Source organism: bacterium, assembly GCA_019695335.1.
Taxonomy (GTDB): domain Bacteria; phylum CLD3; class CLD3; order SB21; family SB21; genus JABWBZ01.
Genome location: JAIBAF010000002.1, coordinates 1 through 115343 on the forward strand (window position 1 = coordinate 1; position 115343 = coordinate 115343).

The window sequence follows — 115343 nt, forward strand, 5'->3', positions numbered from 1 at the left end:
CCATACTACTCGTTTCTAATTTCTACAGCGAGATTTCCCATTTTTTCAATTCGTCCAACATCTTGTGATTCGTCATATCGATGTGGATGGGCGTGATGGAAATCTTATTTTTGGCAACGACCACGTCGTCAATGTCCTCTTCGGTATCGAGGTTCATTTTTTTACCGGTGAGCCAGTAATACGCGCGTCCGCTGAGATCGATGCGCTGTTCGAAATATTCATCGTAGCGCCCGCTTCCTTGCCGTGTGATCGCGACGCCTGTGAGCGATTCTTTGGTGCCGGGAGGAATATTAATGTTGAGGAAAGTGTCTTTGGGTAATTTCTTCTCCATCACGGTTTTGGCGACTTTGGCCGTAAATGCCGCTGCGAAACTCATATCCGATTTAAAATCGAAGCTCGTGAGCGATGATGCGATCGCGGGAATACCCATGATCACGCCTTCGGTGGCGGCGCTGACCGTGCCGGAATAGAGCACGTTGGTCGCCGTGTTCGATCCGTGATTGACTCCAGAGACGACGATGTCCGGCGCTTTGGCCATGATTTTTTTGACGGCAATTTTCACGCAGTCGGCAGGCGTTCCGGAAATGGCGTAACCGTGAAATTTATCGGGGCGGTTGAATTCGATCACACGGATCGGGTCGTTGATGGTGATGGCATGACCGACGGCGCTGCGTTCGATGTGCGGCGCAACCACGGTCACGTCGCCGAGTTTTTTGAGCTCTTTGTAAAGAGCAAACAGGCCTGCGGAATCGATACCATCATCGTTAGTGAGCAAAATGTGTTTCATGGGAAATATCCTTGGAAGTTAGAAGTGAAAAAATAAAGGTGATAACGTTGTATCACCTTAACTTTCTTTAACCTGGTTTAAATCAAAATGGGGATCGGTTTTGGTCCCGAAAAATTCAAGCAATTTATCCAGCGTGTTTTTCAGATCTTTGCGCGGGACGATCAGGTCGACGAAACCGTGTTCCAGCAAAAACTCAGCGCGTTGAAATCCTGGCGGAAGATCTTTGCCGGTAGCTTCTTTGACGACGCGCGGTCCCGCAAAACCGATGAGGGCGCCAGGCTCCGCAATGATCACATCGCCGAGCATCGCGAAACTTGCCGTGACGCCGCCCGTGGTCGGATCCGTCAACAGTGAAATGTACGGCAGCCCTTGTTCATGCATCAGCGCCAGTTTCGCGCTTGTTTTAGCCATCTGCATCAGCGATAAAGCGCCTTCCATCATACGCGCGCCGCCGGAAGCGCTCACGACGATCAAGGGCAGTTTGTGCGCCAACGCCGCATCGGCGGCCCTGGAAATTTTTTCACCGACGACCGAACCCATACTGCCGCCGATAAAACCGAAATCCATTACAGCCAGCACGAGCGGACGGCCGTTCAGTTTTCCATAACCGGTGTGAACGGCATCTTTGATGCCGGTTTTGGATACGGTCGTTTTGATTCGATCGGAATATTTTTTGGTGTCGGTAAATTCCAGCGGATCGACCGAAACCATATTTTTATTGATCGGAATAAAGGTTTTCTCATCGAGGATCATCTGGATGTACGTTTTGGCAAAAATCCGGAAATGAAAACCGCATTTCGTGCAACAGTTGAAATTGGCCCACAGATCTTTTTTGTAAATAATTTCGCCGCACTGATCGCATTTCACCCATACGTTGGGCAATTCTTTTTTGGCCGTTTCGGTATTAACGCCTTCTTTGGTACGTTGAAACCAATTCATCCTTTATCCTCTTTGGTAATGATTAAATCCATCAAAATGGCATCTTCAGTACGCAGAAAACCATCGTTGTAGTAATTTTTTCTCACGCCGACTTTGAAAAATCCGTATTTCACATATAATTCGATGGCTTCGCGATTAGACTTTCTGACTTCAAGCATGATTTTTGCACAGCCGCGGTCGCGTGCTATCACAATGATCTTATCGATCAGTAATTTTGCAAGTCCCATTCGCCGGAAATCGGGATGAACGGCAATATTGGCTAAGTGGCATTCATCCAGCAAAATCCAGATGAACGCATACGCGACGATTTTTTTGTCATATTCAATTCCCAATGGAATCGACAAATCGCTGTTACGAAATTCTTCAACAAAATTTTGCCGCGTCCACGGGCTGTGAAAACAAGCGCCCTCGATCACCATGATTTCGTTCAAATCGGATTCACTGACCGGGCGAATCGTAACATTATCAAGAATGTTAGCCGATGCGATCATAGAGCCATAACACCTTTGAATGCCTGAACGTACATCGGAACCAGCGTTTCAATCGGTTCCAATTCATGATTTTGAATTTTCCGATACCCCATCATAGCAATGTAATAAGCATCGGCCAACGCATAGTGTGCATCGATAAATTCAATTTTATTTTGGATTTCAGGCAATAATTGATCTCGAATAATTTCCGGATTATCGGACACGCATGCAATGACATCGGTCATTCGGCGGCCGAGGTCGGCGATGGAATAAATTTCAATATCGGAAATACGCTCGCCACTGGAGTAAACGGCACAATAGAATTCATTTTTACGCGCCGTCACGGCAACCCACAAAGGTTTTTCGACATAAGAAAGTTTTTGTGCGATGGCATCCAGCGTCGGAACACCGGCGAGCGGAATATCGAGCGCAAAACATAAACCTTTGGCTACTGACAATCCTACACGTAGCCCGGTGAACGAGCCGGGGCCAATGGCTACGGAAATGCCTTTTAGTTCGGTGCGGTCAATTTTAGCGTTATTTAACGTTTCATCGATCAGCCCGATGATTTTTTCGGAATGAGCAAACCGCATGTTTAGCGTGGCTTGGCCGGCTTTTTCGATGCCTTGTTCTTTGACTGCAATCAAGGCAACGTCGCATTGTGACGAGGATGTGTCGATTCCAAGGTAATACATCAGGACCCGATTTTTTGAACTAAAATATGCCGGTCATTTTCACCGACTTTTTGCAGATCGACTTTCCAATATTGGTCAGGAAGATGTTTTTTCACTCTTTCAGACCATTCGATCAGACAAATATCGCCGGTATTGTTAAAAAAATCATCAACACCGAGTTCGGCGATATCTTTTTCACTCCGGATACGGTAAAAATCGAAGTGCCGAACATGAATCGCTTCACCGCCAATTTGGCCGTCGTATTCGTTGATAATTACAAACGTGGGACTGTTGACATGTTGTGTGATCTGCAGCCCCTCACAGATTCCGCGAATGAAAACCGTCTTACCGGCGCCCATTTCACCAAAAAGAGCTACCACGTCGCCGCGTTTCAAATGTTGACTAAAAAGGCGGGCAAGCGACAGGGATTCGTCTTCGGTGTGGGTGATTTTTTCAAAAAGCATTCATGTACTTGTCTAAAGGCAAAACTACTAATAATAACCGCGTCATTCAAGCTAATTTCACGGATTTTTCAACATTCCTCCGGCGTCTTTATCTAAAAACCACAATAATTTACCGCTTTTCGGTTGAATTTTTTGAGCCGGGAAATCTTTTTTCTCTTCCAAAATCTGATGACAGACCGAAGCTTTGGATGAACCCGATACAATAAACATGACGTTGGCTGCATGGTTAATCAATGGAAACGTGACCGTCACACGGTGCGTTTTAAGTTTTTTGACGAAATTGTCACACGCCCAACGGGTAGATTCCTGGAGCGCTTCCGATTCGGGAAAAAGCGAAGCTGTATGACCATCGTCGCCCAAACCGAGCAGGATGAGATCAAATTCCGGAAATCCGGATCCGTACATTCCGAAAAAATCCCGCATTTCGTCTTCGTATTGCTGGGCAGCCAGCAAAGGATCTTCTTCACTGGCAACGCGATGTACATTGCCGGCAGGGATTGAAACTTTTGAAATCAGGTTTTCGTTAGCCATGCGGTAATTGCTGTCTGGATGGGTGGCCACAACACAACGTTCATCTCCCCAGAAAAGATGAACTTTTTGCCAATCCAATTGATCTTTGAACGATTGAGCCAAAGCGGCATAAACACCCGCCGGCGTCGATCCGCCGGATAACATCAAGACGAATTGGCCTTTACCGGTTATTGCTTCTCGCCCTGTCGATACGATTTGTTCAGCGGCTTTTTGATAGAGTTGGTTCGGATTATCAAAAATATGTATGGACATAGAAAAGTCTCCTTTGAAAGAATTCGCACCGCAATGAATTTTGATTTAAATCAACATAACAAATAAAATTCAAAAGAAAAACTGAAAACATTTGTGAGTTTCGCCGGAAGTAAGTAAACTTCGGCATCGATCAAGCGAACATTTTTGGAAAGCGGTCAAAAAAGGAGCAACTCGTGAAAGGCGTGTATATTGTAAGTGCGGTGCGTACGGCTATTGGAAAATACGGCGGGGCGCTTAGCGGAATCAAAGCTAATGAATTGGGAGCTTTTGCCGCCGTCGCCGCCATTCAAAAAGCAGGACTCGGAGCCGACATGATCGACGAGACCATTTTCGGTTGCGCGCGACAGGCCGGTATTGGGCCGAATATTGCACGGCAAATTGCTCACCGATCAGGCGTGCCGGATTCGAAACCGGCTTACACGATCAATAAAGCCTGCGGATCGGGGTTGAAATCCATTTTAAACGCTTATTCCAGCATTGTGTTGGGTGATAATGATATTGTTCTTGCCGGCGGTGTGGAAAGTATGAGCAATATTCCATACCTGCTGATGCAGGCTCGCTGGGGGTACCGCATGGGTCACGGCGAAGTCATCGACGCCAATCATCTCGATGGTTATTTTTGTCCGATGGCGGATAAACTGATGGGCGCTACGGCGGAAGATCTTGCTGAGAAACTTGGTATTTCCCGGGATGAACAGGATCAATTTGCTCTGGAATCTCAGCATCGTGCAGAAAATGCCATCAAAACCGGCCGTTTCAAAGACGAAATAATTTCGATCGACATTCAATCTAAAAAAGGTTCAGTGACGTTTGATACGGATGAACACCCGCGGCTGGGTTCGACATTGGATGAATTAAAAAAACTCAAACCGGTTTTTAAAAAAGACGGAACGATCACGGCAGGTTCATCTTCCGGTGTTACGGACGGCGCCTCGGCTTTAATTCTGGCCAGTGAAGAAAAAGTGAAAGAATTCAATTTAAAACCTTTGGCCAGAATTATCGGGCATGCCTCGGCCGGCGTCGATCCGCGTGAAATGGGCATCGCTCCGGTACCGGCCGTGAAAAAACTGTTAGAGAAAACGAAAATTAAACTTCAAGATATCGGCCTTGTCGAGCTCAACGAAGCTTTTGCGGCGCAGGTTTTGGCGTGCGATCGTGAATTGCATTTTAACCGCGCACAATTGAACGTCAACGGCGGCGCTATTGCTCTCGGCCATCCGACCGGATGCACCGGCGCACGCATCACAACGACGCTCGTTCATGAAATGCAAAAACGCAAAGTTAAATTGGGGCTGGCAACTTTGTGTATCAGCGGAGGATTGGGCCTCGCAATGCTTTTAGAGAATAATTAGAGCGATTTGAAAATTAAGAAAAGCTGAATTGAAAAATTAATTCATGGAAATGAATGATGAAAAAAAATTGGTTTTTACTCGTTTTATTTCTGATTTCTTGTGCGAAATCGGATGAAATTGAAAAACCGTTAGGACAGATTCTGTTTGTTCAGGACAACCGTATGCCTGCGGACAGCTTGTATCGTTTCCTTCGCAGCCGTAATGATATTGTTTGTGCTCAGGCGTTGATTGCGCTTGGCCAGATGCAGGACACTGCAGGGGTCGATACACTGGCGTTTTATATGAATCATGACAATCTGGACATTAAACGCCACGCAATTTTTGCGCTGGGGCAAACCGGTTTTGCATCAAACAGTTTTACTATAAAAAATAAAATTGAAAAACTTCTTCTCGATCAATACTTACGTGAAAATGACGTCCGATCAAAAATAAAAATCATTGAAGCCGTCGGAAAAAACGGAAATTCCGGATCGGTTAATTTTTTGACGTCTGCTTTGACCGATACGTCATCGGCGATTGTAAATGAAGCGGCGAAAACATACGGAATCATGGCGTACGGGAAATTCAAAAACTCACAACTTGATTCCGCGGTTGTTCCGTTATTGCTAAGTCATGATCCGGAAATTCGTTGGCGAGCCGTGTACGCTCTCATGCGCAGTGGAAATCCTATTTATGCCGGTCAGATCAAACCACTTCTGAAAGATGACGATTTTCGCGTGCGAATGGATGCGGCGCGTGCATTGGGCGCAATGGGATTAGATAAAGCGTCCAAATCTGTACGAAACGAGATAGTGAATGCGCTTCTGGAAATCGGTTCCAATGATCCGGACTGGCGGGTTCGTGTGAATGCCTTGGCAGCTCTGGGCAATTTTAAATTTCCCGTCGACGATTTGAAGAAAATATATTTTCTTACGGCTTTTGAAGGTAAAAAAGACAAAGACTTGCATGTGCGGCTCACGGCGATCAAATCGATGGCCGCCAGTTATCAAAATGACGTTAAAGATCTACGCGCGTTTTTAACACCATTCGCAGAGAAACACTGGCCGGTTATGGATTGGCATGAAAAAGCCGAGTTGATTAATTCTTTATCCCAGATGTTCGGAAGCGTACTGATGGATCAACCGGTTTTTACGGATTGGCTCCAAGCGTGTTTGATTGACAGTAATCGATATCTCAGGGCGCGCGGCGTTACAGCACTGGCAAATATTCATTCTCCCAAAACCTTGCCGTTTTTAGAAAAAGCTTTGACCGATTCATTTCCATTGGTACAGACCAATGCTCTGGACGTTCTGAGTACTATAAAGTCTGAACGCTCCCATGGACTACTTTTACAAGCATTGCAATCTAAAAACGCAACAGCCGTCGCTGTCGCCGCAGGTTATCTCGCGGAGGATGAATCTCTCAAAAAAAACCTAGACGCAAAATATGAATTAGTTGAAAAAATAATTTCCGGATTCAAAAATAGTTCGACTCCTGATATTGAGAGTCAAATTATAATATTTGACATATTAGGCGAATTAAAAGGCTCGGCGGCCGCTTCGTATCTCAATAACTATTTGGACGACAGCAATAATGTGGTAGCACAAAGCGCAGTCAAAAATTTTGAAAAAATTACCGGCGAAAAGATTGAAAACAAAAAACCGCTTTATCATAGTGTCGACTACAATGCAATGCTCGAACTTAAATCCAAAAAACCTTCGGCGATTATTGAAACATCACAAGGTGCGATTGAAATCGATTTATTGATGGATGATGCCCCATTGACGGTGATGAATTTTGTAAGACTGGCTGAAAAACAATTTTTTGACGGCGTTTATTTTCATCGTGTTGTTCCGAATTTTGTCATTCAGACAGGCGATCCGACGGGCACAGGCTGGGGCGGTCCCGGTTATGCGATTCGTTCGGAATTCAATCAACGTAAATATGAGCGGGGAATAGTTGGAATGGCCAGTTCCGGAAAAGATACCGAAGGCAGTCAATGGTTCATTACCCATTCCGCTCAACCGCATCTCGACGGGCGGTATACCATTTTTGCTAAAGTGACCAAAGGTCTGGAGGTCGTGGATAAAATTCAGGTGGGCGACAGAGTGAATTCAGTAAGGATTGTTAAATACTGATCAAAGCAACGCGGTCATTTCTTCACAAATTTTATTGTACAGAAAAAATCCTTCGGTAGTAAGCCGGACAAACCCATTTTCAATAAGAAGGTGGGTTTTGATTTTTTCCAAAGCTGCTGCGAACTGATTTTCAAATTTCCTTCCGGTCAAATTTTCCAATTGACCGATATTCAATCCTTCATTAGTACGTAATCCCAGGAGAATAGCTTCGATACATTGCTGTTGAAGCGTCAGAAGCTCTTCGTTGTCGACGGGCAATTTTTTTTGATCGATCAAATCGCAATAACGATGAATATCACGAACATTCCACCACCGCTTATGTCCGTCGAAAGAGTGTGCGGATGGACCGATTCCGAGATACTTTTTATTTTTCCAGTAATCACTGTTGTGTTTAGCTCGATAGCCGGGTAAAGCGTAATTGGAAATTTCATAATGTTCGTATCCGGCATTTTTCAGTTTTTGCGACGCGGTGACGAACATATTCAATTGACTCTCTTCATCCGGAAATTCAATCTGACCTCGATGGACCAATTTGCTCAGGTAAGTTCGTTCTTCTACTGTGAGATTATAAATTGAAATGTGTTCTGGTCTCAGCGAGATGATGCATTCCAGATTTTCGTTCCAATGATCGAGAGTCTGCCCGGGCAGACCGAAAATAAGATCGAGGCTAATATTGTCAAATCCATTTTTACGAGAACGAACATAACAATCGATCGCTTCAGCTGCCGAATGATTGCGGGTCAGAAAATTTAGTTCGTCATCACGAAGCGATTGGACGCCAATACTTAATCGATTGATGCCGATCTTTTGTAATGATTGTAATTTTTCGTCCGTCAAATTCCTGGGATTAGCCTCTAGCGTAATTTCGGATCTCTTATTCACATCGAAATTGGCTGAAATTGTTTCAACAATTTTTTGAATATCTTTATTGGGCAGGTAGGACGGTGTTCCTCCGCCAAAATATACGTGTTCCATTGGTGAATTATTCAATAACTCAGCATAGAGAATTATTTCATTGCAAACGCTATTCGTGTATGTATCGAAGTAACGGCGGGCGGTTGTGACATAAAAGTCACAATAAATACAAATTCGTTCACAAAAAGGAATGTGGATATAGAGATTCATAAGTCAGGATCTTGTTTTATTGCCTTTGATATAAGCAAAAACCGCTAGAGATTCAACAGACAAACCACAATACCCATTAAAATCAAACACTTAACTTTCATTATAATTGTTATACCGGAATTTACCTTATAATAAAACCCCACATGTATGGTCGATTTAATTACTCAAACCTATGGATTTTCACTTGACTTTAGGACGAGGCTTCGATAAATTTAATCCGCTCGTCATGAGTCATTCCTTACTATCAACTTGTATCACCTTTGCCCTTAGAACACACACACCAGGCTTTTCTTTAAGAGGAGTCTTTTTTAAAAATTAACAAGAGTTTTACGACTCTTATGTTTAACTAATATCCCAATTAAAGGAGGAACGGTATGAAACGCTATTTAATGCAAGTCCTTTTTTTGACGTTCGTGGCCCTGCTAACCGCTTCATTGGTAAGCCCGGATGCCATGGCTCAAAAGAAGAAAAAGAAGAAAAAAGATAAAAACGCTCCGCCGGAGTGGATCTATAAACCGGGTTTGTATGAGGATGTGATCATTTGTGCCGGCGTTGGTGAAGGTTTTTCGGAAATGAAAGCCAAAAGCCAGGCCGAACAAAACGGCCGTAAGAAAATCGCCGAAGCTTTGGAAACGGAAGTTAAAAGCTTAACGACCAATTTCATGGAAGAAGCCAGCACGACGACCGAAGAAGGTTCCAGCGGAGCCGCCCAGGAATATTTCCAGGAAATCACCCAGACAATGACGAAACAAACTTTGAGCGGTGCAATGATCGAAGAATATTGGCCGCCTCTCGGTGAGAAAAATGGCAGCAAAGTGAAATTCTATGCCAAAGTTGTGTTGAAGAAATCGGCTGTTGTCGACGCCTACAAACAACAAGTGCAGGACGATTTAGCCAAGAAAAAGATCAAAGGCGTGAAAGCTTCGGCTGACGATGCATTGACGGCCTTGGATAAAGCCATTTCTAAATGGGAAAAAGAAAATAACAACGGTTCGGCTGATGGCGGAGAAATGGAAGAAGGCGGAGAAGAATAATCTGTTTACTTTGATTTAATTGAACAACCGTAGAAGCAATGTGTTTCTACGGTTGTTTTATTTCCGACTGAACAAACCTAAGGAGTTCACAGTATGAAATATCTTGTAATGATTGCCATGATGGCAGCGTTGGTGCTGAATGCCTGTAGCGGTGGCGGCGCTTCGACCAAAAAAGAAAATAAAATGCCCAAATGGATTTCCAAGCCCGGTCAGTATGAAGATGCTATTATTGCCGCCGGTATCGGAGAAGGCTTGAGCGAACAAAAAGCTAAGAGCCAGGCTGAACAAAGCGGTCGCAAGAAAATCGCCGAAACAATTCAATCTCAAATTAAAAGCCTGACCACTAATTTCATGGAAGAAGCTACGACGAGTACTGATAAAGGATCCGAATCGGCTGCTCAGGAATATTTCCAGGAAGTAACGCAAAGCTTGACCAATGTCACTTTGAGCGGCGCAGTGATTGAAGAATATTGGCCTCCGATGGGCGAGAAAAACGGCAATAAAATTAAATTTTATGCTAAAGTAGTTTTGAAAAAGAATTCGTTTGTTGATGAATTTAAGAAAAAAGTACAGGAAGACGTTGCTGCTAAAAAAATTAAAGGCGTAAAAGCCAGCGCCGATGATGCGCTCAAAGCATTGGATAAAGCCGTTGCAAAATGGGAAGGTACAGCCGAAAAAGGCGGAGATGACGAAGAATAGTTAAAAAAATCCGGTGCGCTCTTTTAAGGGCGCACCGGTATTGTATAAACGCTTGATTTTTTAGTTACAAAATCGGATGTTTCCAGGCATCCTGCTACTCGCCCCGTTTTGCACATACCGAATATTTATGAAGGAGGAATCATGCGCCCTATCTGCAAATTCTGGTTATGGGTTTTCATCGCAACTATTTATTTTAACCATAACGGCATAGCCCAGACATCATCGGCACCCAAGTGGGTAAATGAATTACCGATATCCGAAGGCTCTTTATTTGCGGTGGGTGTAGTCAATCGTTATTATGAGAAAAAGGCCGGAGAAGAAGCCGCTGGTAACGCGGCTAAATTTGAGTTAGCTCAAACAATAAAACTTAATGTCAAAACCATCGCCAACAGTTGGTCCGGTAATGTCGGAGGAACAGGCTTCGTTTCGGAATTAGAAAAATCCATTGACGAAGATGTCGTGGCGTCCGTGCAGAATGCACGAATTCTCGAAACGTGGGTTGACCCTGAAGGATTAATTTACGCCATTGCAGAACTTCCTTTGGCGGGATCTGTTGCAAAGATTCAACAAAAAGTTATCGATGAAGCCAAAAAAGGCGCGGATAGCAAAAAAGATTTCAAAAAAATAGAAAAACTTGAAGTTTCGCTTAAGAATTTAAAAGATCCTAAATCGTATATACGTAAAGATAAGCCGGACTGGATCAAAGCATTACCTGAGGAAGCGGACGCTTTGTATGCGTTGGGTATAGCTGAAAAATTTTATTACTACGTCAATGGCCGGGAGTCAGCCAAAGACAAAGCCCGTGGTGAACTAGCTGCGACGATCAAGACTGAAATTCAAGCCGTACTGACCGACTGGTACGAAGTCAATGAAGGAACTCAGTCATACGGATTGGAAAGAAGTTTTGTGGAAGAGATGGCCAATTCTGTATCCGAAGCCACACTCAGCGGCTCTCAAATTGTAGAAACATGGTATGACAAACAAACCAAATGGCATTACGCATTGGCGCGAATGTCACTCAGCAATGTCATTAATCAGATCTCTGAAAAAGCAAAAGACAAAGTTAAAGACACTAAAGCTTTAAAAGGCCTCAATGATAAATTAGGCAAACTGATCAACCGCGATTACTTAAAAACTGAAAAAGGCCGGCCGCTTTGGATTACCAAAGTTCCGAAAGATAAAGAAGCGATTTTTGCTGTAGGTATAGACGAAGGAAAATATTTTTCTCAGACACAAGGCATTGAAAAAGCCAAAATGTCGGCCAGAACCAAATTGGCTAAAACCATTTCCGTTCAAGTTGAATCAGTTATGAAAAGCTGGATGGAAATTGCCGAAACCAAGGATGGTTTTGAAAATGCGCCGTTGAACGATTATATGTCCGTTCTTACTAAAGAGGCAACGGATGTATGTCTGGAAGGATCGCAGATTCTATCCACATTTGTCTTGACAACTGAAGACGGCAAGCAAACATATTATGCACTCGGACGGCTTTTCACCGGCGGTATGTTAGCCAAACTTAAGAAAAAAGCAACCGAAGTCATACACGTACCTGAAAAAGAAGTATCCGAATCGCAGGAAGATAAGGCCGAGCGGATATTATCCGGTGGAAGAGAAAAAGCCAAAGCGGCTCTTGAAAAACTTAATGCTGCATTCGATAAAATTGGAACTGAATAAAAACGTAACCCAGGGAGATCAAACACCATGAAAAAATTAATTGGATTCATTGCGATTTTAACGGCCGTACTGATGATATTGCCGCAAGATACGCAGGCTCAGAAGAAAAAGAAAAAAGATAAAGACAAAAAAGGCGGCATACCGGAATGGATTTCCAAACCGGGGATTTATGATGACTTCATCGTAGCCGCTGGTATCGGTGAGGGGTTGACGGAACAAGTGGCTAAAAGCGAAGCCGATCAAAGCGCCCGCAAACGCATAGCCGAAGTCGTCGAAAGCAACGTTAAAAGTATGACGACCAATTTCATGGAAGAAGCTTCAACAACAACCGATCAAGGTTCCAGCGGCGCCGCGCAGGCTTATTTCCAGGAAATTACACAAACGATGACCAACATTACGTTGGTTAATGTTGTCATTGAAGAATATTATCCGCCTAAGGGTGAAAAGAGCGGAAAGAAAATAAAATTCTACGCCAAAGCCGTACTGAAAAAAGCGGACCTTGAAAAAGCGTTTAAAAATCGCGTGACGGAAGATGCGGCAGCCAACAAAATCAAAGGCGTTAAATTAAGCGCCGATAAAGCCGTAGCCGCGCTCGATAAAGCGATCGCTAATTGGAATAATACCGGCGGAGCTATGATGGAGGATGAAACGGTTGATATGGATGCCGGTAAAGAAACTGCTACCGTCATTGAAGACAAACCGACCGTAGATGTCGTTTCCTCCGGTGGCTCACAAGGCGCCAGTTACGGCGATTGGAAAAAAGGATTGCCGAATATGCCGAAACGCGATGGCTATTATCAAGGCTTGGGCGCGATTCCGGTAACAAACAATCAGTCGGCCGATGCTCAGAAAGCCGAACAGGAAGCACGGGCGATGGTGATCAGAGCCATCCGTTCTGAAATTACCAGTAAAGTAACAAACGTCATCGAAGAAACAACCAAAAACGGCGCGACGGATTACGCCGAATCGTTCAATTCGATGACCGAATCGTTTTCACAAGAAACTCTCAAAAATCTCAAAGTCGAATTCTATATCGATAAAAAATCCAAAAAACATTACGCCTATTGCGAAATCTCCATTGCTGAAGTAGAGCGGCAATTTGCCGAACGCTTGAAGAAAGCGATCAATGTTGCGAAAACCTATTATCAGGCGGCCAAAGCAGCTGAAGCGAGCGGTGATTATTACCTCGCATTGACGCAATATTTTGAAGGCGCGAAAGAAATCGTCATTGCCGAGCTAATTAATAAAGAACCGATCGAAGGCGATATCGACGGATCAGGGAAGTCGGTTTCGATCAAAGCCACGTTTGATACGCAATTGAAAAATTTACTCGGTAAAATGCGGATCGACATTGTCAGCGGTGACGGACAAAAAGGAAATAAAAATGAACCGTTGGCGCAACCGCTCGTGGCGAAACTGGTTTATGACAAAAGCGGCAGCGTGATGCCGGTGAAAAACGCTAATTTAGTAGCTGCAGCCGTTGCACCGACCGGTGTTAAAATCGACGACGTCTCTAAAACTGATGGAAGCGGTAATGCAAGTTTTACCGTTCATTCGGTAGACAATGTCAATCCGAGTGGTACAAATAAAATCCGCGTCGGCCTGAACGCCAAAGAATTCGAAGCATTTGCGCAACAGTTGCCGGGCGCCGTCGAAAAAGCAAAATTAGTCTTTAAAGATTTTTCATTCAGCGCCAGAGGTTCGGCGCTTACACGCATTGTCATTCTGTTGTTTGAAGAGAATATGGGCAAAGAACAAAGCGTATCGATTGTCGAAGGCGATATTGTAAAACAATTGGTTTCGAATAAATTCAAAGTCATTGACAAAAACGAAGTATATAAAGCCGTCAGCAAAGAACAAGCTAAAGCTTCGGCTGAAAGCAGCGCCGACGATGTCGTATCCAATGCTTTGAAAGCCGTGGCGGACATTCTCATCATCGGTTCGGTGAAGGCAGTTGAATCCGAAGGCGGTTCATCCAATCCTTACGGCGGCGGTACATCGAACCGCAAATCGGCATGGGCAAGCGGTTCGGTTCGCTGTATCGATCTGGAAAATGGTAAGATCATTGCCAATTCCGAAAAACAAGGAGTCAAAGGAATTCAATTATCGCTGGAAAAAGCCGGCATCATAGCTCTGCAGGCCTTGAGCAAAGAAACTTCAAAAGAAATTTTGGATGGATTAAATCAGGCATTGAAGTAAATTGAAAATCGACAATTGAAAATTTTCGAAAATCGATACGACAAGGATCGTTATGAAAAAAATATTTTTGCTTTTTTTAACCGTCATTTTTTTTAATTGCGGACCATCGAAACAAAACGAACCTAAAAAAGAAGAACCCAAAAAAGATTCGGTGACTGTTGCAACGATTGAATCTGAAACAGTCGACAGCAGTTCCACGCTTGACGACCTTGTTTACGAAGGCGTCGGCGCTTCTGTTTTAAAGATCGAATCTAATGCCCGCTCTCAGGCTGAACTCAAAGGCCGGACGGAAATCATCAAAGCGCTGGCGACCGATGCAGCCGGGCTACTCAAAGTTTTTATTCCTGCGCAGAAAGGTTTCTTTGCCGATAATGTAAATGTGGAAGATTACGCCAAAAAAGTCGAAGAAGCTTTGAAGAAATCGACAACGCTCCGGGGCAGTAAGGTTTCGGAATATTCTCAATCAGCCAAAAAAGATACGACGTATGCGATGATGGAAATGCCGCTTATGAACGGATATGAAGAAATCGAAAAAGCGATCGTTGAAGTCGGTCAAAAAGAAAAATTTCTAAAAACGGAACATGCCGATCATTTTAAAATGGCGTTTAAGGATTTTTTCATAGTTGAAAAGAAAAAGTTACTTACCGAACCAAGTTAAACAGCATTAAGAAGTAGCCGTTAAGGTTTGTAGAAAAACAACGGCGTTTCAGATAATTATAGAAGGTTAGATATGAAAAAAGTTGTAGTGAGTTTATTGATTTTTGCGTGGGCCGGTTTGGCAGTTGCGCAGGATGCCGATTACAAAAAAGGCGAGAAGGCTTTTAAAAACGGCCAATATGAACAAGCGTTAACCTCTTTCCAATCGGCATTGAGTCAATATACTTCCGCCAAAAACAAATCCGGCATGGCCGATGCCAATAACTCGATCGGATTGGTTTTACAAATGCTGAATCAACATGAACAGTCCGTTGAAAATTTTAAAAATGCGGCCATGTTGTACTCGGAAACCAAAAACAAATCCGGCGCGGCCAGTGCATTTGCCAACTGGGGCATATCGGCTTTTCGCGTTAAAGAAGCGCTGTTGAAAAAATCCAAAAAGAAATTCACGACCAAAACCATTGGCGAAATTCTTGCCTTCCATCTCAAAGCCAAACAGCTGCACGAAGAAGTTAAAGACAAGATTGGCGTTGGCGATGATCTTAATAACATTGCAACGATGTATTACGAGGCCGGATTTTATCAGGAGGCCGCGGATTATTTGAACCAAGCTTTGAAAATGCATCAGGAAATGGCGTATAAAGGCGGCATTGCAACTGATCTGGCGAATCTAGCGCGTATTTATTATAAAACCGATGATCGCGCTAATGCTATAAAATTCTATCAAAAAAGCGCCGAGATATTCGATGAAATCGGCGACCGCGAAGGCGCGTGGAAAACGTATTCTTTCATCGGTGTAATGTATGAAGCTTCGGCTAAAGAAAACGATATTTTGAAAAAAGCAGACGCGGCCAATAATGACCGCCTTGCAGCGATCAAAGCTTTAAAAAAAGCGGTTAACCATATTGAAAACTTACGCGGTAGTTTTACCAATCAGGAATATTTCGACAGCTTCCTGAAAAACAAAGGACCTGTTTACAGGCGTTTGATCGCGCTTTTCAAAAAAACCAATAATCTTGGCGAGGCTTTGCAGTATCTGGAACGCAGCAAAGCCAAAATGTCAAATGACATTATCAATGCCGGTGGTATAGAAGTAGCCGATAAAGAAGAACAAGTTCAGATTGAAAAAGTTGAGGAACTGCAGCAGCAAAATGAAGAAATTGAAAAACAATTAGCCGAAGAAAAAGCTAAACCGCTTGAAAAACAAGATAAAGAAAAAATTGATAACCTGAGTCAAACCCTTACCAAAAATCAGGGCGACTTCAATGCTTTGATGATAGACCTTGAAACTAAATACCCAAACATTTATCAGGTTGTCAAAGTAGATCCGATCCAACTCAGCGATCTGCAAAAGCAGTTATCCGATGACGTCGTTCTGCTTGAATACTTTCCCGCCGATGACGCTCTGTACATTTTTATGATCACCCGGGACAAAATCGAGGCTAAATCAGTCCCAGTTTCAGCTAAAGAATTGGATTCGCTGGTTAACAAATACCGTTATTACATAAGTGATGTCACTTCGCTTCTGAAACGCGGGCGATTTGATACAAAGATGACCAATTGGAAACCTGAAGGTGCTGGCGACAACCGTTTCTATGAACGGCATACCAAGCCTATGCGTGAAATCATGGTCAAGCTATACGATTACTTGATCCTTCCGGTTTGGGACACAATTAAAGATGATAAAATCAAAACCGTTACGGTCATTCCGGCAGCCAGTTTATATTACGTTCCTTTTCAGTGTTTGGCTACCGAAACTCAGGATGGTGATATCAGTTTTCTGATCGAAAAAAAATCGGTCAATTATCTCACAGCAGCAACATTGATGGATCTGGTTTCAGCCAAGAAAAATAAAGGAATCGGGAGCGTGTTAGTATTCGGCAATCCGGACGGAAGCCTGCCAGGTGCTGAAGAAGAAGCCAAAGTGATTCAAGCGGCTTATTCCAATGCGAAATTATATAAAAACCAGGATGCCACAAAAGATAAAGCCAAATCGTATTCCAATTCATATGATGTGGTGCACTTTGCAACACACGGATTTTTATCGAGCGACGAACCGCAAAAGTCGTTTCTATTAATGGCGCCCAATGCTGCTAAAAATGAAGATGACAAGCTGACCATCAGTGAAATTCTGAAATTGCCTCTCAAAGACAAAAACGAATTGATTGTTTTGTCCGCGTGTAATACGTCCATGGGAAAAAGCGCCACAGGCGTTGAGTTGATCAGTTTATCCCGTGCTTTTGCGATAGCCGGCGCGCCGACGACCGTAGCCACATTATGGCCGGTCGATGACGAGTCCACCAAGATCATCATGATCAATTTTTATGACGGTCTGAAGAAAGGATTAACTAAATCTGAAGCGATGCGCCAGGCTCAAATTGCGTTGATACATAAAGGCGATTTTCATATTCATCCGTTCTTCTGGGCGCCTTATGTCATGATCGGTAATCCGAAGTAACTTTTAATAACTCTCGGGTATTTTATTTTTATTAGTGTCTTAGAGTTAAAAATATTGTAAGTTGATAGGGCGAAATTATTTCGCCCTATTTTTTTATTTTTAAAGCGGAGGTTGTGATGAAAAAAATAGTTTGGATTTTACTGTTTAGTATAACCAGCGGTTTTGCTCAAACTAAAATTTCTGTATTTCCTTTTGAAAATAAATCTGATTCGAAATACGAATGGTTCAGCTATGGTCTAAGTCAGTTAATGTCGGAAGGATTGAATGGCAGTGGAAAATTACAAAGCGTCGGCAATGATGACGTTTTTCAGGCAGCGTTGAGTACGGATATTAATCCGCGATCATTATATGATGGGCTTGTCACGCCGTCATTTTTAAAATACCACTTGGACTGGAAATCCGATTATTCGGTTTTGGGTAATTTCTCAATTGCCGGTGATTCTATTATTATCAATATACGCGCCTGCTCTATTTTGAAAAAAGCTTTTACAACGCCTATCACCGTCAAAGGTAAATTCGAAAAATACACTGATTTTTACCTTACAAGCATCCGGTTAATGGAAGCCGTATACGCCCAATTGATTACACTAACCCCAGTAACCATTGCTCGTGAGGATATTGAAAAAAGCAACGACCGGTTACGTCAATTGATTGCCGATTACGAAGGCTATCAGGCGTATGTAAAAAACTGGATGGCTTTAAAATATTATGACGTTGCTATATTGACTACAGCGGATTATAAATTGGACGATGCCATTGCCTATTTCAAACGGTCGATTACCATGGATGAATCGAAGCAACTCAATTCAACAGCCAATTTATCCAACGTTTATGTGCTCCGCGGCAATAAATATTCGACTGAAAAAAAATGGCCTGAAGCCGAAAATGATTATAAAGCAGCGGTTGAGCAGAATCCAAAAAATGCTGACGCTTTTTATAATTACGGCAATGTTTATAAAGAAAAAAATGATTGGGAAAACGCTATTGCTCAATACAAGGAAGCTCTTGAAGTGAATTCCAATCTTTTTGAAGCGCAAGTCAACGTCGGTTTCGCCAGCTTACAACAAGGAAAATACAGCGAAGCGATAGTGGCGTACGAAAATGCGCTCAAAATCAAACCGGATGATGCAATGACGGTGTATTATGCAGGAACCGCTTATGACCAAAATAACGATGCTTCCAATGCCGTTAAATTTTATCGTCGTGCGATTGAGTTGGATAAAACCATTGCCGGAGCGCATTTGAATCTGGGAATACTTCTCAAAATTCAGAAAGATCTCAAAGGTGCACGAATCGAATATGAAAGCGCGATTACTTATGAGCCGAACAGTGCTGTCGCGCACAGAAACCTTGGAATTCTGCTGATGAATGATAAAAAAGAAGCGGCGCAAGCGATCATTCATTTGGAAAAATCTTTGGAACTTGATCCTACTCAAGGCGACGCGGACATTATGAAAAAGAATATCGGTGTTCTGAAAAAACGTGTTAAGAAAAAATAACGGCGAACTTTTCAGTAGAGAGGTTGTCTGTTAATCTGGCGGACAACCTCTTTTTATTTGCTATTCAAATAACGCAAATCTATATTGGGCTGTTTTTGAGCAAGGAATATTCATGGCCATTTCTGAAATCCCCTCTTCTCTATTATCTGATCAAGATATTACGGAATCGTTTAAAGAAAAAATTGTGATCCGCGGCGCTCGTGTCCACAATCTCAAGAACATCGATTTGGAGATTCCGCGCAATAAACTGACGGTTGTAACCGGCCTTTCCGGATCGGGAAAGTCATCATTGGCTTTTGATACTATTTATGCCGAAGGGCAGCGTCGTTATGTAGAATCGCTGTCGGCCTACGCGCGTCAGTTTCTCAACATGATGGAAAAACCGGACGTTGATCTCGTTGACGGCCTCAGCCCGGCAATCAGCATTGAACAAAAAACATCGAGTCGTAATCCGCGCTCAACAGTCGGAACAGTAACAGAAATTTACGACTACCTCCGTCTTTTATACGCCAAGATCGGAATTCCGTATTGCTATAATTGCGGACAGGAAGTCACCAAACAAACCCGGGATCAGATCCTTGATGCAATTAAAAAATTTCCGGGCGGAAGCAAATTAATGATTCTTGGTCCGGTTGTGAGGGGACGAAAAGGACATTACCAGGAATTATTCGAAAAACTCAGAAAGAACGGTTATGTCCGGGTGCGAATTGATGGCGAAATTAAAGAACTCGAAAAAGTTGATAAAGTTTCACGATACCATATTCATAATATTGAAGTCGTTGTCGATCGTATTATTTTGGATTCACAATCCGGACAACGTTTGATCGATTCCGTTGAACAAGCTCTCGAACTTGGCGAAGGGGTGATGATCGTTGCTCGTGTCACAGACGATAAAAAAAATAAGACAGAAGATGTGACTTTCAGTCAACACTTAGCTTGCCAAAATTGTGGGATTAGTTACGAAGAGCCATTTCCAAAGTTATTTTCATTCAATAGCCCGTATGGCGCTTGTCCACAATGCGAAGGATTGGGCGTGGTGATGGAAATGGATGAGTCGATGATCATTCCGAATCCGGATCTCAGTATTAGTCAAGGCGGACTCAAAGCCTATGAGAATCCGAAAAATGAAACATGGTTTTATTTACAAATGGAAACCATTCTTAAACAGTTTGGATACAATTTCGACACACCGATTAAAAAAATGTCGAAAAAAGCGTATGAGACTTTGATGTACGGTACAGGTTCAACCAAACACGATTTCTTTTATTATTCCGGAGACAAGAAAAAAAATTATCGCGGGAAATTTATGGGCGTCGTTGGAAGCATCAAACATTATTTCGAAACCACGACGTCGGAGCAAATTCGTTCATGGGCAGAAGGATTCATGAGTGAAAAACTTTGCACCAGTTGTAAGGGTGGACGTCTTAAAAACGAACCGTTATCATATAAAGTTGAAAGTAAGAACATCCATGACACGGTCAAGATGTCTGTTTTGGATGCATCCGAATTTTTTAAAAATGTTTCGATGCCAAAAAGACTGGAAAAAATCGGGGCGCCCATTCTGAAAGAAATACGTGAACGACTGGGATTTCTAATGAAAGTCGGTCTTGATTACCTAACACTGGATCGCTCGGCGAGGACACTTTCCGGCGGTGAGTCGCAGCGAATTCGCCTTGCCACTCAAGTCGGCTCACAATTGGTTGGAGTACTGTATATACTTGATGAACCCAGTATCGGTTTACATCAACGCGATAATGAAAAATTGATCCAGGCACTGATGGAGTTACGCGATCTTGGCAATACTCTAATTGTTGTCGAGCATGATCGTGATACGATGGAACACGCTGATTATCTTGTCGATTTGGGTCCCGGAGCCGGGCGAAAAGGCGGAGAATTGGTTGCCGCTGGCATACCGGAAGAATTTGACAAGTTTCATCATTCCATTACCGGCCGGTATTTACGAGGAGACGTCAACATTGAAATTCCATCCAAACGCCGTGAAGGCAATGGAAAAACCATTCTTTTGAAAAACGCTTCCGGTCATAATTTAAAAAACGTTATTCTGGAAATTCCGCTTGGAAAACTTGTATGTGTTACCGGCGTCAGTGGGTCAGGAAAAAGCTCACTGATCAACGAAACTTTATATCCTATCTTATCCCGATATTTTTACAGCGCGACTACAATGCCGCTTTCCTACAAAGAAATCAAAGGACTTGATCATGTTGACAAAGTGATCGATATCGATCAATCACCGATTGGGCGAACACCCAGAAGTAACCCGGCTACATACACTAATTTATTTTCCATGATTCGCGATCTGTACGCCAGCTTACCTGAATCCAAAGTTCGCGGTTACAAAGTAGGGCGATTCAGTTTTAATGTCAGCGGCGGGCGGTGCGAAGAATGTCAAGGCGCAGGCTTAAAAAAAATCGAAATGAATTTTCTGCCCGACGTATACGTACAATGTGAAACCTGTAACGGCAAACGCTATAATCGAGAGACGCTTGAAATTCGATACCGTAATAAAAATATTTCCGAAGTTTTAGAAATGACCGTTGCAGAAGCGTTGGATTTTTTTGAAGCTATTCCGAATATCAAAATGAAATTGCAAACCCTTCATGACGTTGGGCTGGATTATATCCATCTTGGACAGCAAGCAACAACGCTTTCGGGCGGCGAAGCACAGCGGGTAAAATTGGCGGAAGAATTGTCTAAACGCAGTACCGGTAAAACGCTTTATATTTTAGACGAACCAACTACCGGGCTTCATTTTGAAGATATAAAAATGCTGATGAATGTTTTAGGGCAGTTAGCCGATAAGGGTAATACGGTCATCGTGATCGAGCATAACATGGATGTGATCAAATGTGCTGACTGGATTATTGATCTCGGACCGGAGGGAGGAAATGGCGGCGGTGAGATCATCGCTACGGGAACGCCTGAAGACGTTGCACGAATTAGCCGGTCGTATACGGGAAAGTTCCTCAAAAAAGAACTCATCCGAGCAAAGAAAGATTGAATCCCAGATTCTAATTCTGTAGATTAGCCCTAAATAAGGCAGTGTATGGACGACGTAATATACAAAAGCGACGGCGACAACATCCGTTTGGTTGAAAAGATGAGAGTGCGCAAATTTTTTGAAGATTTGCGTGACAAGATGCATTTTGAACTTATTGTGAATGCCGGTTTCGATCATAAATATTTTAATCAGCGCGATTTGCATCGTCCGGGATTGGCACTGGCAGGATTCGTCGAACTGTTCACGCACGAAAAAATCCAGATTTTGGGCAATACTGAGAACTATTATTTATTGAGTCTTTCCGAAGAGGACAGGAAGAAAGCATTGGAAAAGGTTTTTCAATTTCCGATGCCATGCATTATTATTACTAATTCAAATAAAGTGTTGCCGGAAATGAAAGCGCTTTGCGAGAAAAACAGCGTACCACTTTTGGTGACACATTTTTCATCAACGGACGCCATTCATCTCATCAGCGCTTACCTTGACGAAGTATTTGCGCCGGAAATTGCTATGCATGGATCCATGGTCGATGTGTATGGTATCGGCATGCTGCTGACCGGCAAAAGCGGAATTGGTAAAAGCGAAATTGCTCTCGATCTTGTAGAACGCGGACATCGGCTTGTCGCCGACGATACGGTTAAAATCAGCCGTTTATCTGAAACAATCCTGATGGCACGCGGGCACGATACGCTCAAACATTTTATTGAAATTCGCGGCGTAGGTATTTTGGATGTCCGGGAAATGTTTGGCATTCGTGCCGTTCGATTACAAAAAAGACTCGAAGTGCAGGTTGATTTGCAATTGTGGGATGGTAAAGAAGAATACGAGCGTCTTGGGTTGGATGAAGAAATGGTCGACATTTTGAATGTCAAAATACCTTCGATCAAATTGCCAATTTATCCCGGTAAAAACATTACCGTAATCGCTGAAGCGATTGCTTTAAATCTGCTGCTTAAGATTTATGGTTATGATGCTGCGAAAGAGTTTAGCGCTAAACTAATGCAGGAAATACAAAATAAAGATGCAAAAAGTAAAAAATCCAATATCTATCTTGAACGGGATTTCGAATAGACTAAATAAGCGAGGTTTGATTGAACGATAGTAAGATTCTGGAAATTAAAGTTGGTATTACGATTCTATCTGGTGTGATTTTGTTAGTCTTGGGAATTGTGTGGCTCAAAGGGATTACATTCAAGCCGAACACATTTGAAGCTTCAATTCTATTTCAAAATACGGCCGGTTTGCAGATTGGCGACCCGGTGACGGTAAGCGGATTGCGTGTAGGAAAAGTTACCGATATTAATTTGACAGGGGATTCGGTGCTCGTAGCCATTAGTATCAATAATTCTGTGCAGCTGCGTTCGGATGTGCAAGCCGTTATTTCAAGCATCGACTTTTTCGGAGGAAAAAAATTAGAAATCGTTCCGGGAAAATCAGAGGAATCGTTTAATACAAAAAACCGCATTATCGGATCACGGGAACCCGACTTGACAGAGTTGACCAGCCAATTGAAAGAAATTGCCAATGACGTCAAAGGAACTTTAGAAAAAGTTGACAGCGTTTTAGTCGGAATAAATGGAGTTGTAGGTGACAAATCGTTTACGTCAGCACTCAAACGAGCGGCTTTTAACCTAGATTCGACGACCGCCCGGATCAAAACAATGGTATACAAAAGCGATTCGAAGATTGATTCACTGCTGACACGTTTGAGTTCGGCTTCACGAGGTTTTCGTACTCTGGTTGAAAAAACAGACGGGCGGATCGATACGGCACTTGTCAATGTCAACGGCATTACTAGGACTTTAGGGCACATTACGCTTACGCTGGACAGTATGATGAACAAAATTCAAAACGGCGAGGGCAATCTGGGTAAAATGATTCACGATGATGCGTTGTACAATAAGTTGGATCATACTGTTGCCCAACTGGATTCTCTTGTGGCGGCTGTGAGGGACAAAGGTATGAAAGTAAACCTCAAATTATTCGGCGATTAATCCTCTATGGATATCGGTCTAGCTTTAGTGTATAGTTTTATTTCCGGTTTGATAATCATGCTGGGCGGGTGGTTTTTTACCATTCGCGGGCAATGGGAAAAAAAATTCCTCGATATTTTCATTGCGCTTGGCGCAGGTTATATTTTAGCTGTCGCGCTGCTGGATATGATTCCAGAAAGCTATGAAGCTTCGCCGTACTCGATGTTTTTTGTAATTTTGGGTTATCTCATCGTACATTTATTCGAACACGTTTTTACTCCGCATTTTCATTATGGTGAAGAAACACATGAGCATCTTGTTTCGCACGTTGTCAGTGCCAGCGCATTACTCGGACTATTAGTGCATAATTTTTTTAGCGGCGTTGCTATCGGATCAGGGATGTTAAAAAGTGAATCGGTAGGCCTGATGATTTTCCTGGGCACAATACTACACAAACTTCCTGAAGGCTTTACCATTTCTTCGATCATGTTTGTTTCACATCATCGAAAACGTTATAGCTTTTTCAGTACGGTTTCATTGGCATTGGCTTCGTTGATTGGAACTTTAGCGGTTTATTGTTTCAATGTTCCTAATTTGCCTATTAAGGATATTGCGTTAGCTCTCTCGGCCGGAACTTTCATCCACGTTGCGACTACTGATTTAATTCCAAGAATTAATGATTCTGAATACCGATGGATGCCTCTGGTGATTTTTTTGGGTGTTGGAATGTTTTTTATTAGTTCACTGATCATTCATCGTTGACATCTAGCCCTAAACTCTTACTGTTTAACATTGATTTATTCCACCGTCACACTCTTTGCCAAATTTCTCGGTTGATCGACATTACATCCGCGCAGAACGGCCATGTGATAAGCGAGCATTTGTAAAGGGATTACGCTTAAAATAGGCATGAGAAAATCATGCGTTTTAGGTATGTAAATGACATGCTCGGCTTTGGAACGGATTTCCGAATTGCCTTCAGTGGTAATAACGATGATTTTGCCGCCGCGTGCACGTACTTCTTCGATATTGCTGACAACTTTATCATAGATTGCATCTTTGGGTGCAATAAAAACCGTCGGCATATCTTCGTCAATCAGCGCGATTGGTCCGTGCTTCATCTCAGCCGCCGGATATCCTTCCGCGTGAATATAAGAAATTTCTTTTAGCTTCAGGGCGCCTTCAAGTGCAACAGGAAAATTGTAACCGCGGCCAAGATATAGGAAATTGCGTTTATCGATATATTTTTCAGCTATTTCACGAATTAAATCATTACTGGTGAGGATTGCACGTACTTTGTCAGGTAACGTAAGCATTTCTTCAACAATTTGTTTACCTTCGACGGCTGACATATTGCGTAAGCGTGCGAGTAAAATTGTAATCAATGCGATCACGGTTAATTGAGACGTGAATGCTTTCGTTGAAGCGACACCAATTTCCGGTCCGGCGTGAATATACACTCCGGCATCCGTTTCACGGGCGATTGTGCTACCCACAACATTACAAATGCCCAGGACTACGGCTCCGCGTCGTTTAGCTTCGCGCATGGCCGCCAGCGTATCCGCCGTCTCCCCGGATTGACTGATGACGATGACAACGGTACCTTCCTCGATGACCGGATTGCGATAACGGAATTCCGAAGCGTATTCGACCTCGACGGGAATTCGTGCAAATTCTTCGATCATGTATTCGCCAACCAAAGCCGCATGCCAAGAAGTACCGCAAGCAATGAAAACAATTTTTTTAGCGCTTTTTAGCGCGTCAATCTGTTCGCTCAATCCGCCTAATCTTGAAATACCTTCTTCTATAACCAATCGGCCACGCATGGCATCGGTAATCGTATTAGGTTGTTCAAAAATTTCTTTGAGCATAAAATGGGCGTAACCCTGCTTCTCGATTTGCGCGACATCGAAAGTGATTTCTTCAACTTTTTTGACAACCGGCTGATTTTCCATATTCTTAGTTGTAATACCATCCAAGGTTATTACAGCCATTTCATTATCTTCCAGATAAACTACTTGCCGTGTATGTGCGACAATTGCCGAGGCATCCGAAGCAGCAAAAAATTCGTTGTTACCATGTCCTAAAACCAATGGACTGCCGTGACGAGCTACAACAATTTTATAAGGATCACGCGCTGAAACTACGGCAATTCCGTACGTACCTTTCACGCATAATAAAGCTTCTCTGACTGCCGTTTCGAGATCATTAGAACTTTCGTAAAACTCCTCGATAAGATGGACAACCGTTTCGGTATCGGTGTCCGTATGAAAGGCGTGACCTTTTTTCTGAAGTTCTATTTTCAAGGCCGCGTAGTTTTCAATAATTCCATTGTGAATGATTGCAATATCACCGCGATCGCCGATATGCGGGTGCGCATTATTCGTATTGGGAACACCGTGAGTTGCCCATCGTGTATGACCGATACCGACCGTGCCGCTGAAATTTTCAGTTTTGACAATGCCTTCAAGTTCGCTCAATTTACCCGCACTTTTTCGAATTTCCAGATGATCGTTTTCAATTATTGCAAGTCCGGCTGAATCGTAACCACGATATTCCATTCGTTTCAAACCATTCATAATAATAGGTAAAACATTACGTTTACCCACATATCCTATGATGCCACACATGTCAAACCTCCAAAATGATCAAATCTTTAAATCTAAGGCATTGATACTGTACATTTTAAAACGCAAGCGGTCAATAAAAAGCTCGCCATAATACTAAAAAAACAGCGGCACAGCAAGAGAAAATCACTCATTATTTATTGAAATTTTTGTCCGGAAGAACCGGACGATAACCCACGGCAAAAACATGTTTATTGAAGACGCATTTTTTATAAACGCCTGTCTGTTCGATAAAGTTTTGAACCCGATTAACCAATTTCCCCTCAATAATTATGCTGTTTTCTTCTGAATTAGGTTCATAAAAACTAATATCTTTCATATAAATTTTTTCAAGATCAATTCCATTAATATTCCATTCAGGCCAAGCACTTGCATCACCAGAAGACAGGCGTTTGACATACAGAACAATTTTTTCAGGTATATAATCCATGCTTTTTTTGAAATACATCTGGTCAATCGATTCATTGAACCTTCCGAACGCACTCTCTGATTGATGAAGTCCTTTGATAGGAATTCGGCGACCGTAAAAATAATATTCTGTAATCGGTGCATCGCCTGATCCATCCAAAAATACTGAATCAACAGGTGTCAAGAGGTCGGATATAACCTTTAGTAACTCAAGAAATTCCTCACGTGTCAGGACAGCGACAGCCATTTTTCTTTTTCCGTCAATGTACCGATAATAAATGACTCGACCGTTGGCGTACAGCGAAAAAGACGGTGCGTTAAGCTCTGTACCAACGAGTTCGGCGGCGCCGCCGTACACTTTTTTCTGAAAAATCATTTCCCATGGAGAATGTGTTTCAAGGTAGCTGGCTTGCGAACAACCTATGCCTACAATCAAAAACAAAAAAATACACTGGAAAACTCGATTAAACATTTTCTTGTCTTACAATGTCGAGAAGTTGAATGATATCATTTATTTCAAAATCGGCACCGGGTTCTTTAGTATCAAAAACGTCGCCGTAGCGGGCAAACACTGTTTTCATGCCAAGCTGTTTGGCGCCCAGCATATCGCGTTCGGCCCAATCGCCGATCATCAACGATTCTTGAGGCGCAATATTTAAAGCATTCAACGCTTTCATGAATGGAGCCGGATGAGGCTTGCGCTCTTTCGTATCTTCAAAAGTAATGACGACATCAAAGGTATGATGAAGCTTGAGATAACACAAACGCAGCCACGCTTCACGTGTGGGGGCATCTGTAACAACGGCTAACTTGTAACCTTTTTTGGCAAGTTCGATCAGTGTGTAGTGAACGTGAGGATACGGCACCAATGATGCTTCCCGCGATTGACGATAAGCGACGATCCCGTTTGCCAAAATTTTGTGATCAATCTTTCCAAAAAGATTTTCAAGTAAATCGTCAAAAACTTTTTGATATTCGAATCCTCGTTCGTCGTAAATCGATTTAATGCGGGTTACAATTTCGTTTTTTGGGATGTTCAGGCCGGCGTCGATCATGGCTTCAGCAGCGCTTGTGATCGCTCGTTCTTTCATCGTCATGAAATCGACCAACGTGTTGTCCAGGTCGAATACGATAGCTTTGATCATATTATTTTAATGAATGTCGTACACTTTTTTCCGCATCGCAATATTGAGTACAATGCCGACAAGCATCATGTTAGTCCAGAGTGCCGTCCCTCCATAACTTAAAAACGGAAGTGGAATACCTGTAACAGGCATGATTCCAGACGTCATTCCAATATTGACCAAAATTTGGAAAGTAAATAGAGATGCAATGCCGATTAATGTCAAACTTGAAAATTTATCGTCTACAACGTCGGCAATCATGATTATCCGTACGATGAGAATACCAAAAAACGCTAACAACGTCAATGAACCTGAAAAACCAAATTCTTCCGCCAATGCCGAAAAAATAAAATCGGTATGTTGCTCAGGCATGAAATGCAATTGTGTTTGAGAGCCTTTTAAGTAACCTTTGCCAATAAGTCCGCCGGAACCTATGGCGATCTGCGATTGTAAAACCTGATACCCCGCGCCTTTCGCATCGCGTTCCGGATCGAGAAAAGTCAGGATACGCTCTTTTTGGTAATCTTTCAATGAATCCCACAAAGGTTCTGAACCAAGTCCTACCACAACATTGATCATCAAAACAACCAAAACCATTTTGGCGCTTCGTTTTGAAAAATACAGCACCACTAAAATGAGAAATAGCGTTGCGATAAAAAAATCAAAATTGTAACCGCTTCCGATGTGAATCAATACAGTTGCGAGCGGTGAAAACATAACGAAAATCGAAAACCACGAAATACCGTGCCAGTAGAGCATCGGAAGCGCTACACATCCGATACACAACGCCGTTCCCAAATCGGGTTCCCGAAAAACAAGAAACATCGGAACACTGACCAGCGCAATTGATAAAATGATATTGTAAAGGCTGGAGGCATTGATACGTTGTAGCGCCAGCATACGTGCAATAGTAAGGATCGTCGCTACTTTGGCAAGTTCCGACGGTTGCAAACTCAACGGTCCCAATGCAATCCAGCGTTTTGCACCATAGCGTATAGGGCCGAATAACAATACGAACAGCAATAAGATCAGAATAATAGCATAAAATGTCAGCGACGCGCTATCGATCAGGCGAATCGGAATCAAAATGACGGCAATCATCAAAACAATACCGATTCCAAAAAATGAAATTTGTTTGGTGAAATTAATGTCTTCGGCATCCGTATAGGTCGCACTAAAAATTGAGACCAATCCCAGAATACATAATACGAGAGTTGGAATAAGCACGTAGTAATCTAGGTCTTTTAAAAACGCCTTTATTTTTTCGACGATTAAAATCATACCGTTATTTTTGAAAACTGGTTCGAGTCATGAGCGTCTGAAATTTTTTCTCTTTGAGTTGGCGCGGGTCAAAAGGCTTTTTATTCCGGACTTCAGTAAAATAATAATGCATAACGCGGGCGCTCATCGGAGCGGCAACGTCAGATCCTTCACCGCCATTTTCCATAATGACGGCCACAGCAATTTCAGGATTATTATATGGAGCGAACCCGATAAACCAGCCATGATAATTTCCGTGGACATTTTCCGCCGTGCCGGTTTTACCGGCTACCTGAGCCGCTCTGATGGCGGCGCCCTTCCCTGTTCCGGAATAGGTATTCACGACTGTCCACATGGCATAGCGCATGAGATCAATATTTTCGCGTTTCAAAGGAACTTGTTTGACCGGATAAATAACTTTGCGGATACCTTCTTCATCTTCGGCATATCGGACAAAATGCGGAACTTGATAACTTCCATAGTTAGCAAGCATCATGCAGTATTGAGCCATTTGGACTGGTGTTGAAAGAACTTCGCCCTGACCAATTCCAAGATTGACTACCGTTCCGGCCTTCCAGTTATTTTGTCCGTATCGGCGATTAAAATAATCAGTCGTCGGAATCACGCCGGACTTTTCATTGGGCAAATCGATGCCGGTTTGTTCGCCAAAACCAAACATCCGAGCGTATTTAGCAAGAGTATTAATTCCTAATTTCCATGCAAGATTATAAAAATACACGTCGCACGATTGTGTAATCGCATGTTCCATATTCACAGCACCGTGACCGTTATGATTCCAACAGCGGAAACGATTGCCTCCAAGAAAAAAAACGCCTTTGCACGAAAAATATGTATTTGGAGTGACGATACCTTCTTCAAGACCGGCAATTGCCGTAATCATTTTGAAAGTCGAACCGGGAGCGTACGAAGCCTGTACGATGCGATTGAACATTGGTTTGTCCGGATTTTCATTCAACGATTTCCACGACTCCGACGTGATCCCATTGACAAACCACATAATATCAAAATCCGGTTTACTGGTTGCTGCAATAATTTCGCCGGTATTAACGTCGAGCACCACAATCGAACCCTTTTGATTGCCCATAAGTGATTCGATATACCGCTGATAATTCAAATCCACTGACAAATATAGGTTATAACCGTCTTTTGGGTGTTTTGATGTGCCGAGATCCTGAATCACACGGCCTTTTGAATTGACTTCAAGCTCGTGATAACCTTTTTGGCCTCGCAATTCAATTTCATAAAAATTTTCAATGCCGGATGCGCCAACGTATTCACCGATTTTGTAATCCGTATCCACAAATTCTCCGGTACGATAATAGCTCAACCTGTTTTCGGTTATTTGATTGAGGTATCCGATAATATGCGGCATGGTAATATTCGGCGCATAAATGCGATTGATATCAACTTTATAGTCGACCCCTTTATGCCGTTCTTTTTCTTCTTCCAATTGCGCTATTATAGTAAAATCGACATTTTCTTTGATTGTAACCGGCGTATACGGCCAGGCATTGATCAGGCGCTCTTTAATCTGGCCTACGGGCATTTGGAGTTTTTTGGCAAGGTATTCAAATTCGGCTTCGCTTGAAGTATCAAATTCAGCTGGAAGGATTTGTACGGAAAAAGTCGGTTGGTTCTCTACGATCAGATTACCATAACGATCATAAATAAGTCCGCGCGCCGGGATCTCGTCAATCGTTCTGACGCGATTTCTTTCTGCACGTTCGTTCAGTTTATCGTACCGGATTACTTGCAAAAAAAACAACCGGCCGATAAGAACAGTACAGATCACTCCCAATGCAATGAGCAAAACCGTGCTGCGAATATGCACAAAAATCCTGGTTGATATTAATTTTCACGCCAATCTACCATTAATCCTTTTAAAATTCAACCAACCTAACATTTTATTTTTCAATATTGCACCTATAAAAAAAGCTCAATGGCGGTTTCCAGGGAATTTTTTTGTTGCAAAAGTGTTTAGTTGTTACTATATTACTATATAGTAATTTAACTATTCGGGATAATAACTTTAAAGGTTCACTATGATCCATCGGTTGGTAATAATTTTAGTGACAGCACAAACACTTATGGCGGGAGAGAATTTATCGCTTGAAGAAGCTTTGCGGCGTGCAAAAACCAATAATTTCGATCTTCTGCAAGCCCGATATGAAACGGATTATGCCCGCGGAGACAAAAATAAATCGTACTCGGTTTTTTTGCCACAAATCACTTTATCAGAAATGGCCATCACAACTACCGATCCGCTGAATGTATTTGGTTTCAAACTTAAACAGGAAATAGTTGCACAATCCGATTTTAATCCCACGTTGCTTAATGATCCAAAACGTATCGATAATTTTACGACTAAAATCGAATTCAAACAACCGTTGATTAATCCGGATGGATTATGGGGCAAAAGTGCTGCCCATAATGCATTAAACGCAATGGAACAGAAAGAAATGCGCACGGGTTTCTACATAGAATTTGCCGTCAAAGCAAAATATTATGAGCTCGTACTCGCAAGGCAGAGTTTGGCTGTGATCGATAAATCCCTTGAGGCTGCACGCGCCAACCGCGATCTGGCTAAAAATTATTTTGATCAGGGTATGATCACTCAGTCGGATTTTTTATTTGCAGACGTCCGCCTGCTCGACCTCGAAAATAAAAAAAATGAAACTGAAAATTCGATCAAAAACACAAACGAGGCTTTAAAACTATTACTGGGTATCGACAATTATGAAGAAATCATTCCGACTGACAGCCTCGAACCTCCTAAATCACTCAATTTTCTAAAAAGTATCGAAAACATCAATAACGACCGATCCGATATGCGTGCCATGAAATCCGGCATGCTTGCCAGCCAACAAATGATCCGGATGCAGGAGTTTAAGTTTTTACCGAGTCTGAATGCCTTCGGCAGTTACGAGTGGAACGATAAGAAACTTTTTGGAACCGGTGGAAAAAATTGGATGGTAGGCGCAATGCTTAAGTGGGATATTTTTACAGGTTTTGATCAGGTCGGCGAAATCCAAAAAGCAAAAGCCAAATATCAGTTGGCCAAGAATGCTTACCAACAAAATCGTTTGAAAAACAAAAATGATCTGGAAACAGCTTTACGTAATCTTGAAACAGCAAAGAAGAAAATAACATTGACCGGCAAAGCTATTCAGCAGGCTTCAGAAAATTTTCGCATTCTCACTGATCGTTATTCAAAAGGCATGGAGAAAACAACTGATTTGCTCAATGCCGAAGCAATGTTGGCCAATGCACAACTCGATTATTTAAATGCTTTGTATTTCTATACTATGAATGTTTTTATGCTTGAGCTATTAAGTGAAGAAAAAATTACAGACTAATTTTGGTATCTATTTTCAAACGGAGGTTAAGTATATGGATCGAATAATGACGATAATTGCAATATTGACTTTCGCGTTTTTGGTTAGTTGTGGAAGCAATGATTTGCAAGAAGACAGTGTCAAACCGGTGAAGGTGTTTTTATTATCTGAGACTTTGACTAAAGTTCCTCACCGGTATGTTTTCAGCGGTAACGTCGAAGGCGACAAAAAAGTCACACTCAGCACCAAAATTATGGGACAAATTACGGCATTACCGTACGACGTTGGAACGCGTGTTTCGGTCGGTCAATCAGTTATCAAAATCAAAAGCGATGATCTGAATGCGAAACGCGCTCAAATCAAAGCCAATAAAATCGAAGCTGAAGCCGCGTTGAAAAATACTGAAACGAATTATCGGCGGATTCAGCAATTGTATGATAACAAAAGTGCATCTAAAAAAGAATTAGACGATATCGAAACGATGTACAACATGGCTGCAGCCAAAGTCAATGCCATTACCGAAATGGAAAAAGAAATGGATGACATTCTTGATTATTCTGACATCGTTTCTCCAATCAATGGCACGATCATACAAAAATTTACTGAAGAAGGTAATACGGCAGCTCCCGGTATGCCTTTACTCATGATCGAAGATATCACTTCGCTTAAAGTCATGACGAAAGTACCCGAAAGCGAGATTGGGTTTTTCAAAATCGGTGGAGCCGTTACAGTAGCCATTGATGCAATTAGCCAAGAAATGGATGGGGCTGTTGAACAAATCAATCCGTCCGGAAATGAAATGAGCCGGCAATTTGACGTGAAAATCCGATTGAACGGTTCGACACACGATATTAAGTCGGGCATGTACGCAAAAGTCTTGCTTGCAAATGGAAGCAAAACCGTTATTGCATTGCCGAAAAGTTCACTGATTCGACGTGGACAATTGGAAGGAGTATATACGATTAACCACCGCAATGAAGCCGTACTGCGTTGGGTTCGCACAGGAAAAGCTTTTGACAATCGTATTGAAATTCTCTCAGGCCTGAAAGACGGAGAGCGAGTTATTGCTTCATCGGAAGGTTTGCTGAAAGACGGAGTTAAAGTGGAGGTGGCACAGTGAAAACAGGTTTATCCGGAAGAGTTGCCCAAGCTTTTATCAATTCAAAATTAACACCGCTGCTGATTGCTGCTTTTATGGCGATCGGTATTTACAGTACGTATCTGACGCCCAGTGAAGAGGAACCGCAAATTATTGTACCGATGGCCGATATTTTTGTCGCCTATCCCGGCGCTAACGCCAAAGAAGTGGAAACAAAAATTTCACAACCTCTGGAAAAGATCATTTCCAATATTCCTGGAGTGGAATACGTTTACTCAACATCAATGCCCGGCATGTCCATGCTGATCGTTCGTTATTTCGTCGGCGAAGATGTTGAGCGCAGCATTTTCAGATTGTATAATGAAATTCAAAAAAACATGGATCAAATGCCGGCTGGAATCATGCCGCCGTTTATCAAAACCAAAGCCATTGACGATGTACCGATTTATGCTGTGACATTATGGAGCGAGCATTACGATGATTTTCAAATTCGAAGAGTTGCGGCAGAACTTGCATCCGAAATCAAAAAAATTGGCGATGTGGCTGAAACACATGTTATCGGAGGGCGTAGCCGCCAAGTAAGAGTCATTCTTCACGCCGATAAAATGGCCGGTTACAACACCGATCCTTTGATGGTCATGCAGCAGCTTCAGCAGGCCAATCAGCAAACACAATCGGGAAAATTTGTTTCAGGCGATGAAGAATTCTTGGTTGAAACCGGTAATTTTTTTGAATCGGCAGACGATGTCGGGCATGTTGTCATTGGTGCATATAATGGCAATCCGGTTTACCTGCGTAATGTTGCCACAATTGTCGATGGGCCGGAAGAGCCGAAAGATTATGTCGGATTCGGTTATGGCTCTTCACAAAAATCAACTTTCGATCAACTTGAATATTCGGCTGTTACTGTGTCGGTGTCTAAACGCAAGGGTGCCGACGCCATGCGGCTTGCAGAATTAATTGAACAAAAAATTAATGGCCTCTCGGGCGTACTGATTCCATCCGACATCCACACAACCGTGACAAGAAATTATGGAAATACAGCATCAGAAAAAGTCAATGAATTACTCAAACACCTTTCGGCGGCAATTCTTGCTGTCACTGTTTTGGTTGGGATCTTTATGGGTTGGAGAAGCGGGTTAGTTATTTTTGCCTCCGTTCCGGTGACGTTCGCATTGACATTGTTTGTTTATTATATGTTCGGTTATACGCTCAATCGGATTACGTTGTTTGCGTTGGTTTTTGTTACCGGTATTGTGGTGGATGATTCAATTATTGTCGTTGAAAACATGCATCGTCATTTTAAAATGAAACGATTGCCTTTTCTCCAGGCAGCTATTGCCTCGATCGATGAAGTTGGTAATCCGACGATTCTGGCAACCTTTACGGTCATTGCTTCCGTCTTGCCAATGGCGTTTGTTTCAGGATTAATGGGGCCCTATATGAGCCCAATGCCAATCGGCGCTTCATTAGCCATGTTATTTTCACTTTTGGTTGCTTTGGTCATTACGCCGTGGCTGGCGTACCGCTTTTTGAAAAGCGATAAACATCAAAATACGCACGAAGAGTACTCTCTCGAAAATACATTGATTTACCGCATTTATGCCAAAACGATATCACCAATGATCGACCATCCAAAAAAAAGATGGATGTTTATCGGAGGTGTGACGGCAATGCTTCTTGCATCGATGCTGTTGCTGTATTTCAAGCTGGTAGCCGTCAAAATGCTTCCATTTGACAATAAAAACGAAATTCAAGTGATCATCGATATGCCGGAAGGAACGACACTCGAACGAACAGCCGTGGTTACGAAAGAAGTAGCGGCTTATATCCGCACTCAACCTGAAGTTTCCGATTATCAAATGTATGTTGGTACGGCCGCGCCCATTAATTTCAACGGGCTTGTGCGCCATTATGACTTGCGCCGTGGATCGAATGTCGCCGATATCCAGGTAAATTTATTTTCAAAACACGATCGCAGTGCGCAAAGCCACGACATAGCCAAACGCATTCGTCCGGAAATTCAAAAAATAGTACATCCGTACAATGCTAATGTCAAAATTGCTGAAGTTCCGCCGGGACCGCCAGTTTTATCGACGTTGGTTGCGGAGGTTTATGGACCTGAATATTCCAAACAAATCGACGTAGCGCGACAAATCAAAAACATTTTTGAAACTACAGAAGGCATAGTCGACGTCGATTGGATGGTTGAGGACGACCAAAGGGAATTTCGTTTTGAAATCGATAAGGAAAAGGCCATGCTTGTGGGGATCAATTCAAAACAAATTACAAACAGCTTGGGAGTCAGTTTAAATGGCATGAATGTAACAACGATATATCAACCTGACGAACTTGAACCGATCAATATTCATTTGAGCTTGTCTGAAAAAGATCGTTCCAGCATCGAAGATCTGAAAAATATTCAGATCATGTCGGCAAGCGGACGGACCGTACCTTTGTCGGAATTAGTCAAAGTCGAAGAACGTTTTCAAGACAAAAGCATTTATCGTAAAAACCAACAACGTGTAGTATACATAACGGCGGATGTTGCCGGTGAGCTTGAAAGCCCGGTTTACGCCATTCTCGATATGCAGCAGCGGGTTGCTGATTTAAAACTTCCTGATGGTTATCGTATCAATGAGCTGTATACAAAACAACCATTCATGGAAGAACAGTTTTCAATGAAATGGGATGGGGAATGGCACATTACGTATGAAGTTTTCCGTGATCTCGGAGCAGCGTTTGCGGCGGTATTAGTGATCATTTATTTATTGATCATTGGCTGGTTCCAATCGTTCAAGGTTCCTCTAGTCATGATGGTCGCAATACCGTTATCGCTTGTAGGTATTCTGGTTGGTCATTGGATTATGGGCGCCTTTTTTACGGCGACCTCGATGATCGGCATGATCGCACTTGCCGGAATCATGGTGCGCAATTCGGTATTACTTATTGATTTCATCGATCTCCGGCTCGAGCAGGGCATTCCTTTGAAACAAGCGATCATTGAATCAGGCGCCGTTCGAACGACCCCGATTCTATTAACTTCAGGCGCCGTTGTCATTGGAGCGTTGGTTATTCTTTTCGATCCGATTTTTCAAGGCCTTGCTATATCGTTGATCGGCGGATCGATTGCATCCACGGCGTTGACACTGTTAATCGTTCCGTTGATTTATTATATGACGGAAAGAAAGAAATATGAAAACCGGATTTCAGTAATCCATAACGGGCACGACGAAGAAACGCCCGCAATTGTTGAAGTTAAATCCTAACCTCCACGGAAAAGGTTGCAGACGGAAGGGCATTGTAAATGTCCTTTCTCCAACCTTTTGTTAGACTACAATCAAAAATAATCGGGGAATTAATATGAAACTAATTGCTGTCATGAGTATTGAAGAGTATGCCGGCGAACTCCGGAAAATATTTTCAGAACATCGTGTACCTGTATTCAGCGAAACAGAAATCAACGGGTATAAATTGTTACCGGAGATGGGAGAAAAAGACAATTGGTTTTCCGGGAAACACACGGCAGTATATTCGCATATTGTATTTGCTTTTGTCGAGGCGCAGAAAGCGGATGAATTACTTAGTGCCATCCAAGAATATTGCAAACAACGCGATTGTGCCAATCCTATCCGCGCGTTTCAGCTGAGTGTTGAAAAATTTGTTTGAACCTTAAAAATTCATTACCAAAAAGGAAATCTGTCATGACTCTTGAAAACACCATTCGTGCCATTGCAGGAACATTTATTTTAATCAGTCTTCTGCTGGGTTATTTAGTCAATCCGAACTGGCATTGGTTTACTGCTTTTGTCGGAGCAAATTTATTGCAATCGGCTTTTACGAAATGGTGCCTTATGGAAAGTATTCTTAAAAAATTCATTTTCAAAAAATTGCCTTCCTGATATTGCGTTTTTTTCCCGTTTTTTTATTACATTGCTTCCGATCAATTGATCAATCATTTCGAAGAGGATGATTATGGATGTCGAAATACTCGCACGGGTGCAGTTTGCTTTCACCATTGCTTTTCATTACATCTATCCGCCATTGAGCATTGGCTTAGGAGTGGTTTTAGTGATGATGGAAGGTATGTATCTTCGTACTAAAAACCCGTTGTACGAACGTATGACAAAATTTTGGGTGAAAGTGTTTGCTCTCACTTTTGCAATGGGCGTTGCAACCGGAATCGTGATGGAGTTTGAATTCGGGACTAATTGGGCGACCTATTCTCGCTATGTCGGCGACGTCTTCGGAAGTGCATTGGCTGCAGAAGGCATTTTCGCTTTTTTTCTTGAATCGGGGTTTCTCGCAATTTTGGTGTTCGGCTGGAATAAAGTTGGTCCTAAAATGCATTTTTTGGCAACAATTATGGTATCGCTGGGATCGATGCTCAGCGCAGTTTGGATCGTTGTAGCCAATTCATGGCAACAGACTCCCGCCGGTTTTCAGATAGTCGGTGAAGGAATGTATGCTCGGGCGGAAATTACTGACTTCTGGGCCATGGTTTTTAATCCGTCATCCATGAACCGATTGTCGCATGTTTTATCAGGAGCGTGGCAGGCGGGTGCATTTTTAGTATTGAGTGTTGGCGCGTACTATTTATTGAAAAAGCAACACGAAGAATTTGCTCGATCGTCGATTAAGATTGCTCTGGTTTTAGCCATGTTTGCATCACTGTTTCAATTATTTACCGGTCACGACAGTGCGATGACCATCAGCAAAACTCAACCGGCAAAACTGGCTGCATTTGAAGGGCATTATGAAGAAAGCGCTCCGGCGCCTCTGTACTTGTTCGGTTGGGTCAATGAAGAAAAGGAAGAAGTCCGGTTTGGTATTGCGATTCCCGGGATGCTGAGTTATCTCATTTACGGTGATACTGAAAAACCGGTAACCGGTTTACGCGTCTTTGCACCGAAAGATCGTCCGCCGGTTAATTTTGTTTTTCAAACCTATCACGTAATGGTTGCTATTGGATTTACATTGATCGGGATAAGTTTGCTCAGCGGTTTTTTACTATGGAGAAAAAAACTGTTTGAATCGAAATGGATGTTGAAAATTTTGGTCGTTTCTGTTTTGTTGCCGCAAATAGCCAATCAAGCCGGCTGGTTTAGCGCTGAAGTCGGACGACAACCCTGGATCGTTTATAATCTTCTGCGGACATCGGAAGCCTTATCAAAAGCCGTCTCGGCAGGGCAAATTTTATTTTCGTTGATTCTGTTTGCGATAATCTATGCTTTATTATTCGTGCTGTTTCTCTTTTTGCTCGACCAAAAAATTAAACACGGTCCCGACGAGCCCGATAGTATGGCTTCGGAATACTCTCATCAAAAGCAACTGTTCGGAACCTAATCACTGAGAACTTTTTGTAAGGGTACCAATAAAGTTTAAAGGATTACCGCTATGGAATTCAATATAGATTTAAACACAACATGGTTCATGCTTATCGGCATATTGCTTTCAGGATATGCTATACTGGATGGGTTCGATCTTGGCGTGGGTTCATTGCATTTATTTACAAAAACCGATGAAGATCGTCGCATCATGATTAATTCCATCGGACCGGTCTGGGATGGCAATGAGGTTTGGTTGGTCACAGGTGGAGGAGCGCTGTTTGCCGCGTTTCCGGTTGTATACGCAACGGTATTTTCAGGATTCTATACCGCTTTTATGCTCCTGCTTTTTGTCTTGATCTTTCGTGCCGTGGCCATCGAGTTTCGTAGTAAACAGCCAATGTCTTGGTGGCGCCAAACATGGGATGTTGCGTTTAGTGTGTCCAGCATTATTATCGCTCTTTTGATGGGAGTCGCTTTAGGTAATATTGTAGCCGGAATACCAATCGGTGCGGACAGAGAATTTTGCGGAACTTTTTTAGAGTTGCTCAATCCGTATGCGCTTCTGGTCGGAATAACCACATTGTCGCTTTTTATGATGCACGGTTCCATTTATGCCTATATGAAAACGGAAGGCGCTATCCAAGACAAAATCAGAGGTTGGATTAATAATGCGATCATATTTTTCGTCATTAGTTATGCTGCCACGACGATGGCGACGCTCATTTATTTTCCACACATGGTTCAGCATTTCAAAGATTATCCGATTTTTTTTGGCGTCGGTTTACTGAACATGCTGGCCATTGCCAATATTCCACGTGAAATTCACCGTGGGCAAGCCTTCCGGGCATTTTTATCGTCTTGCGGTGCAATCGTAGCGCTACTAGCATTATTTGCGATCGGCATATTTCCGAATCTGGTTTTGTCAAATCCCAACCCGGAAAACAGTCTGACAATCTATAATGCAGCCTCGTCACAAAAAACTTTGTCAATCATGCTGATTATTGCAATGATCGGAGTGCCTTTCGTACTGGCGTATACAATCAGCATTTATTTTATTTTTCGGGGTAAAGTTAAATTAAACTCAATGAGTTATTAATTCGAAAAGGAGATTTATTAATGAGTTTGTTCGGATTGATCAATCCTAATAAAGGAATTCAGCAGATTACCGCTGATCAGTTGCGCAAGCGGATGGCACAAGATAAATTGGTGATTATTGATGTGAGAGAACCTTCCGAACATGCCGAGAGAAACATTCCAGGTTCGATCTTAATTCCGCTAGGCGCTCTGCCTTCACGATTGAATGAACTTCAAAAATTCAAAGACCAGGAGATCATTGTTTATTGCCGGAGCGGTAATCGCAGCGCCCATGCCTGCAGGCATTTGATCGGGAATGGATTCAAAGCTGTAAATTTATCGGGCGGAATTCTGGGGTGGAATTGATGATTACGAAAGTATCATTCAATTAAAAGAGCTGTCCCAAATGTTAGAGTTCGAATAAGTTGATACTCTTCAGTTCGAAAAGCAACAACTTGTAAACTCTGAGACAGCTCTTATGTTAAATTTTTACAATTGAATTTATTCTTTGATACAACGGCAAGAATTACCTTCCTCCCATGAAGCTCTGGCTTCATTGACAACAGAAGAGCTTTTGACTAATTCAATAGCATTACCCCGATCTTTAGTCGTTTTTAAAACTGACCAGAAAAAAGCTCGTGAATCACCGTATTCAAAGCTACCGCCGGCTCTTCGATGCCCGCCAGGCAATGCTGAAAAACCTACCGTATTACGTGCCATGTCGTCCCACACAGCTGAAACAGCTTTGAGTTTGCTACCCGGACCGTCAGGACCGCTTCCCGACATCCCAAGCAAACCAAACAAAACTTCCCAATCGTCGGATGTTGGAACTCGCCATCCTTCAGGACAAATGCCTCGTGGATCTATTATAGCATAACCATTATAAAGCTTTCCTGAAATGGTTTCGTTCTCGGCTTTGTTATCAAAGCTTGCCCAAGCACCCGTTTTCAAATCTTTCCATTTTTCAGGATTAATGACGTTATCAATTTCATCTCCGTTTTGATAATGCTCGGTTTTTAAATTTTCAACCATCCACCATTGCCCATCAATATTGATCGTATTATATACATTACCATCAACATCCACTACCGTTCCCTTATCACCATGTTTACCTTTGCTTTTCTTAGAGTTTTTATCTTTCGCATCGGCGGTACTGCTTTGCTCGTTTTTTTCTTTTTTCTTTTTTTTCAAAATTGATTGAGATGAGACAGTTTCTTGATGAAAGACTGTAAAAGTAAGAAAGAAGGTTAAAATTAAAAATAATTTCCTGTTTCGCATAGACGCTCCTTGTATTTTTTAAGTAAAATTAAAATCGATTTGCTACTATAACTAATAAAACCAAAGCACACTTTGAATAGTGTGAAGAACTCTAAAATAAAAGATCAATATAAAATATAGATAAAAAGCAACAGGCCTGTAACTACCTGAATAACGGTATTTTGAGCAAAAAAACTACTTTTATAAGGAGGATTAAAGGGGCTAAATGAGGTTTTGCTTCAACGCTTTGGCGATAGCGCCATGCTTGGAGTGAACTTGAAGTTTAGCATAAATGTTTTTGAAATGAAAACGTACAGTTTCAGAACTAATATTAAGAGCCAAGGCAATTTCTTTGTCCAATTTATCTTCCGCTGTCATTTCGAGCACTCGTTTCTCTTGACGGGTTAGCACATCATTGCTTGGGGCATTTTTTTGAAAAAATGCCACTACTTTTTTTGCAATAAATGGAGTCATGGGCGCTCCACCCCGGTAAGCTTCATAGGCCGATGAAAGAAGTTCTTCCGGTGAAATATCTTTGGTCAAGTATCCGTCGGCACCCGCGCAAAGTGCATCAAAAATGGTCTGGCTTTCATTGCTTACGGTAATCATAATAACGGAGGCTAGAGGGCATATTTTTTTCAAATAGCTAACTGCTTGAATGCCATTCATTTTATTATCACCCAGATCGATATCCAGGAAAATTACATGTGGAGATAAAAGTGCGATTTCTGTCAGCGCTTTCTCAGCATCACGATATTCGGATATTAAAACGAATCGGTTATCGGCTAAAAAAATTAATTTTAAAATTTGCCTGAATTTCTCCGAGTCTTCGATCAAGACGATTTTAATCTTATCTTCAATTATTTTTTTCATAATGACCCGTATTTCGCAATCAATTGGAAAGAGTTGGTAATTTGACTGTAAAAAAGAGAGTAGTTCCTTTATGCAATTCTGATTGAACGGTTAATTGACCTCCTAACGCATTCGCTCTCAATTTCATATTGTTCAGACCATCTCCATCATGTTGCCTCGTGACGTCAAAGCCAATACCGTCATCTGAAAATTGGATACCCAATTGATGGGCTTGCATAGTAAAAATAAGAACGATGGTTTGGCAGTTGGAATATTTCAAACTGTTACTGATTGCTTCTTTAAAAATAATCATAAGGTTTCGTTTCCATTCTACTGGAATCGCGGTTTTTAATTTATCATCAATGCCGGTAGTCTGAAAATCAATTTTGTGATCAGACCTGCTTAAAATAGCCTGATAGTGCGATTTTAACCGCAAAGCCAGATCATATACCGTATCCTGTTTCAAATCAAGCGCCCAGATAAGATCACGTGCATCCAACATCATTTCCTCAGAAGCTTCGATAATCCAATCGATGGATTGCCTTACGTTTTGAGATGAATTATTAACTTGAGTGCGTAGAAATTTACTGAGCATGGTAATTTGTGAGATTTTATCACCTAATCCATCATGAAAATCAGATGCCATTTCTTGGCGAAGGCGTTCACGTTCGCTATACTTGGCACGTTCGATAATCTGAGTTTCGTTGATGATCTTTTGTTTTGCTCTTTTATTCTGGTATCGTGTAATTCCGACAATCAGTCCTCCTATAATTGTAAAAAAACAACTGTAAGCCCACCACGTCAAATACCACGGCGAAAGAATTATAATTTTAATTCCTGCCCGGCTTTCATGCCAAACACCATCGGCATTTGCCGCCTTGGTTTTGAACCAATATTCTCCCGGATTGAGATTTGTATAAGAAGTAAAATGTCTTGATCCTGAATAGATCCAGTTTTTATCAAAGCCAGCCAATTGATACTGATAAATATTTTTTTCAGTTTCTCTGTAGTTCAACAAAGTAAATTCAACTGAAAAGCCTGAAGAATAATCCAGCGTTATTTTTTGATCGTCCGATCCGTAGTGCTTTTGAATAAGAACGTTACTGTCATTGAGTGTAAAAACCGATATTGCAATCGGACAAGTGGTCGTGTCATCAACTATTTTTTGGGGATCAAACGATACAAAACCATTAACTCCTCCAAAATGCATTTGACCATTGGCACTCTTAACATACGCATATTGGTTAAATTCGTTATTTTGCAGTCCATCCCGGATATCGTAATTTCGAAAAAAACCTAATATTGGATCAAAACGAGATAACCCATTATTTGTACTCATCCACAGATATCCGTTAGAGTCTTCCAAAATACCATAAACACAATTATTAATAAGACCATCTTTTTCAGTATAAAACTTGAACGCGGATGTAGAAGGATTAAATTTGCATAATCCGGAACCGGTACCCAACCATAAAGTATGATTACGGTCCTCATAGACGCAATTTATTTGATTACTGCTTTGACTTAATTGTGCAAAAAAAAATTTTTTGAATTTTTTGTGATCTTTAATCAACAGGTTCAACCCGTTGTCCGTACCAATCCACAAATTATTTGAATGATCCACATAAAGGGCGTTGGCAATTTTGTTACTTAAACTGCTGGAATCCCTGGGATCAAACGGGTACGCCGTAAATTTTTCAGTTTCTCGATCAAGTGATTGAATTCCACGACCGTCAGTACCAATCCATAATGTTTTCGAAGAGTCTTCGCATATTGATAGCACTGTTCCTGCTGTTAAACGTGAAAAAGTTTTCAGTTTTTTCTTATTCTGATCATAAGAAATTAGTCCACCGTCCGCTGCGGCAAACCATAGGATTTTTTTTGAATCTTCGAAAATAGCCGTTATTGCAGAGGAATTAAAAGTAAACGTTGACTTCTGTTCTCGTTGAAATTTAATGTCAGTTTGGTCACTTGAAGAAACCAACAATTTATTGACCCAACCGTCCGACATACCAACCCACAGCGCACACGCTCTGTCCTCATAGATGGACCAAATATTATTGCTCGTTATACTGTATAGATCTTCGGGCAAGTGCGCGTGATGATAAAATTTTTTTGAATTCATATCCAATTTATTAATTCCGCCACCGGATGTGCCCACCCATAAAAATCCGTACGTAGTTTCGTAAATAACACCGACCCGATTACTATTAATTGAATTACTGTTTAAATCATTTTTCTGATAGTGTGTAAATCTTCCATATACATCCCATTTACTAAAACCTCCTTTGGCGTAACCTATCCAAATGTTATCGTCATAGCCTTTACGCAACGATAAGATATAATCATCATTCAGACCTGTTTTATCAAGAGGATTATAAAAATAGCGTATAAAGCGACCGGTTTTCGCATCAAATTTGTTAAGGCCATGAGCTGTTCCAACAAGTAAATTTCCTGAAGCATCTTCACATATAGTAAAAACGGCATTATCGCTTAAACTTGTGTGATCACCCAAATTGCTATAATATTGGGCTGTGATTTTTTCAGTCTTTCGATCAAATAGTTTTAATCCATTATGTGTTCCAAGCCAAAGGTTGCCATTCTTATCTTCGTACACCACGCGAATATTATTATCTTTAGAAACATGATAATGGGTGTCTGTTGAATCTGTATAATATTGTTTCATTTCACTATTAGCAGGATTCAAGCGGTTGAGTCCAAATGCCGTTCCAATCCATAAAAAACCCTCGGAATCTAAATACATGCAACGGACTAGACGGTTGCTCAAGGGACTCGATCCAGAAGGACTTACAAAAGGCTCGAATTTTTCATTGTTGAATGAACGCCTGTTAAGTCCACCATTGTATGTGCCAATCCATAAGTTTCCGTTTCGGTCTTCAGCTATTGATGTTATATAGTTATCGCTTAACGAGGATTTACTAGCTGGATCATTTTTGTAAACACTAAATTCATAGCCATCGTATTTATTTAAGCCGTCTTGAGTTCCAAACCACATAAATCCTTGACAGTCTTGCAAAATACAAGTTATCGTATTTTGCGACAATCCGTCTTTTTGCATTAAATGTTCAAATTTGAAAGATTGGGCATAAAGAGAGTACGTGCACAAAACAGCAACGCAATACACGGAAGGCTTACAAAACTTGATCGAATTCGAAAGTTTAAACAGAAGCATTTCAATAATCAAATTCATGCCGGGGATCGTAGTGTACAAAATCGAGAAACTTCCTCGGTGTCATTAAGTACAATAAAAACGCCAGAATACCATTGTAGAATGAATTAACTACCCCATACTGAAGAAAAAGACTTCCAAATTCGAGCTTAGAGCCCAGCGATTGAAACCAATAATAAAAAGCATCGTGCAGCAATGAGCCAATCAATACAATAAGGGGAAAATAATATTTTTCAATCAACAGAACTCGCTGATTGATAAACAAATTCGAGAAAAACCCAACCAATGTCTTAGTCAGCGATTGTAATCCATAAAATCCGGTCAACACATCCTGAAAAAAACCCGCGACAAATCCAAAAATGCTTCCCGGCATCGGGCCTAATCTGAATCCTACAAAAATTGCCAGGATCAAAAGTAAATCCGGTACGTTTTGACCCACGGCTAATACAGTATTGACGAATGTTATTTGTAAAAAATAAAAAGCCAGAGCCGTTAACGAAATGGAAGCTATTAAAATGTTACGTTTTCTACGCATAGTTATTGCTCGCCTAAAAATACATTCTCAAAACCAGAACGCGAGGAAGCCGTTTTGGATGTATCCGTTACGACAAACACTTCTTCAAGGCGGTTGAAATCGACAGCCGTTTGAATGCGAATATCTTTGAAAATTCCGGCGATTTCATTATTGATTCCCGACACGACTCCGATACAGAAATTCGGAAGAAAAAATTCGCTGTAGTCTGACGTAAGAATGACGTCGCCGACGCGAACATCGAGGTTTTTTAATACGCCGTAAAAGCCGACTTCATTCGGCTGGCCTTGCCAAAAAACAATGCCATTGAGACGGGTGCGTTGGATTTTAGCGGCTGCTCGAAAGGTTTGATCGAGCAAAATCTGACATTCGGAATAATCATCCGATACGTCGACGATCAATCCAACCAACCCTTTGTCCGTAATTACGCTTTGGCGTTTTCTCACGCCGTCGCGAAAACCTTTATTCAATGTGAGCGTACTGAATCTCGGATTCGGTGATTTAAAAATGATTTGTGCCGGGATCGTCTGCAATGGAAAACGAGCCGAAAATTTCAGCATCTGTCTTAATTTGACATTTTCAAGGTAAGCATCTTCCAGTACGATATTACGTTTGGCCAAATCGATATTTTCCTGCCGAAGTAAATTCCAATCGCGCACCGATTCAATGGCTTCGGATTGATCGCCGGAGTGATTGGCTAATAAAGCTGAAATAAAAATGACTCTCTGCCTGATGTAGGTCAATTGCGGATTATTATTGGCTTGAAGCAGGAAAACGGACACGATGATCAGCCCGAGCAATACGAGGTAATTGCGGTAAATATCGATGATCTGGTAAAGACCATCCAGCAGATTTCGAAATTTCCAATGCATCAGGGAACGGTTAAAGGCAGGTTAATATTTTTTGGCTTTGAGAATGACTTCTTGATATTTTGCAAGATTCTCAAGCACCTTGCCGACGCCACGAACAACGGCTGTGAGCGGATCTTCGGCTACGATGACCGGCAAACCGGTTTCCTTTTTGATTTTTTCGTCCAATCCTTTGATCAAAGCGCCACCGCCCGATAAAATAATACCACGATCCAGAATATCCGAAGCCAGTTCCGGTGGCGTGTGTTCCAGCGTAGCTTTTGTGCCTTCGATAATTTTAGCGATAGGATTGAGGAGGATAGAACGGACTTCGGTCGAATCGGTTGTCAGTGTACGCGGAATTCCGGACACAATATCGCGGCCTTTGATTTCCATGGTAATTTCCTGCGGCAAAGGAACCGCCGACCCGATCGTACATTTGATTTCTTCTGCGGTTTTTTCTCCGAGCAGCAAGTTATGCTGGATGCGGAAGTATTGGATAATTGAGCGCGTCAGTTCGTCGCCGGCAATGCGCAGCGACGTGTCGCAGACAATTCCGTTCAACGCAATAACGGCTATTTCCGACGTTCCACCGCCGATATCCATGATCATGTTACCGATCGATTGATCAACTTCAATACCGACACCGATCGCAGCAGCCATCGGCTCAGGAACGAGATAGACTTCTTTGGCTCCAGCGTGTTCAGCGGAATCACGCACGGCGCGCTGCTCTACCATTGTAATGCCGCTAGGGACGCCGACAACGACGCGCTTGCCCATGAAACGTGCCGGGCTAACTTTGCGGATAAATTCCTGCAACATCAGCTCCGTCATTTCGAAATCAGCGATCACACCATCTTTGAGAGGACGGACGGTAAGGATCTCATCGTGCGTGCGGCCCATCATTTCCTTTGCGTCGCGTCCGATGGCCATCATTTTGTTGGTACGTTTATTAATGGCGACAATAGATGGTTCGTTAATCACAATGCCTTTATGTTTAACATACACCAGCGTGTTGGCCGTGCCGAGATCGATGGCAATTTCGTTGTTAAAAATATTGAATAAGCTCATGGGTTATGCAAACTCCTTGGTTTCACGCACGATTGTATGCATAAGGCACTAATGTTTAAAATGTCGGACGGAAGTAAACACCATCGTCATGCCAAGTTCATTGGCTGCGTCGATGACTTCCTGGTCTTTCACGGAACCGCCGGGTTGAATGACGGCAGTAGCGCCGGCTTTAGCCGCTGCATCGACGCCATCGCGGAAAGGAAAAAAGGCATCGGATGCAATTGCTGAGTTTTTAAGCTCGATACCTGCGTTGTGTGCTTTGATCACAGCCAACTGCGACGAATCGACGCGCGACATTTGTCCTGCTCCGATTCCGAGAGTACGATCTTTCGAAGCATAGACAATCGCATTGGACTTGACGTGTTTAACCATTTTCCAACCGAACATCATTGCTTCGTGCTCGTCTTTTGTCGGCGTACGTTTGGTTACGACTTTCCAGTTTTTCGGATCAACAACAAGTTCATCCGATTCCTGCACTAAATATCCGTCGAGCGCTTTACGCAATTCCGGCAATACATTCTTTGCAGAAGAAAAATCGTACCGAATCAAACGAATGTTTTTCTTCTTCTGTAAAATTGACAAAGCTTCTGATTCAAATTCAGGAGCAATGATCGCTTCGACGAATACTTCGCCGATGTCATGAGCGGTTTTAGCCGTCAATGTCCGGTTAAATCCGATGACTCCGCCGAAAGCCGATACCGGATCAGTCGAACGTGCATGGACGTAGGCTTCGTACAAATCATTATGTATGGCAGCCCCGCAAGGATTGGTATGTTTGACGATCACACAACACGGCTGATCGAAATCGCTGACGACACGAACGCACGCGTCAAGATCAATGATATTATTGTACGAAAGTTCCTTGCCGTGAAGCTGTTCATATTTCGGCTTGTTCGAATTCGTTGTAAAATAAAACGACGCTTTCTGGTGCGGGTTTTCGCCATAACGTAAATTTTGAATCTTTTCCAGTGACAACATCATCGTTTTCGGCAATTCTTCTTCAGAAGGTTTTTGCACATTAGCAAAATAGTTTGAAATAACAGTATCGTAATGCGCCGTATGTTCAAACGCTTTGATCATCAGTTGAAAACGCGTTGTTTCAGAAACGTCACCGGTGGATTTGATCTCGTCTAAAACACGGACATAATCAGCAGGATCGACCAGCACGACCACGCTTTTGTAGTTTTTGGAAGCCGAACGGATCATCGATGGTCCGCCGATATCGATATTTTCGATGACTTCCGCAAGGGGGACGTTTGATTTTTTGATCGTTGCTTCAAAGGGATACAGATTCACAGCCAATAAATCGATCATGCCGATACCGTGTTTGCGGGCGTCTTCCATGTGCGATGCATGATCACGAAGCGCCAGCAAACCGCCGTGAATTTTCGGATGCAGCGTTTTGACGCGACCGTCCATCATTTCCGGAAATCCGGTAAGATCGGAAACTTTTTTAACAGGAATTTTAGCCGCTTCCAACGAAGAAGCGGTTCCGCCGGTGGAGACGATTTCAGTACCCATCGCATGAAGCGACGACGCAAAATCTACGATTCCCGTTTTATTCGAAACACTTATTAATGCGCGTTTAATGGTCATAGGTGAAAATTGAAGGTAGGTGTGATTTTTTCAGTGTATCTTAAATTCTCTGCCGAATTGGAAAAAAGCGAAAGAATGTAGGAATTGAGGGATAAAAAAGCAAGAAATTTAAAGAGTTACGGGAAAAACAAACAAGTCAGGCTGAATAACCTGACTTGCTAAAAAACTATGCTTTTATTCAGAACAAACTATTTTGTTCCCTCGCCCCATTCATAGTCCATGTTCAATTTAAACTCGATTTTTTTGTTATCATCTTCGGAAGGATTTTCGAAAACCAAATAATACAACGTCTTGGAGCTTTTGTATTGGTTGAGTAGACGGATTTTAAAGTTATCGTTAATCTTTTCGCCGGATTCATAATATTTTTTAAAAGCTTCCTCTTTATCGAATTTCAAAAAATTTTCTTCGTCCATCACATAGACCTTAGCTTTACGATCGCCACCGTCTATTACTCGCCATTCACCTTCTACGGAAATGGCGTTCATTTTATCTTCGAGTACGATTTCAAACTGGTAATATTCGCCCGCTTTGAGCGTTTCGGTTTTACTGACTTTATTGTTTTTAGCTGTGATCATTTCTTTACCACCGCCGCAACCCGCTATAAATATGGCCGCAGATAAAATCATCAGAAGTTTTTTCATAATTTTCCTCCGTTCGTTTTTATAATAAACTTATAGATCAGAATAGTTTAAATTCGAAAGCTCTCTTAAAAGTAAAAATTAAATTTATTTTTTCAAACGTTTAATTCACGTTCAGCTTGATATTAACCGATTGATTTAATATCGTACTTCTGCTATTGAAGTTAGGACCCACCCGCTACACACAAGGAGTTTTGTTATGAAATCCGCAATTTTCTTTTTGAGCTTCTACTTTGTTTTCAATCTCTCCGCGCAAACTAAACGACCGATGACCTCAGAAGATTTATGGAATGTAAAACGTGTTTCCGGACTCACGGTTTCGCCTGATGAAAAATACGGGGCGTTCGTCGTCACAGAATATTCAATCAAGGATAATAAAGGCAATTCCGATCTTTGGGTGATCGATCTTACAACAAACAAAATTAAACGCCTGACGACAAATGTTGGGAGCGATAATTCTCCGGTATGGCATCCAGACAGTAAAACGATAGCATTTATCTCCAAACGTGAAGGTGATTACGCGCAGCTCTATCAAATCAACATTGATGGCGGTGAAGCAAGTCTTGTAACGGAAATGCCTCTGGGAATTTCTTCGCCGAAATATACGCCTGATGGCAAGCGAATTATTTTTGCTTCACAGATTTTGCCTGAGTTCGAGAAAGATTTCGACGGATTGAAAAAACATGTAAAAGAAAAAAAAGACGGCAAAATGACCGCGAAAGTAACGGAAAACCGTCTTTACCGTTATTGGGACAGCTGGCTGACGGACGGTTATGTTACGCATCTTTATGCATACACTATCGATTCAAAAGATCGTATGGATCTTACCAAAGGATCAACACGCTTGATGAGCATGGACGGAGGAGTCGATTATGATATCTCACCGGACGGACAATGGGTAGTTTTATCGGCTAATAGCACTGAACCGCCATACCGTAAAATCGATTCGGATATTTATTTGATTAAAATCGGCGACAGCAGCTGGACTAATGTTACATCATCGCCTACTTCTAATGAAAACAGCGGCTTCTTTTCAAAAGACGGTAAATTTCTTTACTTCTCTCAATTTCCGGATCCGAATCATCCCGATGAAGTTGCTCAATTGGTTCAAATGAATCTCGCAACAAAAGACAAAAAGATTTTAAATGAAAAATCCGACATTTCTTTTGGCAATTTTCTGGAAACATCTGACGGTAAACAAATGTATATGTTTGCCGATGTCAAAGCCTTATCGGCCGTTTATTCGTTGAATATTACTTCAGCGAAATTTGATCCTGTGATCACAGACGGCAAAATGAATTCGCTGAATATTACCAAAGAAAAATTGATTTATCTGAAGCAAAACATTTCCATGCCGACGGAAATTTTTGAATTCAATTTGAAAACAAAAAAACAAACTCAATTAAGCTTTTTCAATAAAACGTTAATGGATTCGTTATCGTTCGGCAAAGTTGAAAACCTGACTTTCAAAGGCGCGAATAATGACGACATACAGATGTTTTTTATTTATCCGCCCGATTTTGATCCCAATAAAAAGTATCCGCTCATCCACATGATTCATGGCGGTCCGCACGGAACGTTTGGTGACGAATTCCATTTCCGCTGGAACGGACAACTTTTTGCTGCCGGCGGATATGCGGTGGCTATGGTCAATTTTCACGGCTCGACCAGTTTCGGCAACGATTTTACCAAATCCATTGTCGGAGCGCACGGCGATAAACCGTTTACTGACATTATGAAAGCAACCGATTATTTATTGGAAAAATATTCTTTTCTCGACAGCACAAAAATGGCCGCGGCGGGCGGAAGTTACGGCGGCTATATGGTCAATTGGATCGCCGGTCATACGAATCGTTTCAAATGTCTCATCAGTCACGCCGGTGTGTATGATTTGATGGGGCAATTTGCTTCCGACATGACGTACGAACGCGATCAATCGTACGGTGGTTCTCCTTGGGAAGGAAAATACGAGAATATCAACCGTTACAGCCCGGCGCATTTTGCCCATAATTTTTCAACGCCGATGTTGATCATTCACTGTGAAAAAGATTATCGAGTTCCCGTAACGCAGGGTTTGGAATTGTATGGTGTCCTGCAAGGCAAAGGTATTCCTGCACGGTTAGTTTATTTTCCCAATGAAAACCACTGGGTGTTACAACCGCAAAATTCCATTTATTGGTACAAAGAAGTCAATGATTGGTTTAAACGTTTTTTGAAATAATCTAAATTGCGAAAGCCATTTTATGCCGGTTCCGAAACCACGCAATGAATCCCAACGCCTCGAATCTTTGTATCGGTATAAAATCCTGGACACGGATCCTGAACAACGTTTCGACGATCTGGCTTATCTTGCGTCATTTATTTGCAACGCACCTGTCGCCATGATTAATTTCATTGATGCCGAGCGGCAATGGGTTAAATCTAAAATCGGTACGGATATTCGTGAAACAATACGTGATGCGGCTTTTTGCGCTCATACGATTTTGCAAAACGACTTGATGATTGTCACTGACGCAACGAAAGACGAACGTTTCGCCAACAACCCTTACGTTTTCTCGGGGCTTAAAGTGCGGTTTTATGCCGGTGCGACGATCCTGTCAAGCGACGGCCATGCGTTGGGAACCATTTGCATCTTAGATACCAAACCGCGGAATTTATCGCCGGAACAAGCCGATGCTTTACGCGCGCTCAGCCGGCAAGTTCACGATCAAATGGAGTTACGTAATCAATTGTTTGATTTAAAAAAGACGCTGGGTGATCGGGATCGCATCGAGCAATCGTTGCAGCAAAATGAAGCTTACTTAAATGAAATTCTTGAAACATCCAGAGACGGTATCTTGGTTGAAGAAGATGAGCATGTCGTGTATATGAATAATGCATACGCTCATTTGTTCGGCTGTTCGTCCCCGGAAGAGTTGTACGGCTTGCATTTATCTGAACTTGCAGCGCCCGAAGATATCGAACGGCTGCTTGAGTATGGTCGTCGCCGCGCTCGCGGTGAAGAAGCACCGACGCTTTATACTTTTAAAATCCAAAGACGCGATAACCGCATGCCGGTTGAACTCGAAGCCTCCGTCTCAAATTTTCTTCATGAAAAAAAACATCATATCATTACTTTCGTACGCGATATTACTGAACGCAGAAGGAGTGAATTGGAGCGCGAGCGCCTGATAACCGATCTTCAGAACGCTTTAAGTAAGGTCAAAACACTAAGCGGGCTCCTACCGATCTGTGCTGCTTGTAAAAAAATTCGCGACGACAAAGGATATTGGAATCAAATAGAAGTCTATATCGAACAACATTCCGAAGCCGATTTCAGTCATGGCATTTGTCCCGACTGTGCCAGACGATTGTACCCTGAAGATTTTTCAGACGACATGAAGTAAATATTTAGCTTCATTTTTAAGCAAAATACTATGACCCGACGTACCGTTGGATTGATCCTGTTTTTCATTATAAAATCTTTTCACCCGGCATTAGCGGAAGAGAGCCAGGATTTGCTTACTCTTCAGAAATGGTATTTTCGTTGGGGCGATGTACGTACAGATTCAGGCCTATCAATCCCAAGTGCTGCCGAAATCGCCACCTGGAGTCAACACGACATCGGTTATAATTTTCCCAATCCGACAAATGACAGCATCTTATGGGTTGCAACTCCATTGCCTGAAAATGCGTGGGTAGAACCCGCCCTATGTGTTTTTGAACTCGATCACTATTTTGATGTTTACACCGATCAGAAGCACGTGTACACTTTTGGCCCCGATCAATACAATGACGCCAGGTTGGGCCGGATATTGATGTGGCACACGGTTCTTTTGGGAGAAAACCCGTCCGGAAAAATGCTTTTGATCCGAATCAAATCGGATCACCGTATCGGTGCAGCGGAGATCCAGATCGGCTCATTTCGAGAGGTCATTGATCGTATCGCAATGTCAGGCATGGATCAGGTCGTAATGGGTTCGCTGTTTTTATTAATCGGTATCGGGGCTTTTGCGATAGTATTTTTCAGAAAAATCCACAAACACATTGTAACGTCCTTTGCAATTTTATCGCTGCATTTGGGAGTTATTACGCTATTTCAAACTGAGCTGGCACAAGCTGTGAGCAAAGTTACAATCTTATTCACTTTCATAGATGCTATGTTAATCTTTTTTCTACCGGTCAGTATTTGTTATTTTTTCGAAAAAACGTTTGATCAGGGCTTTTTCAGATCGGTTTATTGGCTCAGAATCATCCATACGGTGTATGGATTGATCACGGCCATTTTAGTGTGGCTTGTACGATTTCCTTTCGACAATCTTTTTTTTGGTATAACGGTGTTGACCCTTTTTGCCATTTCTGTTTCAGCCATCAAAAGGGCCATTCACGGTAATTTCGAAGCGAAAATTTTCGTTGGCGGTTTTGTTTTATTTACAGCATTTCTTTTCCGTGACGTTTTGATGGGACTTGAGTTTATTGCAGGATGGAAATTGACCAATCATTGGGGCATGCTGGCCTTGATGATTGCGTTGGCCATTATTCTGGAAAAACGTTTCACCGAAGCTCAAAAAATGCTCCAGGAAAAAATACTGGAACTCGGTATCAGCGAACAGCGGTTACGATTTATGGTCGAAAATCTTCCGCGTGGAGCTGTTTATCATCACGGAACCGATATTTTTATGAATAAAGCGGCGGAAGAAATTACCGCCTATTCTCGAACAGAATTGACCACAATCGATGAGTGGTTTCTAAAAATGCATCCGTCGGATCATGCTGAAGCTCACAAGCGATATCTGCAATCCAAACAGACCGGATTTCCGGAGCCCATTACTTTTTCGATTACACGCAAAGACGGTGAAATGCGCCGGATTGAATTTGTTGCTTATTCGGATTGGCCCGACGAAGTCTGGCTCTTAAACGATGTGACGGAAAGAGAACGTGCCGAAATTGCGCTGAAAGAATCGCGTGAAGAGCTGAGAAAATTAGCCGGGCATTTACAAGAAGCCCGTGAAACGGAGCGCGCGCACATTGCCCGTGAAATTCATGACGAATTGGGACAATATTTAACCGGATTGAAAATGGATCTGGTGATGATTAAGGATGTAATTCATGATAATCGCAGTGAAACAGAAATCCGCGAATCTCTGAAAACCAAATTGGATTCCACCGCTCATTTGCTTGATAAAACCGTCATGTCCGTTCGAAAGATTGCATCCGACTTGCGACCGATCGTATTAGACAATCTCGGTCTGATCGCTGCCATCGAATGGCAGGTTGAAGATTTTCAAAACCGTACCGGTATTCCATGTGAATATCATTTACCCGCTGGATCCATTGAACTCGATAAGGATTTGTCGACGGCGATTTTCAGAATAGTACAGGAATCGTTGACGAATGTGATCCGGCATGCGCAGGCTTCGCGGGTGAGTATCGCCTTTGGACGAAGTGACAATCACTATTTCCTTGAAATCAAGGACAACGGGAAAGGCATTCAACCAAATGATTTACACAAATCAAAATCGTTTGGAGTGATTGGAATCCGGGAGCGTGCTTCGCTTTTCGGAGGCGAAGCGTCGATCGTAGGTGAGCCCGGGCGCGGTACAACCGTCAGCGTTACGATTCCAATATCATCTAACCAGATTAAGGATGTCGTATGATAAAAATACTGATTGCCGATGATCATCCGGTTGTCCGGGAAGGATTGAAACAGATTATTTCAAAAGCGTCCGACATGACCGTTACCGGTGAAGCTCTCAATGGACAAGAAGCTTTGGCGAAAATTGAGTCCGAAAACTTTGACGTAATAGTACTGGATGTCGGTATGCCGGGGCGCGACGGACTTGAGATCCTAAAAGACATCCGAAAAGTTCATCAAAAACTGCCGGTTCTGATATTAAGTATGTATCCCGAAGATCAGGTTGCGATCAGGGCTCTCAATGCGGGTGCATCGGGATATATGAATAAAGAAATCGCACCTGCCGAATTAGTCAATGCGATCAGAAAAATATTTCTCGGCGGAAAATATGTATCCGAAACGCTCGCGCAGCAATTTGCTTCCGGTCTATACATGCGCGCAAAAGAAACTCCGCAGGAACAACTTTCTGATAGAGAATTTCAAGTGCTCCGAATGATCGCCTCAGCAAAAAACGCAAACGAAATCGCCGACGAACTTTTTATCAGCATCAAAACCGTGCGAACTTACCGGGACCGAATTTTAGAAAAATTGAATTTAAAAAACGACGTCGAATTGACACATTTTGCCATTAAAAACAATCTTTTAGGTTAAGTCGTGTCGTCTATGGACTACACGAACAATCTTCAGAAATGACAGATGTTTCAGCTTTCTGCCGATTGTTGTGAGCTCGTATTTATGATATGTTGTAAACGAGTTTACAATTTAATAGGAGAAGAAATGAAGACAAAAATTTTTCAGACCATTTTGCAAGTGCTGGCTTGTGCAGCAGCGATCGTATTAATTTTTGCGGTTGATGCATTTATTAGCCCGGCTGCCGCTGACGTTCATACGGCAGCCGCCATTTTGTTTTTGATCGTCGGTTTGCTTTTTGCAAAAACGGAAGCGCTTACCACGACGCAAAAACTCTTAGCGATCAATTTACCTTTGGTCGGGTTTCTTTGCGTGTTTGCAGGAGTGACCGATCCCATAACGCCTATTTTTTCGCTCACTGGAATTATATTCTCTGCTATTGGCCTTCTTATCAGACGAAAAACGGTGAATTACTTCAAAGTTTCTTCTATGGTTGTTGGAGGTATTATTTACGCTTATATTTTTGGGTTTGTCGCATTGCCACGTTTAACCGCCAACAACAAAATGACCGTCACCGATACGGCTTCACCTTCGTTTGAATTGGTAACTTTAAGTAATGAAACTTTAAGCAGTAACGATCTGAAAGATCAGGTGGTTGTCCTTAATTTCTGGGCGACATGGTGCAGCAATTGCGTTCAGGAAATGCCCCAATTCAACACATTCGCTGCAAATTATAAGGGGAATGATCGTGTCAAAATATTGGCCGTTACTATGGATGCCGAAGGTGAGACGCTCGAAAAAGCCAAAGCTTACATGAATAAAAAAGGCTACGATATTCCTTTGGCTTTCGATAAAAACATGAAAACGTACCAAACTTTGAAACTCGAAGATATCCCGGCAACTGTGGTTATCGACAAACGTGGCCATGTTCGGATGATTCATACTGGGTTTGGCTCTCAGGAAGATTACTCCGCTTTGTTAGATGAACAAGTTCAGTCTTTGCTTAATGAATAAAAATCCTCAATATCCCATCCATATCAAAGCCGCCTTCGGGCGGCTTTTTCTTTTGTAGTCTACGGCTGACACGCCTGATCCGAATTGCCCACATACAAATCGTCTTTCTGCCGATTGTTCCGCCATGCTGTTAACGTTAAATTGACAGCATGAAAAACAAGGATACAAAAACTTTTTATCGCGTCGCAATTGCCGACGATTCGCACATCATTCGAGAACGTTTTACTCAATGGGTAAAACGTTGCCAGGGCTTTGAGATGATCTGGGAGGCTGAAACAGGGCAGGAAGCGATCGAAAAATTTAAATCCTCTCGCGCGGATATTGTGATACTGGATATTGAAATGCCAAACGGCCATGGCATATCGGTGCTTGACGAAATAAAAAAAATAGAATCGGAGACCGTGGTCATTATGCTCACTAATTATCCATTGCCTCCATTTCGAAGACGTTGTTTACGAGCCGGAGCGGATCACTTTTTTGATAAAAGCACTGAGTTTGAAAAAGTATTTGAAACTATTCAAAACATGAACATTAATAATTAAACCGTAACAGGAGGAACTATGAACACATTTCGTTTTTTTGCCGCTTTAATCATTGTAATCTTTACAGCCGATATTATGGCTTTAGGTCATGCTACGGCTCAAAATGACTCTCTTGACTCAGTAGGATTGAAAAAAAATCAATTGGATTGGTTTCCCATTGTTTTCTGGACGCCCGACACGCGATTTCTTGGCGGGGCTTTTTTGAGCTATTCTATCCCCAAAACCGTGCATGGAGTCGAAGGTCATCCGACTTCGATCGCGTTGCCGCTGGTTTACACGCAGGAACATCAATACATGAGCGGTTTGGAAATGGAGCATTATTGGAACGACGAGCGCGACCGCATTAAAATCACTGCCGAGTATGTCAAGTTTTTCGAAGACTTTTATGGCATTGGCAATACACTACCGGAAAAAAACAAAGAAGAATTTACGCCGCGTCGCTTCAGCTTTCAGGCCAATTACTACAAAAATGTTTCTGGAAGGTTTTTTGCAGGATTACAATATGAATATGAAGATTACAGCGTCGTCAAAGCCAAATCCAGCGGTTTGATTGCGGACATGAATCTTAAAGGAACGACGATTACATCGGGTTTAGGTCTCGTCGCAATGCTGGATACGCGTAACGATGAAATCTATCCGCGTTCAGGTTCTTTTCATCAAGTGTCCATGGTGCCTTTTCACAGCATCATCGGCAGTGAAAAGAATTTTGTGCGGACAACGATTGATGTTCGTCAATATTTTCGCATTGCCAAATCGCATGTGTTCGCGTACCAGGCCTACGCGGCTTTAACTTCCGGTCACACGCCGATGAATGAAATGGCGCTTTTTGGAGGTCAGAACCTGATGCGCGGATTTTACGGAGGCCGTTATCGCGACCGGCAGATGATTGCTGCTCAAGCGGAATACCGGTTGCCGCTTTTCTGGAGATTTGGAATGACCGGATTTGCCGGAATCGGCGACGTCGCCAATCAGGTTGGCGATTTTAGAACCAATGATCTAAAAGTTTCCGGCGGCGTTGGTTTACGGTTCGCTCTTGATAGAAAAAAACAACACAACATCCGGCTGGATTTAGCGTTTGGAAAAAACGCGGTACCGGCAATCGGAATCGGTGAAGCATTTTAAAAAAGAAAAAGAAGAAGGATAGAATCATGCAAATCATTGATAAAGAATTACCGGTGTGTTATCGCAATTTTCTGAGCGGCGATAAATTGAAGCTTCGATTAATGAGCAGCAACAAACCGTCTTTAACCGAGCTCAATATGATCGGACGGTCGATTTTAGAGGCTTCAACAGCGGACCTATGCTTATCGGGATTATTTATTCATCATTGGGAAACAATGTCTTTATGTGATGTCGATGAAACATTGGCCCAGATGGTTTCCGAAATCGGCGACGCCATACTCAGAAAAATCCGGAATGAATTGGACCACGGCCGCGTTTAATATATACAGAAGCCATTTCTCTCAACATAAAACCCTTTTTTATAAAAGGGTTTTTTTATATGTTGGTTGTGCAACTTCTGTTTCACGGTTTTCGTAGAGGTAGATCTCATCATTTTTTTTTATAATAAGGAAATTACCAATGAAGAAAACGATCCTTTTGCTGTTTTTTCTGTTTCAAAACGCCTACTCCCAATACACCGTCACCGAACACAAAGATGGCGAATATACTTATAAAACAGTTAACGGAGATCTGCTTGGCGCACGGATATATACATTGAAGAACGGATTGACCGTCTATTTGTCCGTTTACAAAAATGCACCGCGTATTCAAACGTATGTCGTTCTTCGCACCGGAAGCAAGCAGGATCCGTCCGATGCAACGGGATTGGCGCATTATCTCGAACATTTGCTTTTCAAAGGAACGGATCGTTACGGAACGAAAGATTATGCCAAAGAAAAGATCGAACTTGATAAAATTGAAAATCTTTTTGAAATGCATCGCGCATCCAAAGACACTGCCCAGCGAAAATTAATCTACCATCAGATCGATTCAATTTCAGGAGTAGCAGCGCAGTACGCGATTGCCAACGAATTCGACAAAATGTTATCCGACATCGGCGCAAAAGGGACCAACGCCAATACGTGGTACGACCGCACGATATACATCAACGATATTCCGTCCAATGCACTTGAAAAATGGCTCGCAATCGAATCGGAAAGATATCGTAATCCGGTTTTCAGGATTTTCCATACTGAACTGGAAGCGGTATATGAAGAAAAAAACAGAACATTGGATAGTGATGCCCGGAAAATTTTCTACACGGTCATGGCATCGTTATTTAAGAATCATACGTACGGTACGCAAACGGGCATCGGAACTATCGAACATTTGAAAAATCCGTCTCTCAAAAAAATCCGTGAATTTTACAACACCTATTATGTTCCCAATAACATGGCGCTTTGTCTTTCCGGAGATTTCGATCCGGATGTTACCATCCGCCAGATTGATAAATATTTCAGCGGTTTCAAATCCAAAGATGTTCCAAAGTACACTTTCAAACCGGAAGAAGAAATTACTGCTCCGATTGTCAAAACAGTAATGGGGCCCAGCGCTGAATCCGTCACACTCGCATACCGTTTTCCCGGCGCAAACCATCCCGATGCCAAAACGCTCACGCTTATTGACCGGCTGCTGACCAACAGCACAGCCGGATTGATCGATCTCAATCTCGAACAAAAACAAAAAGTCTTGAGCGCAGGATGTTCGGCAGAAATTTATGCTGATTACAGTATTCATATTTTTTCAGGTCAGCCGCGCGAAGGCCAGACTCTTGAAGAAGTCAAAGACTTGCTTTTAGGACAAATTGACTTGGTAAAAAAAGGCGAGTTCGATGAATCGATGATTCAAGCCATTGCAAAAAACATGAAAATTGAACAAATGCAGGCTTTTGAAAATAATGGAGGAAGAACGGAAGCGTTTGCCGATGCTTTTATGAATGGGATTTCATGGGAAAATTATGTTGCCGGTATCGATGCCATTTCCAAGATCTCCAAAAACGACGTTGTCAAAATCGCTAACCAATACTATAAAAATAATTATGTTGTTGTGTATAAAAAAACCGGAGCCGATACGACGATTCAAAAAATTGAGAAACCGAAAATAACACCGGTAACTCTCAGCCGTCAGGATCGCAGCGAATTTCAAAATGAAATTCTCAAGATGAAGGAAGAAAAACTCAAACCGGTATTTCTCGATTTCAAAAAGGACATTAAAGAATTAAAATTGAATAACGGTATTACGCTGCAGTACCTCAAAAACACTGAGAACCAGCTTTTTACTATTTATTATCTGCTCGACATGGGAAGTCAGCACGACCCTAAATTGGAATATGCCATTGATTTGCTGCAGTATCTTGGAACTGATAAATATTCTGCCGAACAAATCCGTAAAGAGTTTTATAAACTCGGATGCAGTTTTGGAGTTTCTGCCGGGGCCGATCAATCATTTGTTTTTTTGAATGGATTGGAGGAAAGTTTTGACGATGGATTAAAGCTGTTCGAACATCTTTTGAAAAATGCCAAACCGGATCAGGAAGCTTTGAATTTACTTGTTCAGGGCGAGATTAAAAAACGTACTGATGCAAAATTAAGTAAATCCAACATACTTTTCGGAGGTTTGAATAATTACGCAACGTACGGCGCTGTCAATCCATTTACGGACGTTTTGTCTGAAGAAACACTCAAAGCTTTGAAAGCTGAAGAATTGGTTCAAAAACTTCACGATCTTACTTCCTATTCTCATCGGGTATTATATTACGGATCACGGAATGATGAAAACCTCGTGCGATCACTCAATACAATTCATCAGACGCCGGCTCAGTTCAAACCGGTTCCCACGAAAAAAGAATACGCTCGAGCCGATATAAAGACCACTAAAGTTTACTTTGTGCCATATGACATGGTACAAACCGAGATCATTTGGTTAAGTAAATCCGAGTCCTACCATCCCGAATGGGCGCCAACGGTTGGTTTGTACAACGAATATTTCGGCGGCGGAATGTCGTCGATCGTTTTTCAAACAATTCGTGAGTCAAAGGCGCTGGCGTACACCGTTTTTGCACGTTATATTCCGCCTTCCAAAAAAACAGATCCTTATTATTTACTCGCCTACGTCGGCACACAAGCCGACAAAATGAAAGAAGCGATCGATGGGGTCAATGACTTACTGAACAACCTTTCGTACTCGGAAATTCAGTTTGAGTCAGCCAAACAAGCGATCAAAAGCCGCATCGAATCGGAAAGGATAACCAAAACAGGGATTTTGTTTAGTTATGAAGCGGCAAAAAAACTCGGACTCAATTACGACTTACGCCAAAGTATATACCAGAAAATCGATCAAATTACCTTTGATGATGTGAAAAAATTTCAGGAAACGTATATCAAAAACAAACCTGCCGTGTATTGCATTATCGGATCGAAAGACCGGATTAAAATGGACGACTTGAAAAAATATGGAGAGGTTGTTGAGTTGACGCTAAAAGATATTTTTGGTTATTAATCGTTGTACAAATCGATCAAAAAAACGAGGCAGCATAGAATTTCTGCCTCGTTTTTGTTTTTCCTTTCGCCAGTTAGCTTGACAAACCTTTATCAAATGAGTATATTCGAGCCCGTTTTTTAAACTTTTAAGGTACACATGTTATCGCGCGTTATCGGGCAGGAGTCGGCCAAGAAACAGATTTTAAATGCTTATCGCCACGAACGTCTTGCACACGCCTACTTGATTACAGGTGATGAAGGATTGGGCGCTGAAGAATTAGCCGTGGAAATGGCTAAGTTTCTGCTGTGTGCCAATCCGGATCGCGAACGCTTCGAACCTTGCCAGCAATGCGCTAATTGCCGCAAAGTGTCGGAATTTCAGCACGCCGACGTTCATTATTATTTTCCGACATTGAAATCGACGGATGAAGAAACGATGAGAGATATGCTTCAGGCCAAGGCCAGCGAATTGTACACCCGTGTTTATGTCGGCGGCGGAAGTATTCACATTGGTGATCCGGACAACCCTGAGAAAAATTCCATTCGTGGTCTTGCGCGTGAAACATCGCTGCGTTCATTCGAAGGCAATAAAAAAATTTTTATTCTAACCTATGTGAACGAAATGAACGATGAAGCAGCCAATGCGTTTTTGAAAATTCTTGAAGAACCTCCGCCGACAACATTTTTCTTTCTGACGGCAACGCGGCTACACACGTTACTTCCGACGATCATTTCGCGATGCCAGGCCGTAAAGTTATCGCCGGTTAAAGAAACAGATATCAAAAACGCTTTAATCAAAGAAAAAAACATCGAGACTGGTGAAGCGCAGTTGATTGCCAAACTGGCCAATAGTAATTACGGCAAAGCGTTGGAATTGATAGGAGGAGATTTGGATCGTCGGCGTAAAACGATGCTGGATTTCCTGCTGGCAATCGTTTCGCCACAATCAACCGCTATCGTTCAAGCCGTAGACGCTATTCTTGCCGATACCGAAAAAGACAAAGCCGCGATTACCGATATTCTGATGATTATGCTGGCATGGTTCCAGGATATATTTTATATCAGGCATCTCCATGAGCATCCTGAAGCTCTCAAAAACAGCTTGATTAATCACGATCTAACCGATCGCTTAGAGAAATTTGTCCGCAATTTTCCACGAACCAACACGGAAACGGCTGTTTTTGAAATCGAAAAAGCTGTTGACCTTATATCCCGAAATGTCTATCTTAATTTGATTTTAGTGAATCTAGGACTGAATTTACGCCACTTGGCGATAAAAAAATAACCTACTTTTACGTTTCTGCAGTGCCAAAAAAATGATCGCAGGAACGTTATTTATTTAATCAGAATTTCATATACATGAGTTATATTCAGATCGAATTCAAAAGCCATCGTAAAGAATATTTTGACAATAAAAATAATCTGACCATTAAACGCGGCGACAACGTTATTGTACAAGCTGAAAGCGGGGTCGACCTTGGTCGCGTTACTCAAACGGGGGATCAGCTTCCATCCGAAATGGCCGGAAAAGAAATGCGGGCTGTCGTCCGCATCGCCAATCCGGATGAAATCGAGCGCCTGAAAACCAATCGCGCCGATGAAGAAAAAGCCAAAGAAGTCATCAAACAAAAAATCAATAAGTTTGCACTCAAAATGAAACTTGTCGACGCCGAATACCAATTTGATCGTCGTCGTATTGTATTCTATTTTACAGCCGAAAAACGCGTTGATTTTCGTGCTCTGGTGCGTGATCTGGCGTCGGAATTCAAAACGCGTATTGAACTACGACAAATCGGTGTTCGTGATGAAGCCAAACGAATGGATGGTTATGGCCCTTGCGGAAAACGTTTGTGCTGTACATCGCACTTGAACGAGTTCGTTCCGATCACAACGGATTTTGCCAAAGATCAGGGATTACAATTGAATCCGTCGAAACTTACCGGTCTGTGCGGGCGATTGAAATGTTGCCTTGCGTACGAACGTGATTTTTATGTTAATACACTGTCTCGTTTTCCCGGAGTCGGTTCGCAAGTCAAAACATCCAAAGGCCCCGGCGAAATTAAACACCTTGACATTATTGCCAATAAAGTTCACATCAAACATATGAACGATGATGAATGGGAAACATTAAAACTGGAAGAACTCGCACATTTTTTGGGCATCAATTTGGATGAGCTTCATGGAGGAGGTTGTGGATGTTCCAGCGGTGGCAATGGTTGTAATTCAGGCAAATGCAGTACTCATGATAAAGTAGAAGCCGGTGAGATTGTCAACCCGCTGAAAGATTTCATAGAAAAAGATTCCTTTTTCGAAGATCATAATTTTCCAAAGCCGACCTTGTAATTCATCTGCAATTATATTCTACTTTAACATAAATATTAGACCTCGTTTCAATCTTACGAATAAGCAAAAAAATCTTTCCTTGATGCAATAATTTTATGATATTACTTACGCTGAAGAGCACCTCCGCGCGAGCAAGCGGAGGCTCTTTTGTATTACGCTATCGGAATAAAAAAAATAAGGATAGCCGCTCATGAAATTTACATTGCTCGGCACGCGCGGTTCCAGACCCATTCTGACGCCTCAACGTACTAAGTACGGGGGAAACACGACGGCTTTTAAAGTAACGATCGATGGAATGGCGCCTATTTATATAGACGGCGGAACCGGCATTTTCCGTGAGGGCGTTGCCGTCATGAATAACGGTTCGCAACCGTTTCATGCGCATTTCCTGATCACCCATACGCATTGGGACCATATCCTGGCCTTTCCGTTTTTTACACCGCTCTTTGAGAAAGGCACTAAAATTACAATCATGGGTCCGCGTTCGGAAAAATACGACGTCAAATCGCTTTTTGAGCATCAACACGATAAAGGATTGATTCCAATTCCATTTGATATGTTCAAAGATCGTATCGATTTTGTTGAACTGCATCCCAATCAGCGATTCAAAATCGGCGAAGCCGATATACAAACGGTTCAACTCAATCATCAAGGTCTCACATTGGGATACCGGATCGAACATGGTGGTAAATCGATTTGTATTGTGACCGATCATGCACCGATTGAAAAGAATCATCTCGGTATTTTAATGAAAAAATGGGATAAAGAAGATTTTACCGAAAAAGAAAAAGAATTTTACGAGACATTGGTGGATTTTTGTGATCACGCCGATTTGATGTTACACGATACGCATTTTACCAAAGAGGGCATCAAAGGCAAGGAAAATTGGGGGCATAGTTCGCCGGAAATGGCAGTTGATCTTGCGGTTCGTGCGAACGTAAAGAAAATAATTTTAGGTCATCATGCGCCGGAAGACATGGATGAACAAGTCGATATGAAAATTGCTTCGGCTAAAGCCTATATTCAATCGCTTGGCAAAGGTGGATCGATCGAAGTCGTTGCGTTGAGCGAAGGGGAGGAAGTATGGCTTTAGAAGTTATTTTTTATGGAACACGCGGATCGATCAGTGCGCCGCATCCGGACATTTTAAAATACGGCGCTCATACGCCCTGTATCATCATCACCAGCGGGGATCGTTCAATTATCATTGATGCCGGATTTGGTATCGGCTTTTATTCCGATCACTTAGCCAATAAAATGGGTGAATTCCATATCTTAATTTCTCATTTTCATTGGGATCATATTCAAGGCTTGAATTATTTTGGTCCGGTTCATCATCCGAAAAGTACCAACCATTTTTATTCGCCTTTTAAAACCGAACAGATGCAGGACGTGATGGATATCTATTTCGACGGCTCTTACGGCCCGTTCAATGGTTGGGAAGCGCTGAACTCACAGTTTGTATTTCACCGTCTTTCCAATCAAGCCGTTATCAACGGTTTTAACGTCTCCTTTAAAGCTTTGAATCACACAGATCCATGTTATGCCTATAAAATCTCTGATGGCAAACACACGATTGTCTATGCCAGCGATCATGAAGCTATCGATAATCAAGTTAACCGGGATTTTATAGAATGGGCCGAAGGCTGCGATATGCTCATTCATGATGCGATGTATTATGATAAAGAATATGAAACGCGTATAGGTTGGGGCCACAGTACTTTCGACATGGCGTGCAACAATGCCCGTAAGATCAAAACCCGAACGACTCTTTTGACGCATCATGAACCGTTACGCAGCGATGCAGAACTGGATGCCATCGAAAAAGAACTAAGACAAAAGTATCCGGCACTAAACGTGTTATGTGCACAACAGGAAATTGTTTATAAACCTTGATATCCCCATAAATCCTCACTCTATTTCTACGACGGAGTTCCTCAATTGTCAGAATCGAAAGAACACAAACGTATTCTGGTTACCAGTGCATTGCCGTATGCCAATGGTCCCAGTCACATCGGCCGCCTGACAGGTGCATACATCCCCGCTGATATTTATGTACGATACCAGCGTCTGATGAAACGCGACATTGTATATATCTGCGGGAGCGATGAACACGGAGTTCCGATTACTATTCAAGCCGAAAAAGAAAGCGTCAAACCCCAACAATTGGTTGATCGCTATCATGCGATGATTTTGGATGAATTTACGCGTATGGGTATTAGCTTTGATCACTACTCCAGAACATCGGCGCCGATTCATTACGAAACAGCCCAGGAATTTTTTCTGGAAGTGTATGAAAAAGGCATTCTCAAAAAGAAAACGCAGCAGCAATGGTATGATGAAAAAGCCGCCATGTTCCTTTCCGATCGTTATGTCGAAGGCACATGCCCGATTTGCCAAAACCCGGAAGCCCGCGGCGATCAATGCGAAAGATGTGGCACGTACCTCGATCAAATGCAATTGATCAATCCGAAAAGTAAAGTTACCGGAACCGTACCTGTTGCCAAAGAGACTACGCACTGGTATTTGCCACTCGGTGATTTTCAGCCTGCTCTTGAAAAATGGATCGGTGAGAAAACACATTGGAAGGATAACGTACTCAATTATTGTAAAGGCTGGTTCCAGCAAAAGCTTGAAGATCGCGCCTATACGCGAGATTTAGAATGGGGCGTTCCTGTTCCAAAAACTGATCGTAAAGGCAACACTATCGAAGGAGCTGAGCGTAAAGTTATTTACGTTTGGTTCGAAGCTGTGTTAGGTTACATTTCGGCTACGAAAGAATGGGCAAGAAAAATCGGACAAAACGAACGGTGGCGCGATTATTGGCAAAAAGAGGATACAAAGTTAGTTCACTTCATCGGTAAAGATAACATCGTTTTCCATGCGATCATTTTTCCCGCGATTACAATCGCCTATAATCAAAATCATAGGAAGGATGATACGTTCGTATTGGTTTCTGAAATTCCGGCCTGTGAGTTTTTAAATCTGGAAGGTGCGAAATTATCGACGAGCCGAAATTATGCTGTCTGGGTAAAAGATTATCTGGAAAAATTTCCGCCGGATCCGTTACGGTATACACTGACGTCGATCTTACCTGAATCAAAAGATTCAGATTTTTCATGGAAAGATTTTCAGGCTAGGAACAACAGTGAATTAGCCGACATTCTTGGTAATTTTATTAACCGTTCGCTAACCTTCACCGTTAAAAATTTTGATCATAAAGTTCCAACGCCCGGGAAATTGACGCAATCGGATCTCGCCATGTTGGTAGAGATCAAACAAGCTCAAAAAGAAGTCGGTGAATTCATAGAGCGTTTCCGATTCCGTGATGCCTGCAAACGTTTTATGGACTTAGCTCGCGCCGCCAATAAATATTTCAATGACAGTGAACCTTGGAAAAAAATCAAAACCGATCGTGAACAATGCGCCACGACTTTGTACGTCAGTGTGCAAGTTGTGCGGGCGCTTGCAATCGTGATGCTGCCATTTATTCCGTTCACAGCCGAACGTGTTTGGCGTATGCTGAATTTATCCGGCAAAGCCGAAGAACAAAATTGGTCTGAGATCGGCGAAACAACCGTTGATAGCGGACATACGCTTGGAAATGTTGAAATCGTTTTTGCGAAAATTGACGATGATATCATTCAGAAAGAAGTTGATTTATTAAATGCAACCATCGAAAAAAAGGCTGCCGAAACCGCAGCAACGGCAAAGGTCGAACCGGCGAAACCAACAATTCCGTTCGATGATTTTATGAAAGTCGACCTGCGCAGTGCGACCGTTCTTCATGCTGAAAAAATCAAAGGCAGCAGCAAGCTGCTTCGCCTTGAATTGGATTTAGGCTATGAAAAGCGCCAAGTCGTCAGCGGATTGGCAAAATTCTACAAACCGGAAGAATTGATAGGAAAACAAATCATCCTGGTAGCTAACCTGAAACCGGCTACCATTTATGGCGTCGAATCCAACGGCATGGTATTGACCGCTGGTAATGACGAAACATTGAAATTGCTTGCTCCTGAACAGGTCATTCCAAATGGTTTACGTGTATCATAAATATATCTTATTCAAAACTAATTTTAATGCGTGTTGATGGTTGAAAACCCGAAAATTTTAGTAGTTGAAGACGATTTTCAGAATCGTCAATTGATCAATATCTATCTGAGTCGATCCGGATACGACACGGTTTTGGCCATCAATGGTCGCGATGCATTGGATAAGCTCAAAACATTTACTCCGGACATCATCGTCAGTGATATCTCTATGCCGCACATGAACGGTTTTGAACTCTACGACGAGGTCAAAAACATCCCACAATTGCGATCGATACCGTTTATTTTTTTGACGGCACATTCGGACACTGAAAAACGCCGATATGGAAAAGAAATCGGATCGGATGATTATTTGACAAAACCAATTGAGCGTGAGGATTTAATTGCTTCAATAAAAGGCAAACTTAAGCGGGTTCATGAAATACGTTCGACAACCGAAGCGCAGATGCTTCGGCACGTCGATGATCTCAAACGTAATATTTTGTCGGTCATTACGCACGAAGTAAATACACCTCTTTTTATCATCAAAATGACGGCCAATTTATTGCTCGATGACACGTTGCAGTTTAATCCTAACGAACTACAAGAGCTTTTGCTGAGGATCAAACGAAGCGGTGAACGGCTTGATTCCTTGCTCAAAGATTTTCTTATCAGCGCCCGAATTGCTATGGGAGAAGCTAAAAAGGAATATGAAGACGCCAAACAGGAAACCGATATTAATTTTATCGTCACGCATCTCCAGCACAAGTTCCAGAAAATTGCCGATGCAAAAAATCTGACGCTGGAAACTGATTTTCAATCGAACTTACCGATTTTACTGCTGCACGTCGACCAGATCGCTGACGTTGTCGAACGGCTTTTCCATAATGCGGTTAAATTTAATCGCGACAACGGAAAGATCGTGATGCAGACTAAATTGGATGACGGCAAGGTAGTTTTTGAAATTGAAGATACGGGTATCGGTATTTCCGCGAAAGAGATTGATAAAATATTCGATAAATTCTATCAGGTCAATCGTGCTGAAATGGAACAGCAAGGAGCGGGGCTTGGGCTCACGATTGCGCGCGATATTGCAAGGATCAATGGCGGTAATATCGTTGTAGAAAGTAAAGAAGGCGTGGGGAGTGTTTTCAGATTGATTTTTCCAGTATAGCTGCTATTTCTTCTCCAAACTCACTTTTCCTCCGGTCAAATCAGCCAAACCTTTTGTAAGCGCATCAACTTGGATTCTGCGGATTTTTACAACTACGGTCGAAATCGTTCCTTCTATCGTTTGCAAAATTTTCCCGCGATTGTCCGTAATGTACCGTGAAACGGAATTTAAATCTGAATGATTCACTTTGTAACGCACCGTATCGTATAGAATACGTTTGACGATGCGTGCCCGTCGAATGGCATTGGATGCCGTGTCACGATAAGCCAGCACCGATGGAGTTTTAGCATGAGTTACAATTTTTTCACGCATGACGGCCAGAAAAACGTTGGTGATTTCTTCGTTTTCAAAAACATCCGTCAGCGCCTTTTCGACTTCCGCATCGCCTCCCGCCGATTTAACAACGATGTTGGGTTCTAAACCGATTTTGTAACAAGAGATTTTTTCAGCCGCATCCGGAAATTTTTTGAAAATCCGTTCCTGAGCGGCTTGGACTTTCTCTCCCGAATCAACGAATAAAACAACAGCGGTCAATCGGCATCCGCTGTCTTCAATAACCATTTCGCCTTCGGCTTCAACAGTTTTATATTCATCAGTAAACATAATCCAGAGCGAGGCTATGAATTGCGTTCGATTATTTTGTTTTTTCGATAGCTGTCATGAACTTATTGAACAGATAATCGCTGTCATGCGGGCCGGGAGACGCTTCGGGGTGATATTGCACGGTAAAAATCGGGAGCTCACGATGTTGAAATCCTTCCAATGTTCCGTCGTACAAATTAAAGTGAGTCAATTCAACTTCTTTTTCGTTGAGCGATTTAGGATCAACCGTGAAGCCATGATTTTGTGAGGTAATTTCGATAACGCCGGTTTCAAGATTTTTAACCGGATGATTGGCGCCGCGATGGCCGAATTTAAGTTTATACGTTTTTCCGCCTAAGGCAATGCCGGCTAACTGCTGACCAAGACAAATTCCGAAAATCGGTTTTTTTCCAATCAGTTTTTGAATCTCAGGAATGACGTACTCAACGGCCTCAGGATCGCCTGGGCCATTGGACAAAAAAACCCCGTCCGGATTCATTTTTAAAATATCATCGGCTTTTGTTTGCGCCGGCACAACGTGCAATCGGCATCCTCGCTCAACAAATTTTCTTAAAATATTTTGTTTTACTCCGAAATCGTAAACAACCACGTTGAATTTTGATTCATGATCGATGTTTTCGCGATACTGCCAATCCGGAAGGTTAGGTGTGCCCCAATCGTAAGCCGACTGACACGTTACGCCATCGACTAAATTAGCGCCCACCATGCTCGGGCTGTTTTTTACTTTTTCGAGCAACGACGTTGTATTTAAATCGGTAGTAGAAATAATTGCGCGCATAGCGCCGAAATTACGAATGTGTCGTGTGATCGCACGCGTGTCCAGACCTTCAATTCCCATAATATTGAATTTCTTGAACAAATCGGCCAGCGACATTTCGGAACGCCAATTCGAAGGATAATCACAATGTTCTTTGACAATAAAAGCTTTTACATGAGGACGCAGCGATTCGAAATCGGCGCTATTGATGCCGTAATTGCCGATATGCGGATACGTCATGACGATCATTTGTCCGGAATACGAAGGATCGGAAAGAATTTCCTGGTACCCCATCATGCTGGTATTGAAAACAATTTCGCCGGTCACTTCGCCTTCGGCCCCGAAGGCATAGCCGTCGTAACTCAGGCCATCTTCGAGAACAAGTTTTGCTTTGATTTTATGCATGCAACGAATGGTTGGATTTGGAAAATATTTTTTTTGCTAAATTGGGGAAATCAGTGATCACACCATCGACTTCAATTTCCATCATCTGATAAAGATCTTTTTCATCATTAACGGTCCATGGATATAGTTTACATCCGGCAGCAATGGCTTTTTCCAAAAGACGGGCATTGACCGCTTTGAAATTCGGATGCCAGGAAGTAACAATAAGACCTTTGGCTAATTTCTGATTGAAATTGGGCAGCCTTTTTTCATAGATAAATCCCGTACGCATAGTCGAATCGATCTTTTGAACTTTTTTTACCACTAACGGATTAAACGACGAAATGACCGTTTGCCGCTGTAGCCCGTGCTGATAAATGCAATCGATCACTTTCTGTTCGATTTTGCCGCGCATCGGCATTTCACTTTTGATTTCAATATTAATCAACAGGTGCGTATGCTTGAAAATATCTAAAACCTCCGCTAACGAAGGAATGGTCGTTTCAACGACGTCGCTTTTTAATTTTAATTTCTGCAAATCGGATAACGTTTTCGTTCTCACCATTCCGCGTCCGTTTTCGGTCAGCCGTTCGAGGCGAATATCGTGGAAGACAACCAGATCTTTATCTTTAGTAATGCGTACATCTAATTCGACGCCATCATATCCTTCATCCACGGCGGCTTGAAACCCCGGAAGAGAATTTTCAGGAAAACCGGAATACGTCACACCGCGGTGTGCCATAATAAGGATTTTTTTGTGATGCGTTGTTTTCACTCTTTACCCTCTAAGACACGCTGATAATAATCGATGTAAGCATTGACAATTTTATCGGTACCGAAATTGTCCAAAGCCCGGCGCCTGGCATTGATGCCTAACTGTTCGGCCAATTTAGAATCAGATAGAATTTTAGTCGCATCACTGGCCATCGCGTCAACGTCGCCAAGTTTTTCGAGAAAGCCGGTTTCGCCATGAATATTTAATTCCGGTAGCCCGCCGATGGCCGTTGAAATAACCGGCACACCTGAACTCATAGCCTCAAGCGCGGCTAATCCGAAACTTTCCGATTCGCTTGGAAGTAGAAATACATCGGCAAGGCGGATCAAATCGGAGACCGCTTCTTGTTTCCCTAGAAACAGCACATCGTTTTCAACCTTTAATTCCCGCGCCAATTGTTCAACATTAAATCGTTCGGGGCCGTCGCCGACCAGCACTAACTTTGTCGGAATCTCTGCGCGGACTTTCGCAAAAATTTTCACCACGTCCGGCACGCGTTTAAGCTGGCGGAAATTGCTCGTATGCATGATGATTTTCTCTTGGTGCGGTGCGAGGCGTGTGCGAAATTTATTGCACGGCGATGTTTTATCGTCCGCCGGCTGATATTTTTCCGTGTCGATAAAATTATGAATGACCTCAATCTTGCGGTTGGGTCTGAATTCTGAATACGTACGGTTGCGTAAATATTTTGACACGGAGGTCGTACCGTCGCTTTCGTCGATACTGAATTTGATCAAATTGAGAAACGAGCGATCCATCCCGAGCAACGTAATATCCGTACCGTGCAACGTGGTTACGATTTTCAATTCTTTGAGCCGGTTATTCTTCTTGATCATTTGTTTGGCAAGATACGCACTTGGCGCATGCGGAATGGCGTAATGCACGTGCAGAAGATCGAGATCTTCGAATTCAGCAACTTCCGCCATTCGTGCTGCGAGCGAAAGCGAATACGGCGAATGCTCGAACACGGGATACGTCATGACTTCGACGGCGTGAAAATAAATGTGTTCGGTAAACGATGCTAACCGGAAAGGAATATCCGACGTGATAAAATGAACATCGTGACCCCGTTTAGCGAGTTCAATGCCCAGTTCTGTCGCGACGACGCCGCTCCCGCCATAGGTTGGATAACACGTGATACCAATTTTCATGATCAACTTTCTCGATGTCCGGCCGTTGAGTAAGTCAAAACCGCCGGCATGGTTGCTACACTGCACAAGATTATAGAAGCTTATACAACATCTAAATCTATAGTCTTGGCTTGAAATTTTTTAACTTTGTCACCGGCCGTTTTGACTGCGCTCACGGCCGGATCTAAATTCTACACACGTCTTCTGAAAATCACATACACGGCGTACGCCGCCACCATCAATGGAATGGCCACCCGGTTAACTTCCGGGTCGACCAGATCCAGCAAATTAACACCGATCAGAATGACCATCAAAGCGATGACAATCCATCCGTAAATTTTCCATCGGGTAGCGCGCTTTTGCCGTTCGATCGATGGACCGCTTTCTTCTTCACTGTCGGAAAAATTATTTTGTTCGTCCATAATTAACGTTTGATTTTTAAAACTTTCAATTGCATTTCGCCGGCCGGAATCTGGATTTTGGCGATTTCGCCAACGCCTTTTCCCAATAAGCCTTTTCCAATAGGGGAATTGACAGAAATTTTTCCATTTTCCCAATCGGCATCGTTATCCGGAACAAGCGTGTACGAAAATTTATCTTTCGTCTTAACGTTTTGCAATTCAACCGTAGCCAAAATGTAAACTTTGTCTGTGGGAATGGATTCTTCATCGACGACGACCGCATTGACGATCTTCATCTTCATTTCATTGATGCGGTTTTGAAGGAGCTGAAGTTCCTCTTTGGCCGAATGATACTCCGCATTTTCCTTCAAGTCGCCGTGTTCACGCGCTACCTGTACGCGATGCGCGATTTCGGGACGTTTTACATTTTCCAGATACGTTACCTCCTCCTTCAGTTTTTTCAAACCTTCAGGGGTGAAGTATACTTTACTCATAATTCTTCTTTTCTTTCCTTGGATAGATTGATTTATTTTAAAATCGGAATAACACTTTCCTGCATCGGTGCGCCGGTCACGACGACGTCGTTATTTTCAGTGATATAGGCATCGATCTCACTCCGGATGCCAAAATCATTGTAAAAATATATTCCGGGCTCGATTGAAAAACACGTCCGCGGCAAAATTCGCCGGATATCTTTCGTTTCCATATTATCCATATTCGCGCCATTGCCGTGAACTTCTTCGCCAATGGAATGGCCGGTGCGGTGTATGAAATATTCGCCGTAACCTTTTGATACAATGTATTGGCGGCTGGCATCGTCAACTTGCCAACCGTAAACGGGCTGGCCTGATTTCAAATTTTTCTTCAGGAAATCGACAGCCGCATCACGCGCACCTTTGACGACTTGGAATATTTTCTCATATTTTTCAGGAACGGTTTCACCGACATAACCGACCCAGGCATAATCCGCATAAACAGATCGCGGTGCTTTTTTCTTGGCCCACAAATCGATCAGAACAAAATCGTCTTTTTTAATTTCTTTAAAAATCGTTTCCGTAGGCTCATAATGCGGATCGCCCGAATTTTCATTGACCGAGCAATTCGGCGCAGAGCTCGAATAAATATTTCGTTTTTCAAAACATTGCAGCATAAAATTTTGCACATCGAACTCAGTCAATTTTTTTCCGGCACGAATGTTTTCTTTAATGAATGCAAAAGCTTCGTGAACCGTTTCGATCAAGCCTTTACCGGCTTCCTGGTGCATTTGCCACTGCTCATTATCCCACGTGGCGTCAAAGATTTGTACTAAATCGGCCGAAGAAACGATCTCTGCTCCGGTTGCTTTACGAACCATCTCGACAGTTCCCGCATCGACGATAGAGACATACGGAATGGCACACTCATGCGAATATTCCATCGCGACCTTTTTGGCGCCGCCTGTAATTTTTTTCAAGCCTGTTTCGAGTTCTTGCCAGCTGGAAAAAACCGTTTTATCGCCCGGTACGGAATCTAATGATCCGCGTTCAATACTGTGAACGAGTTTTTGCGGCGTTCCGTTGGCCGGAATATAGTAATAATAACGGCGCATCAGTACGAGATGCGATGGAAGATCCAAAATACGGTCGACGATCGGATTGTTTTTACGAAAACTGTACATCAGCCAACCATCGAATCCCAATTGGCGGATAGCATTTTGAATATCGGTCAGTTTAATTTTCATGGCGGTTCCTTTTCCTAAAAGTGTGTGTATCCACCGGCAGTAAGCGGAAGCTCTTTATTGCCCGAGCGAAGAATAATTTTTTTACCGGATGTGATTTCGCCGATCATTGTAAGTTGTTTTTTGAAAAAATATTTCGCTTTTTCAAAATTTTTCATAGACATCGTTACCAAAAGCTCGTAATCCTCTCCCCCGTCCAGCGCATAGTCATACACATTTTTTGTGTATTGGTCAGATACTTTGCGGGTTTCCCGATGAATCGGCAAACGATCGCAATTAATAACCGCGCCAACACGGCTTGCTTCGCACAAATGCCGCAAATCGGATGACAAACCGTCGCTCAAGTCAATGCAAGCGTTTAAAGGAATACATCGTTTCAGGCACAGTTCAATAAAATCAAATCGAGGTACAGGACGAAGATGCCGGTTAATCACATGTGAAAAAAACCGGTTATTTTTATTATTCTTCAAAACCTGTAAGCCTGCATGCGACGATCCCAGATAACCGGTCACAGCAATAACATCGCCCGGTTTGGCTGAAGAACGTTTGAGCCATCGATTTTTTCTGGCTTCGCCTAAAACTGTAATAGTCACGGACAATTCAGAAGCGCTTTTGGCAATATTGCCGCCGATGATCGTTGTATTAAAACGGCGGCCAGCTTTTTTTAATCCGCGATATAAATCCTGGATATTCTCAACACTCAATTTATCGGGCAAAATCAGATTAACCAAAGCCCATTTAGGCCGGCCGGCCATCGCCGCAATATCGCTTAAATTGATCGCCAGAGCTTTCCAACCGAGCGACTGAAAATCCGTATATCGGAGATCAAAATGCACGCCTTCGATCATAGTGTCCACCGTCGCGATCGAAAAGTAGCCTTTGGGAGTTTCAAAAATTGCCGCGTCGTCCCCGATACCCAAATGCAATCGATTGCTCCGGCCGCTTAAGCCTAAAATTGCCTGAATTTTGTCAATGAGCCCGAATTCCCCAATGTCGCTGATTCGCATAATAACCAACGCTTCTCAAAATCGGTTGAATATAACCGAATGGAGGCATTTAATCAAAGGATTTTATGGTTGCCCGCTTGACTTTGCGGGCATCTTCGCTTAAAATAATACGGTTCACTATACGTCATTATTTTCCGAAAGCACCTTCCTCATGCGATTCTACCTTGCTATGAGAATCCATTGGTTTTTGCTATACCTGCCGGTTTTGATACAAGCGCAGGAGTTGCTTGTTCCCGACGGGCATATCGCCCCACTCACACGCATCGTACTGACACCCGATGAAAAATATTTTGTAACCTTAAGTACGGATGAAACCGCCCGACTTTGGGACCTTGCAACAGGGGCGTTTATCCGAATCTATGACGATGCCAGTGGCTCCATATGTATCACGCCCAATGGAAAATTTCTGGTCACAGGAAGTCCATATATTTTCAAACCTGACAGCACAATTCGGGTTCGCCGCATTGACAATGGCCAGATCGTACGTCAAATCAAAGGGCAAAACGTCATTGGCTTAAGCGAGGATGGCCTTAAAATGTTGTTTTATGATTGTATTGGCCGGAAAATGGCCATCAAACTTTCCGGGCTACTCGTCGGACAACCAATCGTCTTGTTTACAATTGATTCAGCAACCGCATTGGCGGTTTCGAAAGATTTGTCATTACTCGCGGCCGGGTTTGAAAACGGGGAAATAGCAATTTATGAAACTAAAACCGGTAATTTAAAAGCAGTCTTCCATGAGCATGCAGAGGAAATTACAAAACTCAATTTCACCGATGATCAGAAATATCTTATTTCCGGCGGCGGCGATCGATTTATTAAAATTTTCGATTTGAATAATGGAAGTGTTCGTTCAGTATGGGCTAATTTTAACAAAGCGCTGGCGATTGATCCGCAACAGCAATATGTTTTATCGTCCAGCTTCGATAATACTTTGGAGATGTTTGATTTTAAAGACGGCAACTGGATTCGCCTGATCGATCACAATGCGTATTCGATCGCCGACATTGCGCTCACGCAAAACGGTGAACTGCTGATCGAAGCCTGTACCGATAAAAAAGTAAAGATCATTAATCTCAAAACACAAGAAGTTGTACAGGAAATCGGCGCACAAAGTCTGTTTGTTTCCCATCTTGCTGTCAGCGGAGACGACCGCTATCTCATTGCTTCGAGTTATGACAACCTGATTCGCGTGTGGGATCTGAAAACCGGCGAATTGTCTAAGACTATTCCGTCGCAAGGCGTGATGCAAACTTATCTGAATGATTCGCTTGATCTGATCACATCCATCAGCGCGGGGCCATCGGCGGAAATAAAAAAATTTTCGACAGGCGAAGAAATAAAAATGTTTGCCAATCATGAATTTTTATGTTTTGCGATCGCGTTCGATGCGCGGCAAACGCGCGTGGCCACGGGCGGATACGACCGGAAAATTCATGTGTGGTCATTCCCGGAAAGTCGTTTCGAACAAACTTTTTTGGGTCATTCGGGTAATATCATGGCTTTGTGTTTTTCAAAGGACGGACGTTATCTTGCGTCATCGGCTTTCGACAAAACATTACGTGTTTGGGATTTAGAAACCGGTAAAGCAAAGTATGTTTTTAATAACGGTCTGATCAACCAAATGATTTTAAAAAATGATAGTTTGCTTTTCGGAGCCGGACAAGATGGAGCTATTTCTGTCTGGAATTTTTCAGACGGCACGTTGTTACGAAAAATCAAAGCGCATGATCGCCCGATCGCCAGCATTGCACTATATGGTAATGTACTTGCATCGGCGAGTGAAGATCATACCATACGGTTGTGGAATTGTGAAAATGGAAAATTGCTTCAGACGCTCGAAGGCCATACGGCGATGTTAAATTATGTTGTATTTACCCATGACGGTAAGCGTCTGATTTCTGCCGCTCATGACGGTGCGATCAAAATCTGGGACGTTGCGACGGGTAAACTGATAGCAACGATGATTGGGTTCCGTAACGGTGAATGGATTACGTGTGCCGAAAACGGTAATTACGTCGCGTCAAAAAACGGCGATGCTTACGTTCACTGGCGCGTGGATAATGAAGTTTTTAGTCTGAAACAATTTTCTGAAATTCATAAAAACCGCGAAAGTGTTGCGAATATACTTCAATCGACGGTTTACAACGAGTCGAAATTTCAATTCAGCCTCCCGCCGCACGTTGAAATTATAAGGCCTTACAGCCAACCGTCCATTAATCAGGGCGAATTGAAACTGGAGATCGCCGCAAAGGGTCGCAATGAAGATCTGATTTTTGAAGTGTACCTCAACGATGCACTTGTACTCACCAAAAAAGAATTAAAGGTTAGCGAGTTGATAACGCACATGAACGTTAAGTTGATAGCAGGAAATAACCGGATTACGGTGATTGCGCAGAATGGAAGGGGAATTAAAAGCAGTGAATCGAAGATGTATGTTTATTACAACGGATGGTGATCAATTCCCGGATTTCGACGATTCCATATCGTATTCGAATTTTTTACAATAAAAACTGAGCGCTATCTCATCTTTCGTCAGCCCGCATTGATACGTAAAAGCAATTTTATCGTTTTCGACTTTAATGAATGATTGCCGGAATTTACAAATCTGGCAATTTTTTTTCTGATTGGTCCGGATCGTATTTAAAGCTGAAGCATTCAACGCCTGCTGGTTTTCCTTGATCGTCGCTACAGTCGATTCATGCGTTTTGACCATTTCCTTAAAAATTTTATTAACTAATTTCAGATAATGGGCCACATGAATCATCGTTTTTCTAATTCGCATTAAAACATACAATTGTATGACCAGCAGTAAAGCAAATCCTGCGATAATGAGTATTTCGAGCATATATTATAAAAGAAATTTATTTAATAATTACGTAAAAGTAGCGCAAAAAGAGATTAAAAGCAATTCCATTAATTTTATGGAAAAAATATCATTTTGAGTCTTATAGGTGAAAAGAAGTGAAAAATAAAATAACAATTTTTTACGCGCGTTAATTCAATAAAGACAGTTTGTTATGTTTTCTAGGGGTGAAATTTAATAATGTCCGATTTTTCTTATTGCATGAGATATTTCAGAATTTGTAATATACAAAGCTTTTCTTTGAGGGATTTCCCAATTTTCTCCCTTCTTTTCATTTCATAACAAATAATTTTAGGGGGCGTTATGTTTGATTTCAAAGAATGTGACGTAAATGAATTGGCAGACAAGCTCAATCTATCGACAAGGCAAATTCAAAGAATTGCATTATCCAGATTCAAAAAGCGACCTCATGCCTTTTTGGAATCGTTGCGCCTCCATACGGCAATAAATGCTATTGTACATAGTAAACCTGTGTCGCTTGAAGCTGTAGCAAAATTTGCCGGTTTCAGAACGTACGATGCATTTCGAAAATCTTTTCACCGGTGTTTTGGAATCGCCCCGTCAAAATGTAAAATCATTGCAGTTACTGCTCATGATAAATTCCAATTACTCAAGACATGGCAAAACAAAATCGAAAAGCGTTTTACTTTAAAGGAATAAGCGTACAATGCAAATTTTTCCAAAAATACTAATGCGAATAGCTGCCGGACCTATCGCCGAATTGCAGCAACTCGAAGCGCCGGAAACATTCAAACGAATTAAGCGCAAAATTGAACTCGAGCGACAGTTAGCTTCACAGAAACAATTGGTCTGCGACATGCTGTTTGAACACATCAAACTGGCATCCAATCAACAACTTTACCAGAAAAATCTGCTTAATTTAAAAAGGGACATTTTTAATCTTCGCAAATTCGATCATCCTAAAAATCTCGAAATCATAGCTGCGCTCCCGGCGGAACTCCGTAATGCGCTTGCGACTCTGGAGAGTTTGGTCAAAACACGCGATGATTGGTCACAAGCTGTTGACCGATTGTTTAATTCTGAATTGAATCAGGCGCACTCTGTTCTAAAAAATTTGGCTCGAAACCCATCTTTGCAAAAAGGCCTCGTTTTATCTTCGCAATCACTTTTACAAAATGTTAACGAATTTATTGCCCGCACTGAAATGCCATCCCGCCGCGCTTTTCAAACTATCGAATCGCTGATGAAATATCTTTCACGCACGTACGCCAAAACTTCTCCTTTCAGTACATTTACCCATCTTTCATTGGGTAATCTTTCTGACAATCAAAATTCATTCATTGAATTTGCAAGTGACATTATCAGTGCATCTCAAAGCCACGTCCGGTTAAATAATTTTTTGTTCCAATATTTACACGGGCTTCTGATCAAGCATCCGGAAATCAGGAAAAAAATATGGCTTCGCCTGAATCCTACTTTGATGAAGGATGGTACCGATTACCGTTTTCTTACCAACCATAACAACGTCGAGGCATTTCAAAAAATTGAAGCGATTCCGGTAATAGAAGTTTTTGTGTATCTATGCATGCAACGACCGGAAGGAATTTCTTACGAGGACCTCGTTCAAACCATTCTTTTGGAAGAATATATTGATGCACCGGTTGAAGAAATAGAAGGATTTCTTGACGAATTGATCAATTTCGGTCTGCTGGAATTCGATTTGCGCGTTTCAGGAATCGATCCGGATTGGGACGAGCGTTTGACCGGGCAATTGCATTTTTTACAAAATCCTTTAGCGATAGAATTAATTTCTTCTTTAAAAAACATCAGAAAAAAAGCTGAAGAATTTGCTCAAACAAACGATGTCAAACATCGATATGAATTACTTAAAAGGACGCACGAGGAATTCAAAAATATCTGCAAGAAAATTTATATCTCCGCCGGTTTGGATGAAAAAGCTTTTGAACCGGTAACGCCTGCTCCATCTTCAAAACAAGAAAAAGAAAAAACAGAGAACGGCGACAATGAACTTCAGGAAAAAAATGAAAACGGCGAAGAGGTTTTTCAACGGGTAATTTCTACGGTTTTCCGATTCAAACCCGAACAAATGTATTACGAGGACTCCAGCTTAATACCGAAATTTTCGGTTCGAATGGATGTTATTGCCGATAAAATTCAATCTTTAAATGTTTTGCTTGAAACTTTGTCACTTTTTGAAGGCCGTATGGATGAGTTTGATATCATGACCAACTACTTTGCAAAAAAATACGGCGATGAAGCATCGGTCAATCTGATTACTTTCTATGAGGATTTTTATCGCGATTACAAAAAACCCGAGGCCGAGCGTCAAGATCGGTTAAAGAACCAACATTACCGGCAATTTTTAAAGGATCAAACTATAACTCCCAAAGAAGAAAAGACAAAGGAAGAAATAAAAGAGGAAAAAATTGATGATGTTTCTCCGGCGATGATTATTTCGGAAATCGATGAACGAAACAAACTTCGCAAATTATGGCAGGAAGCTTTAGGACAACGGCTGCTCAAAACGCAAGGATTGTCGGATGAACATAAAATTACGGTTGAAGACGTCCGTGAAATCAATCGTCAATTCAATTTAATCAGTCAAGATAATCAGGTGTCTTTGGGCGCTTTTCTGCAATGGTTCGAAGATCGGGGACAATTTAAAGCGGTTGTCAATGGCACTTTTCCGGGTTATGGGAAAATGTTCAGCCGTTTTTTACACGTTTTCGAACCGGAAAACACGCAAATGTTGCGGGAATGGAATCAGCATGTGATTCCGGAAAATGCAATATTTCTCGAAGACTGTGACGGATCTTACTTCAACGCCAATCTCCATCCGCCTTTGATGCCATTCGAAGTTCGAATTCCGGGCGGCCACAATAGCTTGAAAACCGATTTACAAATTCCTGTCACGGATTTGGCTGTAAGAATCGAAAGCCGGCAATTGATTCTTTATCACCAACCGAGCGGGAAACGTGTTTTTATATTTGATCTCGGCTTTCAAGGTCACGGCGGACGCTCACCCCTTTTTCAGCTTTTGGAAAAATTTACGGCGGCAAAATATTGGTCGGTTTATCCGGTTAACCAATCGATCAATCTTGCCGTTCAAAGCGCGCCTGAAAATAAAGAACAAAAAAACGTACAAATATCGCCTAGAATTATTTTTGAAGACTGGCTCGTTTTGCAAAGAAAGTCATGGTCCATTGACTGTAGCCAATTGCCGGTCAAAAAAAACGATGAAACGGAGGCCGCTTATTTTGTGAGAGCCAATGAATGGCGGATCGCTCTGGATATTCCTGACGAGGTTTTTGTGTTTGTCGCTTCCCGTGGAGGCCAGGAAATGCTGAAACCGGAACAGGCACGTAAACTCCGCCGTGATGATTACAAACCGCAATACATTGCGTTCAAAAACCCGTTTTTGGTCCGGTTATTTAATAAATGCGCGGAGAAAGCTCCTAATCGTTTGAAAATCGAAGAAATGCTTCCCGCATCCGATCAGTTATTGTCCATCGGCGATAAAAAACATGTTTCGGAATCTGTCATTCAATGGTATAAATTTAATGGCACAAATTTTTAAACTAAAAAAACCGACTCTGAACTTGTTTCAGAGTCTCTAATTCTTCAGAATGGTATTGCACAGACTCCTTCCGCCTCAGTGAATCGGAGTGATGAAAGTGTCTGCTATTCTGCAACCAAATAATTTTCAATTCTTAATTTTTAATTTATGAAAAATGTCTGGACGTCTGCTTATTTCTTTTACGCCGAGCCTTGGGAAAATTTTCTGTCGAAAACAGTCCACCCTTTTATCCAAAATGTAATGAAAGAAAAATTGGCCGATCAGTTTTTCTTTATCCGTTATTGGGAAAAAGGCCCGCATATTCGGTTGCGCTTCAAAGGCGAAGATAATATTATCGAGAAGAAGCTTAAACCTTATTTAACGGATTATTTTACCGATTTTTTTAAAGCACGGCCATCTCAACGCTATGAGCCGGAATGGATAAAACAATTGCCGCCCGAAAAAGCATGGTTTCCCAATAACAGCATTCAATGGGTGGATTACGAACCGGAAATCGAGCGCTATAGCGGGCAAGCAGGAATACTCATTGCCGAAAAGCAATTCGAAATATCGTCAAAAGTGGTATTGTCCATTATCGAAGAAAACCGATCATGGAGTTATGACAGCGCTTTGGGCGCCGCAGTGCAATTGCATTTGGGTTTTGCTTATGCGATGGGTATGAGTCTTTATGAGGCGAAATATTTTTTTTCAGTGATTGCAGAGGGATGGATGTCCAGTGCGGTTGGACACAGTCTTTCGGCAGAAAATTTTCAGGAAAAAAAGAATGAAATTTTGAAGGTTTTTGAGGAACATTTTAATAAGCAGCAATCGGAGCTTATACCGTTTCAGCAAACTTTGTGGGAAGCGCTCATCGATCATGCCGATTTCGAGCAGGCATGGCTGAATGACTGGCTGCACGGTATGAAGGGTATTCTGACTGAATTGAACGGACTTTATTCAAAAAATAAATTGATCTTTCCAAAAAGTTTTAGAATCAATGACCAAATTGATGTTCCATCGAAACGCCAGTTATTGTGGTCGATCTGGACGAGTTATATTCACATGACCAATAACCGCTTGGGAATCCAAAATCAGGATGAAGCTTTTTTGGGATATTTACTCAAAAGGAGTTTGGAAATTTGGCTGAGCGGTGACACGCACTGCCTGTGGTAAGAAAAAACACAACAAAACTAAAAGGAGAGTGATGTCCCTTGAAGGTGTGACGTGATTTTAGCAGTTTAACAAATAACTAATTGTTTAACAATGGGGAAAATTATAATGGGAAGTTTCGTATTACAGTGATCGAGCCAGCAAGCATTGATCATTTATTAGTAATATGAACTTCCCGATATTAAGCTAATGAAAGCCAATAACATTAGCAATTCCCTGAATCTAAGGAGATTTCAGTCATGGGAAAGAAATTAAAACTCAAACTCGAAGACTTGAAAGTCCAGAGCTTCGTAACGGCAGCCAAATTCATTGTCGGTGGTTTATTGCCGACCCATCCGGATGCATGCGGTACGAATACTTGCCAGCAATATACTGAGGTTGGTTGTGGTCCTACAATTGGATGTGAGTCAGCCCAATGCGGCGATACTGTGGGGTGTACCTATGGCGGTGAATATACTCTGTGTGGTTCTATTTGCCAAAATACAGGGAATTGTACAACCGAAGCAACTGCACACACAGAATGTTCATGGCAGCAATGTTAACCAATCTGCGAGGTGTGGTAGTACTGCACCTCGCTATTTTTTAACCCATTGGTGTTTCTGTAATACACAGGCAATAAAGAAATGAAGTTATTAAATTTTCTATTTCTAGCGACTTTACTAATTGGAAGCGATATTGTTGCGCAAAAAAGCAATAATGAGAATTCTAACTACAAAAAAGTAATCGAACAATTAGATAGTTGTTTTCAAAAAAAATGCCTATCAGTAGACGAGCTAAAAAATTATGCTGCCGCGCATATTCATGAATATAAAATCAAACTCATCACTTGGCGCCTTTTCGATAGACTGAGCGATGGGCATTTAAAAAAAGCCGAAAAAGCACTGGATATGGCCTTTCAGATGGATTTAAAAGATAATGAGGCTTTGTTTCTTAAGGCCATTCTTGAAAAAGAAAAAGGAAATAATAATGCAGCAGAAATATTTAACAAGTTGATTGACAATGTCAAGAACACTTACGGGTTCAAAAAGCCGATAAATGAACTTGCAGAAATATTTTTTGAAGAAGATCGCTATAAGGAGCTAATCGAGCTATTATCAAAATACAAACATGACTCTGAAAGCTTTGAAATTTTTTTCAATTCTTTGATAGCTGATGGAGATGAAATAAAAACAACAAAAGTTTTTTACGAGATTTTAGAAAACGCCCGAGATTCATTATTCATAAATAGTTTTTACATGCAAGCAGAACCCATTGCTGAAAAAGATGAAACTGTAGCTTGGGCAGCTTTGAAATTGCCAAATGCAAAAATTTCTTTTTTAAAAAAATTCTGGCAAAAGCGAAATCCGACGTTAACTCGCGACAGTAATCCGCGGCTTGTCGAACACTATAAAAGGCTGCAGTACGCTCGACAATTTTATTATAAATTAGGAAATCCAGGTTATGACGACAGAGGATTGATCTATATTAGACGTGGGAAACCCGACCGATGGTATGTTAATGACGAATTAACAAATCTCTCTTGGGTATATGAGGATGATAAAAACCCTGCACATTTCGATTTTGTAAGTTCGGAATTTGGAGAGTATAAATTGGGTAATATCGGTGGTAGTGTTGTAGATCGAGCGCATCTGCATCCTTTTTATCAAAAAATGGCACAAAAATATTTAATGTGGAATTTGGCAGCATCAAGAGACAAAAAGCGGCTAATGGAAGAAATCAATCAGCAAATGTCTGCCGAACTTATTCGGATGGAATTTTATGAATCAAAGAAGATATCTTATATTTTTAGTCCCAATACGCCGCATCTTCCTGTCAATATACGTTTTGCTTCATTTAAGAAAACCATCGATACAACGACACTTGATATTTCTATCGCAATTCCTGTTTCAGAGTTAATATTTCATCAGAATCAATCGGAAATAACAGTGCGAATCAAAGCGTTTGACAGCGATTTTGTTGAACAAGAAACTCAAGGTAAAAATTTGACTTTAAGTTCACAATTTAAAAATGAGATGCATCTTGTTAGTGCATTTTCGCTGAAATTAAAGCCCAATCGTTATCGTATCGCTTTAGAGGTTGCTAATAATAATGAGGAGAAGCAAGGGATTTATTATTTCGATTTAGACGTACGTGATTTTCAAAGCAGAGAATTGATGGTGAGTGACATCGATTGGGCTACGCGAATAGAAAATTTAGACTATTACAGTGGCATAGTTAAAGAGCATGCAAATGTGAAGATAATTCCATATCCGTTTACCAAGTTCCAACATCATCAGACTCTGTCTTTGTATTACGAAATTTACAACCTGACTTTAGACAATAATGGCCATTCGCAATACGAAGTAAGCTACAGCATCAACCCCAAGAAGAATTTTTTTGGAAAATTATTCGGTGCTATCAAAAAATCAGTAAACATTACAACTCCCAAGCAAGGGTCCTCGATATTCGAATTTGAATATATCACTTTGGATTTAAGCAACCTAGAAAAAGGCGAGGCTGATTTCATATTGCGAGTTTACGACAAAATCTCAAAACAGCAGATAGATCATAGGGAAACTGTATTTATTGAGTAAATAATTATCCTATACCGGAAGGCAAGACGACATTAGAAGTCACAGTCAAAGACTTGACTTCGAATCAGGAGACGGTATCAAGGCTTGGATTGAATATTAGCAATGACGAAAAATAATGGTTCTGATAAAGAACCATTACAACGACAAATGCAAAACTAGTTATAGAAAGGAGGATGATGCGTTTTGAAGGTGTAAAGTGATTCACGCAGTTTTAGCTAAAGTAACAATTTTTTTTAACAGCAGGAAAAATATAAATGGGAAGTTACGTATTACGGTGATCGAGCCAGCAAGCATTGATCATTTATTAGTAATACGAACTCCCCATTGTGAAGCTAATGAAAACCAATAACATTAGCAATTCCTGAAAATTCAAGGAGATTTCAGTCATGGGTAAGAAATTAAAACTCAAACTCGAAGACTTGAAAGTACAGAGCTTTGTGACGGTAGCCAAGAAACGGATCATGGGAGGCGCTGAGCAGACATTGACCGGTTGTCCTGACCCAACCAATCCTAATCTTGGATGCACTGAGGTTGGGTGCGAAACGGCGCAAGTCAATTGTACAGGTCCAACTTATACAATTGATTTATGGTGCCAGACAGGTTTGTGTACATACCAGCCATGTCCAAGTCAAGGTTCAGACTGCACGATTGATTTAGCCTGTACCTGGTAAACGGTAATTACAAAAAGGAAAGCCTGTGTTCTGAACAGTTGAATTTAAGAGCCGGGCTTTCCCATTATTTAAAATAAATGAAAAATAATACAATTTGGAACCCGTCGTATTCATATTTTTAGAGTAAACTCAAAGATTGATAAACGGAAGGTCTGTAAAAAAAAATGATTCAATGGAATGAAAACAGACATTTACTTTTTTTATGTATTCTGTTTTTTTCATGTAGTGAAAAAAACATTTTACAATTAAAAATTGAAAAAATTGGTTATTGGAAGTTAAGCCCAAAGACTGTTGTCAAATTAAGTTATGATGCAAAACAAATTGCCGTCATTGACAGTGGCCAACTAGTATTGGTTGATATTCATGAGTTCAAAAATCAAACTCGGTTTATAGATGAATTAGCCATCATAGATGTCTGTTTTTCAAAAGATAACAAATATTTAATAACCCGGGATTCGGTTAGATTTAATGTATTCGATAGAGAGCATTTAACGCTGATACATCGAATTGATGTAGATTCTAATAAGCCAGCGTCGAATTTTAGTAATGTAGAAGCTTTTTCAGATACAACCATTTATACCTTAGTCGAAAAATTTGAATCGCCTGTTTATCGTAAACGAAGCGACAGGTTTTCATTATCTAAAATTGAGGTTTATGATGTGTTTCATAAAAAGACTATCGCTGTAATTTCCGACTCAACCGATCGAATTGTTTCGGTTAAAGCAAATTTTAAAACCGGAAAAGCGGTTACACTTTCAAACAACAATCAAATCAAAATATGGAACTTTAAAACCAATCAATTGGAAGCAGTGATATCAGAAAACATGTTTTCAATGTATAGACCCATAATCAGCCGCTTGGGGAAGTATATCGCCTATTTCGATATTAATAATAATATCACAATTTGGGATATTTCATTGAAAACAAAATTATCCTCATTCCATTTTCAAGAACCCTTCGTGTATAAAATTAGTGATAACATTTTTCTTACGGTGACAAGAGGGAGTATTGGCGTGCATGAGATTGCTAAGTCTGAGTTTGATGTGATTGAACTGACCAGCGTTTCTGAAGGAGGAAATATTTTTTTACAATTTTCGAATAGCACTGTGGAGGCTATGAAAATTTCAAACCAATTTTAAAATATTAGAGATTTTTTAATGAATCAAACCAGTAATAACAGTTCTTTAGAACTGGCGAGATTAAGTCGTTCTATTCTAGAAGCAGCGCAAGATGATATTTTCGGTATTAGCTGGAAGACGATGGCTTTACAAAACAGGATTATCAGTTGGAACACATCTGAAAGTTTATATTCAGGCACCGCGGGCATTGCACTTTTTTTATTAAACTATTATCGGCACTCCGGAAATCAGGAAAGCATTGAAGCTGTACGTAATGCGGCGAAATGGATCGAGCATCATTGCAAAGAATTGGACAGTGATTATTACGCCTTTTTTACCGGAAGAATGGGCATCCCATATTTTTTATTAGAATTGCATAAAGAAATACGCGATGAGAGCTTATTACATTCTGCAATTTCAATTGCCAAAAAAAGCAAAGTAATGTTGGCTTCAAACCAACATGTATGCGATTTGATCAATGGATTTTCGGGAACCCTGTTAGGGTTATTGCACGTGTATCATGCCACACGTTCAGATGATATCGAAGATTTAGCCGACAGATTTGCTGAGAAATTGATCGAAGAGTGTTGGGTTGCCGAACATGGAGTCTATTGGGACCGTTCAGAACAAACGATCCGAGGGCTTTGTGGATTTTCGCATGGCGCGGCCGGAATCGGTTTCGTTTTTCTTGAACTCGGGCGTTATTTTCAAAACGAAGCTTTTTATTGGTTAGCGAGAGAGGCGTTTAGATATGAGAATTGTTATTTCAATGCGCAATGGAACAACTGGCCGGATTTTCGCAAAGGGATTTGGTTTGAAAAAGACGCCGAAGAATTTGAAAAGGCGTACAAAAGTAATAATATCGATTTTTTTACAACGCCTAGGGATTTCAGCGCCTGGTGCCATGGAGCAGCCGGTATCGGTTTATCGCGTTTGCATGCATGGAAAGTTTTGGGAGACAAAGAATATTTTCATGATTATGAGAATGCTGTAAAGAAAGTTCGTTCAGTAGATTTAGTATCGCGGCCTCAACGTTCTTTTACTTTGTGTCATGGATCGGGCGGCAATGCCGATCTTCTGATTGAAGCCTATCGTTTAACCGGAAATGAGTCATACCTGCAGGATGCTTATCGAATTTCAGAACTGGCGCTTCAATCAAGGCAGGAAATAGGTAAGTACATCTCAGGGTTTGCTGATGCAGGCAAAGAAGAGGATTTAAGCCTTTTTATGGGGAATGCCGGTATCGGTTATTTTTATTTAAGATTATTAAATCCGGAGATCAAGTCAATTTTAATGCCCGTTGTTGAAAGTAATGGAGTCAAGCCCAATCCAAAATATAAAACGCTCAACATTTCTTTATCGCAATTACAAAAGCGAATGTGCGCGAAAATTTATCGGCGAACGACTTTTTTTATTGAACAATCGTTACCGGAATTTTTCAAAGAAAACAGTTCTTTGAATTCATGCTTACAGGATATAGAAAAGTTTTCTGTCCAAAATACAGACTCACGGTTAGATGAAGTCTTCAAAATTGAGAAAACAGCCAGAGAATTGAATTTAGCTGTCGAAAGTTTTGCTTTACTTGAAGCTGAGAATCAATACCGACCAAAAAATTATGACGGAGATACCAAGTTAAAACTATCGCCAAGAGTGAGGTTGCTTACTACCAATTCAAATGAATCATCAGAAAAATTCATTGTACTTTATGTTACAATAGAAGGCGTTAAAGAAACGCTTGTTGAACAATTCACTGGATTAGTTTTATCGGCTTTCAGCGAGCCTTGTTCATCGAAAGCCGCTTTAACTAAAATTTTCGATATGATTGAATCGGAAAACCATCACGAACTCAAACAGATCGTGATTCAGCAGATCAATGACGCTTTTTTAGCGGGGATATTAATTATTGCTGACACACATTTTTAAATTTACATGAGCAAACATACAATGATCTTTAACTTCCCATTTTCAAAACAGCTAGACCGTATGGATTGCGGGCCTACGTGTCTTCGCATGATCGCACGGCACTACGGCAAATCTTACCCCATTCAATATCTTCGTGAAAAATGCTTTATTACCAGAGAAGGCTCTTCGCTCCTTGGCATCAGCGATGCAGCCGAATCGATCGGTTTTCGGACGCTATCGATCAAAGTGAATTATGAAAAATTAGACGATGACGTACCGCTTCCATGTATCGTCCACTGGAACCAAAACCATTTTGTGGTAGTGTACAAGATAAACCGTAACAAAGTTTATGTAGCTGATCCGGCTCACGGGCTTTTGAAGTATAAGAAAGAAGAATTTCTTAAAAGCTGGCTCAGTGTAGAATCGAACGGCCGGCAGGAAGGCGTTGCACTTGTGTTGGAGCCTTCTCCCGATTTCTATCATGCCGATGAAGGTGTTACTCAAGACCGGACGAAAATGTCTTTTTTATTGACGTATCTCAAACCGTATAAAAAATTCTTTGTTCAGATATTTCTCAGCATGCTGATCGGCAGCCTTTTAGGCTTGATCTTTCCTTTTTTGACGCAAGCCATCGTCGATTTTGGAATCAATAATCAAAACATCGGATTTGTCTATACGATCTTAATCGCACAACTCATGCTTTTCACCGGCCGTACGGCCGTCGAATTTATCCGAAGCTGGATTTTCCTGCACATTGGAACACGAATCAACGTGACGATCATTTCGGATTTTTTGATCAAACTGATGAAATTGCCGATGCCATTTTTTGACACCAAAATGATCGGCGATTTATTGCAGCGCATCGGCGATCACACGCGCATCCAGCAGTTTCTTACTTCCACAACCATCAATTCGTTATTTGCCATCATCAATTTGTTGATCTTCGGCTTGGTGCTGGCCCTCTATAGCTCATACATTTTTGGCGTGTTTTTTATCGCATCGGTTTTATCCACGTCCTGGATACTTGTTTTCATGAAGAAAAGGAAAGAAATCGATTATAAACGATTCAATCAATTATCTCAAAATCAAAGCCAGTTGATCCAATTGATCACCGGTATGCAGGAAATCAAGCTCAATGGAGCGGAAAAACAAAAGCGATGGAATTGGGAAAATGTCCAGGCAAAGTTATTCAAAATCAGTGTCAGCTCTCTCACTTTAGATCAAACCCAGCAAGCGGGTATGCTCTTTATCAATGAAACGAAAAATATTTTCATATCTTTTCTTGCTGCAAAGGAAGTGATCGACGGCAACATGACTTTGGGCATGATGATGGCCGTGCAATATATCATCGGCCAATTGAACGCTCCTATCGGGCAATTAATCGGATTTGTTCAGACCGCTCAAGACGCCAAAATCAGTCTTGAACGTATGGGCGAGATTCACAACAAAAAAAACGAAGAAGACCCTGAGACGGCTGGTTTAAATGCGTTACCAACCGCTCGTACCATCAGTGTGAATAACTTGTCTTTTCAATATGAGGGACCGCATTCGGAATTTGTTCTCAAAGATATTTCATTAGCCGTACCGGAAGGAAAAGTGACGGCGATCGTTGGAACCAGTGGAAGCGGCAAAACGACGCTGATGAAATTATTTTTGAAGTTTTACGAGCCCGTTCAGGGGAATATTTTTTTGGGAGGAATTGATTTACAGAAAATAAGCGCCCGGCTTTGGCGCCAGAAATGCGGTGTGGTCATTCAAGACGGATTTATTTTCTCGGATACGATTGCCAATAATATCGCTCTCGGGCATGAACGCATCGATCGTCAACGCGTGGAGGAAGCGGCTCATATTGCCAATATTGACGATTTTATCGAAACGCTGCCTCTGGGTTACAACACAAAAATCGGTTCGGAAGGACACGGTCTAAGCCAGGGACAAAGGCAGCGGATTCTGATTGCAAGGGCTGTGTACAAAAATCCGGAATTTATCTTTTTTGATGAAGCGACCAGCGCGTTGGATGCTAATAATGAACGAACAATCATCGATAATCTGCAAAAATTCTTTCAAGGAAAAACCGTTGTGGTGATTGCCCACCGGCTCAGCACGGTCAAGAACGCCGATCAAATTATCGTTTTGGAAAAAGGCCGGTTGATCGAGTCGGGAAGCCACTCCGAATTGGCCGACATTCGCGGCGCCTATTTTCATCTCGTGAAAAATCAATTGGAATTGGGAAGTTAAACTCGGGTGTTGAAAATTGAATTTAGTGAGTAAGTGGTATAGTCTTCGTCAGAGCTATTGACGAAGAAAATAAAAAAACTAAATCTTCGAAAGGAGCGTGATGTCCCTTGAAGGTGTGAAGTGATTTCAGCAGTTATCATAAACTAATTCATTAACAACGGGGAAAATTATAAAGGGAAGTTACGTATTACCGTGATCGAGCCTCGCTGGGTTTTGATCATTTAAGTAATACGAACTTCCCGATATTAAGCTAATGAAAACATCTAACATTAGCAATTCCCCGAGAATATTGGAGATTAAAAATGGGAAAGAAATTAAAACTCAAACTCGAAGACTTGAAAGTCCAAAGCTTCGTGACATCGTCCAAGAAACAGTTATTAGGGGGCGCAGAACCGACGTTGACAGGCTGTCCCGATCCAACCAATCCTAATCTTGGCTGTACGGAAGCTGGCTGTCCCACCATGCAAGTTGCGTGTGGTGGTGGAACTGAATTCACATGTACCGGAATCTATGATTGCCGGACTGAAGCATGCTCTTATCAACAGTCTGGCTGTGGAACCTGTTATACGGATTGCGCTTGTCAAACAGGCGGCGGAACTGCGTGTTATTAGGTTGCAAATAACTGATAATGGGATTCCATTGCAAAATGGAATCCCACTTTTTAAGGGGTAAATAATTTTATGAAGTATTATTTTTTTGTAATCGTCTATTTGTTTTTATCAATTAACAGATCAATTTATTCTCAACAGGACTCAAATTTGACTGTTCAAGAACTTGAAACACAAGCAGCTTCGGGCAATCGAGAAATCAGGTTACAACTGGCTCATCACTACCTGAAAAGCGAACAATTTGACAAAATCGTTCAGCTTTATAAAACTGATTACAAAAAAAAGCAGTGCACTTCCGATGAATATAAGATTTACGCCATTGCGCGTTTGCAAAGTTACAGAAATCTCGTTATTACGCGTAAATTAATTGATCGCTTGATTGGCGATGATTTACGCCATGCCAAATTAGCGTTGGCTGAAGCCTTAAAACTTGACGGCCATGACATAGAAGCAAAATTTTTTACGGGTGTATTGAATCGGATTATTGGAAAAGATGAAGAGGCATTAAAAATCCTTTACGACGTTTTTGAGGAAGACTGCAATTATCAAACGTATGCGTTCACCGAGGTCGCATCTGAACTCAGTCTCATTTTTATAAAAAAGGGCGATTATGATGCGGTAAAAAAATTGCATGAAAAACAGCTTACTACTTATCCGAAAGACGCATGGTCTAAAATACAATTGGCCGTAGCCTATGGCGAATTAGATAGCGCCGATATTATGATGAAACTATTTTTCGAAGGACTTGATCAATTGATCGATCAGAAACAACTGTTTCAATTGTTTGAAGATTGTTCTATCATAGCAACAACAGATGAGAAAAAAAATTGGAAAGAATTGAATACAAACAATGATAAAAAAGATTTTTTAAGAAGTTTTTGGAAAAAACGCGATCCTAATCCATTTGACGATATCAACGAAGCATTAATTCAATATTTTAAACGTGTCCATTACGCTAAAGCTATGTATCCAAAACCTCAATCCCCTGGATTTGACGATCGGGGACTGATTTATGTGAGGTTTGGAAAACCGGATTATATTTTTTATGGGAGCAGCGATGTCAATATTCGCGAAAACGAATCATGGATTTATTATAACCTCGAAGGAGGCCTGCATTTTGATTTTGTCCTAATCGGGACTTCCTATGAATTGCGCCCTCTTGGCGATGCCTCGATCATGACTCAAGCGATCATGGGTGAAAAGAAATTATCCGATTTGTATAGAGAACGAAGTCATCTGGATCCTTATTACACAAACATTCAATTTAAATTCGAAACGGGCCGCTACAATTCGTCAACGATTGAAAGCAGTTTTGAGTACCGGCGGGATTATGAAAAAATGTTGGAGTATTCTCAAAAACAATATTTTGCGTTTAATTCGTCCACAGCGCCCCTTTTTGTTAATACACGATATGCAACATTTAAAGACTCCGATCAGAAATCACGGTTGGATTTTTATTATATATTGCCTTATTCACAAATGAATTTTTTAGACACGCTTGGAGCTTTTAAATGGTCAAAGAATTTTGCTGCTATAAAAATCTTTGATTATAAAAATTATCGTGACGTTGTAACACTGGAGCGGGAGAATCTGATTTTTGCAGATAGTATGCAGCAAAAAACTTACGGTTTGGTTGACGAATTCCGGTATTCTTTAAATCCAGGAAAATATATCCTTGCCTTTCAAATCAGTAACAATGACAAACAAAAATTCAATGTGTTCCAATATGAAGTGTTTGTCAGAGATTACTCTGCGGATACATTGACTATCAGTGACATTCAATTGGCGGCATTTATAAGCGAAAACGATTCGACACAAATTCAGTTTATCAAACCCCATTCGGCCGTAAAAGTAATACCCAATGCAGCGGCTCATATTACGCGTTCATTGCCGTTGTCGATTTATTTTGAGATTTACAATCTGACGCTCGATAATGACGGACGCAATTCATATGAAATATCCTATCGGTTCAAACAGCCAGAAAATTCAAGGAGCGGTTTATTCGCCAGAATTAAAAAATTATTTATTAACGAAAAAAAATCTTCTATTGCTTCAACGACGATGTTGAGCGGTAATTCTACTACAGAAAGGTCATACATTAGTTTGGATGTCAGCGAATTGAATGGAGGGCTCATCGATTTGGAAATTCGCGTCAAAGACCTGATTACCAATATAGAAACTTATTCTAACGTTGAGTTAAATTTAGTGGATAAGAAGAAATGAAAAACCATATTTCTACGTTGCAATCCGAACAAACAAAAAGTGATGAAATTCAAGAAGTGTTGCACTTCGTTCCATCCTGGACGATCCGTTGGGGCATTACGGCTATTTTTTTTACCGTTTTGATGATTATATGTGTAGCTTGGTACATTCGCTATCCGGATATGGTTACATCACGCATTACTTTGACCAGCGTCTCTCCCCCCGTCACACTCATCGCCCGCACCAACGGTAAACTAACCGAATTAAATGTCCATGACGGCGATTCCGTTTATACCGGATCCGTCCTCGCTGTGATTGAAAATTCTTCCAATTCTTCGGAAGTATCAGCGCTAAAAGAACAACTAATCCGATTTAAACCTTATTTGGATAATCCTCTCGATGTCCGTTTTGAATTTAACCGCTTCTATCAGTTAGGCGAACTTCAAACGCCGTATTCGGAACTTCTTCGCAAGTGGGAAGATTACAAATCTTTTCATTCTTTTAACTACCATCCCCGTAAAATCCAAACGATCAGGACACAGATCACCGTGTTGAATGAACTCAACAGCCGGTTAGAAAAACAAAAAAACTTATTGGAGGAAGAGGTCAAGCTCGCTGAGAAAAATCTTAACACCGGAAAAAGCCTTCGTGAAAAAGGAGTCGCCTCGGAAATCGAGCTATCCAATTACGAAAGCATTTATCTTCAGAAAAAATACGGTTATGAAAACGCCGAAGCTTCGCTAATCAACAATGCGCTCCAAATCTCGGAATATGAAAAAAATATATTGGATCTGACACGCCAATTTGAAGAGGAGAAACTATCCAAAACGGTGGGCATGCAGGAAGCGTATAAATTCCTTCTTGCGTCAATCGATAATTGGGAACAGCGCTACGTATTGAAAGCGCCTATTGGCGGCAAAGTTTCATTTTTCAAAGTGTGGAGCGTCAATCAATATGTACAAGCCAATGATCTCGTTTTTACCATTGTCGGAGATCACGCAACGCCGATAGGTAAAATTTATCTTCAGACGGCAGGATTGGGCAAAATTAAAGAAGGCCAAAAAGTTCAGATTAAGCTGGATAATTACCCCTATCATGAATTTGGGGTCTTAAACGGTACGGTCGAATCTATTGCACCGGTGGCGACGAATAATGAGTATGCAATCAATATCGCTCTTGCACCGGAGAATAGGACAACTTATCACAAAGCCATTACTTTTTCGGAAGGTATGCAAGGCACGGCTGAAATTATCACCGATGACTTGAGATTGCTCGAAAGAATTTTTTATCAAATGCGAGCGTTGACTTCATCGAACTAACCTCATTTTTAAATTCCGCAATTTTAAATTCTGCAATCTACTTTGTGATTTTATGCACGAAGTATATGTTTTCTCAAAACATACTTGCTATTCAGTTCTTACAATTGTACTTTAGGCCACGATTGTCTGTTGACAGATTTTCGTTATAATTTTGAGATTATTGACCTCACGTTTAGATCACTAAACGTGTTATTTTAAAAGGATGATTTACATGGATCTGTTTTCAACCATTGTCACGGTCGGTGGCGGCGTGGTGATGTTTATTACCGGTTGGCTTTTAGCAAAATATGTCGGAAAAAATAAAGTTTCTGAAATCAGAAAAATCGCTGAAAATACCGTGCGAGACGCTCATCGTGAAGCCGAAAATATTAAAAAAGACGCGCAGGTAAAATCCAAAGAGCGCTGGCATCAATTCAAAATGAAAATCACCAGCGAGACCGAAGAACGCGAGAAAAAACTCCGTCAATATGAGAACCGGCTGGCCAATCGCGAGCGCGATGTCAAACAGCGGATGAATGTGTATTTAGAAAAAGAACAAAAGCTTTTGCAGGATCAAAAAGCTCTACAAACGCAGGAAGAAAAGATTAAAACTAAAGAATCGCAAGCCGAAGAATTGATCCGGCAGCAAATGGAAAAATTGGAAAAAATCACAAGCCTGTCGCAGGAAGAAGCCAAGCGTCTTTTCCTCGAAAACATAGCCAAACGTGCTCAGAAAGAAGCGGCTGAACTGATGCTTCAAATCAAATCGGAAGCGCAGCAGAAAGCAAATTTTGAGGCTAAATGGATTTTATCCGATACCATTCAGCGTTTAGCATCGGATCACACTTCCGAGACGACGCTGACGACGGTCGATTTGCCCAACGAAAAAATCAAAGGTGCGATCATCGGTCGCGAAGGCCGCAATATTAAAACGTTTGAACAAGTTACCGGCGTCAAAGTCATCATCGATGACACACCGGAAGTGGTTGTATTGTCAGGCTTCGATCCGGTTAAACGCGAAATTGCGCGCGTGGCGATGTCGAAACTTGTTGAAAATCCCAACATTCAGCCCGAATATATCGAAGACGTCGTCGAACGCGCACGCAAGCAGATCGAGAATTTGATGAATAAAGCAGCGGACGAAGTTTTGAACAGCCTGAATCTGAAAAACGTTGCTCCGGAAATGAGGCAATTGCTCGGTCGGTTGAAATACCGTACCAGCTACGGCCAAAATGTTTTACAGCACTCTAAAGAAGTAGCGCTTCTTGCCGGTGCAATGGCCGCCGAATTAGGTTATGACGTTCAACTGGCTCGCCGTGCAGGTTTATTTCATGATATCGGAAAAGCGGTCAGCAGCGATACGGAAGGTAGCCACGTCACGATCGGGGTTGACGTCACGACGCGTTGTAAAGAACACGAAATCGTTGTCAATTCTGTTTTGGCGCATCATGATGAGGCCGAGCCGATTCACCCGATTTCTCAATTAGTGACGGCCGCGGATATCATCAGCGGATCCCGTCCCGGTGCGCGTCGCGAACCGCTCGAAGCGTATGGCGCTCGTATCGAAAAACTGGAACAAATCGCCACGCAATTCGAGGGTGTATCGAAAGTCTACGCCATTTATGCAGGACGAGAAATCCGGATTGTGGTTGAAGCGGACAAAATCGATGATGCACAGTCTGCTATGTTAAGTTCGAATGTAGCAAATAAAATTCAAAGCGAAATGCAGTATCCGGGACAAATCAAAGTGGTCGTTATTCGTGAGCGGCGCGTGGTTCGTTATACCAATAGCTCATCACCGACCGTTGATGAAACGCGTGTAGACGAAAATATTGCCAACGATACAGAAACGATTCCAAACGCCTGATACTGGAATTTAGAGATAAAAAGGGTTGCAAATTCCGTCTGTTTTGACTTAAATTGATGTGGTTTCTCCTACATTTCTGCATCTATAAAATTCTGCACCTAGAACGACTTTTGAACTAACAGTTAGAAACTATCGGAGACTTGTCATGAAAAAGACTTTTACTGCTTATTTGACACTTGAAGACAATGCCAGTCTGCTCAAACAATTTACCTTCATCGTTTGTTTTTCATTACTTACTGCTGCCGGTGCATGGGTGACTTTACCGTTATCACTTTCTCCAATACCTATTACTTTGCAAACATTGGTTGTATCGTTGGCCGGCGCTGTCTTAGGCGCAAAGCGCGGAGCGTTGAGTCAATTGATGTATATCGGTTATGGTATCTGCGGTTTACCCGTATTTGCAGGCGGACTGACATCGATTGCCATTGTATTAGGACCGAGCGGCGGTTACCTGATCGGTTTTCCTGTAGCAGCATTCTTAACAGGTATGCTGGTTTCGGACAAGAAAAATATTTTATGGAATTTGGGCGCAATATTGATCGGCAGTTTGCCGGTCCTTTTGTTCGGCACTCTCCAGTTAAGCCTTTTTACCGCGGGCAATTTAAGTGAAGCTTTTGCCATAGGATTCGTTCCGTTCATCGCCGGAGATTTTATTAAATGCGCAGTCGTGGCATTGATCCTTTCCGGCAAACAAAAATTGATTCAATAAATTTATCTTCTCGAAGTGTTATAAGAGAGGTTTTGACCATGATCAATGGCGACATTTCCGAAACGATCAAATATTCCGATAGCGAGCACATCAATTCTCTGCTCAATGAAATCGGTGAAAAGCTGCGTTCCAGCGGCTTTTATAATGAAGCTCTGGAAGCTACTTTATCCGAAATATTGCAATCGGTGAAGACGTTTACCGAACAGCAGTTCTTGCTGAAAAGTAAACTTACTCGTATCGGATCAGCGCTTTCAGCCGAAAGAAATCTGGATGCGCTTTTGGAAATGATCGTCGTCGAAGCGATGAATTTTACTAATGCGGATGGCGGAACGTTATATATCAAGACTCCTGACGAACGCCATATTGAATTTAAAATCATGCGTACGCGTTCAAAGAATTTTTTCATGGGTGGTACCAGCGGAAAGAAAATACCTTTTCCACCTGTTAAATTATATCTGGACGACGGCAAACCCAATGAGCAGCAAGTTTCAGCTCATGTAGCATTGACGGGTAAAACAGTCAATATTCCTGACGTGTACGAAGTGGAAGGATTCAACTTCCAGGGCACCAAAGCTTTTGATGCGAATAATAACTATCGTTCGAAATCGATGATTGTGGTTGCTATGCGTAACCATGAAAACGAAATCATTGGCGTTCTGCAATTACTCAACGCGATGGACAATAACAACGTTACAATTTCGTTTTCAAGTGAATTTCAGGAACTGATCGAATCACTGGCATCACAGGCTGCGGTCGCTATTACCAATACGGCGCTGATTCATGAATTGCGAGCTTTATTGGACGCTTTTATTCAGGTTATCGCGGCTGCCATCGACGAAAAATCACCGTATACGGGCGGTCACATCCGTCGCGTTGCCGAACTGACGTCGCAAATTGCACGCAATATGAGTGATATAGACGACGGCAAGTATAAAGATTTTCATATGAATGAAGATGAGCATAATGAACTCCGGATCGCAGGCTGGATGCACGATATAGGTAAAATCACTACGCCAGAATATGTTGTCGATAAGGCCACTAAACTTGAAACGATTTATGATCGTGTCAATACGGTGATCACTAAGTTCGAATTGCTCCGCCGCCAGGAAGAAGAGGACTATCTTAAAACCAAACAAAAACTTGAGAAGTCCAAAGCTAAAGACAGCCGGAAGAAATTATTGGATTTGAAAAAAGCTTACAATGCAAGACTGGCGCAAGTTAACGAGGATTGTGAATTTATCAAAACCTGCAACATCGGCGGCGAATTTATGGAAGACGCAAAAATTGATCGCGTCAAGAAAATTGCCGCTCAAAAATTACGAATTGGCTCTGAGGAAATTCCTTTTCTTACCGACAATGAAGTCTACAATCTTTCCATTCGCCGTGGAACGCTTACCGAAGAAGAACGTAAAAAAATTCAAGATCACGTTGTGGTTACGATCAAAATGTTGCAGCAATTGCCATGGCCTAAAAAGCTTCGCCGTGTCACCGAATGGGCCGGCGGTCACCATGAAAAACTGGATGGCACCGGATATCCTAATGGTTTAACGGCCAAAGATCTTTCGACACAAGCCCGCATCATGGCCGTTGCCGATATTTTTGAAGCCTTGACAGCCGCCGACCGTCCGTATAAACCGGGTAAAAAAATCTCCGAATGTATCAAAATTCTTACGTTTATGGTCAAGGACAATCATATTGATAAAGACATCGTCGACTTTTTTATCAAATCCGGATTAGCACAGGATTATGCTCGGCGTGAACTAAAAGACTACCAACTTGACACGTTTGTATACGATGGCGTCGAGTATGATTGTCGTCGCCCTGTGCAGTAGGTTATGTTACAAAGCCCTACTAACCTTCCATACTTCTAAATTCCCGGAAACTTGAAACGCAGATTGTATAAAACGCTCACCATCGCCGGATCAGATTCAGGCGGTGGTGCAGGCATTCAGGCCGATTTGAAAACTTTCTCAGCTCTGGGTACATTCGGCATGTCGGTAATTACCAGTATCACGGCTCAAAATACCGTCGGTGTGACTGGAATTCAAAATGTAGATCCGTCAATCATTGAAAAACAAATTGATGCCGTAATGGACGATATCGGAACGCATGCTGCCAAAACGGGGATGCTTTCAGATACAGGCATCATCGAAACAGTAGCCCGTGGATTGATCCGACATGGAATTAAAAAATATGTTCTTGACCCGGTGATGATCGCCAAAAGTGGAGATAAACTCCTTCAGGATTCAGCGATTACGACCTTGATCAATCAACTGATTCCGCTGGCATGGATTATCACACCCAATATCCCGGAAGCGGAGGAATTGACCGGCGATCAAATTTCGACGCTGGACGCGATGGAAATTGCCTGCAAAAAAATTTATTCGATGGGGGCGCGCTCCGTGATCGTCAAAGGAGGCCATCTAAAAGGCCGTGCCGTGGATGTTTTTTTTGACGGCAAAAAATTTCATCATTTTTCAAGTCACCGCATCCGTTCAAAGAATACGCATGGGACAGGCTGTACTTTTAGTGCGGCCATCACGGCTTTTCTTGCGAAAGGCTTTTCCGCTTATGAATCCGTGAAGCGGGCGAAAGATTATATTACGAAGGCGATTGAACACTCATTTCCGATCGGGAAAGGACACGGTCCGGTCGATCATTTTTATCGTTTTAATAAATTTTTTATTTGATGGTTCAAAAAGAAAAAAAAAATTGGACAGTGATGGATTTGCTTGAATGGACAACCGGCTATTTATCGCAAAAAGATTTCTTAAATCCCCGTTTGAACGTGGAATGGCTTCTTGGCGATACTTTAGGATATAAACGGGTTGAGTTGTATATGAATGCCGACCGTCCTTTAAGCACAAACGAGTTGTCGATCTTTAAAGAAAAACTCAACCGCCGCTTACAACATGAGCCGTTGCAATACATTGTCGGTGCGACTGAATTTATGGGACTGGTTTTCAATGTTACACCGGGCGTTTTAATTCCACGGCCCGATACCGAAATTCTTATTGAAAAAACACTGGAGATTTGTAAAAGTTATTCAGAATCGCTTCGCATTCTCGATATAGGAACCGGAAGCGGCGCGATTGCTGTTTCCTTAGCGCATTTTTTAAAACGAAAGCGGAATGATTTTTTAATTACGGCCATTGATCAGAGTGAAGAGGCTTTAGCTGTAGCGAAAATGAACGCCGAAAAAAACGGGACTCTTTCCATAATCGATTTTCGTTCATGCGATATTTTTGATACTATGGACAGATATCATCACTCATTCGATGTCATTGTATCAAATCCGCCCTATATTTCAGCAAAAGAATTTGAGATGTTGCCGGAAGAAATCCGAAACTTTGAACCGGAAAAAGCGTTACGGGGCGGAGACGACGGGTTAGATTTTTACAGGAGAATTGCCGCTGTTGCAACAGAGCTTTTTAAGTCATCCGACCAACCACATTTTCTAGTTCTGGAAATTGGTTACGATCAGGCCGAAGCTGTTCAAAAAATTTTAATTGAAAATCATTTTCACGAAGTCGACATTATTAATGATTTCGAGGATCACCCGCGCGTCGCTATAGCAACGATGTTAACATTGTAGAAGGGTATTATGAAAGTTAAAATCGACCTGCAACGCAGGTATGAAGAATTATTCAACAGTCTCCCTGACGGTGCGTTTGTCATCGACACTGGCGGGAACCTGATTATGGTCAATGACGTTGCTACGGCGTTGTTGGGGTATAAAAGCCAAACGGAGTTGGTCGGATCGACTATCGACAAAGTCTACGCTAACCCCAGCGACCATGATGCGCTCTTATCGATTCTCGGACATAAAAAAATAGCGAAGAAAAATATTTTTGACTGGAAAAAGAAAAACGGCGATCCTCTTTTAATTGAATTGACCGCCACGCCTATCCATGACGAACAAGGCCATATTTGCGGAATTCAGGGTATTTTCCGTGACATTTCACGACGCTTAGAAAGCCAGATCGCACAGCAGGAAACCTTAGCCGAAGCTGCTGCCCGTAGTATTGATGAAAGTAAATTTCTTGAAGCAGTCGATTTCTACCGTTCCGTCCCTATGTCGCTCATTCTGCAAGGCATTGCGCACAATTTGAATACTCCGCTTGGCGGCATTCGCGGACGAGCGGAATTGATCCAGCATAATTTTCTGAAAAACTCAAAAATTTTTGAATCGATTACTGACGAGAAGCTTCGCAATGAGATCAATGCGGTCACTTCAAAAATGATCAAAGGTATTACGGAAATTATCGTCCAGGTAGATAAAGCCACCGAATTGATCCGGGGTTTTTCAACAAAGATCTCATTTGAAATGAACTATGTCGAATCGCTTCAGGACATAAATTATATTATAAAAAACGAATTGTCTTTCTTGGAATCGAGTTTGTATTTCAAACACAAAATTTCAAAACAAATTGATCTTCAGGATAATCTTCCGAAATTTAAAGCGTATTACAGAGATGTCAGTCTTGCTATTAATCATCTGCTGATCAATTCGATGAAAGCAATTTCCGAGTTGCCGGAACGTAACCTGCGGATTAAAACCTACCAAAACGATGCTAACATTTGTATTGAATTGACTGATAATCGTAAACCAATGTCGACGGATGAAATCCGTTATCATCATTTGATCAACCTGAGCACGCGTTATACGGCGATTGCCGATGAAGCCAGGTTCAGTCCTTATGATATTGAAATTGCAGATGCGATGCGATTGTTGCAATTGTATGGCGGCTCATTGACCATTGTATCTGAAAAAGAAACAAAATTTATTATTCAAATTCCGAAAGCGTAGAGGCGGCATGGGCATTAAGATTTACAACACTCTGACCCGGCAAAAAGAAGAATTTGTTCCAATCGATGATGACGAAATCAAATTTTATGCTTGCGGACCGACCGTTTATAATTTTATACACATCGGCAATGGCCGTACTTTTATGATGGCTGACGTTATGCGCCGTTATCTCGAGTATTCCGGATATAAAGTAAAGTTTGTTATGAACGTAACGGATATTGACGACAAAATCATCAATCAGGCAATCAAAGATAACATGGAGTTTTCCGACGTTGCGCAGATGTATACGGAGGCTTATTTCGAAGATATTGCGAAACTTGGCCTTCGGATGCCCGATGCGGCACCGCGAGTAACAGAACATCTGGATGCAATTATTAATTTGATTCAAACATTGATCCTGAAAGGCTACGCTTACGAATCGAAGGGAAGTGTTTATTACAATGTGGAAAAATTTAACGGGTACGGAAAGTTGTCCGGGAAAAATACAGATGATTTGGTATCAGGCGCTCGGGTGGAAGTTGATGAAACCAAGCGCAATCCGTTAGATTTTGTTTTGTGGAAAGCGGCTAAACCCGGAGAACCGGCTTGGGACAGTCTTTGGGGAAAAGGACGCCCGGGCTGGCACATCGAATGTTCAGCCATGTGTATGACGCATCTGGGCGATCAAATTGACGTACACGTCGGCGGTGCTGATTTGGTTTTTCCACATCATGAAAATGAAATTGCACAAAGTGAAGGCGCGACCGGTCATCAATTTGTTAAATACTGGATGCATTGCGGTTTTCTTAACGTCAACGACGAAAAAATGTCGAAGTCGACCGGCAATTTTTGGCTATTAAGAGATGTTTTAAGACGTTTTCGGCCTGAAGTCGTGCGGTTATTCTTTCTCCAAAAGCACTATGCCAGCCCACTTAATTTCAGCGAGGATTTGCTACGGGATGCCGAAAATGCTCACAAACGGATCGAAGGAATTTTCAACAAAGTTCAGCAAGCGCTTGAACTGAAAGATAATCTTGGATCAGTCGGCCGCGATGCGTATCACGCCGACGTAGAGGAATTCAATAAAAGCCTCGACCGGTGGGAAAAAGAAGTCGTTGAAGCCATGAATGACGATTTTAATACGGCAGCGGCTATGGGAAAAATTTTTGAAATCTTCAGCGGCCTCAATAAAATCGCTTCGACTAAAAAACTCAACGATTTTACGCTCTATGTTTTGAAACGTGCCCGCGATCTTATCTTGGAATGGAATGAATTTCTCGGAATATTGCATTTATCGCGTCCGGAGGGTCTGTCGAAAAAATATGAGCAATTAATCGATCTTTTGATCGAGATTCGAATGGAAGTTCGAAAGAAAAAAGATTTTGCAACATCTGACAAGATACGTGACCGATTGACGGAAATCGGTATTCTGCTCGAAGATGGGCCTGAAGGCACAACATGGAAATTGAAATAACCGGAGGTTCGCATGAAAAAAATTTATGATATCTCAGTAACGATATCGAACGACATCGTTACTTGGCCGGGCGATCCGAAAGTAGATTTACAATTGCCCATTCAAATCAAAAAAGGCGATGCCTGCAATGTATCCCGCTGGCAAATCGGCGCCCACACCGGGACGCATACCGACGCACCTTTTCATTTTTTGGATGAAGGACAAGGTATCGATGAAATCCCGCTTGATGTTTATCTCGGCCCGTGTCTGGTTGTTTTAGTTGATCCTAAAATCAACATCGAACGCGAGCATCTTGAAAAGATCGATTTTAGAGGGCATACACGCATTTTATTTAAAACACGTAATTCACGGCATTGGAAAAATAATGACTCTGAATTCGATAAAGATTTTGTTGCAGTAGGTATTACAGGCGCCGATTACTTAGTTGAAAAAGGAATCAAGTTGGTCGGTGTCGATTATTTATCCGTTGAAAGTTTTCATGCTGAATTTGAACATCCGGTTCATAAGAAATTACTGGGCAATCATGTCGTTGTAGTAGAGGGACTGAATCTTTACGATATTCTCCCCGGAGAATATGAGTTAATTTGTATGCCATTGAAAATCAAACACGGCGATGGAACTCCTGTGAGAGCAGCTTTGCGGGAATTATAATCATTCTTCTTTCAATGCGGCCGATTCTTTGATCAAATCCAATTCTCTATCGTTTCTCAATTCTTCCCGTATTTTCATGCTCACCAAAAATACGCCTGCAAAAATGAGTATGGCGGCTATGACAGTTGATCCTTTTAAAGTTTCACCCAGCCATGTAACGGAGATGATCGTCGCAATAAGCGGTTGAATATATATGTAAGCCGCGACAGTGGACGGTGTCGTATATTGTAAAGCCCAACCATTGATATAATAGACCAGTACCGATGCAAACAAAATTAAAAAAACAACACACCACCAAATCATTGCGCTGATTTGACCGATATTTAAAGACAGAGTCTCGCTCAATCCAAACGGCAAAACACCCACCGTTCCGAAAATAAAATTCCACGTTACTACAGTAGCAGGCTTATAACGCTTCAAAATATCTTTTGATATGACAAGATAAATGGCGAAAGATACGCCATTCAGAAAGACCAAAAGATTTCCAAGAAAGTAATGATTAGCAAAATCGATCCTTTCACTTCCTAATAAAACCAGAATTCCAATAAATGACAAAATCGAGCCGCTGATCTTGCGAAAACTTGCTTTCTCTTTACGCATGATGATGGCAATTAAAATCGTAACCACGGGGATGGCTGTAACTAAAACCGTTGCATTGATGGCCGTCGTCATCGACAATCCTTTTAAAAAAAGCGTTTGATTGATGACAATGCCGAAAATGCTGTACCAAGCTAATAAAAAATAATCTCGGGCTGTTTGAATTTTTTCTTTTATCAATAAACGATGCAACACGGCTAACAATAGCGCTGCCGAGCTGATTCGGATAACAACAAGTGCATGCGGATTGATTTCACGTAAAACAAATTTGGATGATACAGAATTAATTCCAAAAATCAGTGATACTGTGAATAAGGCAAGATGAATTTTGAAAGGAGCAACCGGTGTCGAATTTTTCATGTTAGGTATTTATGGTTTTTTCGTGGATTACAAATTAGATCGTTTAAGCAGTTCATTCAATTCTGACGTGAATGAGTCAAAACATTTTGGTAACGTGCATAAATATTGTTCCTGATTAATTCGGATTCAACCAGTTCGAGCGACCGCTCGTATAAAGTCAAAGCATGGACCGGATTGTCGGCTTCAAATATCATTGCTCTTTCTGCCAATAAAATTGAATAATAATTTCTGATCATGTCAGCCATTCGATCAGGCGATGTTTTGGAATGAATAAAAAAATTTACATCCACTGATTCTGGAATTTCTGTTACTAAATGGTTCAATTCTTTGCGAAGCCGGTATCCGACAAAATATGGCTCACGCTTATAGTTCGTGGCAATCCCGGATTCCAGCGGACGAATCGGCGAATAAATGGTCAGGTAAACAGGTCGTTCGTCAAAATTCCGGTCAATGAATGAATTGATCATTGCGATATATTTTTGTTGGATAAACATTGGGTTAAACTTTTCTCCTTTTTCAAATGGGGCAACGGCGTCGAGAAATTCACTTACAGGCGCTTGCGAACGTTGCATGAATGCCGGATACCAGCGCTGAAGCATACGGATGTACCAACTTCTGCGCAAAAGCTCAACATCGATGAAGACTATATCTTTTGCTTCGTTTTCAACGTGTTGATAGTACATCATCGGAAATACAAACGGGTCCCAGTTGCCGATCACAATTGAATTGGATTCAATAGTATGCAGAAGATTGTCTTTATACTTTTCAGTGAAATAATATTCATGCATGGATTCTTTTTTAAAAGTCGAATACCCAAAAAATATCAGAATTGCCACCAGGATTCCAAACCAGGCATGGCGTAGATTTCTATTAAAATTTTTTTGAATAGCCCATTGAACGATCGATCCTAATCCAGTCGCCATTAAAAGACCCCACCACATGTGAAAAGGAAGATACATCACTGATACGAGAGCTTTTTGTTCGGCTACGGCAAAAGTATCGCGAATGGTCACGTCAACATTGGTCAAATAAGCTACCAACGGACCTGTCAGTACATTAAAGACTAAGGACAGATAAAATAATTTTCGTTTCCTGAAAAACAGAGTGATCAGACCAACACCGCCCAATGCCATCCAAACAATGCCGAACTGTTCAAACAAAATCCGGTAATGTAGGCCAATTTGGGAAAGTAAAACCGGAAGAGTACGGGGTTTGGTAATGTCTAACCCATATTGATGACGTGATACCACCCTCCAAAAATTAGTCCAATTGTCAGGATCGCCCCAATCCATTAACGGATTAAACGATGAAGCGATGGGAAGATACAAATATGGTAGCAATCCGGCCATCACCAGTATCGTGCCGATCAAAACTCTACGAGTATTCAGTAGAAACTTTGGGTCGACTGACCAAATGACAAATATGCCGAATGGAATAAAAATCATAGCAGTATGGTGATTTGTCACCGTTAGTCCTGAAAGAAAACAAAAACCATAATAATATTTGTTAGTACTAGTCAGGTTATTGATCCGCGCCAACCGCCACTGAAATAAAATCCACAATAAAAAACCTGTAAAAAAATTGTTGAGCCCATAAACTTCCGTAATTACGGATTGACTGAAATACGCCGGCGACATCCCAACACAGAGGACCGTGATGAGTGCGGTTATTGAAATAAGCGATGCCTTCAATTCTCTCAGCCAGAGTACGCAGGAGCAATATAAAAATATGATTCCGGCGGACGAAAAAACGGCTGACATCAAATTGATTCTCCACGCCACACTCTCTATCGGAAGAAATGAAAATAATTTTCCTAAGATTGTGAAAAGCGGGTATCCTGGTTCATGAGCGATTCCCCATAAATAAGCCGCTGTAATCAATTCGCCGCTGTCCTCAAACGTCACTGTAGGAGCCAGCCCAGCAATGTAAACCGCAAGTGGAATCATTCCACTCAGAATCAACCCGGCTTTAAAAAAATTATCATTAAAAGCAGCTAAATCAGATTGGTTCAATTGCTGTGTTTTGTTTGCTTTCATGTTTTTCAAAATTAACAGAAAATGACGAAAAAAACGCTATGACGATATTACCGTCACACAACATTGAGGGTTTAATTAGTTTATTTAAATATAAACAGGTGTTTAATGATAATGATTTTTGTCACAAATTCTGGCATCAAAATTGAATTATGATGGTTCAAAGTGTTAAAGGCCAAACACGTAGATAAAGAGAAAAATCTAAATTTAAGAACTAAGGAGTAAATGTATGATCACCTTACTTAAAAAAACAAATTTGCTGATGCTCTTACTGGGGCTCAGTTTGTATGGAATCAGTTGTTCGGATAACAATGATTCGTTAACAGTTGACGAAGCATCCATCCAGGAAGAAATTGAGACCGATGCCGATGAAATTTACGGCGTTGACATTATGAACGAAGAAGATCCTTCAAATTTCGCGACTATAGCATCAGGCTCGGAAACTCTGGCAAAATCCTTGAGTGCAATCGAACCCGTGGCTTACGGGCGTCGCCTTAGACATGCCCGAATTGTACGCGACCGCCTTGACGTCCAGGTTTCCGATGATGGAATGACCGCAACGGCTACTATCCGTTACTTATTGCGCGGACAATTTGTAATTCGCACTCGCGATACCAATAACAATGTCCGTGGATTTTATTTCAAGCCTTTGGTACACAAAATGGAACGGAAAATCCGGTTTGTCCGCAATCCCGATACGACAGCTGTCCAGCGCTGGATCCGTGACGGTATTACTCCGGCATACGGGATTTCTGATGGCGGTACTTTGAGCTTAACCGGTAATATTAATATTTATGTCACCCATGACGGCAATACCGAAACCTATACTATCGGCGATCCGCTGAATTACTTCTTTACGGATCAAACATCGTTGCCGACCGTTCAACCCGGCGATCAAGTCCGCATTGAAATTGCTATTGCGAATAGCAATACGGATGATGCGCCTTACGGAATCGTTCATCGCGGACGCAACAAAGCACATCTTGGACGTGCGAAAAATATTTTCAATGATGAAGGCGTTGACGGCGACGCCGTATCCGGAGACGGAGTTTACACAGTCGAATGGACCGTTGAAAACAACGGCGTAACGGGTAATCACATTGGCGTAATTGATTTCTTTACCCATAGCACCGTGTTTGATAGCGAAGCGCCTTACAATTCATTGGTTGTCGCGCTTCCGTACAATAAAGTTCAATAAATGCAATTATAATCTTGCGTGATACAGGAATTTTTCTTCTCTCATCCTCCACAACCTGTATCACGCAATTTTTTTAATCATTATGAAAAAATTTATAAAAGAAATCAGATGGTACATCGTTTTTGCTATCTTGGCATTAATAATTGTTCCAACCAAAAAAACTTCAGAGATCGAACACCCGCCTTCATTTTATCCGACGAAAATTGTCGTTGCATGTTTGGAAAGGCTTGAATTCGGCTTGCAACTGCAAACAGGGTTGAACGAAAAGGAAAAATTGGAAGTATCAATTATTACAGAAAAATTATATCGAACCCGATCAACATCCCCAATTCTGGTGTCTTCGTACCGTTCTGACATTAAACGATCTCTCCCATGACAAACGGTTTTTCTTTCTTTTGCCGCAATAGTTTCATCACTAAATCTACTTGCTTTTTGTCGACTATGATAATCATTCCTACCCCGAGATTAAATGTACGGATCATATCGTCATAAGGAACATTGCCAAAATGTTGAATCAACTCAAAAACAGGCGGCACTTCCCACGAAGACCAATCGATTTTAATTTTTAATTTTTTCGGAATGATCCGATAAGTATTTTCAAAAATTCCTCCACCCGTGATGTGTGAAATTCCTTTGACGTCAGCTTTTTCCATCACCGATTTAATGGGTTTCAGATATGACTTATGGACTTTGAGTAGTTCTTCTCCCAAACTACAACCTAACTCAGGCACATTTTCTTCAAGCCGGTATTTTTCCATAAGCACTTTTCTGGCAAGTGAATATCCGTTAGTATGAAGCCCAGACGAAGGTAATCCGATAAGAACATTGCTTTTTTGGATCGACGAGCCGTTGATAGCTTTTTTCTTTTCTACTACACCAACTATTGTTCCGGACATATCGTATTCACCGTCAGCATAAAAACCGGGCATTTGAGCTGTTTCTCCGCCAATTAGTGAGCATCCGTTGCTTTTGCAGCCTCTTGTCAAGCCTTCAACAATTTCACCAATGACCCTTTGCTCGACTTTACCTAATCCTAAGTAATCAAGGAAAAAGAGAGGCGTCGCGCCGCAAGCAAGAATATCATTCACACAATGATTCACCAAGTCTTCTCCGACTGTGTCGTGTTTGCCCATCATTACGGCAATTTTAAGTTTTGTTCCGACTCCGTCAGTGCTGGAAACTAATACCGGATCTTTAAACTTGTTTTTTGGGAAACGATAAAAACCTCCGAACAATCCTATCTCGGAGATCACATTCTTGTCAAATGTTTTCCTGACCATTTTTTTGATCCGGTCTTTAGTTTCGTTACCCTTACTAATGTCTACGCCACTGTCTTTGTATGTCGTTGTTTGAGACACTTAAATCTCCTGATTTATTTTGGGAATCGATGTCACACTTTGATTACGAGGGTATTCATAGGCGTTGAACTCCGGCCAAATCTTCGAGCACTTCGACAAAGGTTTCCCATGTATACTTTTTCTTTTCAGTTTCGATGTTTTTTGTAAACTCAGTTTCACGGTGTTCAGCGTAAAATTTCAAAATGGATTCGGCAATTCTTTCAGGATCATTGGGAGGCGTTATGAAACCAGTGATATGATCCAGAACAACTTCAGCTAAACCGCCAACATCCGTTACAATAACCGGTTTATTGAAATGATAAGCTATTTGAACAATTCCGCTTTGAGTTGCTGACCGGTAAGGCAAAACAACAGCATCGCTCGCACAAAAAAATTGACCGACTTTTTCATTCGGACAATAATCGGCATAAACCGTTACGTGATTTTCTAATTTTAATTCTTTGATTAAATCACGGTATTCTTGCTCCGAGTCATAAAATTCTCCGGCAACAAGTAACTGGACATCAATTTGTTTCAACACTATCGGCATAGCCCTAAGCAGAATGTCGAGTCCTTTGTATTTGCGTATAAACCCAAAAAAAAGAATCACGCGATCGGATGAAATTTTCAATTCCGCTTTTGCGGCTTTTTTTTGTATTTGAGGACCAAAAATATTATAAATCGGATGCGGAGTGTTCCTATATTGAGCGGCTGGCTTGAGAGATAAAAGGTCTTTTTTGACTGTATCGGATTGCGTGATGAACAAATCCGTACTATTCAAAATAAAATGTGTCAAGGTTATATCGCCGATGCGTTTCTCATGCGGCAAAATATTATCACAAATCATCATAATTTTACTATGAGCAAATCGTCGGCTCAAGCGTGCGATGACACCCAAACACGGCCCAAAAAACGGCATCCAATATTTAAAAATGACCAGTTCGGTTCGGAACTTTTTAATTTCGCGATATGCTTGAAACCAAGTAAAGGGATTGATCGAATCGATAATAATTTTACTTTCGATTATAATTGGCTCATCACTGGTTTCAGTCTGAGTTTTGCCTGGAAAAAGCAATTTTGGATATTGCCGCTTAAAATTAACAATCTGGATATCGTGGCCTTTTTTCCGGAGTTCCTGATACAAAATCCCGGCATATTGGGCGATACCTCCGCGAAGCGGATAAACAGGCGCAACAAGGGTGATTCTCAAAACGATTGAGTGTTGGTTCTTAGTGGATGAAATTATTTTTCAGAAGAATCGGAAGATACAGTACTATAATTTTTTAAAATTGACTCAACAATGTTAGTTGTAGAAAATCCATTGACCAGATCAACAAGCGCAACCTGTCCGCCATAGGCTTCTACGACATCATGGCCAATAACTTTTTCGACAGTATAATCGGAACCTTTAACGAGAATATCCGGTTTAACCGCTTTGATTAACTCGAGCGGCGTATCTTCATCGAAAATCACGACGTAGTCAACCGATTCTATGGCTGACAAAATATGAGCACGCTCAGCTTCGGATACGATCGGCCTTTTTTCGCCCTTGATACGGCGAATTGAGGCATCGCTATTCAAACCCACGATGAGCTTGTCGCCAAGTTTGCGTGCTTTGTTTAATAAAGTAATATGACCGACGTGAAGAATATCAAAACAGCCGTTAGTGAAAACAATTTTCTTGTTGTGCCGTAAACTTGGCAAGAGTGATGAAATTTCCTGAAGCGTTAGAATTTTTTTTGATCCGCTGGTCATTTCTTCAAGTTGGTGATAGACTTCTTCTTTCGAAACGGTGGTCGTACCTACACGGCTTACGGCAATGCCGGCTGCGACGTTGGCGATTTTCGCCGCTTCGACATAAGAATAGCCCGACGCAATCAGTAATCCTAAATAAGCAATCACGGTATCCCCTGCGCCCGTTACATCAAAGACTTCCCGTGCTGTCACCGGAATGATCGCAATAGAATCGTTTTCAATAACCATCATTCCTTCTTTACCGCGAGTCAGAATAACCGATTCTGCATTATATTTTTGCTGAATTTCCTTGATTGCTTTGTATGAGTCATCTTGGGTTTTCAATTTACGCCGAACGGCAGCTTCTGCTTCTTTCAAATTAGGTTTGATAACAGTCGCACCGGAATAAATGGAAAAATCTTGACGTTTAGGATCAACAAGGGTTTTGACATGATGTTGTTTTGCAACACTTAAAACGTCAGTGATAATTTTATCAGTCAAAACGCCTTTTCTATAATCTGATAAAATCACCAGATCAAAATTTTGAATGTATTTTTTAAGGAATGCAGATATTTGATTTTCAATTTCCTGCGAAATATTATCTGCAACCTCGTGATCAATACGTACCACTTGCTGGTTACCTGCAACAACCCGGGTTTTTGTAGTGGTAGGGCGTTGTGTATCGACAAAGACGCCGTCGGTACGAATTGTTTTTGCTGCGAGTTCTGATTTTAATGTTGAACCATCATCGTCATTTCCGATAACACCAAGCATCGTTACATCGCAGCCAATAACAGCTAAATTGTGGGCAACATTGGTGGCGCCACCAAGAGCAATGTTTTCACGCTGAACATGGACAACTTGAACGGGCGCTTCAGGAGAAATCCGTTCGACTACACCCCAAATATATTTGTCTAAAATGATATCACCGACAACCAGTATCTTCGGTTGGCGATCAGAGTAAAGAATATTTCGGAAATTATCTTTATGCATTGAGCAATTTAATTAGCCTGAGTTTTTAAAAAATCAAAAAAAACATCCACATCTACATTGCCACCGCTTAATAAAACGGCTATTTTTTTATTATGCAGATTCAATTCGTTTTTCAGTACAGCAGCGAGAGGAACGGCGGCGGTTGGTTCAACAATGATTTTTAGTCGTGAATAAATAAGTTCCATGGCCGCTATAACTTCTTTATCACTCACGAGTACAATATCATCAACTTTATTTTTTATAATTTCAAAAGTTTTCGGCCCCAAAGATAATGTTCGCATTCCGTCGGCGATGGTTTTTGGCGGTGCGATTGCTACAATTTTATCAGTGCGAAATGACTGATAGGCGTCGTTAGCAGCTTCTGTTTCAACTCCGATTACGCGAATATGAGGCATCAAATGTTTAAGCGAAACGGCATTTCCGGAAATCAAACCGCCGCCGCCCACCGGAAAAAACGCATAATCCAAATCTTTGAAACGATCGTATATTTCTATTCCAATTGTTCCTTGGCCAGCAATGATGTAATCGTCATTAAAAGGAACAACAAGCGCACGGTTTTCTTCTTCAGCAATTTTTTTTCCAATAACTTCGCGGTCTTCTTTCATTCGATCATAGAAAACAATTTGAGCGCC

At 41.7% G+C, this 115343-nt stretch carries 93 protein-coding genes (1 of these 93 running past the window's edge); 58 read left to right on the top strand and 35 right to left on the bottom strand.

Annotation, left to right across the window (positions count from 1 at the left end; genetic code table 11):
- Positions 1-22: 22 nt before the first annotated feature.
- Genes surE through pgl form a run of 6 tightly spaced genes read right to left on the bottom strand, consistent with a single transcriptional unit; the run spans position 23 to position 4117 of the window.
- Positions 23-787, bottom strand: coding sequence for a 5'/3'-nucleotidase SurE (gene surE / locus K1X84_00635; protein MBX7150113.1), 765 nt, complete (start codon positions 785-787; stop codon positions 23-25).
- A 57-nt stretch (positions 788-844) separates the two neighbouring features.
- Positions 845-1726 (bottom strand): acetyl-CoA carboxylase, carboxyltransferase subunit beta, encoded by an 882-nt coding sequence (gene accD / locus K1X84_00640; protein ID MBX7150114.1) that lies wholly within the window; start codon positions 1724-1726, stop codon positions 845-847.
- Positions 1723-2217, bottom strand: a complete 495-nt coding sequence (gene rimI, locus K1X84_00645) for a ribosomal protein S18-alanine N-acetyltransferase (protein MBX7150115.1) — start codon at positions 2215-2217, stop codon at positions 1723-1725. The genes accD and rimI overlap by 4 nt, the downstream gene beginning before the upstream one ends.
- Positions 2214-2891 (bottom strand): tRNA (adenosine(37)-N6)-threonylcarbamoyltransferase complex dimerization subunit type 1 TsaB, encoded by a 678-nt coding sequence (gene tsaB, locus K1X84_00650; GenBank protein ID MBX7150116.1) that lies wholly within the window; start codon positions 2889-2891, stop codon positions 2214-2216. Before tsaB ends, rimI begins: the two co-directional genes overlap by 4 nt.
- Positions 2891-3334: a tRNA (adenosine(37)-N6)-threonylcarbamoyltransferase complex ATPase subunit type 1 TsaE gene (gene tsaE / locus K1X84_00655; GenBank protein ID MBX7150117.1), complete on the bottom strand. Its 444-nt coding sequence runs from the start codon at positions 3332-3334 to the stop codon at positions 2891-2893. Before tsaE ends, tsaB begins: the two co-directional genes overlap by 1 nt.
- Positions 3335-3391: 57 nt before the next feature.
- Positions 3392-4117, bottom strand: a complete 726-nt coding sequence (gene pgl, locus K1X84_00660; GenBank protein ID MBX7150118.1) for a 6-phosphogluconolactonase — start codon at positions 4115-4117, stop codon at positions 3392-3394.
- Positions 4118-4290: 173 nt separating this feature from the next.
- Here pgl and K1X84_00665 point away from each other — a divergent pair, with 173 nt between their 5' ends.
- Positions 4291-5469 (top strand): thiolase family protein, encoded by a 1179-nt coding sequence (locus K1X84_00665; GenBank protein MBX7150119.1) that lies wholly within the window; start codon positions 4291-4293, stop codon positions 5467-5469.
- A 53-nt stretch (positions 5470-5522) separates the two neighbouring features.
- A complete protein-coding gene (locus K1X84_00670) occupies positions 5523-7586 on the top strand; it encodes a HEAT repeat domain-containing protein (GenBank protein ID MBX7150120.1) in 2064 nt (687 codons plus the stop codon).
- Here K1X84_00670 and hemW read toward each other — a convergent pair whose 3' ends face one another.
- The gene (gene hemW, locus K1X84_00675; GenBank protein ID MBX7150121.1) at positions 7587-8711 is read right to left on the bottom strand and encodes a radical SAM family heme chaperone HemW; all 1125 of its coding nucleotides are present in this window, start codon (positions 8709-8711) and stop codon (positions 7587-7589) included.
- Positions 8712-9085: 374 nt separating this feature from the next.
- Between hemW and K1X84_00680 the strand changes: the two genes are divergently transcribed.
- The 11 genes from K1X84_00680 to K1X84_00730 all read left to right on the top strand — a co-directional run bounded on the left by K1X84_00680 (position 9086) and on the right by K1X84_00730 (position 24685).
- Positions 9086-9745, top strand: a complete 660-nt coding sequence (locus K1X84_00680) for an LPP20 family lipoprotein (GenBank protein ID MBX7150122.1) — start codon at positions 9086-9088, stop codon at positions 9743-9745.
- Positions 9746-9838: 93 nt separating this feature from the next.
- Positions 9839-10444 carry an LPP20 family lipoprotein gene (locus tag K1X84_00685; GenBank protein MBX7150123.1) on the top strand — a complete coding sequence of 202 codons (606 nt, stop codon included), beginning with the start codon at positions 9839-9841 and terminating at the stop codon, positions 10442-10444.
- 141 nt (positions 10445-10585) lie between these two features.
- Positions 10586-12118 carry an LPP20 family lipoprotein gene (locus K1X84_00690; GenBank protein ID MBX7150124.1) on the top strand — a complete coding sequence of 511 codons (1533 nt, stop codon included), beginning with the start codon at positions 10586-10588 and terminating at the stop codon, positions 12116-12118.
- Between the two features lie 27 nt (positions 12119-12145).
- Entirely contained in the window at positions 12146-14317 is a 2172-nt protein-coding gene (locus K1X84_00695; protein MBX7150125.1) for a hypothetical protein, read from the top strand.
- A 52-nt stretch (positions 14318-14369) separates the two neighbouring features.
- Positions 14370-14975: a hypothetical protein gene (locus tag K1X84_00700; GenBank protein ID MBX7150126.1), complete on the top strand. Its 606-nt coding sequence runs from the start codon at positions 14370-14372 to the stop codon at positions 14973-14975.
- A 72-nt stretch (positions 14976-15047) separates the two neighbouring features.
- A complete protein-coding gene (locus K1X84_00705) occupies positions 15048-17432 on the top strand; it encodes a CHAT domain-containing protein (protein MBX7150127.1) in 2385 nt (794 codons plus the stop codon).
- A gap of 116 nt (positions 17433-17548) precedes the next feature.
- Complete coding sequence (locus tag K1X84_00710; protein ID MBX7150128.1) at positions 17549-18931, top strand: tetratricopeptide repeat protein; 1383 nt, start codon at positions 17549-17551, stop codon at positions 18929-18931.
- Positions 18932-19043: 112 nt separating this feature from the next.
- Positions 19044-21950: an excinuclease ABC subunit UvrA gene (uvrA, locus tag K1X84_00715; GenBank protein MBX7150129.1), complete on the top strand. Its 2907-nt coding sequence runs from the start codon at positions 19044-19046 to the stop codon at positions 21948-21950.
- A gap of 45 nt (positions 21951-21995) precedes the next feature.
- Positions 21996-23021, top strand: a complete 1026-nt coding sequence (gene hprK, locus K1X84_00720; protein MBX7150130.1) for an HPr(Ser) kinase/phosphatase — start codon at positions 21996-21998, stop codon at positions 23019-23021.
- Positions 23022-23041: 20 nt separating this feature from the next.
- The gene (locus K1X84_00725) at positions 23042-23944 is read left to right on the top strand and encodes an MlaD family protein (GenBank protein ID MBX7150131.1); all 903 of its coding nucleotides are present in this window, start codon (positions 23042-23044) and stop codon (positions 23942-23944) included.
- Between the two features lie 6 nt (positions 23945-23950).
- A complete protein-coding gene (locus K1X84_00730; GenBank protein ID MBX7150132.1) occupies positions 23951-24685 on the top strand; it encodes a ZIP family metal transporter in 735 nt (244 codons plus the stop codon).
- Positions 24686-24720: 35 nt separating this feature from the next.
- On the opposite strand, the gene glmS is transcribed toward K1X84_00730, so the two are convergent.
- From glmS to mrdA, 5 genes are all read right to left on the bottom strand, one after another.
- Entirely contained in the window at positions 24721-26553 is a 1833-nt protein-coding gene (glmS, locus tag K1X84_00735; GenBank protein MBX7150133.1) for a glutamine--fructose-6-phosphate transaminase (isomerizing), read from the bottom strand.
- A 130-nt stretch (positions 26554-26683) separates the two neighbouring features.
- Positions 26684-27400 (bottom strand): hypothetical protein, encoded by a 717-nt coding sequence (locus K1X84_00740; GenBank protein MBX7150134.1) that lies wholly within the window; start codon positions 27398-27400, stop codon positions 26684-26686.
- Between the two features lie 22 nt (positions 27401-27422).
- A complete protein-coding gene (locus tag K1X84_00745; GenBank protein ID MBX7150135.1) occupies positions 27423-28103 on the bottom strand; it encodes a TIGR02253 family HAD-type hydrolase in 681 nt (226 codons plus the stop codon).
- Positions 28104-28109: 6 nt separating this feature from the next.
- A complete protein-coding gene (gene rodA, locus K1X84_00750) occupies positions 28110-29363 on the bottom strand; it encodes a rod shape-determining protein RodA (protein MBX7150136.1) in 1254 nt (417 codons plus the stop codon).
- A 4-nt stretch (positions 29364-29367) separates the two neighbouring features.
- Positions 29368-31194 (bottom strand): penicillin-binding protein 2, encoded by a 1827-nt coding sequence (mrdA, locus tag K1X84_00755; GenBank protein MBX7150137.1) that lies wholly within the window; start codon positions 31192-31194, stop codon positions 29368-29370.
- Between the two features lie 211 nt (positions 31195-31405).
- Here mrdA and K1X84_00760 point away from each other — a divergent pair, with 211 nt between their 5' ends.
- The 8 genes from K1X84_00760 (at position 31406) to K1X84_00795 (ending at position 40567) form a co-directional block, all read left to right on the top strand.
- Positions 31406-32719 carry a TolC family protein gene (locus K1X84_00760; GenBank protein ID MBX7150138.1) on the top strand — a complete coding sequence of 438 codons (1314 nt, stop codon included), beginning with the start codon at positions 31406-31408 and terminating at the stop codon, positions 32717-32719.
- A 34-nt stretch (positions 32720-32753) separates the two neighbouring features.
- The gene (locus tag K1X84_00765) at positions 32754-33818 is read left to right on the top strand and encodes an efflux RND transporter periplasmic adaptor subunit (protein MBX7150139.1); all 1065 of its coding nucleotides are present in this window, start codon (positions 32754-32756) and stop codon (positions 33816-33818) included.
- Complete coding sequence (locus K1X84_00770) at positions 33815-37066, top strand: efflux RND transporter permease subunit (GenBank protein MBX7150140.1); 3252 nt, start codon at positions 33815-33817, stop codon at positions 37064-37066. The genes K1X84_00765 and K1X84_00770 overlap by 4 nt, the downstream gene beginning before the upstream one ends.
- 94 nt (positions 37067-37160) lie before the next feature.
- Positions 37161-37466, top strand: a complete 306-nt coding sequence (locus K1X84_00775) for a hypothetical protein (GenBank protein MBX7150141.1) — start codon at positions 37161-37163, stop codon at positions 37464-37466.
- Positions 37467-37501: 35 nt separating this feature from the next.
- A complete protein-coding gene (locus K1X84_00780) occupies positions 37502-37699 on the top strand; it encodes a DUF2892 domain-containing protein (GenBank protein ID MBX7150142.1) in 198 nt (65 codons plus the stop codon).
- 73 nt (positions 37700-37772) lie between these two features.
- Complete coding sequence (locus K1X84_00785) at positions 37773-39143, top strand: cytochrome ubiquinol oxidase subunit I (protein ID MBX7150143.1); 1371 nt, start codon at positions 37773-37775, stop codon at positions 39141-39143.
- A 51-nt stretch (positions 39144-39194) separates the two neighbouring features.
- On the top strand, positions 39195-40223 hold the full coding sequence (gene cydB / locus K1X84_00790; GenBank protein MBX7150144.1) for a cytochrome d ubiquinol oxidase subunit II: 1029 nt from the start codon (positions 39195-39197) through the stop codon (positions 40221-40223).
- Between the two features lie 20 nt (positions 40224-40243).
- Positions 40244-40567 (top strand): rhodanese-like domain-containing protein, encoded by a 324-nt coding sequence (locus K1X84_00795; GenBank protein MBX7150145.1) that lies wholly within the window; start codon positions 40244-40246, stop codon positions 40565-40567.
- Between the two features lie 135 nt (positions 40568-40702).
- Here the strand turns inward: K1X84_00795 and K1X84_00800 are convergent, their stop codons facing one another.
- The 8 genes from K1X84_00800 to K1X84_00835 form a co-directional block, all read right to left on the bottom strand.
- Complete coding sequence (locus K1X84_00800) at positions 40703-41479, bottom strand: fibrobacter succinogenes major paralogous domain-containing protein (GenBank protein MBX7150146.1); 777 nt, start codon at positions 41477-41479, stop codon at positions 40703-40705.
- Positions 41480-41680: 201 nt separating this feature from the next.
- A complete protein-coding gene (locus K1X84_00805; protein ID MBX7150147.1) occupies positions 41681-42331 on the bottom strand; it encodes a response regulator transcription factor in 651 nt (216 codons plus the stop codon).
- Between the two features lie 19 nt (positions 42332-42350).
- Entirely contained in the window at positions 42351-45521 is a 3171-nt protein-coding gene (locus tag K1X84_00810; GenBank protein ID MBX7150148.1) for a hypothetical protein, read from the bottom strand.
- Positions 45505-46035: a rod shape-determining protein MreD gene (mreD, locus tag K1X84_00815; GenBank protein ID MBX7150149.1), complete on the bottom strand. Its 531-nt coding sequence runs from the start codon at positions 46033-46035 to the stop codon at positions 45505-45507. The genes K1X84_00810 and mreD overlap by 17 nt, the downstream gene beginning before the upstream one ends.
- 2 nt (positions 46036-46037) lie before the next feature.
- Positions 46038-46904, bottom strand: a complete 867-nt coding sequence (gene mreC, locus K1X84_00820; GenBank protein MBX7150150.1) for a rod shape-determining protein MreC — start codon at positions 46902-46904, stop codon at positions 46038-46040.
- Between the two features lie 21 nt (positions 46905-46925).
- On the bottom strand, positions 46926-47951 hold the full coding sequence (locus K1X84_00825; GenBank protein ID MBX7150151.1) for a rod shape-determining protein: 1026 nt from the start codon (positions 47949-47951) through the stop codon (positions 46926-46928).
- Between the two features lie 48 nt (positions 47952-47999).
- On the bottom strand, positions 48000-49547 hold the full coding sequence (gene purH / locus K1X84_00830) for a bifunctional phosphoribosylaminoimidazolecarboxamide formyltransferase/IMP cyclohydrolase (protein ID MBX7150152.1): 1548 nt from the start codon (positions 49545-49547) through the stop codon (positions 48000-48002).
- 188 nt (positions 49548-49735) lie between these two features.
- A complete protein-coding gene (locus K1X84_00835; GenBank protein MBX7150153.1) occupies positions 49736-50188 on the bottom strand; it encodes a hypothetical protein in 453 nt (150 codons plus the stop codon).
- Between the two features lie 196 nt (positions 50189-50384).
- Between K1X84_00835 and K1X84_00840 the strand changes: the two genes are divergently transcribed.
- The 15 genes from K1X84_00840 to K1X84_00910 all read left to right on the top strand — a co-directional run bounded on the left by K1X84_00840 (position 50385) and on the right by K1X84_00910 (position 70011).
- A complete protein-coding gene (locus K1X84_00840) occupies positions 50385-52406 on the top strand; it encodes a S9 family peptidase (protein MBX7150154.1) in 2022 nt (673 codons plus the stop codon).
- Between the two features lie 22 nt (positions 52407-52428).
- Positions 52429-53571 carry a PAS domain S-box protein gene (locus tag K1X84_00845; GenBank protein MBX7150155.1) on the top strand — a complete coding sequence of 381 codons (1143 nt, stop codon included), beginning with the start codon at positions 52429-52431 and terminating at the stop codon, positions 53569-53571.
- Between the two features lie 30 nt (positions 53572-53601).
- On the top strand, positions 53602-55821 hold the full coding sequence (locus K1X84_00850) for a PAS domain S-box protein (protein MBX7150156.1): 2220 nt from the start codon (positions 53602-53604) through the stop codon (positions 55819-55821).
- Positions 55818-56450 (top strand): response regulator transcription factor, encoded by a 633-nt coding sequence (locus tag K1X84_00855; protein MBX7150157.1) that lies wholly within the window; start codon positions 55818-55820, stop codon positions 56448-56450. The genes K1X84_00850 and K1X84_00855 overlap by 4 nt, the downstream gene beginning before the upstream one ends.
- A gap of 126 nt (positions 56451-56576) precedes the next feature.
- On the top strand, positions 56577-57443 hold the full coding sequence (locus tag K1X84_00860) for a TlpA family protein disulfide reductase (protein ID MBX7150158.1): 867 nt from the start codon (positions 56577-56579) through the stop codon (positions 57441-57443).
- A 149-nt stretch (positions 57444-57592) separates the two neighbouring features.
- Positions 57593-57985 (top strand): response regulator transcription factor, encoded by a 393-nt coding sequence (locus tag K1X84_00865; protein MBX7150159.1) that lies wholly within the window; start codon positions 57593-57595, stop codon positions 57983-57985.
- Positions 57986-58003: 18 nt separating this feature from the next.
- Positions 58004-59107, top strand: a complete 1104-nt coding sequence (locus tag K1X84_00870) for an outer membrane protein assembly factor (GenBank protein ID MBX7150160.1) — start codon at positions 58004-58006, stop codon at positions 59105-59107.
- A gap of 26 nt (positions 59108-59133) precedes the next feature.
- Positions 59134-59427, top strand: coding sequence for a hypothetical protein (locus K1X84_00875; protein ID MBX7150161.1), 294 nt, complete (start codon positions 59134-59136; stop codon positions 59425-59427).
- A gap of 139 nt (positions 59428-59566) precedes the next feature.
- Positions 59567-62485: an insulinase family protein gene (locus K1X84_00880; GenBank protein MBX7150162.1), complete on the top strand. Its 2919-nt coding sequence runs from the start codon at positions 59567-59569 to the stop codon at positions 62483-62485.
- A 138-nt stretch (positions 62486-62623) separates the two neighbouring features.
- Positions 62624-63751 carry a hypothetical protein gene (locus K1X84_00885; GenBank protein MBX7150163.1) on the top strand — a complete coding sequence of 376 codons (1128 nt, stop codon included), beginning with the start codon at positions 62624-62626 and terminating at the stop codon, positions 63749-63751.
- Positions 63752-63825: 74 nt separating this feature from the next.
- Positions 63826-64809, top strand: coding sequence for a hypothetical protein (locus K1X84_00890; protein ID MBX7150164.1), 984 nt, complete (start codon positions 63826-63828; stop codon positions 64807-64809).
- Between the two features lie 190 nt (positions 64810-64999).
- Positions 65000-65902: an MBL fold metallo-hydrolase gene (locus K1X84_00895; protein ID MBX7150165.1), complete on the top strand. Its 903-nt coding sequence runs from the start codon at positions 65000-65002 to the stop codon at positions 65900-65902.
- Positions 65893-66705: an MBL fold metallo-hydrolase gene (locus K1X84_00900; protein MBX7150166.1), complete on the top strand. Its 813-nt coding sequence runs from the start codon at positions 65893-65895 to the stop codon at positions 66703-66705. The genes K1X84_00895 and K1X84_00900 overlap by 10 nt, the downstream gene beginning before the upstream one ends.
- Positions 66706-66750: 45 nt before the next feature.
- The gene (gene metG, locus K1X84_00905; GenBank protein MBX7150167.1) at positions 66751-68862 is read left to right on the top strand and encodes a methionine--tRNA ligase; all 2112 of its coding nucleotides are present in this window, start codon (positions 66751-66753) and stop codon (positions 68860-68862) included.
- 36 nt (positions 68863-68898) lie between these two features.
- Positions 68899-70011 (top strand): hybrid sensor histidine kinase/response regulator, encoded by a 1113-nt coding sequence (locus K1X84_00910; protein ID MBX7150168.1) that lies wholly within the window; start codon positions 68899-68901, stop codon positions 70009-70011.
- Positions 70012-70014: 3 nt separating this feature from the next.
- On the opposite strand, the gene K1X84_00915 is transcribed toward K1X84_00910, so the two are convergent.
- The 8 genes from K1X84_00915 to thiL all read right to left on the bottom strand — a co-directional run bounded on the left by K1X84_00915 (position 70015) and on the right by thiL (position 76785).
- Positions 70015-70614: a hypothetical protein gene (locus K1X84_00915; protein MBX7150169.1), complete on the bottom strand. Its 600-nt coding sequence runs from the start codon at positions 70612-70614 to the stop codon at positions 70015-70017.
- A 31-nt stretch (positions 70615-70645) separates the two neighbouring features.
- Positions 70646-71767, bottom strand: a complete 1122-nt coding sequence (gene carA, locus K1X84_00920; GenBank protein ID MBX7150170.1) for a glutamine-hydrolyzing carbamoyl-phosphate synthase small subunit — start codon at positions 71765-71767, stop codon at positions 70646-70648.
- A 1-nt stretch (position 71768) separates the two neighbouring features.
- Positions 71769-72497, bottom strand: coding sequence for a hypothetical protein (locus tag K1X84_00925; protein ID MBX7150171.1), 729 nt, complete (start codon positions 72495-72497; stop codon positions 71769-71771).
- Between the two features lie 29 nt (positions 72498-72526).
- Positions 72527-73681: an N-acetyl-alpha-D-glucosaminyl L-malate synthase BshA gene (bshA, locus tag K1X84_00930; GenBank protein MBX7150172.1), complete on the bottom strand. Its 1155-nt coding sequence runs from the start codon at positions 73679-73681 to the stop codon at positions 72527-72529.
- Between the two features lie 170 nt (positions 73682-73851).
- Entirely contained in the window at positions 73852-74082 is a 231-nt protein-coding gene (locus K1X84_00935) for a sulfite exporter TauE/SafE family protein (protein MBX7150173.1), read from the bottom strand.
- 2 nt (positions 74083-74084) lie between these two features.
- The gene (greA, locus tag K1X84_00940) at positions 74085-74555 is read right to left on the bottom strand and encodes a transcription elongation factor GreA (GenBank protein ID MBX7150174.1); all 471 of its coding nucleotides are present in this window, start codon (positions 74553-74555) and stop codon (positions 74085-74087) included.
- A 32-nt stretch (positions 74556-74587) separates the two neighbouring features.
- Positions 74588-75781, bottom strand: coding sequence for a M24 family metallopeptidase (locus K1X84_00945; protein MBX7150175.1), 1194 nt, complete (start codon positions 75779-75781; stop codon positions 74588-74590).
- 14 nt (positions 75782-75795) lie between these two features.
- Entirely contained in the window at positions 75796-76785 is a 990-nt protein-coding gene (gene thiL, locus K1X84_00950; protein ID MBX7150176.1) for a thiamine-phosphate kinase, read from the bottom strand.
- Between the two features lie 151 nt (positions 76786-76936).
- Here thiL and K1X84_00955 point away from each other — a divergent pair, with 151 nt between their 5' ends.
- A complete protein-coding gene (locus tag K1X84_00955) occupies positions 76937-79243 on the top strand; it encodes a WD40 repeat domain-containing protein (GenBank protein MBX7150177.1) in 2307 nt (768 codons plus the stop codon).
- Here the strand turns inward: K1X84_00955 and K1X84_00960 are convergent, their stop codons facing one another.
- Positions 79244-79633 (bottom strand): hypothetical protein, encoded by a 390-nt coding sequence (locus K1X84_00960; GenBank protein MBX7150178.1) that lies wholly within the window; start codon positions 79631-79633, stop codon positions 79244-79246.
- Between the two features lie 321 nt (positions 79634-79954).
- On the opposite strand from K1X84_00960, the gene K1X84_00965 reads away from it, so the two are divergent.
- The 20 genes from K1X84_00965 (at position 79955) to K1X84_01060 (ending at position 106459) form a co-directional block, all read left to right on the top strand.
- Complete coding sequence (locus tag K1X84_00965) at positions 79955-80311, top strand: helix-turn-helix domain-containing protein (protein MBX7150179.1); 357 nt, start codon at positions 79955-79957, stop codon at positions 80309-80311.
- 7 nt (positions 80312-80318) lie between these two features.
- The gene (locus tag K1X84_00970) at positions 80319-83210 is read left to right on the top strand and encodes a lantibiotic dehydratase family protein (protein MBX7150180.1); all 2892 of its coding nucleotides are present in this window, start codon (positions 80319-80321) and stop codon (positions 83208-83210) included.
- A 147-nt stretch (positions 83211-83357) separates the two neighbouring features.
- On the top strand, positions 83358-84362 hold the full coding sequence (locus K1X84_00975; protein MBX7150181.1) for a hypothetical protein: 1005 nt from the start codon (positions 83358-83360) through the stop codon (positions 84360-84362).
- A gap of 236 nt (positions 84363-84598) precedes the next feature.
- A complete protein-coding gene (locus K1X84_00980) occupies positions 84599-84901 on the top strand; it encodes a pinensin family lanthipeptide (GenBank protein MBX7150182.1) in 303 nt (100 codons plus the stop codon).
- A gap of 81 nt (positions 84902-84982) precedes the next feature.
- The gene (locus K1X84_00985) at positions 84983-86932 is read left to right on the top strand and encodes a GWxTD domain-containing protein (GenBank protein ID MBX7150183.1); all 1950 of its coding nucleotides are present in this window, start codon (positions 84983-84985) and stop codon (positions 86930-86932) included.
- A gap of 419 nt (positions 86933-87351) precedes the next feature.
- Complete coding sequence (locus K1X84_00990) at positions 87352-87603, top strand: hypothetical protein (GenBank protein MBX7150184.1); 252 nt, start codon at positions 87352-87354, stop codon at positions 87601-87603.
- 164 nt (positions 87604-87767) lie between these two features.
- The gene (locus K1X84_00995; GenBank protein MBX7150185.1) at positions 87768-88742 is read left to right on the top strand and encodes a WD40 repeat domain-containing protein; all 975 of its coding nucleotides are present in this window, start codon (positions 87768-87770) and stop codon (positions 88740-88742) included.
- Positions 88743-88760: 18 nt separating this feature from the next.
- Positions 88761-90644 (top strand): hypothetical protein, encoded by a 1884-nt coding sequence (locus K1X84_01000; protein MBX7150186.1) that lies wholly within the window; start codon positions 88761-88763, stop codon positions 90642-90644.
- A gap of 21 nt (positions 90645-90665) precedes the next feature.
- On the top strand, positions 90666-92861 hold the full coding sequence (locus K1X84_01005; GenBank protein ID MBX7150187.1) for a peptidase domain-containing ABC transporter: 2196 nt from the start codon (positions 90666-90668) through the stop codon (positions 92859-92861).
- A gap of 302 nt (positions 92862-93163) precedes the next feature.
- Positions 93164-93472 carry a pinensin family lanthipeptide gene (locus K1X84_01010; protein MBX7150188.1) on the top strand — a complete coding sequence of 103 codons (309 nt, stop codon included), beginning with the start codon at positions 93164-93166 and terminating at the stop codon, positions 93470-93472.
- A 147-nt stretch (positions 93473-93619) separates the two neighbouring features.
- A complete protein-coding gene (locus tag K1X84_01015) occupies positions 93620-95692 on the top strand; it encodes a GWxTD domain-containing protein (protein MBX7150189.1) in 2073 nt (690 codons plus the stop codon).
- Positions 95689-96990, top strand: coding sequence for an HlyD family secretion protein (locus K1X84_01020; GenBank protein MBX7150190.1), 1302 nt, complete (start codon positions 95689-95691; stop codon positions 96988-96990). The genes K1X84_01015 and K1X84_01020 overlap by 4 nt, the downstream gene beginning before the upstream one ends.
- Positions 96991-97201: 211 nt before the next feature.
- The gene (gene rny / locus K1X84_01025; protein MBX7150191.1) at positions 97202-98836 is read left to right on the top strand and encodes a ribonuclease Y; all 1635 of its coding nucleotides are present in this window, start codon (positions 97202-97204) and stop codon (positions 98834-98836) included.
- A 145-nt stretch (positions 98837-98981) separates the two neighbouring features.
- Positions 98982-99545: a biotin transporter BioY gene (locus K1X84_01030; protein ID MBX7150192.1), complete on the top strand. Its 564-nt coding sequence runs from the start codon at positions 98982-98984 to the stop codon at positions 99543-99545.
- A gap of 38 nt (positions 99546-99583) precedes the next feature.
- Positions 99584-101377, top strand: coding sequence for an HD domain-containing protein (locus K1X84_01035; GenBank protein ID MBX7150193.1), 1794 nt, complete (start codon positions 99584-99586; stop codon positions 101375-101377).
- 63 nt (positions 101378-101440) lie between these two features.
- Positions 101441-102235, top strand: a complete 795-nt coding sequence (gene thiD, locus K1X84_01040) for a bifunctional hydroxymethylpyrimidine kinase/phosphomethylpyrimidine kinase (protein ID MBX7150194.1) — start codon at positions 101441-101443, stop codon at positions 102233-102235.
- Complete coding sequence (prmC, locus tag K1X84_01045; GenBank protein ID MBX7150195.1) at positions 102232-103140, top strand: peptide chain release factor N(5)-glutamine methyltransferase; 909 nt, start codon at positions 102232-102234, stop codon at positions 103138-103140. Before thiD ends, prmC begins: the two co-directional genes overlap by 4 nt.
- A 9-nt stretch (positions 103141-103149) precedes the next feature.
- Complete coding sequence (locus K1X84_01050; GenBank protein ID MBX7150196.1) at positions 103150-104355, top strand: PAS domain S-box protein; 1206 nt, start codon at positions 103150-103152, stop codon at positions 104353-104355.
- A gap of 13 nt (positions 104356-104368) precedes the next feature.
- A complete protein-coding gene (gene cysS, locus K1X84_01055; protein MBX7150197.1) occupies positions 104369-105808 on the top strand; it encodes a cysteine--tRNA ligase in 1440 nt (479 codons plus the stop codon).
- A gap of 12 nt (positions 105809-105820) precedes the next feature.
- Positions 105821-106459 carry a cyclase family protein gene (locus K1X84_01060; protein ID MBX7150198.1) on the top strand — a complete coding sequence of 213 codons (639 nt, stop codon included), beginning with the start codon at positions 105821-105823 and terminating at the stop codon, positions 106457-106459.
- Here K1X84_01060 and K1X84_01065 read toward each other — a convergent pair whose 3' ends face one another.
- Both K1X84_01065 and K1X84_01070 read right to left on the bottom strand, forming a co-directional pair.
- Positions 106460-107416: a DMT family transporter gene (locus K1X84_01065; GenBank protein ID MBX7150199.1), complete on the bottom strand. Its 957-nt coding sequence runs from the start codon at positions 107414-107416 to the stop codon at positions 106460-106462.
- 56 nt (positions 107417-107472) lie between these two features.
- The gene (locus K1X84_01070) at positions 107473-109452 is read right to left on the bottom strand and encodes a DUF2723 domain-containing protein (GenBank protein ID MBX7150200.1); all 1980 of its coding nucleotides are present in this window, start codon (positions 109450-109452) and stop codon (positions 107473-107475) included.
- Between the two features lie 226 nt (positions 109453-109678).
- Here K1X84_01070 and K1X84_01075 point away from each other — a divergent pair, with 226 nt between their 5' ends.
- Positions 109679-110647, top strand: coding sequence for a hypothetical protein (locus K1X84_01075; protein MBX7150201.1), 969 nt, complete (start codon positions 109679-109681; stop codon positions 110645-110647).
- Between the two features lie 356 nt (positions 110648-111003).
- Here the strand turns inward: K1X84_01075 and purM are convergent, their stop codons facing one another.
- The 4 genes in view from purM to K1X84_01095 are tightly spaced (at most 55 nt apart) and all read right to left on the bottom strand, a layout consistent with a single transcriptional unit that may run on beyond the window.
- Complete coding sequence (purM, locus tag K1X84_01080; protein ID MBX7150202.1) at positions 111004-112005, bottom strand: phosphoribosylformylglycinamidine cyclo-ligase; 1002 nt, start codon at positions 112003-112005, stop codon at positions 111004-111006.
- A gap of 55 nt (positions 112006-112060) precedes the next feature.
- Positions 112061-113194, bottom strand: coding sequence for a glycosyltransferase (locus tag K1X84_01085; GenBank protein MBX7150203.1), 1134 nt, complete (start codon positions 113192-113194; stop codon positions 112061-112063).
- Between the two features lie 32 nt (positions 113195-113226).
- The gene (gene rfaE1 / locus K1X84_01090) at positions 113227-114711 is read right to left on the bottom strand and encodes a D-glycero-beta-D-manno-heptose-7-phosphate kinase (protein ID MBX7150204.1); all 1485 of its coding nucleotides are present in this window, start codon (positions 114709-114711) and stop codon (positions 113227-113229) included.
- Between the two features lie 8 nt (positions 114712-114719).
- Positions 114720-115343 carry the 3' portion of a threonine/serine dehydratase gene (locus K1X84_01095; protein ID MBX7150205.1) on the bottom strand. 339 nt of this gene lie beyond the right edge of the window, so 624 of the gene's 963 nt are visible here — the last part of the coding sequence; the start codon falls outside the window, past its right edge; the stop codon is at positions 114720-114722.

Bases quoted from the DNA above. Each gene is read 5' to 3' on its own strand.
- K1X84_00850 (MBX7150156.1), top strand. From the start codon at position 53,602: ATGACCCGACGTACCGTTGGATTGATCCTGTTTTTCATTATAAAATCT.
- K1X84_00860 (MBX7150158.1), top strand. From the start codon at position 56,577: ATGAAGACAAAAATTTTTCAGACCATTTTGCAAGTGCTGGCTTGTGCA.
- K1X84_00890 (MBX7150164.1), top strand. From the start codon at position 63,826: ATGAGTTATATTCAGATCGAATTCAAAAGCCATCGTAAAGAATATTTT.
- K1X84_00705 (MBX7150127.1), top strand. From the start codon at position 15,048: ATGAAAAAAGTTGTAGTGAGTTTATTGATTTTTGCGTGGGCCGGTTTG.
- K1X84_00765 (MBX7150139.1), top strand. From the start codon at position 32,754: ATGGATCGAATAATGACGATAATTGCAATATTGACTTTCGCGTTTTTG.
- K1X84_01020 (MBX7150190.1), top strand. From the start codon at position 95,689: ATGAAAAACCATATTTCTACGTTGCAATCCGAACAAACAAAAAGTGAT.
- K1X84_00730 (MBX7150132.1), top strand. From the start codon at position 23,951: ATGGATATCGGTCTAGCTTTAGTGTATAGTTTTATTTCCGGTTTGATA.
- K1X84_00880 (MBX7150162.1), top strand. From the start codon at position 59,567: ATGAAGAAAACGATCCTTTTGCTGTTTTTTCTGTTTCAAAACGCCTAC.
- K1X84_00760 (MBX7150138.1), top strand. From the start codon at position 31,406: ATGATCCATCGGTTGGTAATAATTTTAGTGACAGCACAAACACTTATG.
- K1X84_00960 (MBX7150178.1), bottom strand. From the start codon at position 79,633: ATGCTCGAAATACTCATTATCGCAGGATTTGCTTTACTGCTGGTCATA.
- K1X84_00690 (MBX7150124.1), top strand. From the start codon at position 10,586: ATGCGCCCTATCTGCAAATTCTGGTTATGGGTTTTCATCGCAACTATT.
- K1X84_00670 (MBX7150120.1), top strand. From the start codon at position 5,523: ATGATGAAAAAAAATTGGTTTTTACTCGTTTTATTTCTGATTTCTTGT.
- surE (MBX7150113.1), bottom strand. From the start codon at position 787: ATGAAACACATTTTGCTCACTAACGATGATGGTATCGATTCCGCAGGC.
- hemW (MBX7150121.1), bottom strand. From the start codon at position 8,711: ATGAATCTCTATATCCACATTCCTTTTTGTGAACGAATTTGTATTTAT.
- rodA (MBX7150136.1), bottom strand. From the start codon at position 29,363: ATGATTTTAATCGTCGAAAAAATAAAGGCGTTTTTAAAAGACCTAGAT.
- K1X84_01005 (MBX7150187.1), top strand. From the start codon at position 90,666: ATGATCTTTAACTTCCCATTTTCAAAACAGCTAGACCGTATGGATTGC.
- K1X84_00885 (MBX7150163.1), top strand. From the start codon at position 62,624: ATGTTATCGCGCGTTATCGGGCAGGAGTCGGCCAAGAAACAGATTTTA.
- K1X84_00710 (MBX7150128.1), top strand. From the start codon at position 17,549: ATGAAAAAAATAGTTTGGATTTTACTGTTTAGTATAACCAGCGGTTTT.
- K1X84_00800 (MBX7150146.1), bottom strand. From the start codon at position 41,479: ATGCGAAACAGGAAATTATTTTTAATTTTAACCTTCTTTCTTACTTTT.
- K1X84_01030 (MBX7150192.1), top strand. From the start codon at position 98,982: ATGAAAAAGACTTTTACTGCTTATTTGACACTTGAAGACAATGCCAGT.
- hprK (MBX7150130.1), top strand. From the start codon at position 21,996: ATGGACGACGTAATATACAAAAGCGACGGCGACAACATCCGTTTGGTT.
- K1X84_01050 (MBX7150196.1), top strand. From the start codon at position 103,150: ATGAAAGTTAAAATCGACCTGCAACGCAGGTATGAAGAATTATTCAAC.
- K1X84_00900 (MBX7150166.1), top strand. From the start codon at position 65,893: ATGGCTTTAGAAGTTATTTTTTATGGAACACGCGGATCGATCAGTGCG.
- K1X84_00775 (MBX7150141.1), top strand. From the start codon at position 37,161: ATGAAACTAATTGCTGTCATGAGTATTGAAGAGTATGCCGGCGAACTC.
- K1X84_00945 (MBX7150175.1), bottom strand. From the start codon at position 75,781: ATGAAAATTAAACTGACCGATATTCAAAATGCTATCCGCCAATTGGGA.
- K1X84_00795 (MBX7150145.1), top strand. From the start codon at position 40,244: ATGAGTTTGTTCGGATTGATCAATCCTAATAAAGGAATTCAGCAGATT.
- pgl (MBX7150118.1), bottom strand. From the start codon at position 4,117: ATGTCCATACATATTTTTGATAATCCGAACCAACTCTATCAAAAAGCC.
- K1X84_00910 (MBX7150168.1), top strand. From the start codon at position 68,899: ATGGTTGAAAACCCGAAAATTTTAGTAGTTGAAGACGATTTTCAGAAT.
- K1X84_00840 (MBX7150154.1), top strand. From the start codon at position 50,385: ATGAAATCCGCAATTTTCTTTTTGAGCTTCTACTTTGTTTTCAATCTC.
- K1X84_01000 (MBX7150186.1), top strand. From the start codon at position 88,761: ATGAATCAAACCAGTAATAACAGTTCTTTAGAACTGGCGAGATTAAGT.
- K1X84_00935 (MBX7150173.1), bottom strand. From the start codon at position 74,082: ATGGACGAACAAAATAATTTTTCCGACAGTGAAGAAGAAAGCGGTCCA.
- K1X84_00780 (MBX7150142.1), top strand. From the start codon at position 37,502: ATGACTCTTGAAAACACCATTCGTGCCATTGCAGGAACATTTATTTTA.
- K1X84_00955 (MBX7150177.1), top strand. From the start codon at position 76,937: ATGCGATTCTACCTTGCTATGAGAATCCATTGGTTTTTGCTATACCTG.
- K1X84_00805 (MBX7150147.1), bottom strand. From the start codon at position 42,331: ATGAAAAAAATAATTGAAGATAAGATTAAAATCGTCTTGATCGAAGAC.
- K1X84_00695 (MBX7150125.1), top strand. From the start codon at position 12,146: ATGAAAAAATTAATTGGATTCATTGCGATTTTAACGGCCGTACTGATG.
- mreD (MBX7150149.1), bottom strand. From the start codon at position 46,035: ATGCGTAGAAAACGTAACATTTTAATAGCTTCCATTTCGTTAACGGCT.
- mreC (MBX7150150.1), bottom strand. From the start codon at position 46,904: ATGCATTGGAAATTTCGAAATCTGCTGGATGGTCTTTACCAGATCATC.
- rimI (MBX7150115.1), bottom strand. From the start codon at position 2,217: ATGATCGCATCGGCTAACATTCTTGATAATGTTACGATTCGCCCGGTC.
- K1X84_00680 (MBX7150122.1), top strand. From the start codon at position 9,086: ATGAAACGCTATTTAATGCAAGTCCTTTTTTTGACGTTCGTGGCCCTG.
- K1X84_00810 (MBX7150148.1), bottom strand. From the start codon at position 45,521: ATGAATTTGATTATTGAAATGCTTCTGTTTAAACTTTCGAATTCGATC.
- K1X84_01010 (MBX7150188.1), top strand. From the start codon at position 93,164: ATGGGAAAGAAATTAAAACTCAAACTCGAAGACTTGAAAGTCCAAAGC.
- K1X84_00685 (MBX7150123.1), top strand. From the start codon at position 9,839: ATGAAATATCTTGTAATGATTGCCATGATGGCAGCGTTGGTGCTGAAT.
- cydB (MBX7150144.1), top strand. From the start codon at position 39,195: ATGGAATTCAATATAGATTTAAACACAACATGGTTCATGCTTATCGGC.
- K1X84_00745 (MBX7150135.1), bottom strand. From the start codon at position 28,103: ATGATCAAAGCTATCGTATTCGACCTGGACAACACGTTGGTCGATTTC.
- K1X84_00700 (MBX7150126.1), top strand. From the start codon at position 14,370: ATGAAAAAAATATTTTTGCTTTTTTTAACCGTCATTTTTTTTAATTGC.
- K1X84_00985 (MBX7150183.1), top strand. From the start codon at position 84,983: ATGAAGTTATTAAATTTTCTATTTCTAGCGACTTTACTAATTGGAAGC.
- K1X84_00965 (MBX7150179.1), top strand. From the start codon at position 79,955: ATGTTTGATTTCAAAGAATGTGACGTAAATGAATTGGCAGACAAGCTC.
- K1X84_01035 (MBX7150193.1), top strand. From the start codon at position 99,584: ATGATCAATGGCGACATTTCCGAAACGATCAAATATTCCGATAGCGAG.
- K1X84_01065 (MBX7150199.1), bottom strand. From the start codon at position 107,416: ATGAAAAATTCGACACCGGTTGCTCCTTTCAAAATTCATCTTGCCTTA.
- K1X84_00915 (MBX7150169.1), bottom strand. From the start codon at position 70,614: ATGTTTACTGATGAATATAAAACTGTTGAAGCCGAAGGCGAAATGGTT.
- thiL (MBX7150176.1), bottom strand. From the start codon at position 76,785: ATGCGAATCAGCGACATTGGGGAATTCGGGCTCATTGACAAAATTCAG.
- K1X84_00870 (MBX7150160.1), top strand. From the start codon at position 58,004: ATGAACACATTTCGTTTTTTTGCCGCTTTAATCATTGTAATCTTTACA.
- purH (MBX7150152.1), bottom strand. From the start codon at position 49,547: ATGACCATTAAACGCGCATTAATAAGTGTTTCGAATAAAACGGGAATC.
- K1X84_00865 (MBX7150159.1), top strand. From the start codon at position 57,593: ATGAAAAACAAGGATACAAAAACTTTTTATCGCGTCGCAATTGCCGAC.
- K1X84_00970 (MBX7150180.1), top strand. From the start codon at position 80,319: ATGCAAATTTTTCCAAAAATACTAATGCGAATAGCTGCCGGACCTATC.
- bshA (MBX7150172.1), bottom strand. From the start codon at position 73,681: ATGAAAATTGGTATCACGTGTTATCCAACCTATGGCGGGAGCGGCGTC.
- K1X84_00825 (MBX7150151.1), bottom strand. From the start codon at position 47,951: ATGAGCTTATTCAATATTTTTAACAACGAAATTGCCATCGATCTCGGC.
- K1X84_00845 (MBX7150155.1), top strand. From the start codon at position 52,429: ATGCCGGTTCCGAAACCACGCAATGAATCCCAACGCCTCGAATCTTTG.
- K1X84_01060 (MBX7150198.1), top strand. From the start codon at position 105,821: ATGAAAAAAATTTATGATATCTCAGTAACGATATCGAACGACATCGTT.
- tsaE (MBX7150117.1), bottom strand. From the start codon at position 3,334: ATGCTTTTTGAAAAAATCACCCACACCGAAGACGAATCCCTGTCGCTT.
- K1X84_00785 (MBX7150143.1), top strand. From the start codon at position 37,773: ATGGATGTCGAAATACTCGCACGGGTGCAGTTTGCTTTCACCATTGCT.
- tsaB (MBX7150116.1), bottom strand. From the start codon at position 2,891: ATGTATTACCTTGGAATCGACACATCCTCGTCACAATGCGACGTTGCC.
- K1X84_01070 (MBX7150200.1), bottom strand. From the start codon at position 109,452: ATGAAAGCAAACAAAACACAGCAATTGAACCAATCTGATTTAGCTGCT.
- K1X84_00975 (MBX7150181.1), top strand. From the start codon at position 83,358: ATGAAAAATGTCTGGACGTCTGCTTATTTCTTTTACGCCGAGCCTTGG.
- K1X84_00855 (MBX7150157.1), top strand. From the start codon at position 55,818: ATGATAAAAATACTGATTGCCGATGATCATCCGGTTGTCCGGGAAGGA.
- rny (MBX7150191.1), top strand. From the start codon at position 97,202: ATGGATCTGTTTTCAACCATTGTCACGGTCGGTGGCGGCGTGGTGATG.
- K1X84_00925 (MBX7150171.1), bottom strand. From the start codon at position 72,497: ATGGCACACCGCGGTGTGACGTATTCCGGTTTTCCTGAAAATTCTCTT.
- K1X84_00835 (MBX7150153.1), bottom strand. From the start codon at position 50,188: ATGAAAAAACTTCTGATGATTTTATCTGCGGCCATATTTATAGCGGGT.
- glmS (MBX7150133.1), bottom strand. From the start codon at position 26,553: ATGTGTGGCATCATAGGATATGTGGGTAAACGTAATGTTTTACCTATT.
- greA (MBX7150174.1), bottom strand. From the start codon at position 74,555: ATGAGTAAAGTATACTTCACCCCTGAAGGTTTGAAAAAACTGAAGGAG.
- accD (MBX7150114.1), bottom strand. From the start codon at position 1,726: ATGAATTGGTTTCAACGTACCAAAGAAGGCGTTAATACCGAAACGGCC.
- uvrA (MBX7150129.1), top strand. From the start codon at position 19,044: ATGGCCATTTCTGAAATCCCCTCTTCTCTATTATCTGATCAAGATATT.
- K1X84_01075 (MBX7150201.1), top strand. From the start codon at position 109,679: ATGATCACCTTACTTAAAAAAACAAATTTGCTGATGCTCTTACTGGGG.
- rfaE1 (MBX7150204.1), bottom strand. From the start codon at position 114,711: ATGCATAAAGATAATTTCCGAAATATTCTTTACTCTGATCGCCAACCG.
- K1X84_00995 (MBX7150185.1), top strand. From the start codon at position 87,768: ATGATTCAATGGAATGAAAACAGACATTTACTTTTTTTATGTATTCTG.
- K1X84_00895 (MBX7150165.1), top strand. From the start codon at position 65,000: ATGAAATTTACATTGCTCGGCACGCGCGGTTCCAGACCCATTCTGACG.
- K1X84_00875 (MBX7150161.1), top strand. From the start codon at position 59,134: ATGCAAATCATTGATAAAGAATTACCGGTGTGTTATCGCAATTTTCTG.
- K1X84_00980 (MBX7150182.1), top strand. From the start codon at position 84,599: ATGGGAAAGAAATTAAAACTCAAACTCGAAGACTTGAAAGTCCAGAGC.